This window comes from Pseudomonas sp. FBF18 (assembly GCF_024261405.1).
Lineage (GTDB): Bacteria > Pseudomonadota > Gammaproteobacteria > Pseudomonadales > Pseudomonadaceae > Aquipseudomonas > Aquipseudomonas palmensis.
Map to the genome: position 1 here is coordinate 1 of NZ_QKRS01000004.1, position 115,343 is coordinate 115,343.

The window sequence follows — 115,343 nt, forward strand, 5'->3', positions numbered from 1 at the left end:
CAGGTGCGCTGGCTGCGACGCCAGGCACTGCTGGCGCTACTGCTGCTGGCCGTGGCCCTGGGGTGCTGGCGCTGGGGCGCGAGCCTGCCGGCGGCCTTCACCCTGCTGGCCGCCTTGCTGCTGGGCGCCGCGCTGATGCTGCCGCTGCTGCTCGATGGCGCCCTGGCGCTGTTGCAGCGGCTGTGCCACCGGCCGCTGGCGCAGTGGTTCGTGGCCGACAGCCGCCAGCAACTGCCGGCCCTGGCACTGGCGCTGATGGCGTTGCTGCTGGCGCTGGCCGCCAGCGTCGGGGTGGGCAGCATGACGTCCGGGTTCCGCCAGACCTTTCTGGGCTGGCTCGATCAACGGCTGTCGGCCGAGCTGTACGTGACCCCGCATGACACCGCCCAGGGCCTGGCCATCGCGGCCTGGCTACCCACCCAGCCAGGGGTGCGCGCCGTGCTCGCGCAGTGGCGCACCGAAGTGCGCGTAGGCGGCGCCCCGGTGCAGGTGCAGGGGGTGATCGACCACCCGGCCTACGCGCAGCACTGGCCGCTGCTCGAACAGCGCAGCGAGGCGTGGCGCCAGTTGGCCAGCGGCGCCGGGGCGATGCTCAGCGAACAGTTGGCACGGCGCCTGGCGCTGGACCTGGGCGATCGCCTGAGCTTGCCCGGCGCTGCGCCCCTTGACGTGGTGGCCGTATACGCCGACTACGGCAACCCGCGCGGGCAGGTGCTGGTGAACGCCGACTGGCTGCGGCGCACCTGGCCCGAGGCCACGCTCAACACCCTCAACCTGCGCGTGGCGGGCGAGCAGGTGGCGACGCTCAAGGCCGCGCTGCAGCAACGCTATGCGCTGGACGGCACCCGGCTCGTGGACCAGCGCACCCTCAGGCGCTGGTCGGTGGAGGTGTTCGAGCGCACCTTCGCCGCCACCGCCGCACTCAACAGCCTGACCCTGGGCGTGGCCGGCGTGGCCCTGTTGATCAGCCTTTTGACCCTGGGCCAGAGCCGGCTCGGCCAGTTGGCGCCGCTATGGGCACTGGGCGTCAGGCGCCAGCACCTGGCCTGGCTGTCGCTGGGGCAGACGCTGCTGCTGGCCAGCCTGACCGTGCTGCTGGCAATTCCCCTGGGCCTGCTGCTGGCCTGGTGCCTGGTGGCGGTGGTCAACGTGCAGGCGTTCGGCTGGCGCCTGCCGTTGCAGGTGTTCCCTGGCCAGCTGCTGCAACTGGCGCTGCTGGGCCTGTTCACCGCCCTGCTCGCCGCCGCCGGCCCCCTGTGGCAACTGGCCCGCCGCCAGCCCGCCGAACTGCTGAGGCACTATGCCGATGGAACCTAGACAGTGGGGCGTCCTGCTGCTGTGCCTGCTGCTGGGCGCCTGCGACCCCTCGCCACCGCCACCCGCCGGTTTTGCCGGCCTGGGCCAGGACGCTGCAGCCTTTGCCCCGGTGGTGCGCGGCCAACCGTTGCAGTTCCCGCGTGACCACGGCGCCCATGCGGGGTATCGCATCGAATGGTGGTACGTGACCGCCAACCTGCGCGATGCACAGGGCCGCGACTGGGGTGCGCAATGGACGCTGTTCCGTTCGGCGCTGCGCCCCGGCGCCGAACAGCCGGGCTGGGCCAGCCCCGCCGTATGGCTGGGGCACGCGGCGTTGAGCGGGCCGTTTGGCCATCAGTTCAGTGAAACGCTGGCGCGTGGCGGTGTCGGCCAGGCGGACGTGCAGGCGCAACCGTTCAAGGCCTGGATCGACGACTGGTCGCTGCAGGCGGTGGGCGGCCAAGGCATCGAGCAGTTGCAGATGCGCGCAGGCGGCAACGGCTTCAGCTACGACCTGCAACTGAGCAGCCAGCAGCCCCTGGTGCTGCAGGGCGATCAGGGCTACAGCGAGAAGTCCGGCCAGGGCCAGGCGTCGTATTACTACAGCCAGCCGTTCTATGCCGTGCGCGGTGAAGTACAGCACGAGGGCCGGCGCGTCGAGGTGACCGGCAACGCCTGGCTCGACCGCGAATGGAGCAGCCAGCCGCTGGCCCCCGACCAGCACGGTTGGGACTGGTTTTCGCTGCACCTGGACAACGGCACGCGGCTGATGCTGTTCCAGGTCCGTCAGGCCGATGCACAACCGTACCGGGCAGGCACCTGGATTGCCGCCGACGGCAGCAGCACCGCGCTCAACGGTGCGCAGATCGTGCTTGAGCCGCTGGCCCGCACCCAACTGGTCGACGGCCCGCAGGTGCCCACGCGCTGGCGGGTGCAGGTGCCCGACCGGCAGCTGGACATCGAGGTCGACGCCCTGGTGCCGCAGGCCTGGATGGGCACCCGCTTTCCCTACTGGGAAGGCCCGGTGAAGGTACAGGGCAGCACGGCCGGGCGTGGCTACCTGGAAATGACCGGCTATTCGCGCTGAGCGCCACCGACGCAGCGGCTATTCTTGCCTGAACGCCCCCTTGCCTGGAGTTGCACCATGCCTGGCCTGTCTACTTCCGCCCCCCGTGGCTGGACGCAGTGGTGCAAACCGCTGGCGTTCCTGCTGGTGGCCGCCATCGGCCTGTACTACGTGAAATGGTCGCCCTACTACGCCAAGTCGTTTGTTGCCGCCGACAGCCACAGCATCGGCGCCTCGATCCTGGACGATCACCAGTACGCACCGCTGACGGCAGCGCTGGCGTATGCCCAGGTGTACTTCCTGGCCATCTGGAAGGCGGCGCTGCTGGCGGTGATCCTCGGCTCGCTGGTTCAGGTGCTGATACCGCGGGACTGGCTGCTGCGCCTGTTCGGCAAGGCCGGGCTGGGCTCGACCCTGCGTGGCGGCCTGTTCGCCCTGCCGGGCATGATGTGCAGTTGCTGCGCGGCACCGGTGGCTGCCGGGCTGCGTCGGCAGAATGTGTCGGTAGGCGCGGCGCTGGCGTTCTGGATCGCCAACCCGGTGCTCAACCCGGCCACGCTGGTGTTCATGGGCTTCGTGCTGGGCTGGGAGTTCAGTGCCCTGCGCCTGGTGGCGGGTGTGGTGCTGGTGGTGGGGGTGTCGCTGTTCGCCCAGCGCATCTCGCGCCCGGACGTACTGCCCGAACCCGCGGTGGACGCGGCCAATGTGGCCAGTACCCCGGTGCCCGGCAGCCTGCTGGCACGCTGGATGAAAACCCTGTGGCAGCTGTTCTGGACCACCATCCCGATCTATGTGCTGGCCGTGCTGGTACTGGGCGCGGCGCGGGTGTGGCTGTTTCCGCATGTCGAGGGCGGCATGGGTTCAGGGCTGGTGTGGCTGGTACCGCTGGCGGTGGTCGGCACGCTGTTCGTGATCCCGACGGCGGCGGAAATCCCGATCGTGCAGACGCTGATGGCCCTGGGGCTGGGCACCGCGCCGGCGGTGGCATTGCTGATGACCTTGCCCAGCGTGAGCCTGCCGTCACTGCTGATGCTGCGCACCTCCTTCGATACGCGGGTACTGGTGTGGGTTGCGCTGCTGACGATGCTGGTGGGGGTGCTCAGCGGGCTGGTTGCGCTGCTGGTGCTCTAGGGCCGGCGTGTACCGCCCCCACAGCACCGGCACAGGTGCCTACAGCCGCCTTTCGCGCAGGTAGGCCAGCACCGCGGCCCGATCGCCGGCGAACTCGATGCGAGCCGCCTTGGCATCGCGCTGGTAGGCGTACATCGGGTCGTAGTACTCGCTCAGCAGGCCCTCGATCCACGCACGGTGCAGCTCCACCGCGCCGCTCGCACGCTGCACCTGCAACGCCGCGTCCATCGCCGCCGCCAGGCGCTGGTAACGCTCGCCACCCAGGCGCCGGACAATGCCCGACAGGCTCTCGCGCAGCCGCCCGGCAAAGTGCTCGAAGCCCTGCTCCGGCCCGTGGGCCAGCACGAACTCGGCGCACAGGTCGATCACATAGTCCTGCAGGATTCGTTGCACGCGGCATTCCAGGCTGTCTTCGAGCCACACCAGCGGCGCCTGCTGCATGCGCCGGTACAGGCCCAGCGGCACCGCGCGGCTGCCGATCATGCGCCCCTCGTCCTCGAGCACGAACTGCTCGATGCCGGCGTTGCGCTTTTTCAGCAGGTCCACCGCCAGGGTGTTTTCAAAACCGATCTGCGCCGGCTGCGCAGTGGCATGCCGGCCGAAGCTGGAGCCACGGTGGTTGGCGTGCCGCTCCAGGTCCAGCGCATTGTCCAGCTGCGCCAGCGCCTCGGTCTTGCCGGTGCCGGTCATGCCGCCCAGCAGCACGAAATCGCACTGCGCCACGGCCTGGTCGCCAACCTCCAGCAGAAACGTGCGCAAGGCCTTGTAGCCCCCGCCTACGCGCCGGTAGCGGATACCGGCCTCATCGCGCAGCCACTGCTGGGTGATCTGCGAACGCAGGCCACCGCGAAAGCAGTACAGCAGGCCATCGGGGTTGGCCCGGGCGAACTGCGCCCAGGCCTGGATACGGGCCTGGCGCAGCGCCCCGGACACCAGCTGGTGCCCGAGCACCATTGCCGCCTGCTGGCCATGCTGCTTGTAGCAGGTGCCCACCTGCTGGCGCTCGTCGTCGTTCATCAACGGCAGATTGCTGGCGTGGGTGAACGCGCCCTTGTCGAACTCGACCGGTGCGCGCACATCCATCAGGGGCACATCGTCGAGAAAGATCGAACGGTAGTCGGTGCAGTCGTCGTGCATCAACACACCTCGACCGCATGGGTGCCGCGCGCCACCAGCGTGCCGATCGGCGTCAGCGCCAGGCCCTGTGCCTGCGTCAGCTCGAGAAACGCCGCCTGCCCTTCGGGCGCCACCGCCACCAGCAGCCCGCCACTGGTCTGCGGGTCGCACAACAGCAGCTTGTGCGCCTCGCTCAACGGGCCGATGCGCTCGCCATAGCTGTCGAAGTTGCGCAGCGTGCCACCGGGTACGCAACCCTGCTCGATGTAGTGCTCGACACTGGCCAGGCGCGGTACCTGCGCCGCTTCCAGGCGCGCGGTCACGCCGCTGCCATCGGCCATTTCCACCAGGTGCCCGAGCAGGCCGAAGCCGGTGACGTCGGTCATGGCCTTGACCCCCTCCAGGCGCGCGATCTGGCTGCCGATACGGTTGAGGGTGCACATCTGGTCACGCGCCAGGCCCACGTCTTCGGCGCGCAGCAGGCCCTTCTTCTCCGCCGTGGTGAGCACGCCGATGCCCAGCGGCTTGGTCAGGTACAGCTGGCAGCCGACGGTGGCGGTGTCGTTGCGCTTGATGTGGCGCTTGTCGACGATGCCGGTGACCGCCAGGCCGAAGATCGGCTCGGGGGCGTCGATGGAATGCCCGCCGGCCAGGGGAATGCCGGCCGCATCGCACACCGCGCGCCCGCCGCGGATCACCTCGCGGGCGATCTCCGGGGCCAGCACGTTGACTGGCCAGCCCAGGATGGCGATGGCCATCAGCGGGTCGCCGCCCATGGCGTAGATGTCGCTGATGGCGTTGGTGGCCGCAATGCGGCCGAAATCGAAGGGGTCGTCGACGATGGGCATGAAGAAGTCGGTGGTCGAGACCACGCCGCGCTCGTCATCGATGGCATACACCGCCGCGTCGTCGCGCGAGGCGTTGCCCACCCACAGGCGCGGGTCGAGGTTCTGCGCGCCGCTGCCGGCGAGGATCACCTCGAGCACCTTGGGTGAAATCTTGCAGCCACAGCCGGCGCCGTGGCTGTACTGGGTAAGGCGTACTGGTTCGTTCATCGGTTGTCCCCCGGGTTCAAGCCCCTGAGTCTAAGGCAGGGGACCCGGGGGCGCTACGTGATGGTGGCTACTTCTAGACCTTGAACTGGGTCACCAGCAGGTTGAGGTCGACCGCAAGGCCTGCCAGCGCCTGGCTGGCGGCATTGCTCTGGCGTGCACCGGCCGCGGTCTGGATCGACAGGTCACGGATGTTGACCAGGTTGCGGTCCACCTCGCGGGCCACCTGGGCCTGCTCCTCACTGGCGCTGGCGATCACCAGGTTGCGCTCGTTGATGCCGGTGATGGCCTGGGTGATCTCGTCCAGGGCGTGACCGCACAGCTGCGCCACTTCCAGGGTGGCGTGGGCGCGCTGGTTGCTGTTGCGCATTGCCGTGACCGCCGTGCCGGTGCCCTGCTCGATGGTCCCGATCATGGTCTCGATCTCCTGGGTGGACTGCTGGGTGCGGTGCGCCAGCGCCCGAACCTCGTCGGCCACCACGGCGAAGCCCCGCCCGGCATCCCCGGCCCGGGCCGCCTCGATGGCGGCGTTGAGGGCCAGCAGGTTGGTCTGTTCGGCAATCGCGCGGATCACTTCCAGCACCTGGCCGATGTTGCGTACATCGCCCGCCAGGTGCTCGACCTGCTCGCAGGTGTGGGTCACGTCGTCGGTAAGCTGGCCGATGGAGTCGACGGTGCGCTGCACCTGCTCGCGGCCGTGGTGGGCGGTCTCGTCGGTCTGGCGCGAAGCCTCGGAGGTGCTCACGGCGTTGCGGGCCACCTCCTCCACGGCCGCCGTCATCTCGTTCACCGCCGTGGCCGCCTGCTCCACTTCGTCGTTCTGCTGCTGCAGCGCGCGATTGGAGTCGTCGGTGGCAGCCTGCAGCTCTTCGGCGGCCGAGGCCAGCTGGCTGGAGGAACTGGCGATTTTCTGCAGCGTGCCGCGCAGGCTGCCCTGCATGTCGCGCAGCGCCAGCAGCAGACGCGCCGGCTCATCCTTGCCGCTGATGCTGATCTCGTCGCACAGGTCGCCACCGGCGATGGTCTGGGCAATGCCCACGGCTTCGCCCAGCGGGCGCACGATGCTGCGCGTGAGCAGCACTGCCAGCGCCACGGTCAAAGCCAGCACCACGGCCAGAATCGCCAGCACCAGGCTGATGGCGCCATGGAATACCTCGGTGCTGCGTCGGGCCGCCTGCTCCCCGCCCTTGTCGTTGAGCGCAATGATTTCGAGCAGGTCGGTGAGCATGCCGTCGGCATTGGTCAGGTACGGGCCGGCGTCCACCAGCGCGATGGCGTCGTCCTTGCGCCCCTGCTGCAGTAATTGGACGACCTTGTGCTGATCGGCAAGGTAGCGCGTCTTGGCCTGCTGGTAGCGGGCGAACGCGGCCTGTTCCTGCGCCAGGGTGATCAGCCCGGCATAGGTCGCCTCCTGGGTGTCCAGCTGCGCTTCGAGCTGGTGCAGACGCGTGATCAGGTCCTGCAGGTCGTCGCCGTCGCGCAGTACCAGCAGGCGCAGGGTCAGGGTGCGGATCTGGGTGCTGGTCAGCGCTACGCCATTGGCCGCGACAATCGAGGGCAGCCAGTTCTGGTCGACCTGGTTGGACTGTTCGTTCATTCGACGCATTTCCAGCAGCGACAGGCCGCCAAGGGCCATCGCCAGCAGGGCAATCAGCGCGAAGCTGAGGCCGGCGCGCAGGGAAATGTTGAGGGAGCGCAGAAGCATGGGGGTGTTCCTTGTGGCTGCAAAAGTACAACCCGCGCCGGGACAGGCGGCGCGGTCAGGTTCTGCAGGCAAGGCGGTGAAGCGGGAGGGCAGTGTTCTTTATGAGTGCTTGCTCCACTGCCGGCGGGATCACTCGGCGGCAGTGAAGCCATGATATCACATTGACATTAATTGTAACGTTGTCGGTGGTCAGGACTTGAAGCGGCCCACCAGTGCGTTCAATTCGGCCGACAGCGTGGACAGCCGTCCGGAGTCCTCCTGCGCCGAGCTGGCCAGGCTTTCGACCAGGCGCGCTTCGTCGTAGATCTGCTGGATATGCCGGTTGATCTCCTCGGCCACGCTGTGCTGCTCCTCGGCGGCGGCCGAGATCTGCAGGTTCTGGTCGCGGATCTCGTTGACCGACAGCTGGATGCCCTCGAAGCTGTCGCGCGCGCTTTCGATGGAGGTGACACTGGCCCGGGACAGGTCCTGGCAGCTTTGCATCTTCTGCGATACCTCCTGGGTCTTGCTGGCGAGGGTACCGAGCAACTGGTCGATTTCGCCGGTGGAGTCGGCGGTGCGCTTGGCCAGCGCGCGCACCTCGTCCGCCACCACGGCAAAGCCGCGGCCCTGGTCGCCGGCGCGGGCGGCCTCGATGGCGGCATTGAGCGCCAGCAGGTTGGTCTGCTCGGCGATGGCGCGAATGGTGCCCAGGATCTGGTTGATGCTGCGGCTGCCCTCCTCCAGCTCGACCATGGCCTGGGACGACTCGCTCAGGCGGTTGCCCAGGCGGTTGACGTTCTCGGTGGTCAGCTCGATCTGCTGCTTGCCTTCGGCCACCCGGCGATGCCCGCTTTCGGCGGAATCGGCGGCGTTGCTGCACGAGCGGGCCACCTCGTTGGCGGTGGCGACCATTTCGTTGAATGCGGTGGAAACCAGCTCCACCGCTTCACGCTGGCGCCCGGCCGCCTGGTTCATGTTGGTGGCCACCTCGCTGTTGACCTGCGAGGCGTCGTGCAGGTTGGTGGAGGCTGCGCCGATGCGCTGGATCAACTGGCGGATGGCCGCCAGAAACCGGTTGAACCAGCCGGCCAGCTCGGCGGTTTCGTCCCTGCCCTGCACAACCAGGTCGCGGCGCAGGTCGCCCTCGCCCTCGGCGATCGACTGCAGGCCCGTGCTGACCTGGCCGATGGGCTTGACGATCACCCGGGCGAACGCGGCGCCGATCAGCGCGAAGAAGATCGCCAGCACCACCACGATGATCCCGGCCAGGTAGGTCATGCGCGTGGCGGCGCCCATCACTTCGCGCTGCTCGATCAGGCCCACGAAGCGCCAGCCCAGGCCTGGGGAGGTCCATACGTTGGCCATGTAGCGAACCCCGTCGATCTCGACGTCGGCAGCCCCCTGTTCGGTGGCCGCGAGCCTGGCGTAGGGCTCGCCCAGGTCCTTGAGCGGCTTGAAGCTGTGCCCGTCGTCGTGCGGGTCGACCAGCACCACACCGTCCTCGATCAGCATCACGTAGCCGCTTTGACCCAGCTTGATGCTCTTGACCAGTTCGGTGAGGTTCTTCAGCGAGACGCTGACCACGAACACGCCGCGGGGCTTGCCGGCGCCGTCGAGCATGGCCCGGGCGGTGCCCACCAGGGCCACGTCGTCCTTGTCGTAGTAGTAGGCGGGGGTGCGCACGGTCTTGCCGGGGCTGGCCATCGCGGCCTTGTACCAGGGGCGCTGGCGCGGGTCGTAGTTGGCCAGTTGCGGGTCATCCGGCCACTTGGCGTAGGTGCCGTCTTCCAGGCCGATGGACAGGATGGCCGCCGCCGGGTGGGTGGCGCCAAAGCGTGCAAAGGCATCGATCACCCCCTGGGCCGGCGCTGGCAGGGGCTGGCTGGCGGCGTCGGCAGCGCGGTAGTCCTTGAGCGTCTGCACAGCGCTGTATACAGGATCGGCCGACATCTGATCGACGTTCTGCTGCATCCCGTCGAAGAACTGGCGCATGTTGCCGTCGATCTGGCGTATTTCCCGGGTGCTGCCATCGATGAACTGCTCAACCGCCTGGGTGCGGATATTCATCACGCTGACCACCGCGACCACCGTCACCGGGATGAAAGCCACCAGTACAAACGCAAGGACCAGCTTGTTTTTTATATTCATCGCGCGCTTCGCCCTCCCCGGGCATGAGGCGCCAGTCACCCGTGCAGCGTGAGTTCTGGCAATTTGCTATCACCGCTGTTTCGGCTGGGGAGGTGAAAATCTTTAATACAGTTTCGTGTACAAAAAAAAGCAGGATTGTTTCTAGTTGGTCGGCCGCATGGGGCGCGGCGCCGGCATGCCAGGCGTGGCGCCCTGCAGCACCAGGCGGGTGATGGTGGCGGCCGCCAGCGCGTAGTCGTCGCCCTGGGGCGCATGCACGCCCGTGAGCTGGGCCATGCGCCAGCCGAAATTGGTGTAGGTGCGGGTGGCCGACCAGATGAACAGCATCAGGTGTTGCGGGTCGACCGGGGCGATCAGGCCGCGTTTGATCCAGCTGTTCAGGCAGTGCACGTTGAGCTGCGCCTCGGCGCGCAGCAGGTCGCGGCACACCCCGGGCAGTTGCTTGGCCCCGTGCAGCAGCTCGCTGCTGAACACGTTGGAGGTGTACGGGTGGTCACGCACGATGCGGATGCGCGCCTGGATGTAGGCCGGCAGCGCCACCTGCGGGTCATCGCTGGCGCGCAGCACGGCGGAGGCCGCGAGCAAGGGTTCCAGAAAGGCCATCAGCACCCGGGTGTAGAGGTTTTCCTTGGTCTGGAAGTAGTAGTACAGGTTGGCCTTGGGCACGCCGGCGCGGGCCGCGATGTCGCGGGTCTGGGCGGCGTTGTAGCCCTTGCTGGCGAATTCCTCGCTGGCGGCCTCGAGAATCAGCTGCTGGTTGCGTTGACGAATGCTGGACATGGCGATGGCACTTCGGGGAAAGACCCTCGCAATATACAAAAATACATAGCGATGAGGCTATGCATGCCAGGTTGCGGGCGCGCCTTCGCCGGCAAGGCCGGCGGCTGGAGTGGGTGGGGCGCCTCAGGCCTCGGCCAGCAGGTAGGTGCGCAGGTCCCTGGAGACCTCTTCGGCCAGCAGCCCGACGATCACCTCGACACCGGCCTGGCGCAACAGGCGAACCCCGGCCCCGGCATTGCGCGGGTCCGGGTCGAGCATGCCGACGAACACCCGCTCCACCCCCTTGTCGATCAACGCCAGGGCACACGACGGGGTGCGCCCCTGGAACGAACAGGGCTCCAGGGTCACATACGCTGTCACACCCCGGCCCCCTTCCGGCAATTTCGCCAACGCCATGGCCTCGGCATGGGGCTGCCCCGGCGGTTGGGTGTGGCCCTGGCTGATCACCTGGTGATCGCGGACCATCACGCAGCCCACCGGCGGGTTGGGCCGGCACGCCGGCAAGGCACGGCGCCCCTCGATCAGGGCCAGTTGCATGAAATCGCTGTTGGAAGGGAGTATCGGCATAAGGTCCTTGCCCAGTGGGTTCCAGAATGAGCGAAGGCGACAGGGTACTCCTGCTGCACGGCGAGGGCACGATTTCTCCCGCATCGTGCGCTCATGCCGGTTGCCCGTTGTCGCTGCCGGCGGGCTTCGCTATAGTCACGCCCTGGCGTTCTCCGCGCCTGCCGTCCGCGCAAAGGGCCACGCCCCGGTACAGAACAACCTCATTCGTCGATACGACTCCCGGCCTGCAAGCGGACAAGGCCCGACCCAGGAGATCGTATGCTCGCCGCCCTGCCCCCGCACATCTGCCATGACGGCAGAATCAACCTCGAACACCAGCGCAAACGCGCCAAGACCCTGCTCAGGCACCTGCTGGCCGGCACTGCGCCGGCGCACTTCAAGCCCCTGCCCCACAGCCGCGCCCCACGCCTGGCCGATGCGCAGTGGCTGATCGCGCAGGAGCTGGGCTTTGCCAGCTGGCCAAGGCTCAAGGCGCATGTCGACGCCATCGACTTTGCCGCACGCAACCCCGGCTTCGAAGCCGACGACGAAGCCCGCAGCGTGCATTGGCGGTGCGGCAACGACATCGCCCATACCCTGCGCCTGGCCGGTTTCAAGGGGGCCTTCCATACCTTCATCGACCCGCTGTGCATGGGCCCGGTACCGGCACTGCCGGCGCAACCGTTGCTCGCCCTGCGCAACGACTACATCAGCCGCGTGTTCGGCATGCCAGAAGCCGACGTGGCGCGGCGCAGTGCCGAGGAGTACGCCGCCCTGGCGCAGCTCGACGGGTGCCCGCACGCCGTGCTGTGGTGCGAGGCGGATGCCTATGACCAGCTGTTCCTGATCCGCGTGCTGGCGGGCATCGAGCAGTTGCCCGAGTGCCTGGAACTGATCGAGATCAGCCAGGTGCCGGGGGTGCAGCGTTTCATCGGCATCGGCCAGCTCGCGCCGGACCTGCTGGCCTGGCTGTGGCCCCAGCGTCGACGCCTGGACGAGGCAGCGCTGGCGCTGGCCCGACGTGCCTGGGCGGCGTACTGCGCGCCCTCGCCACTGGCCTGGGCGCAGCTGGCCCATGCGCCAAGCCCGGCACTGCCCTTGCTGGCGCCGGCATTGCTGCGCCAGTTGCAGGAACTGCCGGGGCTGGCCGACGGCCTGTCGCTGACCGAGCGCCTGGCCCTGGGCATCGTCGCCGAGGCCGGCAGCCTGGCGTTCGGCCGGGTGTTCGCAGAGCTCATGGGCAGGCGCGAGCCACTGCCGTACCTGGGCGACCAGATGTTCCATGCGCTGATGCGCCCGCTGATCGATGCGCCCACGCCGTTGCTGTTCGAAGCGGACGTTCACCTGCCCTGGCCGCAACGCAGCCTGACCCTCACGGCCCTGGGCCAGCGGGTACTGGCAGGTGACGCCTACTGGCTGGACCAGGCGGCCCCCGAACGCTGGGTAGGCGGTGTACGCCTGCAGGCCGGGCTGGCGCACTGGGCACTGGATGCCCATGGCCAGCCGGTGTGGCGCCACCAACCGTCCTGATGCCTGCCGAACGACCGCCGACCTAGCCAAAGGTCGGCACCCCAAAACGTAACAATATGTACAAAGCACGCGGTTGATTGTTTATGCTGGCCTGCTCATGCCATGGCGCATAGCCACATCGACCTGTTAATCGACCATGAAAATCTTTCTCGTTCTACTGTTTGTCTTCTCCATCGCCTACGTGCACCTGCGCGGGCGCGTGCGGCACAAGTTCACCCGCCAGCTGGGCGATCACTCCAGCTTCCTGGCCCCGATCAACGTGTTTCTCTACCTGTTCTCCCGGCTGCCGGCCAAGCCCTACCTGCCGGTGGAGGCCTTCCCCGAGCTCAAGCCGCTGCAGGACAACTGGCAGGAAATTCGTGCCGAAGCCCAGCAACTGCTGCACGTGGGCGAAATCAAGAGTTCGCAGAGCCATGACGACGTCGGCTTCAACTCGTTCTTCAAGAGCGGCTGGAAGCGCTTCTACCTGAAGTGGTACGGCGAAAGCCACCCGTCGGCCATGAAGCTGTGCCCACGCACCACCGAACTGCTGCAGGGCATCGGCACGGTCAAGGCGGCGATGTTCGCCACCCTGCCGCCGGGCTCCAAACTTGTGCGCCATCGTGACCCGTATGCCGGCTCCTACCGCTACCACCTGGGGCTGGACACGCCCAACGACGAGGCCTGCTATATCTGCGTCGACGGCGAGAACTACCACTGGCGCGACGGCGAGGCGGTGATGTTCGACGAAACCTACATCCACTACGCGGCCAACCACACCGAGCACAACCGCATCATCCTGTTCTGTGATGTGGAGCGACCGCTGAAGTACCGCTGGGCGACGGCGTTCAACCGCTGGTTCAGCCGCAAGGTGATGGCCGCCGCTGCGGCGCCGAACGATGCGGGCGACAAGACCGGCGGGATCAACCGGCTGTTCACGCGCATCTACAAGATCCGCGAGCGCGGCAAGGCGCTGAAGAAGCGCAACCGGCTGCGCTACTACCTGGAGAAGTGGGCGGTGGTGGCGCTGTTGCTGCTGGTGTTCATCTATATCTGAGGTGGCCCTTTCGCCGGCAAGGCCGGCTCCTGCAGGCGGCGCGTGAGCCTGTGGGGGCCGGCCTTGCGGCAAAACGGCCCCTACCAAAGTACGCCCCCACCCCGACCATCGACCAACGGCGCCCCAGTGCCGAAAAAACTAGCTTCACTGTTCATTTTGTCGCAACACAAAAAGGTGAAGACGATGAGCATGATGGACTGGGATGGCTACCGCAAACAGCTGATGGCCGGTATCGGCGACCTCAAGCAACTCTCGCCCGGCACGGTCGACGGCTACATGACCGCCAGCGGCGCCGGGGCCAAGACCAACCACCTGGACGCAAAGACCCGCGAGCTGATCTCCCTGGCCGTGGCGGTGACCACCCGCTGCGACGGCTGCATTGCCGTGCACTCGGCGCAGGCGGTCAAGCAAGGCGCCACCCGTGAGGAAATCGCCGAGGCCCTGGGCGTGGCCGTGGCGATGAACGCCGGTGCCGCCCTGGTGTACTCGGCGCGCGCACTGGATGCGGTGGGCAAGGCCGGGCAGTAACCCGGCCCGGGGCCTGCGCTCAGGGCTGCGCAGGCCGCTCCATCAGCACCACCTCGATCGGGTCGCCGCCCACCCCGTGGGAGAAGAAGTCGCGCCCCTTGGCGACAAACCCGTGACGCTGATAGAAGCCCTCGGCATTGAGCGTGGACTCGACCTTGATCACCTCCACGCCCGGCGCCCGGGCCTTGGCCAGGCCCGCCTCCAGCAGGCGGCTGCCCAGTTGCTGGCCGGCCGCCTGCTGCAGCACGAACAGGCGCGTGACTTCGCCAGGTTCAGCGTCGACAAAACCGACCACCGTCTCACCCTGACATGCCACCACCATCGAGCCCTTGGCAATGGAACGCTCGTAATCCTCATGGGTTCGCTGGCCCATCCAGCCGCGCAACTGCTCGTGCGAATAGCGCCCACCCGCCAATTGCGTGATCGACTGGTGCGTCACCGCAAATACCGCTGCCCCATCGCCGGCCCGGGCCGCGCGCAAGGTGATCGACTCCATGGGTTCCCTTCCCCTGTGAATGCATGAGCCGCCACTCTAGCCGGCCTGCACGGTGGCCTCAACCACCCGGGTTGGTGAACTGGATGTACAGGCAGAAGCTGCCCAGCAGCAGCCAGAAGCCGATGAACAGCCAGGGCGTGCGCATGGAGAACAGCAGCGACTTGCAAAAGCCCTTGTGGCTCGATTCCAGCTCGTTGAACAGCGGCGATTCGTCGTAGGCCAGGCCCATGGCCGGCTTGCTGTGCAGCAGGTTGCTCTGCTTGAAGTGCCAGTGATCGATGATCAGGTAGGCGGCCCGTATGCCCGGCCAGGCGTTGAGCGAACTGACGATGCCAAGCAGCGCCATCAGGCACGGCACCACCAGGGTGAACAGCTTGCCCCATTCGGGGTTGAGGTTGGCCATCGACGAGGCAAAGGCGATCACCAGGAACGACTGCGCCGTGAGGTAGGCGTTGGTCCGGTTGGACAGCAGGCTGGTTTCGTACTGGATCTCGCGCCGGTAGAAGTCCAGGCGCTCCTTGGGCGAGCCGAACAGCAACGGGTCGTCTTCGTCGCTCGATTGCACGGGCAAGGGCTGGGTGATGATTTTCGACATGTCTGGGTATCCGCAACCAGTGGTCGAATTTGGAGCCCACCCCGGCGCCAGCGTTCAGTTGATTGCGCCGGTCGGGGCGCAATCCCTTAGAATGGCGCCCCACCCGCCCCCTTCGCCCGCCAAGGATTCCCATGCTGCAGATCCGCCCGATGACCGCCGCCGATTTCGACCGCTTCTGGCCCACCTTCCAGGCCGTGATCGCGGCGCGGGAGACCTACGCCTACGACCCGAACCTGAGCCTGGAGCAGGCCCGGCACCTGTGGCTTGAGGTGCCGCTGCACACGCTGGTGGTCGAGGACGAGGGCCAGTTGCTGGGCGCGTACTACCTCAAGGCCAATGCCGCAGGCCCCGGCAGCCATGTGAGCAACTGCGGCTACATGGTCGCCGAGGCCGCCCGCGGGCGCGGCGTGGCGCGGCTGATGTGCGAGCACTCCCAGCGCCTGGCACGCAACGAGGGCTTCCTGGCCATGCAGTTCAACTCGGTGGTGGCCAGCAACGAGGTGGCCGTGGCGCTGTGGCACGCGCTGGGCTTCGAGACCGTCGGGCGCCTGCCCAGGGCCTACCAGCATGCCCGCCTGGGCCTGGTCGACTGCCTGGTGATGTACAAGTGGCTGGGTGAAATGACTGCGCCCGAACAGCCAAGGCTGATCGGGCGCAAGAACATCGAGGCGGTGGTGTCGCGCAAGCGCGGGCGCTAGCCCTTAGAACGCAAGGCCGACCTTGATGCCGAACTCGTCACGCTTGAGCTTGATGTTGTCGGCCACTTCCGAGTCTTCGTCCAGCTTGTACTCGGTGCGGGTGTAGTACAGGCCGGCCATCACCGGCATCGAGCCCTTCTGGTTCATCAGCAGGCTGACTTCGGCATAGGGGTTGGTACGGTCCTTGAGGTCGACGGTGTCGTTGCCCACGTCTTCGACATGCAGCTTGGCCTTGCTGTCCAGCGAACGGCGTGCACCGGCTTCCAGGCGCAGGGTCATGTCGTCGAACTGGTGGTTGTAGCCCAGCGCGGCCTTGGCGAAGGGGGTGCGACCGGTCAGCTTCATGTCGTAGCCGTTGGATTCCAGCTCGTAGCGCGACCAGTTGTAGCCGCCGCCCACGATCAGGTCGACCGAGTTGCGCGCATCGATCGCGGCGCGCCAGCCCAGGTCCACGTCGGCCTGGCCTTCCTTGAGCTTGGTGTCGTTGTGGTCGCCGTACTTGAGATCGACACCGGCCTGGTAGATGAAGCCGGATTCAGCGGTGAGCTTGTTGCCGAAGTTGAAGAACAGGCCGCCTTCACCCATGCGGTCGGTATCGGACTCGCTGCCGCCTTCGAGCTTGAACTTGTTGTAGGCGCCGAGAACACCAAAGGTTGCAATCGGGTCGGTGGGGGCTGCGGCCAGCGCACTCAGGGGGGCGGCCAGTACCGCCAGGGCCGAGGTCTTGAGCAGCAGGTTGCCGAATCGCTTGGACATCACTTTCAGTCTCCATTTATGTGAAAGGCACTCGGGGTCGAATGCGACCTTTCGAACCCCGGGCGTTTCAAAAAGTTCAGACGAAGGCTCTGGGGTGCGGGTTGTGTCACAGAAACCGTGTCGCCTTGTTCGCCGGCAATGCCGGCTCCTACCGGGTTCTCAGGCGTTCACAAAACCCTGTGGGAGCTGGCATTGCCAGCGAAGGCAACGCCGCAGATATACAGCCGATTGAATGTTTGCAGCAGCGCGCAGTCCGATTCTTCAAGCCCCAGCCATCAGGAGTACCGCATGACTGCACGCAAACTGTTCACCACCCTTGCCCTGCTCGGCAGTGTCGCGCTGGTCCAGCTCCCGGCCCAGGCCGCCGAGCCCAGCGTGGTCGCCCCCGAGTCCCCGACCCGCGAGCTGAAGGTGCACGACAAGGCCCCCGACCTCTACAAGCGCGACGACATGGCCCTGCGCGGCTGGAAGGAAAAGGGCCTGAGCCAGCCCGACGAAGACAGCCAGTGGGTCAAGATCCAGGACAACTACGTGCTGATCGAAATCACCAACGGCACCATCAAGAAGATCGTGCCCGCCAAGGGCTAACCCAGCACCGGCAGGCTGTAGCGCTCGGCGAAGTACTGGCGCAGGAACTCGACCGCCACGCGTACTTTCGCCGAGCTGGCCAGGGGCGAGGTGTATACCGCCCAGATGTCCGCCGCCTGGTGATAGTCCTCCAGCACCGGCACCAGCCGGCCATCGGCCAGGCTGTCGTGCACATCCCAATACGAACGCAGCAGTATCCCCCGACCGTCCAGGCACCATTGGTGCGCCACCTCGCCGTGGTTGGTCGACAGCCCGCCGGTCACCCGCACGCTCTGCTCGCCCTGCGGCCCCTGTAGTTGCCAGACGCCGAACGGGTGGTCACGCTCCTTGATCACCAAACAGTCATGGCTGCTCAACTCGGCCAGCTGGCGCGGCGTGCCGCGCCGTTGCAGGTAGCCCGGTGCGGCGCACAGCACGCGCCGGTTGTGGGCCAGCGGCTTGGCGATCAGGTGCGGGGCAATCACGTTGCCCACGCGGATATCCAGGTCCACCCCCTCCTCGATCAGGTCCACCAGGCGGTCGTGCACGTCCAGGCGGATATCCAGCTGCGGGTAGCGCTCGGCCAGCTCCGACAGCGCCGGCGCCACGAAGCGCCGGCCCAGGCCCAGGCTGCTGGCGATACGCAACTGGCCCACCGGCACGCGGTGCTGGGTGCTGATGTCGTCGCCCATGCGCTGCACCGTCTCGAAGATCTGCAAGGCCCACTGGTAGACCCGCTCGCCCTCCTCGCTCAGCGACACCCGCCGCGTGGTGCGGTGCAGCAGGCGCACGCCCATCTGCTGCTCGAGCAGGCGCACACGCTTGCTGATGAACGCGGCCGACATGCCCAGTTGCTCGGCCACCGCGGCAAAGCTGGCGCGCTTGGCCACCTGGACAAAAATGTTGAGGTCTTCGAGGTTGGGCAGACTATTCACGATATGTGCACAAAGAATTCATGTTGGGCGAGATTATCTCTGACCCGATGACTTATAGCATGCGCTCACCTGTTCCCAAACAACAACGAGTGAGCCGCCATGACCAAGACCTTCAAGATTGCCGCCATTCCCGGCGACGGTATCGGAAACGAAGTGCTGCCCGAGGGCATCCGCGTGGTCGAAGCCGCCGCGCGCAAGCACGGCCTGGACATCCAGTTCGAATTCTTCGAGTGGGCCAGCTGCGACTATTACCTGGCCCACGGCAAGATGATGCCCGATGACTGGTTCGAGCAGCTCAAGGGCTTCGATGCGCTGTACTTCGGTGCGGTCGGCTGGCCCGACAAGGTGCCGGACCACATCTCGCTGTGGGGCTCGCTGCTCAAGTTCCGCCGCGACTTCGACCAGTACGTGAACATCCGTCCGGTGCGCCTGTTCCCCGGCGTACCCTGCCCGCTGGCCGGTCGCGAGCCGGGCGACATCGACTTCGTGGTGATCCGCGAGAATACCGAGGGCGAATACTCCTCGCTGGGCGGTCGCATGTTCGAAGGCACCGAAAACGAGTTCGTGCTGCAGGAGTCGGTGTTCACCCGCCGCGGCGTCGACCGCATTCTCAAGTATGCCTTCGACGTGGCGCAGACCCGCGAGCGCAAGCACGTGACCTCGGCCACCAAGTCCAACGGCATGGCCGTGAGCATGCCGTACTGGGACGAGCGCACCGCCGCGATGGCCGCCAACTACCCCGAGATCAGCTGGGACAAGCAGCACATCGACATCCTCTGCGCACGCTTCGTGCTGCAGCCGGACCGCTTCGACGTGGTGGTGGCTTCCAACCTGTTCGGCGACATCCTCTCCGACCTGGGCCCGGCCTGCGCCGGCACCATCGGCATCGCACCGTCGGCCAACCTCAACCCCGAGCGCAGGTTCCCGTCGCTGTTCGAACCGGTCCACGGCTCGGCGCCGGATATCTTCGGCCAGAACATCGCCAACCCGATCGCGATGATCTGGTCCGGGGCGCTGATGCTGGAGTTCCTCGGCAATGACGGCGCCGACCCGCGCTACCGCGCCGCCCACGACGACATCCTTGGCGCCATCGAGCGCGTGATCGCCGCCGGCGACACCACCCGCGACATGGGCGGGCAGAAGTCCACCCAACAGGTCGGCCAGGCCATCACCGCGCTGATCGAAGGGTGAAACAACGGGCCGGTTGTCTGAATTGCCAGACAATCCGGCCCGTCACCTCTTGCGAGCCCACAAGATTCTAGGCAGAATCTGTTAACCAAAAGATAGATGTTAACTTATAGTTAACAGAAGGAGGACGCTTTACCGCACTACCCCCCGGATTGCCTGCCGGGTACAGATAAGAACGCCAACGTCCAGGAGACGATGATGTCGCACAAGAATAAAAAACAGATAGATGTGTTCCTGATTACCGTGAGCCTGATTGCCGTGCTGCTCACCGTGATCGGCCTCGCCGTGTTTCCCTCCCAGGCCGAACAGGCCGCCAACCAGTTGTTCGAGATTGCCACCCGTACCTTCGGCACCAGTGTCCAGGTGCTGGTATTCGGCAGTTCGCTGGCCGTGCTGTATCTGGCGTTCAGCAAGTACGGCAACATCCGCTTCGGCAGCGGCAAGCCCGAGTACTCCACCCCCACCTGGGTGTTCATGTTCATCTGTGCCGGCATGGGGTCCTCGACCCTGTACTGGGGCGTGATGGAATGGGCCTACTACTACCAGACCCCTGGTCTGAACATTGCCGCACAATCGAGCCAGGCGCTGGAATACAGCGTCAGCTACTCGTTCTTCCACTGGGGCATCAGCGCCTGGTCGATCTATGCCCTGGCCTCGCTGGCCATGGCCTATCACTTCCACGTGCGCAAGAAGAGCGGCCTGAACCTGGCCTCGATCGTCGAGGCGGTGACCGGCTTCAAGGCCACCGGCCCGATCGGTCGCACCGTGGACCTGATCTTCCTGCTGACCATGATGGGCGCGCTGACCGTGTCGCTGGCGCTCACCGCCTCGACCCTGACCCGCGGCCTGCATGACCTGGCCGGTACCCCCGACACCTTCACCGTGCAACTGATGGTGATCGGTGCAGTGGCCATCCTGTTCTCGCTCAGTTCCTACATCGGCATCGATGGCGGCCTGCAGCGCCTGAGCAAGATGGTGTGCATCGGCGCGCTGGTGTTCGCCGGCGTGGTGCTGCTGGTGGGCCCGACCCAGTTCACCATCAACAACACCGCCAACTCCATCGGCCTGATGGTGCAGAACTATGTGCGCATGAGCCTGTTCACCGACCCGGCCGGCGACGGCGCGTTCACCCGCAACTGGACGGTGTTCTACTGGCTGTGGTGGGTGTCCTATGCCCCGGGCGTGGCCATGTTCGTGACCCGTGTGTCCCGTGGGCGCCAGCTCAAGGAAGTGGTGTTCGCCCTGCTCGCCGGTGGCAGCGTGGGCTGCTGGTTCTTCTTTGGCGCGCTGGAAAGCTACAGCATGCACCAGTTCATCAACGGCGCCATCGACGTACCGAAGATCCTCAGCGAGCAAGGCGGCGAATCGGCGGTCAGTGCCCTGCTGACAGCACTGCCGATGGGCAAGGTGTTCCTGGGCGTGTACCTGTTCATCATGGCGGTGTTCTGCGCCTCGCACATGGACGCTGCCGCCTATGCCGTGGCGGCCACCAGTACCCGCAACCTGCGCGAAGGCGACGACCCCACCCCCACCCACCGTCTGTTCTGGTGCGTGGTGCTGACCCTGGTACCGCTGGCCATGCTGTTCGCCAAGGCGTCGCTGTCGACCATGAAGACCGCCGTGGTGCTGACCGCGATCCCGTTCATGGTGATCCTGCTGATCAAGATCTACGGCTTCTTCAAGTGGATGCTGCAGGACTACGGCCACGTGCCGGCCCACCGCATCGAGGAAGAGGCCGCGCGCCTGGCCGGCGAGCAGCCCGAACAGCCTGAACCCGTTGAACAACCCGCAGCGGCCCCGGTAACCGCGACGGCCCGCTGAGTCGCTGACCCCGACCCACCTGCACGGATGCAGGCCTGACGGTCCTTTTTTTTGCCTGTTCTGTTAACCAATAGATACACGTAAACCAATAAGTAAAAGCCAATTGAACAACGGTGCGCCGGCCTGGCTGGACGCCCCCGTGAGGAGATAGCAATGAACGACTTCAAACGCCTGCCCGCCGATTTCTGCGCCAGCGCAGACGAGGCCTTCACCATTCCGGCCAAGTTCTACACCCAGCCTGCGGTGTTCGAGCACGAGAAAGAGAACATCTTCGCGCGCAGCTGGATCTGCGTGGGTCATCGCAGCGAAGTGGCCGAGAACAACGCCTACATCACCCGCGAGATCATCGGCGAGAGCATCATCGTGGTGCGTGGTCGCGACAGCGTGCTGCGCGCCTTCTACAACGTGTGCCCGCACCGTGGCCACCAGTTGCTCAGCGGCAGCGGCAAGGCCAAGAACGTGATCACCTGCCCGTACCACGCATGGACCTTCAAGCTCGACGGCGAACTGGCCCACGCACGCAACTGCGAGAACGTGGTCAACTTCGACAAGCAGAACTCCACCCTGGTGCAGCTGCGCGTGGAAGAGTACGCAGGCTTCATCTTCATCAACATGGACATGGACGCCGGCAGCGTCGAAGACCAGCTGCCCGGCCTGCAGGCACGCATGCGCCAGGCCTGCGCGGTGATCGACGACCTGCACCTGGCAGCACGTTTCGTCAGCGATACCCCGGCCAACTGGAAGTCCATCGTCGACAACTACCTGGAGTGCTACCACTGCGCCCCGGCGCACCCGGGCTTCTCCGACTCGGTGGACGTCGGCCAGTACAGCCACACCACCTACGGCAACTGGACCCTGCAATATGGCCTGGCCAAGCCGTCGGAGCAGTCGTTCAAGTTCGACGAAAGCGTCAAGGACCCCTCCTTCGCCGGCTTCTGGGCATGGCCGTGCACCATGTTCAACGTGCCGCCAGGCGCGAACTTCATGACCGTGATCTACGAGTTCCCGGTCGACGCCGAAACCACCCTGCAGCACTACGACGTGTACTTCCTGAACAAGGACATTACCGAAGAGCAGCAGAAACTCATCGACTGGTACCGCGAGGTGTTCCGCCCCGAGGACCTGCGCTTGGTCGAGAGCGTGCAGAAGGGCCTCAAGTCCCGCGGCTACCGTGGCCAGGGCCGGATCATGGCCGACCGTGAGCGCAGCGGCATGAGCGAGCACGGCATCGCCCACTTCCACAACCTGATCGCCGTCGCCCACCTCAACGACTGACAACGCCCGCCCCCGGTACGCCGGGGGCGGCATGGAGTGCCTTGCGTGAAACTCAACGATCCCACACTGCTGCGCCAACAGGCGTACATCAACGGCCACTGGTGCGATGCCGACGACGGTCGTCAGGTCGAGGTCTGCGACCCGGCCAACGGCGAGCGCCTGGGCAGCGTGCCGCTGATGGGCGGCGCCGAGACGGTACGCGCCATCGAAGCCGCCGAGGCCGCGCTGCAAGGCTGGCGCGAGCGCACCGCCAAGGACCGCGCGCAGGTGCTGCGCCGCTGGTTCGAACTGCTGCTGCAACACGAAGACGACCTGGCCCGGCTGATGACCTTCGAGCAGGGCAAGCCACTGCACGAGGCACTGGGCGAGATCCGCTACGCGGCCTCGTTCATCGAATGGTTTGCCGAGGAAGGCAAGCGCGTCTACGGCGATGTCATCCCCAGCCCTTCCAACGACAAGCGCCTGCTGGTGATCAAGCAGGGCATCGGCGTGTGCACCGCCATCACCCCGTGGAACTTCCCGGCGGCGATGATCACGCGCAAGGTGGCCCCGGCCCTGGCCGCCGGCTGCACCATCGTGGTCAAGCCGGCCAACGAAACCCCCTTCTGCGCCCTGGCTCTGGTGGAGCTGGCCGAACGTGCAGGCATCCCGGCCGGGGTGTTCAGCGTGGTCACCGGTGATGCGGTGGCCATTGGCGCCCAGTTCACCGGGCACCCGGCCGTGCGCAAGCTGAGCTTTACCGGCTCCACCCCGATCGGCCGGCTGCTGATGGGCCAGTGTGCCCAGAGCATCAAGAAGGTGTCGCTGGAACTGGGCGGCAACGCGCCGTTCATCGTGTTCGACGATGCCGACATCGACGCCGCCGTCGAAGGCGCGCTGGCAGCCAAGTACCGCAACGCCGGCCAGACCTGCGTATGCGTCAACCGTTTCTACGTGCATGACAGCGTGTATGCGCAGTTCACCGAACGCTTCGTGGAGCGCGTGCGCGCCCTGGGCGTGGGCCACGGCACCAGCGCCGCGAGCCAGGTCGGCCCGCTGATCAGCGACAAGGCCGTGGCCAAGGTGCGCAGCCTGATCGACGACGCCGTGGCCAAGGGCGCCGACCTGCTGCTGGGCGGCGAAGCGCATGCGCTGGGTGGCAACTTCTTCGCACCCACGGTGCTGGCCAACATTGCACCGGGCACCCAGCTGCTGCAGGACGAGATCTTCGGCCCGGTGGCGGCCATCGTGCGCTTTCGCAGCGACGAAGAGGTGATTGCCCAGGCCAACGACACCCTGTACGGCCTGGCGGCGTACTTCTACAGCCGCGACATCGCCCGGGTGTTCAAGGTGGCCGAGGCACTGGAGTACGGCATGGTCGGTATCAATACCGGGCTGATCTCCAATGAAGTGGCGCCGTTTGGCGGCGTGAAGCAGTCGGGCCTGGGCCGCGAAGGCTCGCGCTACGGCATCGAAGACTATCTGCAAATCAAGTACCTGTGCCTGGCCGTGTGAGCCAGTGGCAGTCGAGGTGAATCATGGCCAACAAATACGAGATGTTCAGTGTGCAGGTAACCGCCGTCGAGCAGGCGACGCCGCTGATCAAGCGCTTCACCCTGGCCCGTGAGGACGGCGCGCCGATGCCGGCATTTACCGGTGGCAGCCACGTGATCGTGCAGATGCAGGGCGCCGACGGGCGCCAGTTCAGCAACGCCTATTCGCTGATGAGCGACCCGCGCGACACCCGTAGCTACCAGATCGGCGTGCGCCTTGAAGAGCAGTCCAAGGGTGGCTCGGCGTTCATGCACCAGCAGGTCGAGGTGGGCAGCGTGCTGACCATCTCCAGCCCCAACAACCTGTTCGCACTGGACCCGAGCGCGGGCCGGCACGTACTGATCGCCGGCGGCATCGGCATCACGCCGTTTCTGGCGCAGTTGCATGAGCTGGAGGCCGGCAGCACCGCCTACGAGCTGCACTATGCCTTTCGCAGCCCCGAGCATGGCGCGTTCCAGGCCGAACTGAGCAGCGGGCCGCATGCGGCCAACACGCAGTTCTACATCGACAGCCTGGAGCGCAAGCTGGACCTGGCCGCGCTGTTTGCGGGCCTGGATGACGCGGCGCATGTGTATGTGTGCGGGCCCAAGCCGCTGATCGATGCGGTGATCGCCACCGCAGCGTCGCTGGGCATTGCCGAGCAGCGCGTGCACTGGGAGCAGTTTGCCGCGGCGCCGGTGACCGGTGCGGCGTTTACCGTGGTGCTGGCGCGCTCGGGGCAGGAGTTGCAGGTGGAGGAAGGCATGACCATCTTGCAGGCCATCGAGAAATCCAAGGCGGCCAAGGTGGAATGCCTGTGCCGCGAGGGTGTGTGCGGCACCTGCGAGACCATGATTCTGGAGGGTGAGGCCGAGCATTTCGACCAGTACCTGAGCGATGAAGAGAAGGCTTCGCAGCAGAGCATGATGCTGTGCGTGTCGCGGGCGCGCACGGCCCGGCTGGTGCTGGACCTGTAGATCGAATCGCGGGTCAAGCCCGCTCCCACAGGTGCAGCGCAGTTCCTGAAAACACTGCAATCCCTGTGGGAGCGGGCTTGACACGCGAATGGCCTGCGCAGCAGGCCCAAGGTCTCAAGCCGGGCGCAGCACAAGCACCGCCAGTGGCGGCAGGTTCACCGCCAGCGACAGCGGCTGCCCATGGCTGGGCAAGGCCTCGCTGCTCACCGCCCCGAGGTTGCCGTAGTTGGACCCGGCATACACCTGGGCATCGCTGTTGAGCACCTCCACCCACTGTTCGCCAAACGGCACCCCGATGCGATAACCCTCCCTCGGCACCGGCGTGAAGTTGGCCACCACCAGCAACGGCTCGCCCTCGGCGCTCCAGCGCAGCCACGCATACACGCTGTTGCGCGCATCGTCGCCGATCAGCCACTGGAACCCTTGCGGCACGCAGTCCTGCTGATGCAGCGCCTTCTCGTCGCGGTACAGCCGGTTCAGGTCGGCCACCAGCGACTGCACACCCTTGTGCTCGGGGTACTGCAGCAGGTACCAGTCCAGTTCCGCGTCATGGTTCCACTCGCGCCACTGGCCGAATTCGCAGCCCATGAACAGCAGCTTCTTGCCCGGATGGCACCACATGAAGGCCAGGTACGCGCGCAGGTTGGCGAACTTCTGCCAGCGGTCGCCCGGCATCTTGTCGATCAGCGAGTGCTTGCCGTGCACCACCTCGTCATGGGAAATCGGCAGGATGAAATGCTCGGAATACGCGTAGATCAGGCCGAAGCTCATCTCGTTGTGATGATGCGCACGGTGGATCGGGTCGTTCTGGATGTAATGCAGGGTGTCGTGCATCCAGCCCATGTTCCACTTGTAGTTGAAACCCAGGCCGCCCTGCTGGGTCGGCTGGCTGACACCCGGCCAGGCAGTGGATTCCTCGGCGATCACCAGCGCCCCCGGCGCCTCCTGGGCCACCACGTCGTTGAGGTGGCGCAGAAAATCGATGGCCTCCAGGTTCTCGCGCCCGCCGTGGCGGTTGGGCACCCATTCGCCGGCCTTGCGCGAATAGTCGCGGTACAGCATCGAGGCCACCGCATCCACCCGCAGCCCGTCGATGTGAAAATGCTTGAGCCAGTGCAATGCCGAAGCCAGCATGAAGCCGTGCACCTCGTTGCGCCCCAGGTTGTAGATCAGCGTGTCCCAGTCCTGGTGGAAGCCCTCCAGCGGGTTGGCGTACTCATACAGTGCGGTGCCGTCGAACTGCGCCAGCCCATGTTCGTCGGTGGGAAAATGCGCCGGCACCCAGTCGAGGATCACGCCGATGTGGGCCTGGTGGCAGGCGTCGATGAACGCGGCGAAATCCTCGGCCGTGCCATAGCGCGCGGTGGGCGCGAACATCGACAACGGCTGGTAGCCCCACGAGCCGCCAAACGGATGCTCCATGATCGGCATCAGCTCGATATGGGTGAAGCCCAGCTCCTGGATGTAGGGCACCAGCCGCTCGGCCAGTTCGCGCCAGTTGTAGTAGCGGGCCACTTCACCGCTTTCATCCAGCTCGCATTGCCAGGAACCGGCGTGCAGTTCGTAGATCGACAGCGGCGCGTTGGTGGCCTGGTGCGCCGCACGCACGCGCATCCAGCTCTGGTCCTGCCACACATGGCCCAGCGCGGCGGCCACCTTCGAGGCGGTGCTGGGCGGCAGCTCGGTGGCCAGTGCCAGCGGGTCGGCCTTGAGCGGCAGGATGCCGTCGGGCCCGAGCAGTTCGTACTTGTACGTCTCGCCGGCCTGCAGGCGCGGGATGAACAGCTCCCACACACCGCTGGGCACGCGCTTGCGCATCGGGTGGCGGCGCCCGTCCCAGTTGTTGAAGTGACCGACCACCGACACCCGCCGCGCATTCGGCGCCCACACCGCAAAGCGCACCCCGTCGATGCCGTCAACCTGTGCGGGCTGCGCGCCGAACACCTTGGCCAGGTCGCGATGATTGCCCTCGGCGAACAGGTACAGGTCCATCTCCCCCAGCAGCAACTGGGTAAAGCTGTAGGGGTCTTCGGTGACCTGCTCGCCCCCTGCCCAGTTGATGTGCAGGTCGTACGCCTGCGGTTGCTGCAACCGCCCGCTGAACAGCCCGGGCACACTGCCCTGCTCCAGCTCCAGCAGCACCTGCCCGCTGTCGCGGGCCACCGCCCGGGCGCTCAGGGCATCGGGCAGGTAGGCGCGTATCCACTGCCCGCCCGCGCCATCCGGGTGCGGCCCGAGCACCGCGAACGGGTCGCCGTGCCTGGCATTGACCAGGTCATCGATATCCCTTGTGCCCAACCCAGCCTGTTCCCGCTTGTGCGCGCTCATTCATTCTCCCCACGTACTGACAAGCCCATGGAGGCCATGCAAGGGCACGGCCAACCAGCTCGGGCGATTCTCGGCTTCATACATAATTTCGTAGGCAGCCTTTTCCAGGCTGAACAGGTCCAGCGCCGCGCGTGCCCCGCCGGGCTGTTCCCAGGCGTGCGGCAGGTCGGCGGTGGCCAGATCGTAGGCCTGAACAAAGGCATGCCGGGCCTGGTGCAGGTAGCGCCGCGCCACGCGCTGACGGGCCTGGCGGGCCGGCGGCGAGACGTCCACCCCCGACGCGCTGCGCAACACCATCGCAGCAGCATAGTCGAACGAACGCAGCACGCCGCTGACGTCCTTGTACGGGCTGTGCTTGCCGCGTCGCTCCTCCAGCGGGCGCGCCGGCTCGCCTTCGAAGTCGATCAGATAGGCATCGCCCTGCACCACCAGCACCTGGCCCAGGTGCAGGTCGCCGTGTACCCGTATCAGCACGCCACCGACCGCCTGCATGGCCAGTTCGCTGACCTGTTCGAGCAGGCCCTTGCGCTGCTTGCCCAGGTCGTCGACCAGCGCCTGGCTGTCGGCATCCAGCTCATCGCGGTGCTGCTCCAGCAGGTCGAACGCCTGGTTGAGCTGGGCGCTGACCTGCTTGCCCCAGGCCTTGCCATCGCGCGCGCTACTCACCCGCGGCTTGAACGCCGGGTCCTGGGTGGGCGCGGCCAGCACCTGGTGCATCTGGCCCAGGCGCTGGCCCAGCTGCGCGGCAAAGGCCTGCAGCTCCTGCAAGGCATCGGCATGGGCCTGCGGGGCCTGGATGCCGGGTTCCATTTCGTCGCGAATCGCGCGTTCCAGGGTGTTCTGGGTCCAGTCCCAGGCGTCGCCCTGGTTGCTCAGGTAGCCCTGGGCGATCATCAGCAGGTGCGGCTGCCCGGTGGCGTCCACCCGGCTCAGCCAGCCCAGCAGCGGTGATATGTTCGGGTAGCCGGCGGCAGTGAGGTAGGCGCTCATCTCGAGCTCGGGGTGGATGCCGCCATTGACCCGGCGGATCAGCTTGAGCACCAGGCTGCCCCCTACCACCACCGAGCTGTTGGACTGCTCGGCCGACAGGTAGCGCACCGCCGGCTCGTCGCCCAGCTCCAGGGCGGCCAGCTGCTCGGTGGCCTGGAACTGCAACTCGCCGTCGCTGCAGCTCAGGCGCGTGCCATCGGCAAAGCCGGCCAGCACCGCGCGAATGAAGCTTTCGAGCACGAAACCATCGGTGATCAGGCCCACCTGGCGCCCCCGGCGTACCCGTGAAAGGGCCAGTTGCTGGGGCAATGCGCTGGTCAGCTGGTCTTCGCCGATCAGGCCGAACGGCAACTGATAGCGGCTGGTCTGCCCGCCGCCGTCGACCTCGATTTCACTGAGCAGCACGGGGCTGGTGGCCGCACCGAAGCGCACGCCATAGGCGATGCGCACCTTTTCCAGCGCGGCGCCCTTACCCGCGAACCAGCGGCGCTTGGGCAGGTACTGCGGCAGGATGGCGTCTTGCAGGGTGTCGCGCGACGGCGATTCGAGCAGCTCTTCCATGCGTTTCTTGAGCACCACGGTGGTGAACTCCGGTAGCGGCTGCGCGGGCTGCACATGCCAGCTGGGCATCTGGTCCCTGGGCGCGAGCAGGAACCAGTAGAAGCCATAGGGCGGCAAGGTCAGCAGAAACGGCAGTTGGCCGATCGGCGGGAACGCGCTGCCGCCGAGCATCTCCACCGGCACCTGGTCGACATAGGCCGAGAGGTCCAGCTCTGCCGCCTGGGCGGCGCGGGACACGTTGGCCACGCACAGAATGGTCTCGCCCTTGCCGTCGCTGCCGGTGAACTCGCGGACATACGCCAGGATGCGGCGGTTGCTGGGCGAGAGCATGGTCAGGCTGCCGCGGCCAAAGGCCTTTTGCTGCTTGCGCACCGCCAGCAGGCGACGGTTGAAGTTGAGCAGCGAATGCGGGTCGCTGGCCTGGGCCTCGACGTTCACCGACTGGTAGCCGTACAGCGGGTCCATGATCGGCGGCAGCACCAGGCGTGCCGGGTCGGCGCGGGAGAAGCCGCCGTTGCGGTCGATGGACCATTGCATCGGCGTGCGCACGCCGTCGCGGTCGCCCAGGTAGATGTTGTCGCCCATGCCGATCTCGTCACCGTAATACAGGGTCGGGGTGCCCGGCATCGACAGCAGCAGGCTGGTCAGCAGCTCGACCCGGCGCCGGTCGCGTTGCAGCAACGGTGCCAGGCGCCGGCGGATGCCCAGGTTGATGCGCGCGCGACGATCCTGGGCGTAGTAGTTCCACAGGTAGTCGCGCTCGCGGTCGGTGACCATCTCCAGGGTCAGCTCGTCGTGGTTGCGCAGGAAGATCGCCCATTGGCAGTTGGCCGGGATCTCCGGGGTCTGGCGCAGGATGTCGGTGACCGGAAAGCGGTCTTCCTGGGCCAGCGCCATGTACATGCGCGGCATCAGCGGAAAGTGAAAGGCCATGTGGCACTCGTCGCCCTGCCCTTCGCCGAAGTACAGCTGGGTATCCTCGGGCCACTGGTTGGCCTCGGCCAGCAGCATGCGATCGGGGTAGTTGGCGTCGATTTCGGCGCGGATCTTCTTCAGCACCTGGTGGGTTTCGGGCAGGTTCTCGTTGTTGGTGCCATCGCGCTCGATCAGGTACGGGATGGCATCCAGGCGCAGGCCATCCACGCCCAGGTCGAGCCAGTAGCGCATCACCCCGATCACCGCCTTGAGCACCTGCGGGTTGTCGAAGTTGAGGTCGGGCTGGTGCGAATAGAAGCGGTGCCAGAAGTACTGGCCGGCAACCGGGTCCCAGGTCCAGTTGGAGTGCTCGGTGTCGAGGAAGATGATGCGCGTGCCGTCGTACCTGGTATCGGTGTCGGACCACACATAAAAGTCCCGCGCCCTGGAGCCGGGCTTGGCGCGCCGGGCCTTCTGGAACCACGGGTGCTGGTCGGAGGTGTGGTTGATGACAAGCTCGGTGATCACCCGCAGGTTGCGCTTGTGCGCCTCGGCGATGAAACGGCGCACGTCTGCCAGGGTGCCGTAGTCGCTGTGCACGGCCTTGTAGGCGGCGATGTCGTAGCCGTCGTCGCGCCGTGGCGAGGGGTAGAACGGCAGCAGCCACAGGGTGTTGACCCCAAGCTCGGCGATGTAGTCGAGCTTGGCGATCAGGCCGGGAAAATCACCGATGCCGTCGCCGTTGGAGTCGAAGAACGACTTGACGTGCACCTGGTAGATGATCGCGTCCTTGTACCACAGCGGGTCGTTGATGAACGTGGCTGGGCGGGCTTTCTTCGCCATGTACGACTCCTTCTGGTTGGCGGGGGCTAGCGGGCCGGGGTGATGCGCCAGATGCCGAACGGCTGGTGCCAGGGTTCGATGCGCATCCACTGGGTCTTGCCGTACCAGCTCCAGCGATGGCCGCTCATCAGGTCTTCGCCGAAGGTTTCGGCGTCGTCCTCCAGGCCCAGCTCCCACAGCGGCAACTCGAAGTGCGCCTCCTGGGCGTTGTGCGGGTCGAGGCTGACGGCCACCAGGATCAGGCTGCCGCTGGCCGGATCGCCCTTGGCGAAGTACAGGATGTTGTCGTTCCAGGCGTTGTAGAAGCGGATGCCCAGGTGGGTCTGCAGGGCCGGGTGCTGGCGGCGGATGCGGTTGAGCTGGGCGATCTCGGCAATGATGTTGCCGGGCTGGGTGTAGTCGCGCGGGCGGATCTCGTACTTCTCCGAGTCCAGGTATTCCTCCTTGCCCGGTATCGCCGCCGCCTCGCACAGCTCGAACCCCGAATACATGCCCCACAGGCCCGAGCCCATGGTGGCCAGCGCTGCGCGAATCAGAAAGCCCGGGCGGCCGGAGTCGTGCAGGAAGAACGGGTTGATGTCCGGCGTGTTGACGAAGAAGTTGGGGCGGTAGCAGTACGACCACGGCGGCTGGTTGAGTTCGCTGAAGTACTGTTGCAGCTCGGCCTTGGTGTTGCGCCAGGTGAAGTAGGTATAGCTCTGCGAATAGCCGACCTTGCCCAGGCGCGCCATCATCGCCGGCTTGGTGAAGGCCTCGGCGAGGAAGATCACCTGCGGGTGCTGGCTGCGCACGTTGGCGATCAGCCACTCCCAGAACGGCAGCGGCTTGGTGTGCGGGTTGTCCACGCGAAACTGGGTCACGCCCTCCTGCACCCAGCCCAGCACCACGTCGCGCAGGGCCAGCCACAGGGCGGGCACCGCGTCGGCGGCATAGAAGTCGACGTTGACGATGTCCTGGTATTTTTTCGGCGGGTTCTCGGCATAGCGGATGGTGCCGTCGGGGCGCCAACTGAACCAGCCCGGGTGCTCGGTGAGCCAGGGGTGGTCCTGGGAGCACTGGATGGCGAAGTCCAGGGCGATTTCCAGACCATGCTCGGCGGCGGCGGCCACCAGCCGGCGGAAGTCTTCGCGGCTGCCCAGCTGCGGGTGGATGGCCTCGTGCCCGCCGTCGGCGCTGCCGATGGCGTAGGGGCTGCCGGGGTCGTCGGGGCCGGCCTGCAAGGCATTGTTGCGGCCCTTGCGGTGCTGGGTGCCGATGGGGTGGATGGGCGGGAAGTACAGCACGTCAAAGCCCATGTCGCGGATCATCGGCAGGCGCTGATGCACGTCGTTGAAGGTGCCGTGACGGGCCGGGTCGTCGGTGACCGAACGCGGGAACAGCTCGTACCAGCTGGCAAAGCGTGCGCGCTCGCGCTCCACCTCAAGGGGGAACTCGGCGCTGCGGCTGAGGTAGGCACGGTGGTCGGCGCGGCCCATCAGGGCGCGGGTCTCGCCGTGCAGCAGCAGCTCGACGCCGGCCTGGGCAGGCAGGCTGGCCAGTTGCAGGGCCACCGCCTCCAGTTGCGCACGCAGCGGCTCGCTGCTGCGTTCGGCGCTCTGCATCAGGTGGCGGCGGCCCTCCTCCAGCTCCAGGCCTACGTCGACGCCGGCGGCGAATTTCTTCTCCAGCTCGTAGCAGTAGCTGGCGTACTGGTCGATCCAGGCCTCGATCATGAACAGGTGGCGGCCCACCTCGCTGACCGTGAAGCGCCCCTCCCAGCTGTCGTTGCCCAGCAGCGTCATGGGCACTTCGTGCCAGTTGGGGTGCTGCAGGCGGCGCCAGCTCAGGCGCACGGCCAGCACGTCGTGGCCGTCGGCGAAGACCTTGCTGGTAACGGTGACCTGTTCGCCCACGGTACCCTTGACCGCGTGCTGGCCGGCGTCGAGCACAGGTTCGGTGTTCTCGATCACTATGCGCGGCAGCAGCAGCGCCCTGGCCAGGGTCAGGGTGTGCTCGCTGGTTTCATCGGTGCTGAAAGGCTCATCGCGGGTCATCGAACATCGCTCCGTTACGCTGTGACGGTAAGGTTCAGAGCAATGGCAGGCGTGGGGGTTCAATAAAAAATGAGCGATGCGGCGCGGCCACGGTCGAAGAATGGGTCAGCCTTTGAACAGCCCTTTATGTGAGGTTCGGCCCATGAATATTCCTATTCCTGCTGAAACGCCCGATCCGAATATCGATGACCCCAATCTGCCACCACCGGTGCCCGAGAAGGAGCCTGAGCCGCCCAAGGAGCAGGAGCCCGTGGGCGACCCGCCCAGTGAAGAGCCGCCGGTGAAGGTGCAAGCGTAGACCGGGATCCGGCAGTTGCACTGCGGTGTGCCCATCGCGGGTCGAGCCCGCTCCCACAGGAGTGCGGTGGTTTACAGAAATGCGCGATACCTGTGGGAGCGGGCTTGACCCGCGATGGCTGAAACGCCGAGCTCAACGGTTGCACAACTCCTCGATGCTGATCTCGCGCATGCGAAACTTCTGGATCTTGCCGGTCACCGTCATCGGAAACTCCTCGACGAAACGAAAATGTCGCGGCGTCTTGAAGTGCGCGATGCGGCTCTTGCACCAGGCCTGCAGCTCCCCATCGGTGGCGCTGTGCCCAGGGTGCAGCTTGATCCACGCCACGATCTCCTCGCCGTAACGCTCATCCGGAATGCCGATCACCTGCACGTCCGCCACCGACGGGTGGGTAAAGAAGAACTCCTCCAGCTCGCGCGGGTAGATGTTCTCGCCACCGCGAATGATCATGTCCTTGTTGCGCCCGGCAATGCACACGTAGCCCTGCTCGTCCATGCTCGCCAAGTCGCCGGTGTGCATCCAGCCCGCCGGGTCGATCGCCTCGCTGGTGGCCGCCGGGTTGCCCCAGTAGCCCAGCATCACGCTGTAGCCGCGGGTGCACAGTTCGCCGATGGTGCCACGCGGCACGATGCAGCCGTGTTCGTCGACGATCTTGCTCTCCAGCTGCGGCTGGGTGCGCCCCACCGTGGTCACGCGCAACTCCAGCTCGTCGTCCGGGCCGGTCTGCAGCGACACCGGGCTGGTCTCGGTCATGCCGTAGGCGATCTGCACCTCGCCCATGTGCAACTGGTCGATCACCCGACGCATCACCTCGATCGGGCAGGTGGCGCCGGCCATGATGCCGGTGCGCAGGCTGCTCAGGTCGTAGTCGCCGCGCCGCGGCTGGTCGAGCAGCGCGATGAACATGGTCGGCACCCCGTACAGCACGGTGGCGCGCTCGCGGGCCACGCCTTCGAGGGTCAGCAGCGGGTCGAAGGCGTCGTTGGGGTAGATCATGGTGGTGCCGTGGGTGATGCAGCCCAGGTTGCCCATGACCATGCCGAAGCAGTGGTACAGCGGCACCGGGATCACCATGCGGTCATGCTCGGTCAGGCCCAGGCTCTCGCCGACCATGTAGCCGTTGTTGAGGATGTTGTAGTGGCTCAGGGTCGCGCCCTTGGGGAAGCCCGTGGTGCCGGAGGTGTACTGGATGTTCACCGGCTGGTCGAACTGCAGGCTCTGCTGGCGCTGCTGGTACTCGGCCGGGGCGACCTGCTCGGCCATGCCGGCCAGCGCCGCCCACGGCAGGAAGCCGCCCGGCGGCGCGTCGTCGAGGCTGATCAGCCCGCGCAGGTCGGGCAGGCGCTCGCCATTGAGCTGGCCTGGCGCCTGGTGCGCCAGCTCCGGCAGCAGTTCGCCGAGCATGGCATGGTAGTCGGAGGTCTTGAAGGTGCCGGCGCAGATCAGCCACTGGCAGGCAGACTGGCGCAGCACGTATTCCAGTTCGCTGGTGCGGTAGGCCGGGTTGATGTTGACCAGGATCACGCCGATTTTGGCGGTGGCGAACTGGGCGATGCACCACTGCGCGCAGTTGGGCGCCCAGATACCCAGGCGGTCGCCGGTCTTCAGGCCCAGCGCCATCAGGGCGCGGGCATGCAGGTCGATGCTGTCGGCCAGTTCGCGCCAGCTGTAGCGCAGTTGCTGGTGGCGTACCACCAGTGCCTCGCGCTCGGCAAAGCGCGCCACGGTGTTGTCCAGGGCCTGGCCGATGGTCATGGCCAGCAGCGGTTTGTCCTGGCGACCCTGGGTGTAGCTCGGTTGATTCATGACGACCCCGTATTGTGATTGTTGTGGGTGCTGATTCACGCGAGACCTAATGTGGCGCAAATTAACGTTAACGTAAAGGTCATGGGGAGATTGACAGTGTTCGGTGCGGGGTTTACGTTAACGTAAAGGTGACAGATCGCAGCGCCTTGATCGCGGGTCAACCACCACGCCACTCAAAGAACAATCGACAAGAAAGGTGCCAGCATGCGTTATCCGACCCTGAACTTCGCCCTGGGCGAAACCATCGACATGCTCCGCGACCAGGTGCAGGCGTTCGTCGCAGCCGAGCTGGCCCCGCGTGCGGCGCAGATCGACCAGGACAACCTGTTCCCCGCCGACATGTGGCGCAAGTTCGGCGACATGGGCCTGCTGGGCATCACCGTCAGCGAAGAATACGGCGGCGCGGGCCTGGGCTACCTGGCCCACGTGGTGGCCATGGAAGAAATCAGCCGCGGCTCGGCCTCGGTCGCGCTCTCCTACGGCGCCCACTCCAACCTCTGCGTCAACCAGATCAACCGCAACGGCACCGCCGAACAGAAAGCCAAATACCTGCCCAAGCTGATCAGCGGCGAGCACATCGGCGCCCTGGCCATGAGCGAGCCCAACGCCGGCTCCGACGTGGTGTCGATGAAACTGCGTGCCGAACAGCGCGGCGACCGCTTCGTGCTCAACGGCAGCAAGACCTGGATCACCAACGGCCCCGACGCCAACACCTACGTGATCTACGCCAAGACCGACCTGGAAAAGGGCCCCCACGGCATCACCGCGTTCATCGTCGAGCGCGACTGGGCCGGCTTCAGCCGCAGCAACAAGTTCGACAAGCTGGGCATGCGCGGTTCCAACACCTGCGAGCTGTTCTTCGACAACGTCGAGGTGCCCCAGGAGAACATCCTCGGCCAGCTCAACGGTGGCGTGAAGGTGCTGATGAGCGGCCTGGACTACGAGCGTGTGGTGCTCTCCGGCGGCCCTACCGGGATCATGCAGGCGTGCATGGACCTGGTGGTGCCCTACATCCACGACCGCAAGCAGTTCGGCCAGAGCATCGGCGAGTTCCAGCTGATCCAGGGCAAGATCGCCGACATGTACACCCAGCTCAATGCCAGCCGCGCCTACCTGTATGCCGTGGCCCAGGCCTGTGATCGCGCCGAGACCACCCGCAAGGACGCCGCCGGGGTGATCCTCTATACCGCCGAGCGCGCCACCCAGATGGCCCTCGAGGCAATCCAGATTCTGGGCGGCAACGGCTACATCAACGAATTCCCCGCAGGCCGCCTGCTGCGCGACGCCAAGCTGTACGAGATCGGCGCCGGCACCAGCGAGATCCGGCGCATGCTGATCGGTCGCGAGCTGTTCAACGAGACGCGCTGAGGCGCTCAGCGGCAACGCCGCCATAACGCAGACCCACTCTTGCAGCTTGGAGCTTGCCGCTTGAAGCTGCGCCAGGAGCCACGATGATTCTGAAGTCTCAGTTGAACCCCCGCGCGCCCGAATTCGCGCTCAACAGCGCGGCCATGCTCGAACAGGTGCAAGGCCTGCGTGACCTGCTCGCCAGCGTGCACCAGGGCGGCGGGCCCAAGGCCCAGGAGCGCCACACCTCACGCGGCAAGTTGCTGCCGCGCGACCGCATCGACCGCCTGCTCGACCCCGGTTCGCCGTTTCTGGAGATCGGCCAGCTGGCCGCCCACGAGGTGTACGGCGAAGACGTGCCTGCCGCCGGCGTGATCGCCGGCATCGGCCGCATCGAGGGCGTGGAGTGCATGATCGTGGCCAACGACGCCACGGTCAAAGGCGGCTCGTACTACCCGCTGACCGTCAAGAAGCACCTGCGCGCCCAGACCATCGCCCAGCAGAACCGCCTGCCCTGCGTGTACCTGGTGGACTCCGGCGGCGCCAACCTGCCGCGCCAGGACGAGGTGTTCCCCGACCGCGAGCACTTCGGCCGCATCTTCTTCAACCAGGCCACCATGAGCGCCCAGGGCATCCCGCAGATCGCCGTGGTGATGGGCTCGTGCACCGCCGGCGGTGCCTACGTGCCGGCCATGGCCGACGAGGCGATCATGGTGCGCCAGCAGGCCACCATCTTCCTGGCCGGCCCGCCGCTGGTCAAAGCCGCCACCGGCGAGGTGGTCAGCGCCGAAGACCTGGGCGGTGCCGACGTGCACTGCAAGGTCAGCGGCGTGGCCGACCACTATGCCGACAACGACGAACACGCCCTGGCCATCGCCCGGCGCTGCGTGGCCAACCTCAACTGGCGCAAGCTGGGCCAGCTGCAGGTGCGCACCCCGATCGCCCCGCTGTACGCAGCCGACGAGCTGTACGGCGTGGTGCCGGCCGATGCCAAGCAGCCGTTCGATGTGCGCGAGGTGATCGCGCGCCTGGTGGACGGCTCGCTGTTCGACGAGTTCAAGGCGCTGTTCGGTACCACGCTGGTGTGCGGCTTTGCCCACCTGCACGGCTACCCGGTGGCGATTCTGGCCAACAACGGCATCCTGTTCGCCGAGGCCGCGCAGAAAGGCGCGCACTTCATCGAGCTGGCCTGCCAGCGCGGCATCCCGCTGCTGTTCCTGCAGAACATCACCGGCTTCATGGTGGGCCAGAAGTACGAGGCCGGCGGCATCGCCAAGCATGGCGCCAAGCTGGTGACCGCAGTGGCCTGTGCCCAGGTGCCCAAGTTCACCGTGATCATCGGCGGCAGCTTCGGTGCCGGCAACTATGGCATGTGCGGGCGTGCCTACGACCCGCGCTTTCTGTGGATGTGGCCCAACGCGCGCATCGGCGTGATGGGCGCCGAACAGGCCGCAGGCGTGCTGGCCCAGGTCAAGCGCGAACAGAGCGAGCGCAGCGGCCAGGTTTTCAGCCCGCAGGACGAGGCGCAGCTCAAGCAGCCGATCCTGGACCAGTACGAACACCAGGGCCACCCCTACTATTCCAGCGCAAGGCTGTGGGACGACGGCGTCATCGACCCCGCGCAAACCCGCGAGATTCTCGGCCTGGCCCTCTCGGCAGCCCTCAATGCCCCGATCGAACCGAGCCGTTTCGGCATTTTCCGGATGTGACCGATGAGCGACTTCTCTACCCTTGAACTGATTCGCGATCCGCGCGGCTTCGCCACCCTGTGGCTGAGCCGCGAGGCCAAGAACAACGCCTTCAACGCGCAGATGATCCGCGAACTGATCATCGCCATCGACCAGATCGGCAACGACGCCAGCCTGCGCTTCATGGTGCTGCGCGGGCGCGGCCGGCACTTCAGTGCCGGCGCCGACCTTGCCTGGATGCAGCAGTCGGCGCAGCTGGACTACAACACCAACCTGGACGACGCCCGCGAGCTGGCCGAGCTGATGTACAACCTGGCGCGGCTCAAGGTGCCGACCCTGGCGGTGGTCCAGGGCGCAGCCTTCGGCGGTGCCGTGGGGCTGATCAGTTGCTGCGACATGGCCATCGGTGCCGACGACGCGCAGCTGTGCCTGTCGGAAGTGCGCATCGGCCTGGCGCCGGCGGTGATCAGCCCGTTCGTGGTGCAGGCCATGGGCGAGCGCGCCACCCGCCGCTATGCCCTGACCGCCGAACGCTTCAGCGGCGAGCGGGCCCGCGAACTGGGCCTGCTGGCCGAAACCTGCCCGGCCGCGCAGCTGGATGCCGAGGTCGAGCGCTGGGTCGACAACCTGCTGCTCAACAGCCCGCAGGCCATGTGCGCCAGCAAGGAGCTGCTGCGCGAAGTGGGCAATGGTGAGCTCACCCCTGCCCTGCGCCGCTACTGTGAAGGCGCCATTGCGCGTATCCGCGTGAGCGCCGAAGGCCAGGAGGGCCTGCGCGCCTTCCTCGAAAAACGCACGCCAGCCTGGCAAACCCCCGCTTCGGACAAGGAGCCACGCCCATGAGCCGCCCTCTGCTGACCACCCTGCTGGTCGCCAACCGTGGCGAGATCGCCTGCCGCGTGATGCGCACCGCCAAGGCCATGGGCCTGACCACCGTGGCCGTGCACAGCGCCATCGACCGCGATGCGCGGCACAGCCGCGAAGCGGATATCCGGGTTGACCTGGGTGGCGCCAAGGCGGCCGAGAGCTACCTGGACATCCCCAGGCTGATTGCCGCGGCCAAGGCCAGCGGCGCCCAGGCGATACACCCGGGCTACGGCTTTCTGTCGGAGAACGCAGGCTTTGCCCGGGCCATCGAAGAGGCCGGGCTGATCTTCCTCGGCCCGCCGGCCAGTGCCATCGACGCGATGGGCAGCAAGTCGGCGGCCAAGGCGCTGATGGAAGTGGCCGGGGTACCGCTGGTGCCTGGCTACCACGGCGAAGCCCAGGATCTGGAGACCTTCCGCTCGGCCGCCCAGCGCATCGGCTACCCCGTACTGCTCAAGGCCACCGCCGGTGGCGGTGGCAAGGGCATGAAGGTGGTCGAGCAGGAAAGCCAGCTGGGTGAAGCCCTGGCCTCGGCCCAGCGTGAAGCGCTGTCGTCGTTCGGCGATGCACGCATGCTGGTCGAAAAGTACGTGCTCAAGCCGCGTCACGTCGAGATCCAGGTGTTCGCCGACCAGCATGGCAACTGCCTGTACCTGAACGAGCGCGACTGCTCGATCCAGCGTCGTCACCAGAAGGTGGTCGAGGAAGCCCCGGCCCCCGGCCTGAGCCCGGCGCAGCGCCAGGCCATGGGCGAGGCGGCGGTACGTGCGGCCCAGGCCATCGGCTATGTGGGCGCAGGCACGGTCGAGTTCCTGCTCGATGCCCGTGGCGAATTCTTCTTCATGGAAATGAACACCCGCCTGCAGGTGGAGCACCCGGTGACCGAGGCGATCACCGGCCTGGACCTGGTGGCCTGGCAGATCCGCGTGGCGTGCGGCGAGGCGCTGCCGCTGACGCAGGATCAGGTGCCGCTGCACGGGCATGCCATCGAGGTACGCCTGTACGCCGAGGACCCGGCCAACGACTTTCTGCCGGCCACCGGGCACCTGGCGCTGTACCGCGAGTCGGCGCCGGGCGAAGGGCGCCGGGTCGACAGCGGCGTGTGCGAAGGTGACAGCATCTCGCCGTTCTACGACCCGATGCTGGGCAAGCTGATTGCCTGGGGCGAGAACCGGGAGCAGGCACGCCTGCGCCTGCTGGCGATGCTCGACAGCTTCGCCATTGGCGGCCTGAAGACCAACATCGCCTTCCTGCGCCGCATCCTGGCCCACCGCGCCTTCGCCGAGGCCGAACTGGATACCGGGTTCATCCCGCGCTATCAGGATCAACTGCTGCCCGCCCCCGTCGCGTTGCCGACAGCGTTCTGGCAGGCTGCCGGGCAGGCCTTCCAGCAATCGCGCCCCGCCTGCGTGCGCGCTGATGACCGGCACTCGCCGTGGGCAGCCGCCACCGGTTTCAGACCGGGCGTACCGGCGCAGACCGCCCTGCACCTGCGCTGCAATGGCGAAGACCGGGCACTGAGCCTGAACCCCGGGTCGGTGTCCGCGCGCATGGACGGCGAGCACCTGGTGATCGAGCACGAAGGCGTGCGGCGCAGGCACCTGGCCGTGCGCCGTGGGCAAACGCTGTATCTGGAGTGGGATGGCGAGCTGCACGGGGTAAGCGCTTTCGACCCGATTGCCGAGGCGGACGCCGGCCATGCGCACCAGGGCGGCATGAGTGCGCCCATGAACGGCAGCATCGTGCGGGTACTGGTGGAGGTCGGTCAGGCGGTCGAGGCCGGCACGCAACTGGTGGTGCTGGAGGCCATGAAGATGGAGCACAGCATCCGCGCACCCCAGGCGGGGACGGTCAAGGCGCTGTATTGCCAGGAAGGCGAGATGGTCAGCGAAGGGGCCGCGCTGGTGGAGCTGGAGGTTCAGGAAGGCTGACGGCACTGCACTTGCACAGGGTTTTGTGGGCGCCATGAAACCCTGTGTGGGCCGGCTTGCCAGCGACGCTTTTCAGCCCAGCCGGATAGACGCCTGCACCACCACACCGAGCACCTCGGTGCCCTCCTCCCACGTCAGTTTGGGCCAGGTGGGATTGAGCGGCTGCAAGTACCGCTGACCACCCTCCTCGACCAGCTGGCGAAACACCGCGACAGGATTGCCGGGCAGGCGCGCGATCACCAGCGCGCCGATCTCGGCAATTCGACCGCTGTCCACCAGCACCATCATGCCCGCCGGCACGCTCAGGCCCATGGGCGAATTCATCGCGTCACCTTCCACCGTCAGCCAGTAGCACGGGCCATCGGCCAGGTGGTCGCTGAGCACGGTCGGCGCGCCTTCGACAGGCTCGGCCAGGTGCTCCCAGTCCGACAGCGGGTAGCGGAATGCACCCAGCGCCGGTGTGGCATACACCCCGGACGGCTCCGCGACGGCGTCGTCGCAGACCACGCCCATGCGCCCCATGCCCAGTATCCGCAGGATCTCATCGATGGTGGCCAGCGGTGGGTTGTTCCTTCCCCGAATCCAATGGCCAACGCCACCTTGGGTCACCCCGAGGCGTTCGGCCAGTTTCTCCTGCGTGAGGCCCAGCTCGCGCATTCTGGCTTTCGCCAGTTCATTCCATTTTTTCATCGCTGGCACGATACGGACTGACAGCAGCGACTCAATACATACTCTGTAGTATTTAAGCGATGGAATACAATACAACATGTACTTAGGATTGAAGGGTAATCTTTTCCTACTCACTACAAGGAAGGCAGCCCCATGACCCCACCCCCTTTCAACGACCTGGACAGCGAAGCGGCACGCCGCGCACTGGACTATTACCTCAACCCTACCCCATCTACGGTCAGCCACACGGACGACCAGCTGTTCATCGCCCGCCAGGACCTCTCGGCCGAAGCGGCCACCGAACACGCCTCGAGCATGCTGCGCTGCGCCGCGGCCAGCGCTTACGAGTCGGCCGACAACCTCAAGGGCAACTCACGGGACATGGCCTTCTCGGTGATGCACATGATCAACATGGCCAGGGCGCTGCTGGACCGCAGCCTCGCGGAACAGGCCAGGCGGCAGGAGCTTCAATCAAGGGAGGGATGATGGGCAACGGGAACGGCGGTGGGGCAGGCCGTGGTTCAACGACCAGGCACAGCGATGCGGAATTTTTTGCTGGATAACAGAAAATTCATTTGACTTGAAAATGAGAACGATTATTATTGCAAACAACTGGTCGCGAGACTGGTTGGATAACTGAAAGCCCTTAGGTCGGACTCTCAGATTATCTCCTCATCAGGCTAATCACGGTTTTTGACCCGGCTTTTTGCCGGGTCTTTTTTTTTGGCTCTTCAGGCTAATGAAGGCGGGTGGTGCTTGATTGGCAGCGATGATAGCAAATGTATGTCTCGATATGTAACCCCGAGACAAGCCTTTGCCGATTCAGCACTTGAGAATCAATCTCATGTAGATTAAGCTGTCGCAGCGTCAGGGAAGACGCCCCCTTCTCTTCAGTCGTTTCTTTCTGCAAGGAGCTCGTACATGACCCGTCTGTTGCTGCCCCTTGAACACCATCACGATAGCGCCGACCTCGGCGAAGATGCCCTGCTCGTGCGCCTGAAAAAGCTGCCACGCCGGGTACAGCAGGTGTTCCTGCTCAATCGTCTCGATCAACTGTCGTTCGCCGCCATCGCCCAGCGCCTGGATATCGGCGCACCGACCGTGGAACGGCACATGGGCCAGGTACTGCAGGCCGCCCTGCCGGTGCGCAGCGCCTCCAGCACTGCGGCGGCGCAATGGTATGTGCGCCTGCAGAGCCCGGACATCACCGCCAGCGAGCGCATCGACTTTCGCCGCTGGCTGGATGCCGCCCCCGAACACCTGCATGCGTTCCATGCCACCGAACTGCGCTGGCGCAACCTGCTGGCACCGGCCCGGCAACTGGGCGATGGGCACTGGTATCGCCAGGCCTGGGCCGGTGTTTCGCTGGGAGGCTGCTCGGTGGCGCTCGGCCTGGGGTTGGCAGCGGCGCTGGCGATCGGTTTCTGGTCGTGATCCAGGGGTGTAGAGTGGTTGGCACAACAACTCTACCGGAGCCTGGCCATGACCGTGACGCTGTCCCCCGTTAGCATCGATTGCGCATTCGATGCCGGCAACATCCTGCTCGTCGATGCCGGCAACCCGTCCCGGATTCACCTGAACATCCGCCCCGACACCCACAGCGGGCATTTCCAGTGGTTTCACTTCAAGGCCAGCGGGCTGACGCCCGGGCATACCCACGCCTTCAGCCTGGACAACGCCAGCCAGTCGTCCTATAGCGCCGCATGGGAGGGCTACCAGGCGGTAGCGTCCTACGACCAGCAGAACTGGTTTCGCGTGCCGACCCGCTACGACGGCAAGGCCCTGCACTTCAGCCTTGAGCCCCGCGAAACACAGGCCTGGTTCGCCTACTTCGAGCCCTACCCGCGCGCGCGGCACAATCAGCTGATCGAACGCGCCAGCGCCTTGCCGGGCGTCGAACTGCTGGCCACCGGGCGCAGCGTCGAAGGGCGCGATATCCCGTTGCTGCGGGCGGGCGACGGGGGCGCGGGCAAGCGCAAGCTGTGGATCATCGCCCAGCAGCACCCCGGCGAGCACATGGCCGAGTGGTTCATGGAGGGCGTGATCGACCGCATACAGGGCAACGATGCCACCGTGCAGGCCCTGCTGGCGGTCGCCGACCTGTACCTGATCCCCAACATGAACCCGGACGGTGCCGCTGCCGGGCACCTGCGCACCAATGCCAGGGGCAAGGACCTCAACCGCGCCTGGCAGGATGCGAACATCGAACACACCCCTGAGGTGCTGTTCGCCCAGCAGCAGATGAAGCTGTATGGCGTGGACCTGTTCCTGGATGCCCATGGCGATGAGGAAATACCCCATGTGTTCACGGCCGGGTGCGAAGGCAACCCGGGCTACACGGATCGGATCGCGGCGCTGGAGGAGCGTTTTCGCAGCACCCTGTGCAGCGTGACCCGGGACTTCCAGACCACCCACGGCTACCCGCGCAGCAAGCCTGGGCAGGCCAACATGACCCTGGCATGCAATGCGGTGGGCCAGGCGCATGACTGCCTGTCGCTGACCCTGGAGATGCCGTTCAAGGATCACGACGACGCGCCCGATGCGGTGACCGGCTGGTCGGGTGAACGCTCCAAGGCGCTGGGCAGCGCGGTGATCGACACCTTGGCGAAGCTGGTCGCAGCGCTGCGCTAGGGGCTGGCGCACCGTCGCCCCGCAGCGCTCCCCATCGCGGGTCAAGCCCGCTCCCACAAGGCTTGCAGTGCCCTGCGGGAACGGCCTGACCCGCGATGAGGCAGGTCAGGCCGGCGGCGGCCCCGCCACCCGCACGCAATCATCCGGCCCCAGCACCCGCCCATCCGCCGCACGCAGCTGCAGCGGGCCCACCGGCGCCCCGCTCTGGCGGTCCACCAGCACCGAATGCGCCTCGCCAGGCTGGTAGAAAAACGCCTCGCCCCACTGGCGCAGCCCCACGATCAAGGGAAACAGCCCGCGCCCCTTCTCGGTCAGCACGTACTCCTGGTACGCGCTGCCATCCGACGCCGGCACCAGCTCCAGAATCCGGTGCTCCACCAACTGGCGCAAGCGCGAGGCCAAAATGTTCTTGGCCATGCCCAGGTTGCGCTGGAACTCGCCAAAGCGGCGCAAGCCATCAAACGCATCACGCACGATCAACAGCGACCACCAGTCACCGATCGCGTCCAGTGACCGGGCCACCGGGCATTCGGCATCTTGCAGGCGGGTACGCTGAACCATGGTCGCTCTCGGCAGGCTGAAAAAAGTAGTTGCAATATAAAACCGGTCCTCTCAGCATACAACCAGTTTCATTATGCAACCACACAGGATATCGCCATGCCCGCCTCCCCTGCGCCCCGGCTTTCGCCGTGGCTCGCCCTGCTGTTCTCCGTCGCCTGCGCACTGGCGGTGGCCAACGTGTATTACGCCCAGCCACTGCTGGACGCGATGGCCCGCGACTTCGCCATCGACCCGGCGCTGGTGGGGCTGGTGGTGACCCTGACCCAGGTCGGCTACGGCCTGGGCCTGATACTGCTGGTGCCTCTGGGCGACCTGTTCGAGCGGCGCCGGCTGATCGTGCTGCAGTCGCTGCTGTCGGTGCTGGCCTTGCTGATGATCGCGCTGGCCACCAGCAGCGCCTGGCTGTTTGTCGGCATGGCCCTGACCGGCCTGTTGGCGGTGGTGGCGCAACTGCTGGTGGCGCATGCCGCCAGCGTATCGGCCGACACCGAACGCGGACATGTGGTGGGCATGGTCACCAGCGGTATCGTGATCGGCATCCTGCTGGCCCGCACCCTGTCCGGGGCGATGGCCGATCTGGCCGGCTGGCGCTCGATCTACGCCCTGTCGGCAGCGCTGACCCTGCTGATGACCCTGCTGCTGTGGCGCGTGCTGCCCGCACACACGGCTGCGCGCCCCAACACTGGCTACGGCGCGCTGCTGGTGTCGTTGTGGCAACTGGTGCGCGAGCAGCCGGTACTGCGCCAGCGCGCCCTGCTGGCAATGCTCAGCTTCGCCTCTGCCATGGTGCTGTGGACCCCGCTGGTACTGCCCCTGAGCGCCCCGCCGCTGTCGTTGTCGGCAACCGAGGTGGGCCTGTTCGGCCTGGCCGGCGCAGCCGGGGCGCTGGCCGCCGCGCGTGCCGGCGGGCTGGCCGACCGTGGCCTGGGGCAACGGGTCAGCGGCCTCTCGCTGCTGCTGATGATCGGTTCGTGGGGCGCCATCGCCCTCACCCAGCAATCGCTGTGGGCACTGCTGCTGGGGGTGGTGGTGTTCGACCTGGGCCTGCAGGCGCTGCACGTGGCCAGCCAGAGCCTGATCTACCGCCTGCCGGCCGATACCCACAGCCGGCTCACCGCCGCCTACATGCTGTTCTACTCCATCGGCAGTGCACTGGGCTCGCTGGCCTCGACGCTGGCCTACGCCTGGGGCGGCTGGCTGCTGGTATGCGCGCTGGGCGCGGGGTTGAATGTGCTGGCACTGGGGTACTGGTGGCGCACCGTGCGCCAGCCGGCTCAGAACTGCACGTCGAGTATCACGCTGTCCAGGTAGTCGCCGGCCGGCGGCGTGGCCTGGTCGGTGTAGACCCTGGCGTTGTAGTTGAACACCTGGCTGCCGGCCGCGCTGCCACTGCCATTGCCGTTGCCCGGGTTGATGTCGGCGTCGCTGCTGGCGCGCCGCGCACTGCTCAGGCTGCCCCAGCGCACGCCCCCGCCACTCTTGAAGATGTCATAGGCCAGGTAGTTGCCGGCGCTGGATTTCATGCGCCGACGCCCGCCTGCCACGTTCTGCCCGTCATCCAGCCCCACCGTGTAGGCACTGCCCTTGGTACAGGCCAGGTTGACGTTCTGGCTCACCGTGGCGAACCCGCTGACCACCGGCGCGCTGCCGAACACGATGTTGGGCGAGCTGATCTGGCAGTCGTTGGTGACGGTCAGGTTGATGGTCAGGGTGGTAGTGGCGTTGAGCACCTGCCGCCCCAGGCAGGCGCTGCCCAGACCCAGCCCCCAGCAATAGTCGATGCTCCAGGCCACGGTGAACGTCTCCTGGTACAGGCCGGCCGCCACGTTGCTGGTCATTTGCGTGCGCAGGTAGATGGGCACGGTCTTGGGCGAGGTGCCGCCGAGCAGGCCCAGGGCATCGATGATGCCGTTGCGCGCAAAATCGTAGGGCTGGCCCCGGGTGATCGGGTAGCTGGTGCTGTTGTTGGCGTACAGCGTGTAGAGGATGACGTCGCCGGTGGGGCCCACCAGCCCGGTGGTGCCGTTGTTGGCGGTGAAGGTGGCCTTGAAGGAGTCATCCGAACGCAGCAGGGTCAGCAGCGAACCGGTGCAGCTCAAGCCGGCACTGGGCGCCGTGGTGGTCTGCACCGTGGTGCGTATCAGGGTGGAGTTGACCAGGCCGAAAGTGGCTGGCGTGGTTGCCAGCACCTGGCACAGCGCCTGGGCGCGCATGCAGGCCAGCAGTGCCAGCAGCGCAAGCAGCCCCGTCAGCCGGCGCTTCACTGGCACACCAGCGGGCCGATCAGCGGCACCTGGTCGGCCTGCGCCTTGAGCTCGAACTGCACCCGGCAACTGCCGCCTCCGGCCAGTTGCACCACCAGGCTGTTGTGTTCGCTCAGGTCCTCCAGGTACACCAGGCCATCCCAGCCCACCACCGCCAGCGCGCCGCTCTGCTCGTGGCGTACCTGGCTGCCCACGGCCAGTTCGTTGTTGCCGGCATCCACCAGCACCACGCTGGCGGCCAGTACCCGGCGCAACGGAAATTCCAGCAGGTAGCCGGCGCCGCGCCTTACCGCCACGCGCTGCTCCACATTCGGCGAGCGCACATCGGGGGGCAGTTCCAGCGGGTCGATCTCGTACTTGCCGCGGTAGTAGCCGCTGCCGTAGGGCACCAGCAGGTGCCCCTGGCTGTCGGTGTGCCCCACCACCTGGTTCTCGTAACGCACCGGCACATCGGCAAAGCCTTCGGTGCTGACCAGCACGAAGGCGTCGTCGATGCGATTGGCCGCGAACACCCCGGCGTCCATCAGCACCACCGAGCCGCTGGCGTCGGCCCAGCGGGTCATGTTGTCGCTGCTGCCGTACACCCCGGCCTGCAACTGCACCGATTGCAGGCGCCAGGTCAGGTCGGCCTGACGGTAGGTTTCACGGTCGCCGCCGGCATAGCCCAGGTTGAACCCCACGCCGCCCTGGGCGGGTACGGCGCGGCTGTAGTTGACCCGCTGCAGGTTCTCGCCCTGCTGGTTGCGCTCCAGGCTCAGGGCCAGCGTGCCGTGCAGGTCGAAGGGCACCACCAGCTGCGCCTGCACCGCCCACTGGCTGTCGTCCAGGTCGCGGTTGGCCGACAGGTACAGGCTGCTGTTGCCCCACAGCGGCTTGCTCCAGCTGAGGTTGAGCAGGCGCGTGCGCGAGTTGTCGGCGGCGCGCACGTCGAAGTAGCCCGCCCCCAGGCTGCCATAGCGTTGCAGGTTGAGGCTCAGGGTGACCTGCTCGCTGCGCTGGCTGAGGCGGATATACGGGCTGTCGACCAGCGACAGGTCGGCGTAGTCGCCATGACGCTCCAGGCGCTGGTAGTTGAAGCCCAGCCAGCGGTTGTTGTACTGGTAGCCCAGGCTCAACTGCTGGCCACTGCGACCTTCGAAGCGGCTCTGGCTCAGCGCCGTGTTGAGCACGCCGAAGTTGCCCACCCGCAGGTTGCCGCCCAGCCCGCCCAGGCCCAGGGACCCGGCCGCCTCGGCATGGCTTTCCAGCGTGAAGTAGTCGGTCAGGCCATAGCGCAGGCTGCCCGCCGCAACGCCGGGGCCGTAGGCAAAGTCGCGCACGGCATAGTCGCGGCGCAGGGCGCCGGCCGCCACCGAGAAGTCCGCCAGCCCCTGTTGCAGCAGGCTGCTGGTGACGTAGAACGGCAACGTGGTCGAGACCTGCCGGCCAAGGGCGTCGGTGGTCACCACCACCGCCTCGCCGGCACCGTTGATGAACGGCACGTTGGTCAGGGTGTAGGGGCCTGGCTGCAGGTCGGCACTGGCGCTCTTGTAGCCATTGATGAACAGGTCCACCGACGAGGGCACCGCGGCTTCACCGGCGAAGGCCGGCAAGGGGTAGGTCACCAGGTCCGGGCGCACGGCAAAGTCCCGCGACAGCTGCACCCCGCCCACCCGCACCGAGCTGGTCCAGGGCAAGGCGCCGGTCAGCACATCGCCGGCCTCGAAGGTCAGCAGGCGCGCCTCGTCGGTGTAGCGCCAGGTGGTGTCGTACCGCCGAAAACCTTCCTGGGCGCCTTCGTAGCCTGCCCCGCCGAGGCGCTGGCGCCACTGCCCGGTGGCGGAGAAGGTGCCCCAGCTGTCGAACACCCGCAGTTCGTTCCAGGCTGCCAGGTAGGTGCCCCCCTCATCGGTGTCGTTGAAGTAGGCGTCGTAGTTGAGCAAGGCGCCGAAACTGCTCAACGCCTCGCCGGCCGGCCCCAGCGAGCGCTCGCCGATACGCTGGTTGGGCAGCCACGCCGCCGGCACCTGCACCAGCAGCCGCTGGTTCTGGCTGTCGTACTCGCTGTGCAAGCCATCGATGGCGTCCAGCGCCAGTTCCGGGCCGGGCTGCCCAGGCAGTTGCACGCCCGCCGCCTGCAGGTCGGCGGTGGCCATGTACAGGCGCCCGGCCCGCTGGTGCACCAGCACCACGCTAGCGCTGCTCATCTGGTTGACCACCAGTTCCAGGTACAACGGCGCATCGGCGACAGCCTCCATACTCGCAGGGGGTGGCGGCAGTTCGCCTGCGACCGCGCTGCCCGCCAGCAGCACCGCCAGCGTCACGCTGCGGGTGCAGGCCAGAGAAGTACTCACGCACGCCGTCCCACCATGTCCGGGTCCTCCCTGGCCCCTGCTCCATCTTCATGCGCCCTTGAGGCGCCGGGCTCAGTGGCCCTGGTTGATGGTCTGGGGCGGCTCGGCCCCGTTGACGCGCCCTTTCAGCACACTGGCCGCCGAGGCTGCTGCAGGTGCCGGCCAGCGCATGCTCGCGCCGGGCAGTACATAACCCAGCAAGCCGTCGACCAGCGGCTTGCTCTGGGCGCCCTGCTGCATCACCACATCGGTGAGGCGCGCATGCACCGGCCCCACGTTGCGGATCTCGACGAAGGGCTTGCCCTGCTGCGATACCTGTCGCCAGCTCAGCAACGGCGTGCCCACGCCCGCTGCATCACGCTTGCCCTCGGCGTCCGGCTTGCTCCACAGCCCCTGGCCGTAGACGAACAATGGCACCGAGTAGCGCATCTGGAAGCGGATCTGCGCCTGGGACGTCTGCGCATCGCTGGCCGGCAGGGCGGGTGGGATTTCGTCGATGATGATGCGGTAGGCCTGTTCCTGGCCGGCCGGCGACTGGCCGGTGCGGGTCAGGCGAATCAGCTGTTTCTCACCCGGCTTGATGGTCGCTACCGGCGGGCTGCCGATGATCTCGCGCTGGGGCTGGAACTGGTCGTCATACCCGTCCTGGCGCCAGGCGAACACCCTGACCTGCAGGTTCGCCGGGGTGGTGCCACGGTTTTCCAACCACAACGCCCCGGCCTTCTGGTCGGCCTCCAGCACCGGGTCGATCGGCCAGATCAACACCGATGTGGCCGCCTGGGCGCCCCCTGCGCCGAGCAAGGCGCCCACCAGCAGCCACTTGCCCATCCCTTGCCATCCACGTGCGTACAGCGCCATGCACCCTCTCCTTTGGCTTGTTCCGATACAACCCCGGGAGCGCACTCACCAGGACAACACCACTTGCACCACGTCGGTGTAGGTGCCCGCCGGCAACACGCCGGGTAACTGGGCTTGCGCATACACCGGCAGCTTGATCGCCGTCGGATCGCTGTAACTGACCGCCACGAGCTGACCGATGCCCAGCACCTGGGACAAGGCCGCGTCGCGGTACAACTGATAGGCCACCAGCGAGGTACCGCTGGTGCGCTTGAGGTTGCGTACCCCGTTGTTGTTCAGGCCACCGTCGACGCTCATCTTCAGGGCCACCCCGGGCGTGCATTGCAGGGTCACCGTGGTGCCGGCCAGCTGGGTGTTCACGCTGGCGGCGCCGAGCGCCGGACGGGTGCCGAAGTCCAGGGTGCCGTAGTTGCTGGCGCCGCCCACCACCAGGCAACCTGCCGCAATCGTTGCGCTGACCTGAAGCGTGCTGGTGAGCGCGGCATCCAGCGGCATGGGCACTGCCCAGGCCAGCACCGCAAGGCCACCGAGCAACCGGCGCATGACCTAGAAGCTCAGCTCGACCGCCACCGTGTCGGTGTACACCCCTGGCGGCAGCGACGGCTTGCCCACGGCGCGGCCGTACAGGTTGACGGTCTGCGCCACCCCGGTGCTGGTGGCGAGGGTGATGGTGCCGTTGATTGCCAGCAGATTGGTGTGCCCGGCATCGGTATAGAAGTCATAGGGCACGTAGTTGGTGCCCATGGCCAGCGCGCGGCTGCCACCGGTGGTGGCCGCGTCATGCGCGCCTGCGCCCACCTTCACCACCGGCGTGGCACCGGGCGAACACAGCACACTGATGGCGCCGCCACCACCGGTGCCGATCACCTGGGCGCTGGCCTCGGTGAACAGGGCAATCTGCGAGCCGAAATCCAGGTTACCGAAGTTGACCCCGGTGGTGGCGGTCGAACCGTTCACCTGACAGGCCGCGGTCAGGGTCAGGGTGGCGTTGATATTGCCCGTGACCGTGGCCGCCTGGGCCTGGCTGGCAAGGGCCAGGCCAAGCCCGGCGAAGAGTATGCGTGAGACGTTGGGATGCATGAGTCGCTCCTTGTTGTTACCAGTCCAGGGTCACCATCAGGGTGTCACGGTAGATGCCGGCCGGCAGCGCCCTGGGGTGTGCCACCACGGCGCCGTAGATCGGTATGGGGATTTGCGCAGCGCTGCTGATCGAGAAGTTGCGCTGCTGGCCGATGCCGTAGCGCACTGCACCGCTTGGATCGGCCGCCAGCTGGTAGGGGATGAGCTCGCTGCCGTTGCGCAGGCGGCGCACGCCGTTGGCATCGTTGCTGCCGCCATTGATGCTCACCGTGAAGGCCCGCACCGAGGGGTTGCAGCTGACCTGCAGGGTGCCGCTGCCGCCGGTCTGGTCGAGGTTGGCGCTCAGCGGGCGGGCCCAGCTTGGCCCCTGGGTGCCGAAGTCCAGCAGGCCCAGGCCGCCACCGGCCGGGCTGTCGTCCGGCACATTGCTGATCTGGCAGGCTGCGCTGATCACCAGGCGTGCCTGGATATGCCCGCTGACGGCGGCATTGGCCATCGGACACAACAGCAAGGGCCCGAGGCTGATCAACAGAATCTGCGATGTCTTCATGCTGCCAGTTCCTTTAGCACGCACAGGGTCACCAGGTGACGGTCACCTTGAGCAAGTCCGAGTAATGGCCGACACGGGGCACCTGGGCCAGGGTGTCGATGCGGGCGTACAGCGGCAGTTCCACCGACCCCGAGTCGGGTACGCGTGCGTGCTGGGCGATGTTCACCGCCAGCGGAGTGCGCCAGGCCGGGTCCTGGTAGAGGCGGTACGGGATGGGACGGGCCTGTGGCGTGTCGCTGGCCAGGTAGCGCACCTCGCCGACGCCGCCATGCTGGCCGCCATCGACCTTTACCTGGTACAGCGTATCGGGGTTGCATTCCAGACGTGGGGGGCGTTGTTGCAGCAAGGCGCCGGTCAGCGGGCCTTGCGGATCGTCCAGGCGCGCGGTACGGCCGAAGTCGAGCAGGCCCTGGGCCTGGGCGCCGGCATCGCGGGTCTGGTGCACCAGCTGGCAACCGCGCTGTACATCCACGCGAACTTCCACCAGAAAATCTGCGGCGGCGGCAGCGTCTGCGACAACCAGCCCGAGCAGCGCAGCCAGAGAGCGTCCCTTCACCGTTACCCTCCTTGCAATGCAGGATCCATCTGTTCCAGAGGGTAGCAGCCGAAGAAAAACCTGCCAGCAAGCTCGGAAATGTATAGGCCGCGTACAAGAACCTTCCTACATGACCTGCCAGGCACGACATGACTGGCAGCCCAACCCCCTATTCGGTACATTAGCGCCGCCCACTCAGCCGGCCCCTGTGCCCGGCACCCCCAAGGAGCCTGAGATTGACCGCCTTACCGCCGTCCTGGATCCGTTCGCCGCTGCGCGCCCTGCGCCAGCGCCTGGCTGCCCGTGCACACCCGCCGGCCAAGCGCGTGGCGGCTGTTGAAGTCGATGAATTCTTCCGACGAAAGGCCGATGAGCAGGGCTATACCTTGAGCCACGGCCAGCAGCGGGTGATCGCCTGCATGGCCGAGCAGGCCGCGCACCTGGCTGACGGCACGGCGCGCAGCCTGTACCTGTACGGGGCGGTGGGACGGGGCAAGAGCTGGCTGCTGGACGGCTTCTTCCAGTCACTGGAGCATCCGCACAAGCGCCGCCTGCACTTTCACGATTTCTTCGCCCAGTTGCACGAGGGCATGTTCCGTCATCGCCAGCAGGACGATGCGCTGGGCGCGACCCTGGACGAGCTGCTGCAAGGCTGCCAGGTGCTGTGCTTCGACGAGTTCCACGTGCACGACATCGGCGACGCGATGCTCATCACCGGCCTGTTCAAGGCGCTGTTCGAGCGCCGCGTGTTCGTGCTGCTGACCTCCAACTACCCGCCTGCCGGGCTGCTGCCCAACCCGCTCTACCACCAGCGCTTCGAACCGGTGATCCGCCTGATCGAGGCGCACATGCAGGTGCTTGAAGTGGGCGGCGAGCAGGACTACCGCAGCCACCCGGCCTCCGGCAGCCAGCAGCGCTTCACCCAGGGTCACTACCTCTGGCCCGGCAGCCCGGCGCAGCGCCATGCCGCCGGCCTGGATCAGGCCGGCGCGCCGGTAAGGCTGCAGGTGGGCAAGCGCTCGCTGCACGCCCTGTTCAGCCAGGAGCGCGCGGTAGGCTTCAGCTTCGAGGCGATCTGCGAGCAACCCACGGCGGTGATGGACTACCTGGAGCTGGCGCGCCGCTACGACCACTGGGTGATCGAGCACCTGCCGGACCTGGCGCAGTGCTCGATGGCGGCGCAGCAGCGCTTCATCAACCTGGTGGACGTGCTGTATGACCAGGACAAGCACCTGGTGCTGGTCGGCCAGGCCTCGCTGTGCGAAAGCCTGGGCGGCAGCGCCATCGACCTGGCCCGCACCCGCAGCCGGCTGGGCCAGCTCAATGTGCTGGGCCCGGTAGCCTGCCCGGGTTGACCCTCAGCTGGCCCGCGCCAGGCTGGCCAGCACCCCTTCGATCTCGGCCAGCACGGCCGGGTCGTCCAGGGTCGAGGGCGGGGTGTAAGGCTGGTGGTCGGCGATCTTGCGCAGCACCGCCCGCAAAATCTTGCCCGAGCGGGTCTTGGGCAGGCGCTTGACCACCCGCACCTGGTTGAAGCAGGCCAGCGCGCCGATCTGCTCGCGCACGCTGGCCACCAGTTCGGCCTGCAACTGCTGCTCGCTCAGGCTGACCCCGTCCTTGAGCACCACCAGGCCCAACGGCACCTGGCCCTTGATTTCGTCGCGCACCCCCACCACCGCGCACTCGGCAATCGCCGGGTGGCGCGCCACCAGGTCTTCCATCTCGCCGGTGGATAGCCGGTGCCCGGACACGTTGATCACGTCATCGGTGCGCCCCATGATGTAGACGAAACCGTCCTCGTCGAGGTAGCCGCCATCGCCGGTGTGGTAGTAGCCGGGGTGGCTGTGCAGGTAGGCCTGCAGGTAGCGCGCATGGTCGCCCCACAGCGTCTGGCTGCAGCCGGGTGGCAGCGGCAGTGCGATCACGATGGCACCCTGCTCGTTGGGGCCCAGAAGGTGCCCGTCGTCGTCCAGCACGCGCACGTGGTAACCCGGCACGGCGCGGTTGCTCGAACCCGGACGCACCCCGCAACCTTCCAGCCCGACGCAGGGCGCGGTCACCGGCCAGCCGGTTTCGGTCTGCCACCAGTGGTCGTGCACGGCCTTGCCGCTGGCCGCCTCCAGCCATTGATGGGTGCTGGAGTCGAGTTTTTCCCCGGCCAGGAAGATCTGGCGCAGCGAGCTCAGGTCATGGCGCTTGAACAGCTCGCCCTGCGGGTCTTCCTTGCGGATTGCGCGCATGGCCGTGGGTGCGCAGAACAGCCCGTTGACCCGGTACTGCTCCACCACGCGCCAGTAGGCGGCAGCGTCCGGGGTGCGGATCGGCTTGCCCTCGTAGAACACCGTGGTGCAGCCGTTCATCAGCGGCCCGTAGACGATCAGCGAGTGCCCCACCACCCAGCCCACGTCGGAGATGCCCCACCACACATCCCCCGGCTGCATGCCGTAGATATGGCGCAGGGCAAAGCGCAGCGCCACGGCGTTGCCGCCGTTCTCACGCACGATGCCCTTGGGTTTGCCGGTGGTGCCGGAGGTGTACATGATGTACAGCGGGTCGCCTGCGGCCAAGGCCACCGGTGGCACCGGGCTGGCCGCAGCCACTGCCGCCTGCCAGTCCAGGTCGCGGCCTTCGCGCAGCTCGGCGCGGGCCTGCGGGCGCTGCAGCACCAGCACCTGGCGGGGCTGGTGGGTGGCCAGTTGCAGGGCCTTGTCCACCAACGGCTTGTATTCGATGACGCGGTCGAACTCCAGCCCGCAGGAGGCGGTGAGCAGCAGCGCAGGCCGCGCATCGTCGATGCGCAGGGCCAGTTCGTTGGCGGCAAAGCCACCGAACACCACCGAATGCACCGCGCCGATGCGGGCGCAGGCCAGCATTGCCATGGCCGCCTGCGGCACCATCGGCATGTAGATGATCACCCCATCGCCCTGCTTCACCCCCAACTCGCGCAGCAGGCCGGCCAGGCGCGCCACCTCGTCGCGCAGTTGCACGAAGGTGTAGGTCTGGCGGGTGTCGGTGACGGGCGAGTCGTAGATCAGTGCGGTCTGCTCGCCACGGCCCTGCTCGATCTGGTGGTCGAGGGCCAGGTAGCAGCTGTTGAGTTGCCCGTCGGCAAACCACTGGTGGGTGCCGTCGGGGTTGGCCACAAGGGTCTGCGCAGGCTTGCGGTACCAGGCCAGGTGGTCAGCCTGTTCGGCCCAGAACGCAGCGGGGTCGGCAATGGAGCGGTCGTAGCTGTGCTGGTAAGTCATCGATCGGTAACCCTGAACTTTGTTGTTATTAAAAGGGCGAATATCGAGTATGGACGCCAATTGCGCGCCTGCCATGGTACTTAAGTCGGGTATCATCGCCGCCGTCTTCATTGCCCTTGCAGCCCCTTCATGCACACCCTCGACGACCTCAGGCGCGGCCGCCTGGCAGGTGCCACCCGCCTCGACCTGAGCTGCGGGCTCACGCAGTTCCCGGATGAGATCTTCGAACTGGCCGACAGCCTCGAAGTGCTCAACCTGAGCGGCAATGCGTTGAGCAGCCTGCCCCATGACCTGGGCCGGCTGCACCGGCTCAAGGTGCTGTTCTGCTCCCACAACCGGTTCACCGAGGTGCCGGCCAGCGTAGGCCAGTGCCTGCGCCTGGAAATGGTCGGGTTGCGCAACAACCGCATCACGCACCTGCCGGCCGCCGCATTGGGCCCCAACCTGCGGGCACTGGTGCTGACCGAGAATTGCCTTGAACAGTTGCCCGACGCACTGGGCGACTGCCAGCAGCTGCAAAAGCTGATGCTGGCGGGCAACCGCCTGCGCGCCCTGCCGGCCAGCCTTGCGCGGTGCCAGCGGCTCGAACTGCTGCGGGTGTCGGCCAACCGGTTGAGCGAACTGCCCCAGTGGCTGCTGACGATGCCCCGCCTAGCGTGGCTGGCGTATGCCGGCAACCCCTTGCCCCTGGGCCTTGCGGCGCCGCAGGCGCCGGGCCGGTGCGACGCCATCGACTGGCACGCCCTCGAGCTGGGCGAGGTGCTGGGCCAGGGCGCCTCCGGGGTGATTCACCGCGTGCAGGTGGCGGGCCGAAAGGCGGCGCTCAAGCTGTACAAGGGCCAGATGACCAGCGATGGCTCGCCGCTCAACGAAATGCAGGCGTGCGTGGCAGCTGGCGCCCACCCGAACCTGATCCCGCTGCTGGGGCAGGTAGCCAACCACCCGCACCAGGTGCCGGGGTTGCTGATGGCGCTGGTGGGCACCCACCTGTCTGCCCTGGCCGGGCCGCCCAGCCTGCAAACCTGCACCCGAGACGTCTACCCGCCTGACCTGTGCCTTGGCCTGCAAGCCGCAACCCGGCTGGCGACGGCCATCGCGTCGGTCGCGGCGCACCTGCACCAGCGCGGCATCACCCACGGCGACCTGTACGCGCACAACATCCTGTGCGATGCACAGGGCAACGCGGTGCTCGGGGACTTTGGCGCGGCATCGTTCTTTGCGCAGGATGGCAGTGTTGCAGCAGACGCATTGCAGCGTATCGAGGTGCGGGCGTTCGGGGTGTTGCTGGGGGAACTGCTGGCGTGTTGCGGGGAGGCGTCAGAGGAACTGGCGGACTTGCAGGCGAGCTGTGTTCAGCCGCAGGTGCTGGCAAGGCCGGATTTTGCGCAGGTTGAACGGGTGCTTCGCCGGCAAGGCCGGCTCCTGCAAGAGGCGTAGGAGCAGGCCTTGCCGGCGAAGTGGGTTATCAGCCCGCCAGGCCGACGTACACGTTCTGCACGTCGTCGTTGTCGTCGATGGCTTCCAGGAATGCCTCGACTTCAGCCATGTGCTCGTCGCTGAGCCCGCTGACCGGGTTCTTGGGGGTGTAGCCGATCTTGGCCGAGATCACCTTGAAGCCCTGTTGCGGCAAGGCCTTCTGTACCGCGTCCAGGTCGGTGGTGTCGGTGATGAACAGGGTCGAGCCCTCTTCTTCACCTTCCGCGAAGTCCTGTGCACCGGCTTCGATGGCGGCCATTTCCGGGTCGGCATCAGGGGTTTCAGGGCTGGCTTCGATCAGGCCGACATGGTTGAAGTCCCAGGCCACCGAGCCCGAAGCGCCCAGCTGGCCCTTGCGGAACAGCACGCGAATCTGCGCCACGGTGCGGTTGACGTTGTCGGTCAGGCATTCGACGATCAGCGGCACCTGATGCGGGGCGAAGCCTTCGTAGGTAACGTGGTGGTACTGCACCGCGTCGCCATCCAGGCCCGCGCCCTTGCGGATGGCGCGTTCCAGGGTCTCTTTGGTCATCGAGGCCTTCTTGGCCTGTTCCACGGCCAGGCGCAGGCGCGGGTTCATGTCCGGGTCGGCACCGGCCTTGGCCGCGATCTGGATCTCCTTGGACAGCTTGCCCATGATCTTGCCCTTGGCGTTGGCTGCTACTTCTCTATGCTTGGCTTTCCACTGTGCGCCCATCTCGACTCTCTTGTTTCAGCTGCCGGTTCAGGTAGCGACCAGCAAGGTGGCGTGCAGTTTATACAGGCTGCGCCGGGCAATCGACAAAAAAACGCTGGGCTGTTGCCGGGCCTGGTGAACCCTTCGCCGGCAACGCCAGCTCCTACTAGCGTTGCAGGAGCCGGCCTTGCCGGCGAAGAGGCCAGCATCCACAACCTAGAAACCACTTTAAGTTGTGATTTTTATTTCATATAAATCAATCAGATAAGCCAACAACCTCATGTAGTTAAGCAGCTTCACGCTGCGCCACCGCCTGCGCCGCCGCCAGCATTGCCCTGAGCAGCACTGCGCACCCAGCCGCCAGGTCCTTGGGGTCGGCATTCTCGATTTCGTTATGGCTGATGCCGCCCTCGCACGGCACGAAGATCATCCCGGCCGGGCCCAGTTCGGCCAGGAAGATCGCGTCGTGCCCGGCCCCGCTGACGATGTCCATGTGCGACATGCCCAGCCCCTGCGCCGCGCTGCGCACCGCCTCCACGCAGCCCTTGTCGAAGTACAGCGGCGGGAAGTCCGCGGTGGGCGTCAGCGTGTAGGTCAGCCCATGCTGCTGCGCGGTCGCGGCGATCACCTCCTGCACCTGGGCGATCATCGAGTCCAGCCGCGCCGGCTCCAGGTGACGAAAATCCAGGGTCATGCGCACCTCGCCGGGGATCACGTTGCGCGAGCCCGGGTACGCCTGCAGGCAGCCCACCGTGCCGCACGCATGGGGCTGATGCTCCAGAGCCACGCGGTTGACCGCCGCCACCACCGCACTGGCGCCTACCAGGGCGTCCTTGCGCAGGTGCATCGGGGTCGGCCCGGCGTGGGCCTCGACACCGCGCAGGGTCAGGTCGAACCATTTCTGCCCCAGCGCGCCGAGCACCACGCCGATGGTTTTGCGCTGGTCCTCCAGGATCGGCCCCTGCTCGATATGCGCCTCGAAATAGGCGCCCACCGGGTGCCCACTGACCGCGCGGGTGCCGGCGTAGCCGATCGCATTCAGCGCCTCGCCCACGCTCACGCCCTGGGCATCGCGCTTGGCCAGCGTCTCCTGAAGGGTGAACTTCTCGGCGAACACGCCCGAGCCCATCATGCACGGCGCGAACCGCGAGCCCTCCTCGTTGGTCCACACCACAACCTCAAGTGGCGCCTCAGTTTCTATCTGCAAGTCATTGAGTGTACGAAGAACTTCCAGCCCGGCCAGCACCCCGAAGCAACCATCGAACTTGCCGCCGGTGGGCTGGGTGTCGATGTGGCTGCCGGTCATCACCGGTGGCAGTTGCGGGTTGCGCCCGGGCCGGCGGGCAAAGATGTTGCCCACCCCATCCACGCTGACGGTGCAGCCGGCAGCCTCGGTCCATTGCACGAACAGGTCGCGGGCCTGGCGGTCCAGGTCGGTCAGGGCCAGGCGGCATACGCCGCCTTTGGCGGTGGCACCCAGTTGCGCCAGCTCCATCAGCGACTGCCACAGGCGCTCGCCATCGATGTGGGCCTGGGTACTTTGCAGAACGTCCTTAGCGGTTTGCATGAGCATCTCCTGCTTGGCCGGCCTCTGCGGGCCGTGGGGTTACACGGTGGGTTTGAGGCTGGTGGCACGCGCGCCCTTCAGGCTGCCCAGGGCGTAGTAGATCACCCCGCCCAGCGCCGAGCCGGTGAACCAGCCGAAGTCGTAGAACCAGCTGAACGCCGGGCTGTGCAGCGACAACAGGGTCAGCACCACCGGCACGCCGAAGGCGATGAAGCCGGTCGCGTTCCAGGCCGGGTACACGTCGTCGCGGTACAGCCCGGCAAGGTCGAGGGTCTGCTTGCGCAGCAGGAAGTAGTCCACCACCATGATCCCGGCAATCGGCCCCAGCAGGCTGGAATAGCCCAGCAGCCAGTTGGAATACACCGACTCCAGGCTCACGTCCGAGACGATCAGACCGAGTTTCTTGAGCAGCTCATGGGCCATCAGCAGCAGGCCCACCAGCCCGGTCAGCAGCACGGCGGTGGTACGCCCGATCCACTTGGGCGCCAGGTTCTGGAAGTCGTTGGTGGGCGAAACGATGTTGGCCGCGGTGTTGGTCGACAGTGTGGCGATGATGATCAGCGCCATGGCCAGCGCCACCCACAGCGGGCTCTGGATATGCCCGATCAGGCTCACCGGGTCGGACACCGTCTCGCCCACCAGCGAGGCCGAGGCAGCGGTCAGCACCACCCCCAGCGCGGCAAACAGGAACATGGTCAGCGGCAGGCCGAAGATCTGCCCCAGGATCTGGTCCTTCTGGCTTCGGGCGTAGCGGCTGAAGTCCGGGATGTTCAGCGACAGCGTGGCCCAGAAACCCACCATGGCGGTCAGCCCGGCGAAGAAGTAGCCGGTCACGCTGGCGCCTTCAGGACGCTTGGGCGGCTGCGCCAGCAGTTCGCTGAACGACACGTTGGGCAGCGCCCACACCAGCAGCCCGGCACCCACCAGCACCAGCAGCGGTGCCGACAGGGTTTCGAGCCACTTGATCGACTCGGCGCCGCGCAGCACCACCCACAGGTTGAGGCACCAGAACAGCATGAAGCCGATGACCTCGCCGGTGCCGCCCAGCGCCTTCCATTCCGGCCAGAACGAGCCCAGGAAGAGGTGGATGGCCAGCCCGCCGAACATCGTCTGGATACCGAACCAGCCGCACGCCACCAGCGCGCGGATCAGGCACGGCACGTTGGAGCCGATGATGCCGAACGAGGAGCGCAGCAGCACCGGGAACGGGATGCCGTACTTGGTGCCGGGGAAGGCATTGAGCGTCAGCGGGATGAGCACGATGGTGTTGGCCAGCAGGATCGCCAACAGCGCCTCGCCCACCGTCAGGCCGAAGTACGCCGTGAGCACCCCGCCCAGGGTGTAGGTGGGCACGCAGATCGACATGCCGACCCACAGTGCGGTGATGTGCCATTTGTTCCAGGTGCGCTGCCCCACCTTGGTCGGGGCGATGTCATGGTTGTAGCGAGGGCTGTCGAGGACGTCGGTGCCGGCGTCGAGCTCGAACAAGCCGTCACGCTCGCTCACTTGCGATCGGGTCTGGTGCATTGGCCGCTCCACTTTTCTGGTTATGTGCACCTCGCGATGAGGCGCCGGAGTCTTGCGCGTGCAGGTAAGGCAATCACGGTCAGGTGATCTGAGAAATCTTGACCATTTACGCATCCTGTCAAGCAAGACAGGACTCGCCAGAAACCTTTCCTAACCCGTAAAAAGAAGTTTTATTCTTATTTTTCAATAAGTTGAAAACAGAATAAGCATATAAAAAATAATCTTGCCCAATCCCGGATCGCCAACTAGATTCAATTCTTGACGGCGATGACAGGATTACTCCGGCGCCGATCACGACAAAAATCTAGAGCCGGTAGCAACCGGTCAAGCCTGCGAGGAGCTTCGTGATGACGCTTTTGATTCGTGGCGCCACCCTGATTACCCATGACGAGAGTTACCCGGCCGACGTGTACTGCGCAGACGGCCTGATCCAGGCCATCGGCCACAACCTCGACGTCCCCGCCGGCTGTACCGTGCTCGATGGCAGCGGGCAGTACCTGATGCCCGGCGGCATCGACCCCCACACCCACATGCAGCTGCCCTTCATGGGCACGGTGGCCAGTGAGGACTTCTACACCGGCACCGCCGCCGGACTGGCCGGCGGCACCACCTCGATCATCGACTTCGTGATCCCCAACCCGCAGCAATCGCTGCTCGAAGCCTTTCACCAGTGGCGCGGCTGGGCCGAGAAATCGGCGGCCGACTACGGCTTTCACGTGGCCATCACCTGGTGGAGCGAGCAGGTGCGCGAGGAAATGGCCGAGCTGGTCAACCACCACGGGGTGAACAGCTTCAAGCACTTCATGGCCTACAAGAACGCGATCATGGCCGCCGACGACACCCTGGTCGGCAGCTTCGAGCGCTGCCTGGAGCTGGGCGCGGTGCCCACGGTGCATGCCGAGAACGGCGAGCTGGTGTACCACCTGCAGCGCAAGCTGCTGGCCCAGGGCATCACCGGCCCCGAAGCGCACCCACTGTCGCGCCCTTCGCAGGTGGAAGGCGAAGCGGCCAGCCGTGCCATCCGCATTGCCGAAACCCTCGGCACCCCGCTGTACCTGGTGCACGTGTCCACCCGCGAGGCGCTGGACGAGATCACCTATGCCCGCGCCAAGGGCCAGCCGGTGTACGGCGAAGTGCTGGCCGGGCACCTGTTGCTGGACGACAGCGTGTACCAGCACCCCGACTGGCAGACGGCGGCCGGCTATGTGATGAGCCCGCCGTTTCGCCCGCGCGGGCACCAGGAGGCCCTGTGGCACGGGCTGCAATCGGGCAACCTGCATACCACCGCCACCGACCATTGCTGCTTCTGCGCCGAGCAGAAGGCCGCGGGGCGTGACGATTTCAGCCGTATCCCCAACGGCACGGCGGGCATCGAGGACCGCATGGCGGTGCTGTGGGACGAAGGCGTGAACACCGGCCGGCTGTCGATGCAGGACTTCGTCGCCCTCACCTCCACCAACACCGCCAAGATCTTCAACCTGTACCCACGCAAGGGTGCGCTGCGGGTCGGCGCCGATGCCGACCTGGTGCTGTGGGACCCGCACGGCACGCGCACCATCTCGGCCAAGACCCACCACCAGAATGTCGACTTCAACATCTTCGAAGGCAAGACGGTGCGCGGGGTGCCCAGCCATACCATCAGCCAGGGCAAGCTGGTGTGGGCCGACGGCGACCTGCGCGCCGAGCGCGGCGCCGGGCGCTATGTCGAACGGCCGGCATACCCGGCGGTGTTCGACCTGCTGAGCAAGCGTGCGCAGCAGTGCAGGCCCGGCGCGGTCAAGCGCTGAGCCTTTAAAGCATCGCGGGTCAAGCCCGCTCCCACAGGTATCGTGCGATCCCGGTGGGAGCGGGCTTGACCCGCGATGGGCGCGCCAGCGCCCCGGTTTCTATAAAAAAACAAAGAGGCCACTACCGTGATCAACGCCTTGAACCATCTCCCGCACCCGCAAGACGACAACGCCACCCTCGCCACGCATTTCAGCGACCTGGCTCCACCCCTCACCCCGCGCCAGGCCGCCGTGGAAAGCGCGCGCTGCCTGTACTGCTACGACGCCCCCTGCGTCGACGCCTGCCCCAGCGACATCGACATCCCCTCCTTCATCCGCAACATCCAGCAGGACAACGTGCAGGGCGCGGCCATCAAGATTCTCTCGGCCAACATCCTCGGTGGCAGCTGCGCCCGGGTGTGCCCCACCGAGATCCTCTGCCAGCAGGCCTGCGTGCGCAACAACGCCCAGGAATGCGCCCCGGTGCTGATCGGCCTGCTGCAACGCTACGCGGTCGATCATGCCGAGTTCGCCGAGCACCCGTTCCAGCGTGCGCCCAGCACCGGCAAGCGCATCGCCGTGGTCGGCGCCGGCCCCGCAGGCCTGGCCTGCGCCCACCGGCTGGCCTGGCACGGGCATGAGGTGGTGATTTTCGAAGCACGGGAAAAGGCCGGCGGCCTCAACGAATACGGCATCGCCAAGTACAAGCTGGTGGACGACTTCGCCCAGCGCGAGCTGGACTTCGTGCTGCAGGTGGGCGGTATCGAGATCCGCCACGGCCAGGTGCTGGGCGACAACCTCAGCCTGGGCGAGCTGCAACAGCAGTTCGACGCGGTGTTCCTCGGCCTGGGCCTGGCCGCCAGCCGCCAGTTGGGCCTGCCCGACGAAGGCGCCCCGGGCCTGCTCAGCGCCACCGAGTACATCCGCGAACTGCGCCAGGCCGACGACCTGAGCACCCTGCCCCTGGCCGAACGCTGCATCGTGCTCGGCGCCGGCAACACCGCCATCGACATGGCGGTACAGATGGCCCGCCTGGGCGCCCATGACGTCAACCTGGTGTACCGCCGTGGCCTGCAGGACATGGGCGCCACCCAGCATGAACAGGACATCGCCAAGGCCAACCAGGTGCGGCTGCTGACCTGGGCCCAGCCCGAGCAGGTGCTGCTCGACGACCAGGGCCGGGTGCGCGGCATGCGCTTTGCCCGCACGCACCTGGTGGACGGGCGTCTGCAAACCACTGGGCAAACCTTCGAACTGGCGGCGGATGCGATCTTCAAGGCCATCGGCCAGGCCTTCGACGGCCAGGCCCTGAGCGACCCGCAGGCCCTGCAACTGGAGCGTGATGGCGAGCGTATCCGCGTGGACGACAACCTGCGCACCAGCCTGCCGGGCGTGTACGCCGGCGGCGACTGCACGCACCTGGGCCAGGACCTCACCGTACAGGCCGTGCAGCACGGCAAGCGGGCCGCCGAGGCCATCCATGCCCAACTGACCCTCAACGTGGAGGCCGCATAAATGGCAGACCTGTCGATCGAATTCGCTGGCATCAAGGCGCCCAACCCGTTCTGGCTGGCCTCCGCACCGCCCACCGACAAGGCCTACAACGTGATACGTGCGTTCGAGGCCGGCTGGGGTGGCGTGGTCTGGAAAACCCTGGGCGAAGACCCCGCCGCCGTCAACGTGTCGTCACGCTACTCGGCGCACTTCGGGCCCAACCGCGAGGTGCTGGGCATCAACAACATCGAGCTGATTACCGACCGCTCGCTGGAGATCAACCTTCGCGAGATCACCCAGGTGAAAAAGGCCTGGCCCGACCGCGCGCTGATCGTGTCGCTGATGGTGCCGTGCGTGGAGGACGCGTGGAAAACCATCCTGCCGCTGGTGGAGGCCACCGGGGCGGACGGCATCGAGCTGAACTTCGGCTGCCCCCACGGCATGCCCGAGCGCGGCATGGGCGCGGCGGTGGGCCAGGTGCCGGAGTACGTCGAGCAGGTGACACGCTGGTGCAAGACCTACTGCTCGCTGCCGGTGATCGTCAAGCTCACCCCCAACATCACCGACATCCGCCAGTCGGCCCGCGCCGCGCACCGGGGCGGCGCCGACGCGGTGTCGCTGATCAACACCATCAACTCGATCACCAGCGTCGACCTTGAGCGCATGATCGCCCTGCCGATCGTCGGCGAGGCCAGTACCCACGGTGGCTACTGCGGTTCGGCAGTGAAGCCGATCGCGCTGAACATGGTGGCCGAGATTGCCCGCGACCCGGCCACCCACGGGCTGCCCATCAGTGGCATCGGCGGCATCGGCAGCTGGCGGGATGCCGCCGAGTTCATCGCATTGGGTTGCGGCTCGGTGCAGGTGTGCACCGCGGCGATGCTGCATGGCTTTCGCATCGTCGATGAAATGAAGGACGGCCTCTCGCGCTGGATGGACAGTCAGGGCTACCACAGCCTGCAGGACTTTCGCGGGCGCGCGGTGGGCCACACCACCGACTGGAAGTACCTGGACATCAACTACCAGGTGATCGCCAGGATCGACCAGCAGGCCTGCATCGGCTGCGGGCGCTGCCACATTGCCTGCGAAGACACCTCGCACCAGGCCATCGCCAGCCTGGTCAAGGCCGAGGGCGGGCACCGCTACGAGGTGATCGACGCCGAGTGCGTGGGGTGCAACCTGTGCCAGATCACCTGCCCGGTGGAGGGCTGCATCGAGATGGTGCCCCAGGACACCGGCAAGCCGTTCCTGGACTGGCTGCACGACCCACGCAACCCCTACCGCGAGGCGTCCTGAGGCTGCGCCCCGCGCAGGTCATCGAAGCAGGCCTTGTTCCCGTCCACCTGAACAGACGCCCGGGGCAGGTTCGCCGCCTCCCCGGTCGGCGTCTCCACATGCCAGTAGCAGTGCTTGATCGCGCGGGTGATGGCCACGTAGGCCAGGCGCAGGATCTCGTCCTTCTGGGCGTTGTCGTAGCCTTCGGGGTCGCCCGCCCGGCCCAGCCCGGCCTGGCGGTACACCTGGTTCTTGTACGGCGAGCGCGTCAGGTGCTGGCAGTCACCGAGCATGAACACCGCATCGGCCTGCAGGCCCTTGGCGCTGTGGTAGGTGAGCTGGCGGAACCGCCGCTGCGCCGCCGGCAGGCTGGCCTCGTGGTTGAGCAAGGGCTGCAGGTGCTCGGCAATCACCGACTTGTCGACGCTCTTGCGGTACAGCAGCATCACCGACTCGCCATCGCGGTAGTGGTCCATCAACTGCCGGGCCAGTGTGGCTTCGTCGCGCTCCATCACCATCACCGGCACCGGCTGCTCGGCCGCCGGGCCGCAGGCACGGGCCTTCTTGCCGGCAATTGCCGGGGCCGACTTAACGATATGCTCGGCTGCATCGATGATGTGCTGGTGGCTGCGGTAGTTGTCGGCCAGCATCACGCGGGTGGTGCTGGGGGCGACGAACTGCTTGGCGAACTCCATGAAGTACTTAGGCGAGCTGCCGCGCCAGCCATAGATCGACTGCCAGTCGTCCCCAACGCACAGCAGCGAGGAATGCTGCGCCACCTGCCCCACGTGCATGGCCGGGCCGCGCCGGCGGATCTCGCGCAGGCAGGCGCGCAGCCACGAGACGATCTGCGGCGACACGTCCTGGAACTCGTCGATCATCAGGTGCGACAACGGGCGCAGCATCGGGTCGGGCAGCAGGCGCAGGTTTTCCGGGTTGTTCTCGCCGAACAGCGCGAACATGCGGTTGTAGCTCATGATCGGCGGCGACTGTGCCAGCAGGTGCACCTCCAGCGCCTTCCAGTACAGGCTCAGGGCCTCGAAGAACAGCGCGTCGGTGTCGCCCTGCGGGAAGCTCATGCCGCCCACCGCCACGCTCACATCCAACCCCAGGTTCTCGATGAACCCGGCAGCGCCGACGAACGCATCCAGCAAGGGCGCCGCGCCCAGCTCGCCTTTTACCTTGTAGTCAAAGCCCGGCCCGGCCACTGCATCACCGGCCAGCGAGGCGGTGAGGCGTTTGGCCGCCGCGTAGTTTTCCAGCCAGATCACCGGCTTGTCGCAGAACGCCTGGAACAGCGTGCGCTTGATCACCCATTCGGCCCACACCGGCAGCTTGGCGCCGGGGCGCTTGTACTGCTGATTCTCCTTGGGGTCGAAACCCAGCACCACCCAGGCGTCAAGCTCGGCGATATGGCCGTGGAAATGAAAGCGGCTGCCGTTGATTTCGACGGTTTCGCGGCTGGGCTCGATACCCTTGATCGGCCAGGCACCTGCCTGGAACCACAGGTCTTCGATCACGTCGCACAGCTCTTCGTCGCGCCCGGACGACAGCTGGGTCACCGCCACGCGCTTCTGCACGTCGGGGTGGTCGCGGTCCAGGGCCTTGAGCTGCAGGGCTTCGCGGCGCAGCCCGGCAATCAGCTCGGCGAACCGCGGGCTGGTGTGCAGCAGGTCGCGGTAGCACAGGTTGAGTTGCTGGCGCTGGGCATCGTTGATGCGCAGGTCGAACGGGTTGCTGTCCACGCCCGCCTCGCTGCCCCCGGGCTGCTCGCTGCCCAGGGTCTCGAATGCCCGCACCTGGCTGAAGCCCGGCAGGCTGCGCACCAGCGGCAGGATGCGCGAATGGAAGGTGCGCACCAGCTCACGCGCCTGCACCGGGCTCAGGGCCAGTTGCCACAGGCCGAACACCTGCACCAGGCGGGCAATGAAGTCCTTGCGCGACTCGCGGGTGAAGGTGACCACGGTCATGGCCTCCAGCTCGAAGCCCAGGTAATGGCGCAGCAACAGGATACGCAGCACCAGCGAGGTGGACTTGCCAGCGCCGGCGCCGGCGATCACGCAGGTGGACGGCGTGTCGCTGAAGATCATCTTCCACTGCGCTGCGCTGGGTTGGGCGTGGGCCGGCAGGCGCGCGGCGACGTCGGCCTTGAAGCGCTTCTTCAGCTCGGGGGTCAGCGGCAGGCGCCAGTCGTCGAACAGGGCATCGTCCAGCCCCGGCACGCCGTGGGCATCCGGGCGCGTATCGCGGATCACCAGCACCTGGCGCCCGGCCTCGAAACCGTCCACGCGCCCTTCTTCATAGCCTTCACGCAGCCCGTCGGCATGCCCGGTGCGCTGGCCGTTGGCATGGCCCTGGAACCACGAATCTCGGTGCTGTGCCTGCAACCGGCTCAGGCCACGGCCCAGCAGGCGTGCGGCCAGACGTCTGACCCAGGGCAGTTGCGCGGGTGGGGTTAGATCCGTGGGTAGCTTGGGACGCTCGTGTGACACACCGACTCCGGCAATCAATTCAATCAGCGGCCATGTTCGCCTTATCACGACCAAATCACCAGCCGAATGCTTTCACATCAGTGGATTAGGCGACGAAGCGGCGAAACTACCGCAGGTTATATATCGAATATAACGATCATATTTAGCCGATATTTACGCTTTTTTTCGATGTTTATCGAGAGGATCATCAGCGCCATCCACCTGATTACCGAGGACACGAGCATGCTGCAACTGCGCCCCTTCGACACCCTTGGCCACGCCAACCATGGCTGGCTGGATGCCCACCATCACTTCTCCTTTGCCGAATACCACGATCCGCGCCGCATGAACTGGGGCACGCTGCGGGTATGGAACGACGACCTGATCGCCGCCGGCAGCGGGTTCCCGCCGCACCCGCACCGCGACATGGAGATCATCACCTATGTGCGTGAAGGCGCGATCACCCACCAGGACAGCCTGGGCAACAAGGGCCGTACCGAAGCCGGTGACGTGCAGGTGATGAGCGCCGGTACCGGCATCACCCACAGCGAGTACAACGTGGAGGCCGTGGACACGCGGATCTTCCAGATCTGGATTGTGCCCCAGCGTGTGGGCCAGGCACCGTCGTGGGGCGTGCGGCCGTTTCCCAAGGGCGAGCGCGGCGAAGGGTTCGTGACCCTGGCCAGCGGGCGCGAGGGGGATGAAGGCAGCCTGGGGATCCGCGCCGATGCGCGGCTGGTGGCGGCGACGCTGAAGGCCGGGGAAAGCGCCGAGTACCGCATCGATGCGGGTCGCCGGGCCTACCTGGTGCCGGCCAAGGGCGTGATCGAGGTCAATGGCCTGCGCGCCGAGGCCCGCGACGGGGTGGCGGTGGAGGATGAGCAGGTGCTCAGGGTGGTGGCGCTGCAAGACAGCGAGATTGTGCTGGTGGATGTGGCGTAGGTACCGACGTCATCGCGGGTCAAGCCCGCTCCCACAGGGTTTGCGAACGCCGCAAAACCTTGTGGGAGCGGGCTTGACCCGCGAAGCTTTTAGGCGATGGCAGCGTCCACCAGCTCCTGCGCCTCACCCACCAGGCGCTGCAGGTGCGCGTCGTCGACGAAGCTCTCCGCATAGATCTTGTAGATGTCTTCGGTGCCCGACGGCCGCGCCGCGAACCAGCCGTTGGCCGTCATCACCTTCAACCCGCCAATCGCCTGGTCGTTGCCCGGCGCATGGCTGAGGATCTGCTCGATCGGCTCGCCTGCCAGCGTGGTCGACTTGACCTGCTGCGGCGACAGCTTGCCCAACTGGGCCTTCTGCTGCGGCGTGGCCTTGGCATCCACCCGGGTGGAGAACGGCCTGCCCAGCGCCTCGGCCAGCGCCTCGTATGCCTGGCTTGGGTCGCGCCCGGTACGGGCGGTCATCTCTGCCGCCAGCAGCGACGGGATCAGGCCGTCCTTGTCGGTGCTCCACACCGTGCCGTCCTTGCGCAGGAACGAGGCGCCGGCGCTCTCCTCCCCACCAAAGCCCAGCGAACCGTCGAACAGGCCATCGGCGAAATACTTGAAGCCCACCGGCACTTCGTACAGGCGACGCCCCAGGCGTGCCGCCACGCGGTCGATCATGCCGCTGCTGACCACGGTCTTGCCCACGGCCGCATCGGCGCGCCATTGCGGGCGGTTCTGGAACAGGTAGTCGATGGACACCGCCAGGTAGTTGTTCGGCGCCAGCAGGCCACCTGACGGGGTGACGATGCCGTGGCGGTCATGGTCGGGGTCGCAGCCGAACGCCACGTCGAACCGATCGCGCAGGCCGATCAGGCCCTGCATGGCGTAAGGCGAGGACGGGTCCATGCGGATCTGGCCGTCCCAGTCCACGCACATGAAGCGGAACGTGGGGTCGACCTCGGTGTTGACCACGTCCAGGTCGAGCTTGTAGTGCTCGGCAATCGCCGACCAGTAACGCACCCCGGCGCCGCCCAGCGGGTCGACACCCAGGCGCAGGCCCGCACCACGAATCACATCGAAATCAATCACATTGACCAGGTCGCTGACGTAACTGCCCAGGTAGTCGTGACGGTGCGTGGTGCTGGCCTTGAGGGCCTGTGCATGGCCCATGCGCTGCACGCCCTTGAGGCCGTCGGCCAGCAGTTCGTTGGCCCTGGCCTCGATCCACTTGGTCACGTCGCTGTCGGCCGGGCCGCCATTGGGCGGGTTGTACTTGAAGCCGCCACTTTGCGGCGGGTTGTGCGACGGGGTGATCACGATGCCGTCGGCCAGGCCACGGCTGCGGCCACGGTTGTAGCAGATGATGGCGTGGGAGATGGCCGGGGTCGGGGTGTACTCGTCATCCTTGGCCAGCATCACCTCGACGCCGTTGGCTGCCAGCACCTCCAGTGCGGTAGCTGCCGCCGGGGTCGACAGCGCATGGGTGTCGATGCCGATGAACAGCGGCCCGTCGATGCCCTGCGCCTTGCGGTACAGGCAGATGGCCTGGCTGATGGCGAGCACGTGCGCTTCGTTGAAGCCCAGGTCCACGGAGCTGCCGCGGTGCCCCGACGTGCCAAAGGCAACGCGCTGGGTGGCGACGCCTGCATCGGGCTGGCCGGTGTAGTACGCGGTCAGCAGCTGGGGGATATCGACCAGCACGGAGGCTGGCGCCGGTTTACCCGCCAAGGGACTGAGCTTCATGCAAAACCTCAAGTAAAGATGTACAGGGTGATGAAAATACGCAGTTTACTGGCACTTCGACCACAACGCGACGGCGGCGATCCCGCCCGCCGCGACTATTTGTACTGCGGTGCCCACCAGCCGGGAAACATCCGCTGCACCCGGGGCTCGGCAAAACGGTCGTCGATCAGCATGACCACACCGCGATCTTCAGTGCCACGTATCACTCGCCCGGCCGCCTGGATCACCTTCTGCACGCCGGGGTACAGGTAGGTGTAGTCGAAGCCCGCGTCGAACAGAGCGCCCATGCGCAGCTTGAGCTGTTCGTTCACCGGGTTGACCTGGGGCAGCCCCAGGGTGGCAACGAAGGCGCCGATCAGCCGGGTGCCCGGCAGGTCGACCCCTTCGCCGAACGCCCCGCCCAGCACGGCGAAGCCCACGCCCTGCCCGTCTTCGACAAAGCGTTCGAGAAAGCCCTTGCGCTGCGCCTCGTCCATGCCGGGCGACTGCGACCATTGCACGATGTGCGGGTAGCGCTCGGCCAGCAGCCGCGCCACCTGCTGCTGGTAGTCGAAGCTGCTGAAGAACGCCAGGTAGTTGCCCGGCTGGAGGCGGTACTGCTCGGCGATCAGTTCCACGATCGGCGCCAGTGACGCCTGCCGGTGCTGGAAACGCGTCGACACGCTGCTGATCACGCGCACCTGCAACTGCTCGGCGGCAAACGGCGAGGCCACATCCAGCCACGCGGTGTCGGCCGGCAGGCCGAGCAGGTCGGCGTAGTAATGGCGTGGGCTGAGGGTGGCGGAAAACAGCGTGACGCTGCGCGCAGCGGCCATGCGCGGGCCGATCAGCGGCGCCGGCACCACGTTGCGCAGGCACAGGGTGGACAGGCTGCGCCGGCCCGGGCCGTCGCGCTTGCTGATGTCGAACACGAAATGCTCGTCGAACACCTCACACAGGCGCAGGAACTGCGAAGCCTGAAAGAAGAGCTGCAACAGCGGCCCTTCGACGCCGGCAGGCTGCTGGTTCATGCTGTCCTGCACATGGCTGACAAAACGCTGCAACGCCTTGAGAAAGGCCTCGGGCAACTGGCCGGTGGCGCGGTAGGGAACGTCCTGGTCCTTGTGCACGGCGTTCCAGGCCCGGTCAAGGCGCTGCAAGGCATTGGCCATGCCTGCCGGGGGATCACGCCGCAGGGCCTTCAATTGCCATTGATCGAGGCTCACGCTGTACATCTGGCGTGCACGCTCCACCAGGTTGTGCGCCTCGTCCACCAGCACCGCCACCCGCCACTGGTCGAGCTGGGCCAGGCCGAACAGCAAGGCGCTCTGGTCGAAGTAGTAGTTGTAGTCGCCCACCAGCACATCCACCCAGCGCGCCATCTCCTGCCCCAGGTAGTACGGGCACACCTGGTGCGCCAGGGCTACCTCGCGCAGGCGGGCCTGGTCCAGCACCGGCTGCTGCGCGGCGGCCTGGCGGGCGGCGGGCAAGCGGTCGTAGAAACCCTTGGCCAACGGGCAGGCTTCGCCGTGGCAGGCGGTGCCGGGAAACTCGCAGGCCTTTTCCCGTGCCACCAGTTCCAGGCTACGCAAGGCCAGCTCGGGGCTGCTGTGCATGACCCGCTGCACGGCCTCCAGCGCCAGCGCCCGCCCCGGCGTCTTGGCGGTCAGGAACAGCACCTTGTCCAGTTGCTGCGGCACCATCGCCTTGAGCAACGGGAACAGTGTGCCCAGCGTCTTGCCGATGCCGGTGGTGGCCTGGGCCATCAGGCAGCGGCCGGTGCTTACCGCCTTGTACACGGTTTCGGCCAGCTCGCGCTGCCCGATACGAAAGCTGGCGTGGGGGAACGCGAGCGCCTGCAGGCCGCTGTTGCGCAAGGCCTGGCGTTGCATCTGCTGCTGGGCCCAGCGCAGGAACAGCGTGCACTGGGCGATGAAGAACTGCTCGAGTTCGGCGGCGGTATGGCGGGCCTCCACCAGGGTTTCTCGGTCGCTGTCCACGTCCAGGTACACCAGCGCCAGGTTCACCTCGGCCAGTTCTCGCTGCTGGCACAGCAGCCAGCCATACACCCTGGCCTGTGCCCAGTGCAGTTGGCGGTGGTTGTCGGGCTGGCTGGCCAGGTCGCCGCGGTAGGTCTTGATCTCTTCCAGGCGGTTGAGCGCCGGGTTGTAGCCGTCGGCACGCCCGCGTACCTGCAACTGCTCGAACTGCCCCTCCAGCGCCACCTCCGACTCATAGCCCCGGCCCCGGCGCGTGACCACCGTGCGGTGGCCGGTGATGCCCTCCTGGGCCGAGGGCGATGGGGTGAAGCGCAGGTCCAGGTCACCGACCTTGGCGGTGAACTCGCACAGCGCACGCACCGCTACCTTGTAGCTCATGCTGCCGGCTGTGCCCACTGCACGTGGCACACCTCGACGGGCAGGCCGTGCTCGGTGCAGAAGGCGATCCAGCGCAGCTGGTTGTCCTGCAGGCGATCGCCCGGGCCCTTCACTTCGATCATGCGGTAGCGCCGTTGCCCGGGCCAGAACTGGATCAGGTCGGGCATGCCGGCGCGGTTGGCCTGGATATCCTCCAGCAGGCGCTCGAAGCAGCGCTTGAGGTGCGCCGCCGGCAGGCAGTCCAGGGCCTGCTGCAACAGCGTGGCATCCAGCAGTTCCCAGTACACGAAGGGTGATTGCAGGCCGTGCTTGGCCTGGTAGTTGGCCAGGATGGTGTGGCGGTAGCGCTCATCGTCCAGTTGCCCCAGGCATGCGGCAAAATGCTCGGCGCGGCGCGCCTGGAAGCCGGCATCGTGCAGGTCCAGCGGGCCGCTCTGGAACGGGTGGAAGAACGCGCCGGGCACGGGCGCGAAGATGGCTTCCCAGCACAGCAGCCCGAACAGGCTGTTGAACAGGGTGTTCTCGACGTAGTGCACCGGCCCGTCTTCGGCCGCCAGGTGCACCTGCACCGCCTGCTCCACGCCAAGCGTCGACAGATCGACAGGCAGGCACAGGTCCAGCCGGCTGATCGCTGCCGGGGCGCGCCGACGCTGTGGCGGGCCGCCCAGCTTGCGCTGCAGGCGGGGCACGATGCGCGCCAGCGCCTGGACCTCCAGCGCGTTGGCCGGTTTGGCGCCCACTACGCTGGCAAGCTCCAGGGCGGCGGCATGATCGGCGCTGCGCTCCAGCACGCGGATATGCCGGATACGTGCCTGGGGGTGGTTGCTGCGGGGGTAGATGTTCAGGGCCTGGGCCCAGTCGCCGCTGCGCTCGCAATGCTGGCCAAGCTGGAACAGCAACCTGGCGCGGCGCCGCTCCAGCCACGGGTTGCTCGGCTGCAGGCCGTCCAGCAGTGCCAGCACCTGCTCGACCGGCTGCCCGGCCTCGAACTGCTCGGCACAGGTGTGCAGGGCCAGGCACAGGTCGATATCGGCGCGCTCGCGCAGCGCCCGGGAATCCTCGCCGAACGCGACCTGCTCGTAGCGCAGCAGGCCAAGGTCGGCGAGCACGAACTCCGACCAGTCCTGGTGCAGGTTGCCGAAAAACAGCAGGCGCAGACGATCGCACAGCGCCTGCAGGTGCAGCACGTACACCGGTTCGTCGAATTCGGGCCACCACTGACGCAGGGGCCTGGCCTCGGCATACAGCGCCGACAACTGTTCGAGCAGTTCGCCCTTGGCAGCCCGCGGGCGCTCCAGCACGTCGGCGAAACAGCGGGCGATTTCGTCCTTGCGCAGCAACTGGAACAGGTGGTCCAGGCCCAGGCTCGGCTGGTCGTCGAGCCAGCCCAGCGCCACCAGCGGCGCGGCGGCAGGCTCGATTGCGCCGATTTCCAGGTAGGTCAGCTTGCTGGCGCGAAACATCACACCCTTGCGCATCACCATGCGTACCAGCAGGGCCTGGGAGGCCTGGCCCAGCGTCGCGAACTGTTGAATGAAGGCGTGTTCGTGTTCATCGAGCAGGTCGGCGTAGCGCAGTTGCACCCAGGCCAGTACCTGCTGAAAGTTGCACAGGTAATAGAACGGGTCGGCGACGGAATGGGCGATCACGGAGCGGGTAACCAGCAGAAGGAATCCACTGGTTATACATACAGACAGGCGAGCTTGGCAACCTCAGCGGATCAATGGCGCAACCGGCCCGGATCGCTGTCGCGGGCCCGCGCCAGCAGCGAACGTCCACCGGCGGCCGCTTCACTTTCGCGCTGGTAGAGCATCTGCAGCGTGCTCAGGGACAAGCCGCTGATCTCCTCCAGCCATTGCACCATGGGCTGTGGCGAGGGTACGCCCTTGAGTGCCTTGTGCAGGTAGGGCAGCGCCGCCTGCATGCCGGGGTGCCGCGCCTGTACGAAGCGCTCCAGGTTGCGCCCGCGGTCGACGAAGGGCGCGAACAGCAGGCAGGCCAGCTGTTCTTCGTTGAGGTTGTAGCCCTGCAGGGCGAAGTCGTCTGCCAGGCGGCGTCGCTGGCCGTGGCGCTCGCGGTCTTGCCAGGTTTCCATGGCCAGTGCCTGCAGCGCCGCCGGCACCGGTTTGCGCCGCAGCTGGGCCTTGACCTGCTGCAGGTGCTCGGCAATGCCCAGCGCATAGTCCTGCCCCTGCACCCACTGCGCGCGCAGCCCGGCAAGGTGTGCCATCAGCAACGGGTTGGCACAGGCCGACTGGCTGAAACCCAGGGCCAGCTCGTCATAGCGAAACCTGAGAAATTCGAGCAGCAGCACGCTCTGCCCCTGCTGGCTGTCCTGCAGCAGGTCGGCGATGTCGATGAAGCGCGGGATACGGCGGGGGCCGGGGACCTGCCGAAGGGGCTCGGCTGGCAGCCCCAGCACCTCGTTGAGGTAAATGCGGCGCAGTTGGCCAAGGCCCTGCAACAGGGCGCCAGGGTGTGAGTGGGCCGGCCTTGCACTGCTCAACCCGGCCTCGCGCATCATGCGGCGGCCCCACGCCAGGTAGCGTTTGCGCTCGGGCATCGGGTCGGCGTTGATCAATGCGTCCACCCCGCCCTCCCAGCCCATGCCCTGGCGGTACAGTTCGGCCAGCGCCAGGTAGAAGCGATTGCAGAACATCGGCCGCACCTGGCCGGCGGTCAGGTGCCCGGCAACCAGGGTGTCGAAGCGCTCGACCTGCTGCTGACGCGGCGACAGCGGCTTGAGTGCATCGAAGTGCTGGAGGCCGCCGTCGTCCAGCACCAGCAGCTCGACCCGCAGGTCGTCATGCAGCACCAGCGCCGAATAGCCACGCTCGATGTTCTCGATCACCGCCGTCGACATGCCCACATGGCGGGCGGTGACCACGCGCAGCTCGAAGGTGGCCGGCGCACGCGCCGCAATGCTCAACTGCGCGGCGCGCAGAAACGCCAGGGCGAAGGAGCTGTCCTTGCCGCCGCCATGGGCCAGCATCACCTTGAAGTCGCCTATGCGCTCGATCCCGCCGGCGGCCACCAGCATGCGCTGGATAAGCAATTGCAGCGACGCGCGCTGGCCCTGGGTAAGGCACTCGAGCAGTCGCTGCAAGACCTGCTGGTAAATGTGAGTCATGGCTTGATCGTGGAGGGTACTCATGGTGTATACCTGATTCGATAACGACTGCCGGCAGCCGGAAGTTACCCGATGCGGGTAACAGGACATCGTTGCGTAACAACGGCAAAGTGAATTAAAAAAAGAATGATGGTCTTAGGATGTTTCTTACAACTTCCTACGATTATTCCGGCTCAGGTCGAAACAGCATCGCCCGATGACCACCCTTGCCCCGGACAGCGCCCCCCGGCGCGTTGCGTGCGAGGGCCCCACCTCCATGAACAGTACAGCTGGCACACCATATCTCGCTCCTTGAGATGATTGATGGTTGGATGAACAGCGCCGCCTTAGGCACGACAGTGCCCGACGCCCATAGGAAACAGCAGCCCTTCCACGCGAAGATGTAATTTTACGGACACCGGAAAGTCTTTATTCCCACGCCCACAACATAACGCAAGCGCCGTACTTAGTCCGCACAAGTTAAATAGGAAACATCTGAAACTTTAATAAGAAATTTCCACAAAAAAGCCCGAGACTCGGCTCGGGCTTGGCGTGTCGCGCAGCCTGTCAGGCGTCAGGCAGCACCAGTACCACGCGGCCTCCACACGGGCACTCGTCCATGTGGCGGTGTGCGGCGACAACCTCGTCGAACGGGTAGGCCTTGATGATGTGTGGCAATACCTGGCGGTCGGCGGTGAACTGGTTGATATCGCGCAGCGCGCGCTGCAGCGCCACCTGGTCCTGGGTGATGCCCAGCTCCGGCTTGCCGGTGAAGTTGCTCACGCAGTGCACGAAGAACTGGATGTTCTTCTGGAACGCCGCACAGGCCGGGAATGGCGTCTGGTTGCCGCCCTGCAGGCCGTACAGCACCAGGCTGCCGCGTGGCGCCAGCACATCGCCCAGCAACGACATCTGCGGGCCGCCCAGGCCATCGAGCACCATGTCCACGCCACGGTTGTCGGTGTACTTGTTGATCTGCATGAGCAGGTCCTGCTCTTCGGTCACGATGACCTTCTCTGCCCCCAGCTTGAGCAGGTTGTCGCGCTCGGCGCTGTCCTTGGTGGCGGCGATCACCTTCAGGCCCAGGGCCTTGCCCAGTTGCACGAAGGCCGGCCCGGCGCAGTGGCTGGCGTCGGTGACCAGGGCGGTCTGCCCGGCCTTGGCCCGGGCCAGGTCGACATAGGCGAAATAGGCGATCAGCAGCGGCGTGTAGTGCACGCTGGCCTCGATCGGGCTGAGGATATCGGGGTAGCGGGTCAGTGCGTTGCGCGGCAGCACGATGACCTCGCCATACACCGGGTGCTCGTTGGGGCTGGTGGCCGGAAAGCTGGCGACCTTGTCGCCGATGGCCAGGTCGTCGACGCCGGCGCCGAGGGCGGTCACCACACCGGCCATTTCGTGGCCGATGCCGGCTGGCAGGCGCGCATGGGACGGCGCCAGGTTCTGCCGCCACAGCACGTCGTACCAGCTGATGCCGATAGCCTGCACCCGCACCTGTACTTCACCGGCAGCCGGTTGCGGCGTGGCCACGTCCTCGCACTTGAGCACCTCGGCCTGGCCGAATTTGTGAAAACGGATCATGCGGGACATCGCAAACCTCGCCTAGTGAACCTCTAATACCCGCAACTCTATCGGGGCTATAGCGGTTAGACCATCAGTGGCCATTAATAGTCAACATGCCTGTCATTGATTGGTGATAGCGCCTGCTGCGCAATTTATGCGGTGCAGGGTACCGTCTTTGCCCTTAAGATTCACCCCTGCCCCGACCAGACCTATGAAGCGAAGCCGATGAACCGTAACGACTTGCGTCGCGTCGACCTGAACCTGCTGATCGTGTTCGAGACCTTGATGCACGAGCGCAGCGTCACCCGCGCCGCGGAAAAACTGTTCCTCGGCCAGCCGGCCATCAGTGCGGCGCTGTCGCGCCTGCGCAGCCTGTTCGACGACCCGCTGTTCGTGCGTACCGGGCGCAGCATGGAGCCCTCGGCGCGGGCGGTGGAGATCTTCGCCCTGCTCTCCCCGGCGCTGGACTCCATCTCCACGGCGGTAAGCCGCGCTGCCGACTTCGACCCGGCCACCAGCACGGCGGTGTTTCGCATCGGCCTCTCCGACGACGCCGAGTTCGCCTTGCTGCCGCAACTGCTCAAACGTGTGCGCGCAGAGGCGCCGGGCATCGTGCTGGTGGTGCGCCGGGTCAACTACCTGCTGATGCCCTCGCTGCTGGCGTCGGGTGAAATCTCGGTGGGCGTGAGCTGGACCAGCGACCTGCCGGCCAATGCCAAGCGCAAGGTGCTGCGTCGCAGCAGGCCCAAGGTGCTGCGTGCCGACAGCAAGCCGGGCAGCCTGAGCCTGGATGAATTCTGCGCACGCCCGCATGCCCTGGTGTCGTTTGCCGGCGACCTGAGCGGGTTCATGGACGAGATTCTCGAGAAGCTGGGGCGCAAGCGCCATGTGGTGCTGGCCGTGCCGCAGTTCAACGGCCTGGGCAGCCTGCTGACCGGCACCGACATCCTCGCCACGGTGCCGGACTACACCGCCGAGCAGCTGACCGCCGCCGGCGGCCTGCGCGCCGAAGACCCGCCGCTGGAGGTGCAGAGCTTCGAGCTGCATATGGCGTGGCGCGGGTCGCAGGACAATGATCCGGGGGAGCGGTGGTTGCGGTCGCGGATTCAGATGTTCTTTGGCGACCCTGACAGTCTTTAGGGGCTTCGCGCATGCTTGTTAGCTGGTCATTTCTACTTTTTCCGAGCCTCAAAGAGCCATTTACTTCCAGCTAATTGCTACATTTTGGGCATATTTGAGGGCATGCTTTGGATGGTTTGAAAAGGATGCCCCCAGTCTGGCGGCAAGCAGGCTATTAATGAGGATGAATGGACTGAAGGGATATGAGCCCCCGCCCCTACCCGCATCAATGGCCGAGTCGTTGTGAGCGCGCCATCCACCACGCTGAACAAATGCGTGCAAATGTAAAAAATTATGATGGCATAATGCCTCTTCAATCGGCAAAATCCACACGCCCCCAAAGGATTTGAAGGACCGGTTCCGATGACATGGCCAGTCACGCTGAAACTCGACAGCGCAGCCTACCCGCTCAACGTGGTACAACGCACCGCTTATTCCCTTGCCGATACTTTCACGATCCAGGTCGGCATTGAAGCCAATCAGATAAGCCTCATGGCCCACCCCGCTAAAGCAAGGTTAATGCTTTCCCCGGAGCAGGCCCACTCGCAGATCCTTCAGCATCTGAACGACTTCGCCCTACGCGACCATATCAACCGCGAAACAGCAGGGCTGCGCGAAGTCCTGGCCCGAGCCGCGCTCGCTGGATGTGGGATTTCCCAGTGACACTGATTGCGACAGACGCCAAGCACTACCGCTTGCTGCCTTTTCGATTCATGCGCATGAACACGGGACATGACCGTGACATCCTGCTCACCTCCGATACCGGTGAGTACATGCACGTGAACGACGCGCAATTACGAGCCCTCAGTTACTTCGACGTTCAAGCAAGTACGCCTTTTTACAAGGACCTGCTGGCCCGCCACTTCATCTACGAACCAGGCTGCCACGACCCGTTCCCGGAAATGGCAGCGCAGTATCGCAGCCGCAAGGACTTCCTCTTCCAGGGCCCTGCACTGCACTTGTTCGTGGTTACATTGCGCTGTAACCACACCTGTCAGTACTGCCAGGTGTCGCGGGCCCCTCTGGGAGGATCCGGACACGACCTGTCGGAAGCGGATGCGCAGGCGGCGGTTGATCGCCTGTTCGAATCGAACGCTCCCGCACTGACTGTGGAGTTTCAGGGTGGCGAGCCGCTTCTGGCCTTCGAGCGCGTCCGCCAGATTGTCGAATGGGTCGTTGAACGGAACGTGGTCGAACAGCGGGATATCCAGTTCGTCATTACAACCACGCTGCACCACCTGACGGAGCAAATACTCGACTTCGCAGAACAACATCGCATCCAGTTTTCGACCTCGCTCGATGGGCCGGCGCCCTTGCACAATGCCAACCGCCCTACTCCTTCACGAGACTCCTACGAACGTACTGTAAAAGGCATCCAGTGGGTCCGTGAGCGCCTTGGCCAAGATGCAGTTTCCGCGCTGACCACGCTGACTTCCAGAAGCCTCGAACAGCCTGAAGCGATCATCGATGAGTATGTTAGCCAGGGTTTCTCCAGCATTTCGCTTCGGCCTCTTAGCCCTTATGGCTTTGCCACCAAGAGTGCCCATCGACTTGATTACCCTATTGAGCGATATCTGGTCTTCTACAAGAAGGCACTGGCCTATTTGCTGAATATCAATCAACAGGGCATATACCTTTGCGAAAGTTATACGAGCCTGTTGCTGAAAAATATCCTGACACCCTTTTCCTCCGGCTACGTAGACCTGCGTTCCCCTGCTGGCGCTGGCACTGCGGCGCTGGTTTACAACTATGACGGTTACGTCTATCCCTCGGACGAAGCCCGAATGCTGCTGGAGATGGGTGAAGAAGGCTTGAGGCTCGGCACCGTGCAGCAACCCTTGTCTGAATTACTCACATCGCCCGTTATGAATGCGTTGCTCGCCAGTGGTGTTGCAGAGGCGCTGCCGGGCTGCTCCGATTGCGCACTTGTCCCGTACTGTGGCGCTGACCCCATCGAACACTATGCCCGCCAAGCTGACCCGATCGGACACCGAGTGTTCAGCAGCTTCTGCAAGAAAAACATGGGGCTGCTGAAGCATCTTTTCGGCCTGCTTCGCGATGGCGACGACAACGTGCAGAGGGTGCTGCTGTCTTGGTTGAACAGGCGCTCTTACAGTGATGTCCGGTTCCCGGGGTACAAGGGCTGAAGGCGATGCTGCGAAAAGATACCCACTTCGAAATCCATAACCTGAATGAGCCGAAACTGCTCAAGGTCATCACTCTGGATGAGTTCATCGAACAAGGCCTGGCTGTTTGTGCCGGAAGTGCTGAGTTCGGTGACCTGCTGCTTTGGCTGCCAAACGAAGAACGGCTACGGAGCCCGCATCTGCTCTCGTTACCAGTGGGTGGATTCCTGATCCCGGAGCCATTGATCGGCGACTTCGACAGCGCGCGGCCACACCTGCACACCCCTAAAGATGCGGATGTCGTGCAGCCCGGCGATGTCATTGCCATCACACCAGGCAACGCGATGGTGCGCGTGCTCTATCGACGAGGCTCAGACAGCAACCTGCTGTTCATGACCGATCGTTGCAACAGCCTCTGCCTGATGTGCTCGCAGCCGCCCAAAGATATCGATGACCGTTGGCACATCGAAGAGAACCTACGGCTGATCGACCTGATGGACCCGGGCGAGGAAAATCTGGGAATCAGCGGCGGAGAACCAACGCTTTATCGCGACGGCCTGCTCGAAATCCTGGCCAAGTGCAAAGCCGTCTTGCCGCAGAAATCCATTCATGTGCTCAGCAACGGGCGTCTGTTCCACGACACGAACTGGATCGCAGCGCTCTCTGCAATCGGCCACCCTCAGTTGAGCTGGGGCATCCCACTGTATGCCGACAATGCCGAAGACCATGACCATGTAGTGCAGGCTCCAGGCGCGTTCAGCGAAACCCTGCAAGGTCTTTACAATCTGGCGCGCGCCAACCAGATCATCGAGGTACGCGTGGTGCTCAACCGCCTGACCACGCCACGCTTGCCAGAACTCGCCCACTACGTGTTCAGGAACCTGCCCTTCGTGCGGCACGTTGCACTGATGGGTATCGAAAGTACCGGCCTGGCCAGGAAGAACTACGAAGAACTGTGGATTGACCCGCTGGACTATCAGGAATCATTGAGCCAGGCCGTGTATTTCCTGTTCAACCGCGGAGTGCCGGTTTCGATCTACAACTTGCCCCTGTGCCTGATCCCGGCACACCTCTCGCGTTTCGCCCGCCAGAGCATCTCAGACTGGAAGAACCTGTTCATCGATACCTGCCAGCAATGCGCTGCGGTGAAACATTGCTCTGGCTTCTTCAAATCGCACACCGACCGCTGGCAGAGCCGCGGCATACAACTACTATCGACCGAGGCCTTTAGCGCCTATGCAAGGAGTGCACAGTGAAATTGCTCGACCGCTGGAAAGTCCTGATCAGTGGGATCAGTTTGCTGCCAATGGCAGGTACCACCCTGGCACAGGCAGGCCATCTGTCGCTCGCCGATGCGAACTGGCAACCCAACGACAAGCTACAGCCCCCAGTATTTGCCGATACGCTCAATGCGCCAGACACCGTCAACATCTATGCGGCACATCGCTCGCACAGTTCACACCGGTCCCACAGCTCGCACAGTTCTCACTACAGCGGCTCGGGTGGCTATAGCGCACCTCGCTACTACAGCCCACCCGCTACCAGCACCCGAAGCTACAGCGCGCCGAGTGCTTCGAGCGGCACGTCCAGCAGCAACAGCCTTTATCAGTCGACTGGCACTACCAGCGGGACTAGTTCGAGCACTTCAAAGAGCCGCGCGACCAATGAGCAGAAAAGCAACCTGGTCACCCGTGTGCAGACCGCGCTGATGGTGCGTCAGTATTACCAAGGCGCCATTGATGGGGTGATGGGCAAGGCGACACGTGGTGCGCTGATGGCCTTTCAGATGGACAGTGGGCTGACCGTGAATGGTCGGATGGATACGCCATCGCTGAATGCGTTGGGTATCAAGATTCCATAAGTCGCCTCAGGGCTAAAGCTAGCGTCCATTCAGCAACGAAGGATTTATCCAATGCAGCACATCATTCAAGTCGACAACACTCTCTGGGCATTGATCAGCCGCCTACAAGGCAAGGAACTGCAAACACCGTCGCGTCGCGCCCGTTTCCGGATCACGACCGTTGATGCAAATCGTGTTGTGATTGAGACCGGATCGGAAGACTCGCAGTTGGCGCTGACTCGAGCAGCTTTTCAGCAAACGCTGGACTACCTCGCCGGTAACAATCATTTCGGCCAAGCACACGCTGTGCAAATCGGCTCCAATCACAACTACGAAGAAGCTGGCCCACTCTGCCGGGCGGCTCGTTATAGAGCAGAAGGCCAGCCGGGCCCTACCAACATCACCTACATTCTGCCGATTCTGGAGCAGTGCCAGGCAGTCGGCATCCGGTCAACCACCCCAAACAGCACTTGGCTGCTGCCCTGAACCGCTGCTGATATCTTTACAAGGACGCCAACATGTACGCCAAAATGGACACCTTCCGCCCCGGCAGTGCCGCTTCGTTCGATCAACCCTGCAAGGTTACGATCGACATCGAGTTTATCACCGTCTCCTATGACGACGCGGGGCAGACCTGGCAATACCGAGGCCAGGCAAAAGGCCCGGGGCATTACGAACTGCAAGCAGAAGGCTTCGACGGTAGAGCAACGCTGCACCGCTTCGAAGGCTCGAATGTGCTGGAAGGCACTTGGGTCGAAGACGGCGTACGCGGGATGTGGCGAATTGTCTGCCAGCCGATTGATTCGCCATTCGTGCCAACTAAATAAGCTGAACGCGTGGTGGCTTGAAGGGCCGCCACGGGGTCATCTGCCTGAGCTGGCAGAACAAGAGGTACTTAATCGCCCCGGACTCTCTAGACACTTTGCAAACTCATTTAAATTTTTCTGCCTGCCTAGAGCCTTGTCAAAAATGTTCTGTGCCCCCCCCTGACAGCCTGCAACAGCCCCCTGCCGGCCTGCCACATCACGACAAGCCACAGACGGACCGCCAATACCAGCTGGCAATCGAGCGACAGGATGCAGCCCCTCAAAGCTGCCGATGCAGTGAATCATCGACGCAACAGCACGCCATCAGCCCCCCAATCAACCAGCACTCACCACATGCTTCAACTCCTGAAACGCTGCCAGCCCCCAGGGGCCGAGCTCGCGCCCGATGCTGCTCTGCTTGTACCCACCCCAGGCGGTCTGCGGGAAGATCACCTGAGGCGCATTGATCCAGACCATGCCGGCCTGCAAGGCATCCGCTACCCGGTTGGCCGCAACGCGGTCGCGGCCGACCACCGTGGCCACCAGGCCAAAATCACCCTGGTTGGCCAGCGCAATGGCCTCGGCTTCGGTGCCGAAACGGCGGATGCAGATCACCGGGCCGAAGATCTCCTCGTTCCACAAGCTGCTGTCCAGCGCCACGTCGGTGAACACCGTCGGCGCAACGTAGAACCCCTGCGCCAAGCCCTGCGGGCGCCCACCACCGCACTCGAGCCGGGCGCCGGAAGCCAGCCCGCGCGCGATGTGCGCCAGCACACGCTCGTACTGGGCACGGTTGACCAACGCACCCATCTGCACCCCGTCGACAAAGGGGTCGCCAACGATGATCGCCTGGGCGCGGGCCCTGACCTTTGCCACGAAGGCGTCCGCCAGGTGCTCGGCGACCAGCACCCGGCTGGTGGCCGAGCACATCTGGCCAGCGTTGTAGAAGCCGCCGCCACAGGTCAGCTCGACCGCCAGTTCCAGGTCGGCGTCCTCCAGCACGATGAGCGAGGACTTGCCGCCCAGCTCCAGGCTGACACCCTTCACCGTCTCTGCCGCACGCTGCATCACCTGAACCCCCACCGCGTTGCTGCCGGTGAAGGAGATCTTGGCCACCTGCGGGTGCGCCGACAAGGGTGCGCCCACGGCCAGGCCGGTACCGCACACGATGTTCAACACGCCCGCCGGCAGGCCCGCCTCGAGAATGATCCGCGCCAGTGCAAGCTCAGGCAACGGCGTGACCTCCGATGGCTTGAGCACCACCGTGCACCCCGCCGCCAGGGCCGGCGCCAGTTTCCAGGCCGTGGTGACCATGGGGAAGTTCCACGGCACGATCAGCGCAACCACGCCACACGGCTCGCGGCGCAAGCGCGCGGCATAGTCGCTGGCGGGCAGCTCCACGCCACGGTCCTGTGCAGCGTCAAGGCCCTGGGCCAGGTCGGCGTAATAGTCAAAGGTGGCTATCACGTCGTCCACGTCCAGCCCCGCTTCGGCCAATGGCTTGCCGTTGTTGCGCGATTGCAGCGTCATCAGGGCTTGGCGGTTCTGCTGTATGCCCCGGGCAATGCGGCGCAACACCTGGGCACGCAACGCGCCAGTGCTGGTTGACCACTGCGCAAACGCTGCAGCGGCGCTTTGCACGGCAAGCTCGACGGTTTCAGCATTGCCCCCGCCCACCGTGGCGATCAGCGCCTCGGTGGAGGGGTTGATGACCTCGAGCAGCGGGCCGTCGGCGAGCCACTGCTCGCCGATCAGCACGCCGGCGAGCACTTCGGATGAACATTCAGGAGGGAGCATCGTCATTCCTTCGCAAGCGGCTCAGAGGCCGGCCTGCAGCTTCTCGATGAACTGGCGGATCCGCTGGCAGGCGTCCAGCAGGTCCTTGTCGGCGACGGTGAACGACACCCGCACGAAGCCCGCGCAACTGGCGCCAAAGGCCTGGGCATCGAGTACCGAGACGCCGGTCTCGCGGAACAGCGCCCAGGCAAAGTCGACACCCGACAGGCCCGTGGCACGAATGTCCAGCAGCATGAACATGCCCGCCTCGGGCACCTTGCCCTTGATCAGCGGCACCCCGTCCAGCTCCCGGGCGATCAGGTCACGGCGGCGGGTGTAGAGTTCGCGGGCCGAGGCGACGATCTCATCGTCCAGCTCGATGGCCTTGAGCGCGGCTTCCTGAACAAAGCCCGGCAGACCGTAGAGCATGCACAGCAGCAGGTTGTCCAGGTGCTGGACGAGGCTCGTGGGCGCCACCACCCAGCCGACCCGCCAGCCGGTCATGGCGTGGGATTTGGACAGGCTGTTGAGCACCACCGTGCGCTCGGCCATGCCCTCCAGGCTGACGATGCTGATGTGCGGCGCGTCGTAGGTCAGCTGGCAGTAGACCTCGTCCGAGATCACCCACAGGTCGTGACGCCGGGCCACCTGCGCCACCGCCTCCAGCTCCTCGCGGGTGTAGACGTTGCCGGTGGGGTTGTTCGGCGTGGCCAGGGCGATGCCACGGGTGTTGGGGGTCAGTGCGGCTTCAAGCGCCTGGGCCGTGAGGCGAAAGTCCTTCTCGGCAGGCTGCTCGATGCACACCAGCCGCGCACCGGATGCCTGCACGCTGGCAGCGTAGGTCAGGTACATCGGCTCGGGCACCAGCACGTCATCGCCGCTTTCGAACAGGCACATGGCTGCGGCGTACAGGCCGTTCTGCGCACCGGCCACCAGCGCGACGTTCTCGGCGGCCACCGGTATGCCCAGCAGCTTGCGCTGCTTGGCCGCGATGGCTTCGCGCAGCTTTTCCCGGCCCACTACCGGGGTGTAGTGGGTATCGCCGGCCTTCAGGGCCTGGATCGCGGCCTCGCAGATCGCATCGTCCGTCGCGAAATCGGGGTCGCCGATGCTGAGGATGATCGCGTTCTCGCCCCGCTCCTGCGCCTGGCAGGCAGCATAGTGGATGTCCCATGCGGCTACGCTCTCGCCGCTGATGCGTTGAACCAGAGATGAATACTTCATTTGAATTCCTTGTGGCGTGCAGACCGACGCCAATACGTTAGCCACTAGACTCGACGCTGCGAGGTGGTGCCCATCAACTTGAAGCTCTTTTCGATGATCAGGGCCAGGACGATGTAGGTGATCGCCACCAACAGCAGCGGCTCATAGACCCGCAGGGTCTGCGAACGCACGATGTTGGCGGCGCCGAGCAGGTCGGTAACCGCGACGGTGGAGGCCAGCGCCGTGGATTTGAGCAGCATCACGCTCTCCCCCGCCAGGGTCGGCCTGACCATCTGCAATGCCCGCGGTAACCACACCCTGCGCAGGATCTGCCCGCGGCGCATGCCATAGGCGCGTGCCGCTTCAAGCTCGCCCCTGGGTACGGCGCGCAGGCCACTGCGCAGCACTTCGCCCACATACGCCCCCACGCTCAAGGTCAGTGCAAGGGCCACATACCAGAACCCTTCGCGCAGGTAGGGCCACAACACCCCGCCCCTGATCAGCGGGTAGCTGGCCAGCACGCTGCCGACGCCGTAATACAGGATGTAGATCTGCACCAGCAGCGGCGTACCGCGAATCACGCTGCTGACAAACCGGCAGGCGTTGGCCAGCACGACGCTGTTGGACAGGCGCCCCAGGGCCATCGCGATGGCCAGTACAAACCCGAAGCCTGCCGAGATGAGCAGCAACTGCACGGTCAGGCCGGCACCGCGCAGCAGTTCACTGGAAAAATCATTCAGCCAAGTCAAATCCATGATCGTCCCCTTATACGTTCCTGGGCATCCAGCGTTCGAAGCCGGCCTCGAACTTGCGGAACACCATGCTGGAAACCAGGGTGATGACGTAATAGAACGCCGCGACCACCAGGTAGAACAGCAGGTAGTGCTTGGTGCTGGCCGCCGCCTGACGCCCGGCGGTCAGCAGTTCGCTGTAGCCCACCACGCTGATCAGCGCACTTTCCTTGACCAGCACCAGCCACAGGTTCGACAGGCCCGCGATGGCGAACGGCAACATGCACGGCAGGATGATCCGGCTCAACAGCTTTGCCCGCGACATGCCGTAGGCCCTGCCGGCCTCGACCAGCCCCGCAGGAATGGCCTCGACGGCGCCGCGAATCACCTCACCCGAGTAGGCGCCCTGGACAATTCCCAGCACCACGACCGCAGCCAGAAAACCGTTGATCTCGACACTGGGCCGGCCCATCGCGGCCATCGCCAGGTTCAGCAGGTCGGTGCCTGCGTAGTACAGCAGCAGGATCAGCAGCAGTTCCGGCACGGCGCGGTACAGCGTGGTGTAGCAGTTGGCACAGGCGACCATCCAGCGTGGCCCCCTGAGCTTGATCAACGCGACGAGCAGGCCGATGCACAGGCCCAGCGCGAAGGCCCCCAGGGAGATACCCAGGGTTTTCACCGCGCCCTGGGCCAGGGTTTGAATCCAGCCCTCGGCGAACAGCAGATTGGACATTTCAGAAATGGTCATACAGGCACCCGATCACCCGCGCAGGTTTCAACCGCCTCATTGGGCGGCTGTGACACTGGATTTGAAGTAGCGCGCACCGATGGCGTCGTAGGTGCCGTCTTCACGCACGGCCTTGAGCGCCTGGTTCAGCTTCTCGCGCAGGGCATCGTCGCCCTTGCGCACCGCCGCGCCGATGCCCTTGCCGAACAGCGGGTCGGCCGGCGCGATGCCCTTGCCGGCCAGCATCGCGTTGTCGGGCAGTGCCAGCATCGGCTCCACCGAGATCTTGTCGGCCAGCATGATGTCGATGCGGCCGCTGCGCAGGTCGGCCAGCAGGTCGTCCTGGTCGTTGTAGTAGCGGATGGTCGAGCCTTTGCCGAAGTACTCCTTGACGTAGGCCGAATGGCTGGTCGAGCCCTGCACGCCGATGATCTTGCCCTTGAGCCCTTCCGGGGTGGGCGTCAGTTCCAGGGCGGCATCCCCGACCCACAGTGCGGGCGTCTCGATGTACGGGTCGCTGAAGTCCACCACCTGCTCACGTTCGGGGGTGATGGACATCGAGTTCATGATGACGTCCACCTGCTTGGAGCGCAGCGCCGGAATCAGGCCGTCCCAGGCCATTCCCTTGAGCGAGCACTCGGCCTGCATGCGCTTGCACACTTCGCTGATCAGGTCAGGCTCGAAACCGCTCCACGCACCATTGCTGTTTCTGAAGGAAAACGGCGGGTAGGGTTCCTGGGAAATCGCGAACACCACCTTGTCCTGGGCGTGAGCGACATTGATCGCCCCGGCCAGCAGGAGCGAGTGCACGACAGCAACGAGTGTCTTTTTCATTTAACAGTCCTTATGCAGCTATTGTTTGGTTTTTGGCAGCGGACAATGCAGGGGCACGCCCCCGCGGATGAATAGTGTTGTTATGAGCGATTGTTCTGCGCCATCACGAACTGGCGGCACCGCTCGCTGTGCGGGTCGAGCATCACCTGTTGCGGTGGGCCCTGCTCTTCGATCTGGCCCTGGTGCAGGTACACGACCTGGGTGGAGACATCCCGCGCGAACGCCATCTCATGGGTCACCAGGATCATCGTGCGGCCCTCCTGCGCGATGTCGCGGATCACCTTCAACACGTCGCCCACCAGCTCCGGGTCCAGCGCCGAGGTAGGTTCGTCGAACAGCATCACCTTGGGCCGTACTGCCAGTGCCCGCGCGATGGCGACCCGTTGCTGCTGGCCACCGGACAGAAACGAGGGGTAGTCGTGGCGCTTGTGGGCCAGCCCGACCTTCTCCAGCAACTGCTCGGCATGCGCGATCGCGTCCTGGCGCTTCTCACCCAGTACATGCACCGGGGCCTCGATCACGTTCTCCAGCACGGTGCGATGCGGCCACAGGTTGAAGTTCTGGAACACCATGCTCAGGGTCGCACGCAGCCGCTCGACCTGGCGCAGGTCGGCGATCTCGCGCACCCCGCCACGCCCCTGCCTGAACCTGACTTCCTCGTCGTTCACGCGCAGGCTGCCGGCGTTGGGAATCTCCAGCAGGTTGATGCAGCGCAGCAAGGTGCTCTTGCCCGAGCCGCTGGAACCGATCAGGGACACCACGTCCCCCTCATGGGCACGCAGGGAGATCCCTTTGAGGACGTGATGGTCGCCGTAGCTCTTGTGCAGGTCATCGATGGCGACGACGGGGGTCGACTGCACGCTTGGCAGCCCTTTTTCGTGGATCATGCTTCGATGTCCCATTGTTGTTGATCAACCCGACCGGACAGCCCCGTCAGGCAGGCAGAAAGTCCGAGGCGTTCAGTTCGATGACGTGCGGCTCGCCGCTCTCCAGGCCTTGCAGCAGATCGCGCAACCCGTCCAGGCTGCCGGCGGTGTGGTACTGCACATGACAGGAGCGTGCGAAGGCCGCGAAGTCCGGCGTGAGGATGTCCACGCCCAGGGGCGCAATGTCGCGCGCCGTCATGTAGTCGCGAATTTCGCCGTAGCACTGGTTGTTCCACAGCACCAGGATGACCCCGATGCCGTGCTCGCGCGCCGCGATCAGTTCGGCGCTCGAGAACTGCAAACCACCATCGCCCACCAGCGCCACCACGGCACGTTCAGGCAGGGCAACCTTGGCACCGATGGCCGCCGGCAGGCCGTAGCCCAGCGTTCCGTACCCGGTACCGGCGTTGAACCAGGTGCACGGGGCCGGTGCGCGATAGCCCAGCGCGCCCTGGTACACCGGCTGCGTCGAATCGCCAACCAGGATCGGCGCCGGCAGGCTGTCGCGCAGCGTATCCAGCAGCGCCTGCATGGCCTGCTGCCTGCCGGTCCAGCTGCCGCGCTCGGCGGCATTGACCCGCGGCACGTTCAACGCGGCCCAGTCACTGTCTGCGGCCGCCCCGGGCAGCGCTGCGATCAGGGCCTGCAGCCCCAACCGTGCGTCGCCAAGCAGCCCGACGGCTGCGCGTTGCACGCCCAGGATCTGCATCGGGTCGATGTCCAGGCGAATCACCGGCACCTGCAGGGCCAGTGGCCCGAGGCCGAAGAAGTCGTAGTCGGTTTCGCCCAGCTCGGTGCCCACCGCCAGCACCACATCCGCCTGGGCAAAGAGTGCACGGCCATGGGCGGACGATTGCACGCCATCGAGCAGCAGCGGGTGCGCAGGCGGCAGGATGCCGCGTGCATTGGTGGTCAGCGCAACGGGGGCCTGGAGACGCTCGGCCAGTGCCCGCAGTGCATCACTGGCACCGCGCGCGCCGCCGCCGGCGAGAATCAGCGGCCGCCGTGCCGCGCCCAGCAAGGCGGCGGCCTGCTGTACGGCCGCCTCGGCAGGCGCGCTGGCCAGCGGCAATGCGCGAGGGCTCAGGTCCAGGCCATCGGCCGGCATTTCCAGCACATCCAGCGGGATCTCGATATGAACCGGGCGCGGCCGGGCGCAACCGAACAGCGCGAAGGCACGGGCAATCACCTCCGGCAGTTCCTGCGGGCGCTGCAGGGTATGGCTGAAGGCACACACGCCGGCCACCATGGCGCGCTGGTCAGGCAGTTCGTGCAGGTAACCGTGCCCCAGCCGCTGGTGCTCGCGACGGCTGGTGGTGGAAATCACCAGCATCGGCACCGAGTCGGCGTAGGCCTGGCCCATGGCGGTCAGAATGTTGGTCATGCCGGGGCCTGTGATGATGAAGCACACCCCCGGCTTGCCACTGGCTCGGGCATAGCCGTCCGCCATGAACCCTGCGCCCTGCTCGTGGCGAGGGCTGACATGGCGAAGCCGGCTACCGTGCAATCCGCGATACAACTCAACAGTGTGCACGCCCGGAATACCGAACACGGTGTCCACACCATAACCTTCAAGCAGTTTGACGAGCGCCTGAGCACAACTAGTCATTGGGTCTTCTCCTGTTATTTTTACCAGACCGCCGAGGCATTTTTCAGTAGATGCTGGGCAACCACAATCGAATTAAATTTGGCTGATTGTTGATATCTGCTCACCACTCCTGCCCCCTCCGCACAGGCCAGAAGGCCACTACCACCCACATTGCTGAACCTGCCGGAGGCCGTCGCCAATTCCGCTTCACCCATGATGTGAATAAAGCTTGTCATTTGTGTGGACAACGCACGCCTGGAAGCCGGCCTCGAGCGCCTCGGGGGCCAGGGTGCCGCGCTTGCCGATGCACACGAGCCGAGTGTGGGGCGTTTCATCGCCCCAGGCGCGGTCGGGCAGGATCTCGCAGCGGCTGCCGACCAGGTGCATGATGAACCGCTTGCCCGGCACTTCGGCGATGTGCAGCGTGCCCTTGGCCCGATAGATCGACGCCGGCAGTTGCGCCAGCGTCGCGCGCAGCGTGTCGAGCGCCATCGGTCTGTCGCTGACGAAACTCCAGGACTCGAACACGCTGGCGTGATCTGCCGCGTGCCCGCCCATGCTCGGCGCTGAGGCCGCCTTGGCCGGCGTGAAGGACGCCAGCGGGTTGCCGCGCCCCACGCCCAGCACCAGCTCCAGCGGTACATCGCCATACTGGCATTCGAGCATTCGCGCCCGGGGGTACAGCCAGCGGCTCTTGAGCGCCTCGATCTGGCTGCGTTCGACCCGGTCCACCTTGTTCAGCACGATGATGTCCGCCACGTCCAGCTGGTCCATGGCCAACTGCGCCATCTCGCCCTCGAGCTGCCCGAACTGCTCGGTGTCCACCACCGTGATGATGCTGTCGATCGACAGCGCATCGCGAAACTGCGGGTACTTCAGCGTGCGGGCGATCTTGCCCGGGCTCGACACCCCGCTCGCCTCGATCAGAATGTACTCCGGGCGGTTCTGCCGGTCGCCGAGCAGGCGCCCCAGTTGCTCGATCAGGTCGCTTTCAACCGTGCAGCAGATGCAGCCGTTGGCCAGGCTGAGGGTGGTCTGGGTCTGGCTGACGATCAGCTCGCTGTCGATGTTGATCGCGCCAAAGTCATTGACCATCACCGCGATGCGCAAGCCGTGATCGCTGCCCAGGATCTTGTTGAGCAGGGTGGTCTTGCCGGAGCCGAGAAACCCCGACACCAGCGTCACCGGAATGGGAGACTGCTTGTTCATCAAAACGGCCCGCCTCAGAAGTTGGGGAGTTCACGGCGCCAGGTGGCCGCGTGGGTGCCGGCATCGAACTCGCCGTTGCGGTCCCAGGTGATTTCACCTTCGAGCACGGTGATCTGCACCTGGGTGTTGTGGATGTTGCCCTTGGGCTCCACCTCGAACAGGTTGCGATCGAGCACGATCAGGTCGGCGGACTTGCCCGTCTCGATGGAGCCGGCCTTGTCCTCGATACCCATGCACCACGCCCCGTTGATGGTCATCACGCGCATGGCCTGCTCCAGGCTGATGGGCGAGCCGTAGAAACTGCCCTGCTCCTCGCCGAACGGGTTCTGCCGGGTGACCATGGCCTCGAAGCCGATCCAGGGGTTGATGCTGGACACCGGCCAGTCGGTGCCCATAACCGCGACGCCGCCATGCTCGAACACGCCCTTGAAGTTGTAGGCGCGCTGCATGCGGTCCTCGCCGAACACGGCGCGGGCGTTGGCGAACGATGAAGGGAACCAGCCCACCGGGGAGAACTCGGCGGTGACGTTGAGCGCGGCAAAACGCGGCAGGTTGGCATCCAGCAAGGTGGTGCTGTGGGCGCACTGGTGGCGCACGCCGTCGGGCCCGTTCTTGGCCCGCGCCATGGCCACGGCATCGAGGAACAGGTCGGAGGCGCCGTCACCGGTGCAATGGGCGATGACCCGGATACCCCGGCGGTCCATGTCCACCACCATGTCGGTGATGTGCTCGGGGGTCAGGTTGAGGTGGCCGCGCCAGCGCTCCTCCCCCGGCCATGCGCTGGACAGGTACGACGAGCGCGATTCGTGGGTGCCGTCGAAGTGGAACTTGACCGCATTGGCGTTGAGCCGTGCGCTGCGATAGAAGTGACGCTCACCCGCCAGCAGCTCCCAGCGACGCTTGACCGGGAAGATGTCGTCCTGCCAGCTGATCGCGGCCTCCACGCGCACCGACAGCTCGCCCGCCTGGTCGATGGCCTTGAGCGCATTGAGACGGTGCTCGCACACGTGCACATACTTGGTGCCCACCACCCCATGACCGCTCTGGAACCACACCCCTTCGCGATAGGCACGCTTCAGGGCGTGTTGCGGCGTGGGCGGCATGGCGGCGTGCATCAGTGCATAGGCGCCGTCCACCAGGATGCCGGTCGGCTCGCCGGTGACGCTGTCGCGCTCGATGTAGCCGTGGCGCGGGTCGATGGTGTCGGCGTCGATCCCGGCGATCTCGAGCGCCCTGGAGTTGACCATCATGCAGCCCCAGGAGCGATCCAGGATCGCCACCGGGCGGTCCGGCAGCACGCTGTCCAGCCATTGCCGCGACGGCACCAGCCCGGCCTGCTTGAAGGTATAGCGCACGAAGTACTGCCCATACACCCAGCCGTCGCCCGGGTGCTCGGCCGCATAGTCGAGAATGGCCTGGCGCACCTGCTCCGGGGTCGGATCGCTGACGCCGACTTCGAGGTAGCCGGAGTACCCGGGCGCAAGCTTGAGGTCCGGGTGGGTGTGCATGTCGTAGATACCCGGCATCACGAAACGGCCGTCCAGGTCCACCACCTGGGTGCGCGGGCCGACGAACGCCTTCGCCTCGTCGTTGCTGCCCACCGCGACGAAGCTGCCATTGCGAATGGCCACGGCTTCGGCCCAGGGGGCAGACTCATCGACCGTGTAGATGCGGCCATTCAGAAACACCAGGTCGGCGGCGCCTTGGGGGCCGGGCACATGGCTGGAGCGGTAATCGGTCATCGCACTCATCGCAGGGAACACCTTTGCATGGCACCGCTGCGCGGTACCAGTCCAAGAAAACCAGGTTTGGGTAAAAGGCGCCGCAGGCGCCGTCGCCGGTCGGCTATTCGTCGTCCCGGGCCGGAATCCACCACTCCTCGCCACGGGCGGTGCGGATGTTTCGGGCCAGCGGAAGTCATGCGGGACCTTGAAGTCCCGGGGTAGCAGCGGCGCCTGCCAGCGTGTGCCGCCAATGCCGCCGCCGGTACGCTCGGTGAATTCCTGGCGGGCGGCGGCCAGCAGCTCGGGCCGCGTGAGCAGGTCGACCAGGGTGGCACCGATGGTCTTGGCCGCCACCTGGATCATCGGGTCGATGGTCTGGCGGATGCCGCCCAGGGCATTGGGCACCCAGTCCGGGTAGGTGTAGCCAGGCGGTGCCGAGAGCATCGGGCGGGCCACCAGCAGGCGCACGGTCGGGCAATGCCAGGTGTATTCGGGGTAGTCGTCCGAGGTCAGGTGCTTTTGCCAGGCGGGCATCTGCTGGCGCAGCAGGCGCTCGCACTCCTGTGGGTCGATCAGCGTTTCGGTTTCGGGCAGAAACGGCCGGGCCATGGGTTCGAGCCCCAGGTTGCCCTGGATCTGCTGCGCGATGGCGATGGCCTCGTCGTCCCAGGTGGGGGCACCGATGGCCTGCAGGTTGTCGTAGGTGGCCTGCGCCAGCACATGGTTGGGCAGCCCGCCACGGGACTTGCACACCCAAGTCTTGTTCCACTGGCAGCCGGTGGCCAGGGCGGCGGCGGCAGCGTTGTTGTCCATCACCTGGGAGATGGCCTCGGCCTGCTCGAGCGAGTCGCAGCGCGACAGGTACTGGATCTGCGCGATGTGCGGCGGCAGGTTGTCGGCTGTGGCCTGGCCGGCGGTGAGGATCGCCTCGTTGTAGCTCCACAGCCCGGTGAACGGCAACGTGGAGCGGCGCATGCTCTCGTTCAGGGTATAGAAGTGCACCAGCGCGTCGTTGGCCCCAGGCGCCCTGGCGGCCAGGTGGTTCTGCGGGATCGGGCTGTACTTGTCCGCTGCGATCCAGTCCTGGGGCGAATCGCAGGTGAAGGTATAGATGTAGGCGTAGGCGATGCCGCAGTGCGTATCCCAGGTAGTGGTGTTGTTCAGCGGCAGCATGTACGTGGGGTGGAAGCTGATGGCCGCGTCCAGGTCATCGTAATAGCCCTTGGCCGCGTGCACCGGCTTGGAGGCGCGCAGCTTTTCCGCCGGCTCGCCGAAGAATTTCAGCGTGCCCGCGAGGCCATGTTCGAGCATGGCGGCCTTGGCGGCCAGCAGGCCCCCCAGGGCACTGATGCCCAGCGCCGAATGAGGGTCGGTATGCCCCGGGGCGAAACGCGACAGCCCTTCGCGCGGCTGGCGCCGGGTGGTCGCCGCCTGGTTGTTGCCCGGCACCGCGTCGTACTCCGCGTAGGTCGCCAGCACAGGGCCGTCGCCGTTGCGAAACGTGGCGCAGAAAGCGGTAGGCATGCCGCCGCTGCCCTCCTCCACCTCGAACCCTTGCCTGCGCAGCAGCTCGACGTACCAGGCGCAGGACTTGTACTCACGAAAGGCTGGCTCGGCATAGTGCCAGATCACCTGGTGCCAGTCGGACAGGGTCGTTTGCTGTTGGTCCACCCAGTTCTGGGCAAAGGCCTTGGGCTCGATCATGCAGGGCATTCCTTATTGGTATGTGACCCCGCTGAGCGGCTCGGACCCGCAGGGCCTGCCTAGTATTGTTGAACCAGAAAATACGACAATCGATTTATTTCGCCATTAATGTTTATATTTGCTCAACAATAAGTCAGTGGAGCGCCCCATGCGTCTACCCTCGATGCCCGCGTTACGTGCCCTGGAAGCGGTTGCCCGGTTGGGCAGCGTGACTGCCGCGGCGCTTGAGCTCAACCTCACCCGCAGCGCCATCAGCCACCAGATCACGGGCATGGAGGACACCCTCGGCTTTGCCCTGACCGAGCGCCAGGGCCGGGGTATCTCGCTGACGTTTCGCGGCGAACGCTACGCCCGGGAGATCCAGCGCCTGCTGGCCAACCTGGAGGATGCAGGCCGGCGGGTCGATGACCAGGAGGTGTATGGCAAGTTGACCATCAGTTGCAGCTCGGGGTTTTCCACCTACTGGCTGTGCCATCACATCGGCGGCTTCGTGAAGGAATACCCCCAGGTCCAGTTGCACATGGTCACACCGACCACGGCGGATGACGTGAGCAACCACAACGCCGACCTGTTCATATCCTACGGTATCGGCGACTGGCCTGGCATGCAGGTGGAACAGATAGCGGCGCTGAACTACTTTCCGGTCTGCAGCCCGCGGCTGATCAACGCCCTGGGCGGGCTCAAGGCCCCGCAGGACCTGGCCGCGTTCCCATTGCTGCACATGAGCGACTACAGCGACTGGCGGGTGTGGCAGGCGGCGGCGAACACCCCGGAGCTGAACGTGGCCACGGGCATCCTGTTTTCCGATGCACATTGCGCACAGGCGGCGTGCATCGCGGCCCAGGGCGTTGCCATGGGCGACAACCTGCTGTGTGGCGACTCCATGGCCAAGGGGCTGCTGGTGCGCCCCTTCGATATCGTCATCCACTCGCACCGCGGCTATTACCTGGTCACTGACCTGCAGAAGTGCGAGCGGCCCGCCGTGCGGGCCTTTACCAACTGGATCAAGAACCAGCTGCAGGCTTCGAGGCAGTCCTGGACGGCGCTCTAGGCCGTTGGCTCCGGCCTGCTGGCGCCGCCAGCCGCCGCCCTAGAAAATCCGCTCGCTCCTGGCGTAATGGGTTACCACCTCGATCAGCGCCTGGTGCGCAATCGCGTGATCGCACGTCGCCAGGGCCGCCTGCAGGCTGTTCATGTACTCGAGCAGCTGGCGCTGGTTGCGCAGGGCGAAGTCGTGCTCCAGCCCCTGATCCTCGTAGATGAGCACGTAGCTGCGGCAAAAGCCCGCGACCAGAAAGGCCGCGCCGGCCTGGAACGGCTGGTCACGGATGATGGCCTCACAGTCGGCGTTGGCCTGCTTGAACGAGTCGGTGCCCGGCAGCGCGGCGGCGAAGCGTTGCACCATTTCATGAAAATTCATCGTTGTTCGTACCTCTTGTTGCGCCACTAGGCAGGCGTGGCGCGGTTGAAGGAAAGTCGTTGCCCACGGACTGCACTGTTCACCGTGGCGCCGTCCCACACCCGTTCGCCATTGACGAACGTGGCGACGATGCTCGATGAGAACTCGGTACCGGCAAACGGCGTCCAGCCGCATTTGGACAGCACCTGGTCATTGCTCACCCGGTGCGGGCGCTGCGGGTCGACGAGCACCAGGTCGGCGGCGTAGCCCTCGCGCAGGTAGCCCCGGCCACTGACCTGGAACAGCTGCGCCGGTGCGTGGCTGACCACCTCGACCAGGCGCTCCAGGCTCAGCTCCCCGCAGAAGACACGCTCCAGGGCGGCCTGCAGCGCGTACTGCACCAGCGGAATGCCTGACGGCGCCTTGGCGTAGGTGCTGCGCTTTTCTTCGAGCAGGTGCGGGGCGTGGTCGGTCGCCAGCACGTCGAGCCGACCTTCGGCCAGCGCCTTGACGATGGCGTCGCGGTCACTGGCCGACTTGATCGCCGGGTTGCACTTGATCAGAAAGCCCAGCCGCTCGTAGTCGTGATCGGTGAAGTGCAGAAAGTGCACGCAGGTTTCGGCGGTGATGCGCTTGCCGCTGAGGGGGCCGGGCTCGAACAGCTGCAGCTCTTCTGCCGTGGAGATGTGCAGCACATGCAGGCGCGTGCCGTGCTTGCGCGCCAGCTCGATGGCCAGCCGAGTGGACCTGATGCACGCCTGGCGCGAACGGATCAGCGGGTGCTCGCGGGCCGGAATGTCCTCGCCAAAGCGCGCCCTGGCCTTTTCCAGCTCGGCATTGATCATGGGCGTGTCTTCGCAATGGGTGATGATCGGCACCGGCGAAACCCGGAAGATCTCGTTCAACACCTCGGGGTCGTCCACCAGCATGTTGCCGGTCGAGGCCCCCATGAACACCTTCAGCCCTGGCGTGCTGGCCGGGTCGATGGCGCGAATGGCGGCCAGGTTGTCGTTGCTTGCCCCCATGTAGAAGGCGTAGTTGACCACGCTCGATGCGGCGGCGATGGCGTACTTGGCTTCCAGGCTGGCCCGATCGAGCGCGGGCGGGTTGGTGTTGGGCATCTCCATGAAACTGGTGATGCCGCCCGCTGCACAGGCCCGCGACTCGCTGGCGATGTCCGCCTTGTGGGTCAGGCCGGGCTCCCTGAAGTGCACCTGATCGTCGATCATTCCCGGCATCAGCCACAGGCCGTGCGCCTCGATCACGCCCTCCCCGGCAAGCGGCTGCAGGGCCTGCCCGATACAGTCGATGCGGCCCTCGCGCAGCCGCACATCGGCCGCCCAGGTGCGGCCTTCGTTGACCAGGGTCGCGTTGCGGATCAGCCAGGCATTGCGGGGTACGCTCATGGTGTCAGCTCCAGTGTCGTGTGGTAGAGCACCTCGGTGGCCACCAGAAAGTCGTCCAGGGCCATGGCCTCGTGGGGGTTGTGCGAGCCGTGCTGGTTGCGGATGAACAGCATGGCGCTGGGGATGCCGACGTTGGCGAAAACCGCAGCGTCATGGCCGGCCCCGCTGGGGGTGAGCACGCCCTGCCAGCCTTGTTGGCGGGCCTGGCGCACCAGCGCCTCGACCCAGGGGGCGTGCATGGCCGCCGGGGCCGTGTCGATACGCAGGTCGAACTCGAAGCGAACCTGGCGGGCCTGCTCGATGGCCTTTGCCTCGTGCAGCGCAACCGCGTGAAAGGCCTCGAGCGTGGCCATGTCGAGGCTGCGCATCTCGAGGCTGAAGCTGACCTCGCCGGGAATACGCGAGACGGCATGGTGCGCCGCGTTGGTCCCCAGTGTGCCGACGGTAACCACCAGGTCTCGCCCGGCGGCGAGGTACTCACGCCAGCATTGGTCGATGCGGGCCACCAGCTCGCTCACGGCAAACACGGCGTCGTGGCGGTCCTCCCGAGCCACGGCGCCCGAATGGCCATCTTCGCCCAGGCAGCGAACCTGGTTATGGCGCAGGTTGCCGCGGATGCCGGGCACGATCCCCACGGCCTGCCCCATGCGCTCCAGCGACTGCGCCTGCTCGATATGCACTTCCAGATAGCCGGCAAACTGGGTGCGATCGACCAGCCACTGCTGACGGCCAATCGCTGCCAGGTCGGCGCCCACGGCCTGCATGGCCTGGCCCAGGGTGCGCTGGCTGAAGCGGTTGGTCAGCTGCAGGTCGTGCTCGCTCAACCCGCCGACCAGCGCACGCGAACCGATGTACGACTTGCCGTACCAGGCGCTCTCCTCGCCACGCAACCCGATGACCCGCACCGGCTGCGCCGTGGCCACGCCCTCGCGGTCGAGCCGGCACAGGCACAGCAGGCCCGCCACAACGCCGGCCAGGCCGTCGTAGTTGCCGCCCTGGGGCACCGAGTCCAGGTGCGAGCCGTACCACAGCGCGGGCTGGCCATTGTCGCTCTTGCGCGTGAAGATCACGTTGCCCGCACGGTCGGTTGCCACCTCCAGCCCCTGGGTCAAGGCGAAGTCGCTCAGGCAGGCGATGGCGTCACTCTCGCCGGGGCCGTAGCTTTCGCGGGTGATCCCCACCTGGGCATCGCGTGACAAGGCGGCGATGGTGTCGAACAGTCTGGCGGCCTGTTCAGGCCATTGCGCGATCATGGCAAGGCTCCAAACGGCTCGGCGGGCAAATCGTCGAGGGCGCCGATCAGGGTGCTGATCGAGGCAACGCCCTTGCGCCGGCAGTAGGCCTCCAGTTCAGACACCATGGTGTTCATGGTTTTCGGGTGCAGGAAGGTGGCCGTACCCACTTGCACCGCCGAGGCGCCGGCATAGATGAACTCCAGCGCATCGTCGGCCGTGGCAATGCCACCGCAGCCAATCACCGGAATTTCCAGCGCCTGGGCGCATTGATAGGTCAGGCGCACCATCAGCGGGCGGATGGCGGCGCCGGATATGCCGCCCATGAAGTTGCCCAGCCGCGCGCGGCCTCGCTCGATGTCCACCGACAACCCGAGCAGCGTGTTGCCCACCACGACGGCATCGGCCCCGGCCTCCTGCGCAGCCAGGGCAACCGGCACCACCTCGCCGGCATTGGGGGTCAGCTTGACCCACAGCGGCAACGAGGTGACCTGGCGCATCAGCTCCACCACGTCGCGGGTACTTTCAGCCTGCATGCCGAACGACTGGCCATGCGCTTCCAGGTTGGGGCACGAGATATTGGCCTCGATGCCGGCCACACCAGGCACATCGCTCAGCCGCGCCGCCAGGTCGGCAAAGCCCTGGGCCGTGGGCGCCGAAATGCTCACGATCAACGGCGCGTCGTAGTCGCGGTAGAACGGCACCACCTTGTCGATGAACAGCTGCGCGCCTTTGCTGGGAATGCCGATGGCATTCATCATCCCGTCATTCAGCTCGCAGACCCGCGGCATCGGGTTGCCGCTGCGCTTTTCGGTGGTGATGGTCTTGGTCACCAGTGCACCCAGCTGGTTGAAGTCCAGCAGGTGGGCAAGCTCTTCGGCAAAGGTGCCCGATGCCGGCATCACCGGGTTCTTCAGGCGCAACCCGCCGACCTGTACGCTCAGATTGATCATCACACCACCTCCGCCAGGTCGAACACAGGGCCTTCGAGGCATACCCGCTTGCCCACCCTGAGCCCGTCCACCTCGAACACCTCGACGCAGCACTGGCACATGCCCAGGCCGCACACCATCTGTTGCTCCAGCGCTACCTGGCCCACCAGGCCGAGCTCGGCGCTCAGCTTCTTCAGCAACTGGGTCAGCCGCCTGGAGCCACACGTGAACAGCGCATCGGTGCCTTCACGGGCGATGATCTGGCGCAGCAGCGGTTCGAGCCGTTCGGGCGAGCTGCTGCCATCCTCATCCAGCACCACCCGCACGTCGGCCCCCAGCGAGGCGAAGCGCTCGCGCGAAAGCAGGCTCTTCTCGCTGCGGGCACTCAGCACTGCGGTCAGGCGGATGCCCAGCCGATGCGCCGCTTCGGCCAGCGGCGCCAGGGTGGCCAGCCCCACACCCCGGGCCACGATGATCATGTGCTGCCACCCCGGCTGCAGGTCGAAGCCCTTGCCCAGCGGGCCAAGAATCTCCACGGTCTGCGCTTGGCCAAGCGTCTCCAGGCCATAGGTGCCCTTGCCGGTCACCTTGTACAGAAACTCCACCTGGCCCGTGGCCGGGTCGGCCTTGTAGGTGCTCATGGGGCGACGGAAGTACGGCTTGTGCTCGCCTTCACTCGGGCACAGCAGGTTGAAGAACTGCCCCGGCAACGACTGGCTGGCGGCGCCGTCGGCCTGTAGCACCAGGCGCTTGTATTCATCGTTGACCCATTGGTTGGAAATCACGACCGCCAAGGTGTCGTCTGGGGGAGTCAGGGCACTCGCCTGGCAGCAGCCGGAAATCACGTTCATTGAGGTGGCCTCGCATTTGTCTAAATTTTTATACAGCACGGTCAAAAGTAGATGCCGCCTCAGTGATGAAGCGGCAGATGAAGCGGTGTTTCAGCGATTGCTTAAGCTGACTGTACTGCAGCTCGGTGTTTCTGTCTAATTTTTGATACGAATAAGCCAGGGCGAATTCATAACCATCCCGCCGGGCTAGGCCGGCTGCGGCTTCGGCACGTCGTGGGCCTGGCAGGCGGGAAGCAGCAACACCGTCGCGAGCATCGCCACCCCATACAGCGAGGCAAGCAGCATGATGGCCGCCGAGAACGAATAGTGCAGCGCTACGGCGCCCACCACCAGCGGCCCGAAGCCACCGGCGGCCCTGCCCACGTTGAACAGCACGTTCTGCGCCGTGGCACGGATCTGCGCGGGGTACAGATCGGAGATCAATGCGCCGTAGCCACCGATCATGCCGTTGACGAAGATGCCCATGATCGCGCCGGCAAACAGCATGACCGTGGGGTTGTCGAGGTTGGCATAGGCGATGACCATGAACGCTGCGCCGGCCTGATACAGCAGGAACATGCGCTTGCGTCCGAAACGGTCGGCCAGGTGCCCGAACAGCCAGATACCGAACGCCATGCCCAGCACCGTCACTGCGGTCCAGGTTCCGGAGGCCATCAGCGAGAAGCCGAACTTGTTCGACAGGTAGCTGGGCATCCAGATCATCAGCCCGTAGTAGCCGAAGTTCTGCACCGAGGTGAGCACCATCACCCCCAGGCTCGCCTTGCTGGTCTGCCGGTCCTTGAACAGGTCGGTGAAGCGCCGCGCGAAAGGCACCGGGTCGGCTGCGGCCTTCACGAATTCTGCCGGCTCGCTCATGGTATGGCGAACCACGAGCGATACGAACGCTGGCAGCAACCCGACCAGGAACATGCCGCGCCAGCCGATGTAGGGCAGCAGCAATGGCGTGAGCAATGCAGCGGCGAGCACGCCGGCCTGCCACCCCATGCCCACATAGGAAGAAGCACGATTGCGCCGGTTGGCCGGCCAGGTTTCGGCGATCAGTGCCATGCCGATGCCGAACTCCCCGCCCAGGCCGAACCCGGCCAGGGTTCGATAGATCAGCAGGTCCCAGTAGCCCTGGGCGAATGCGCACAGCCCGGTGAATATCGAGAAGGTGAGGATGCACAGGGTCAGCATGCGCACCCGGCCATAGCGGTCGCTCAGTTGGCCGAAGATCAGCCCCCCGGCCACGGCGCCGAGCAACGTCCATGTCACCAGCGAGCCAGCCTCCGAGGAACTCAGACCGAGACCGATGGTGATCGCCGGCAGCATGAACCCGAGAATCAGCAGGTCGAAGCCGTCCATCGCATAGCCGGTCACGCTGGCTATCAGGGCCTTCTTGGGTGACGCGTCCTTCTTCGGACGCTTTTCGGAAGAAGCCATCTTGGTTTACCTCTTGTTTTTGTATGGTTTTTTAGACAGCTGACGCCTGAACCCGCCCAGGATCGCCGCCGGTCCGCCCGTGCAAGGCTTCACAAAGCGTACTGCCAGCCTGCGCGATTGTCTAAATATTTAGATTGCGGGCTCGCAAAAAAAACGCCGCGCTCAGAAATGCCACTCCAGGTTCATCGACAAGGCGTCCACGTCGATCCCGTCGCCACGGCGGTTGCCGAACTTGTTGCGCCAGTACTCATATCCGGGCCCGACCCATAGCGTGTTTCTTGCGCCCCCCAGCACAGCCCCTGCATCCAGCATCAGCGAGGTGCGCATCAGCTGTTCATCCGCCGTCGGGTTGCGCCGGTAGTCATCGCCCTTCTCGCCGCTGTAGCTGTAGAAGCCCTGGAACTTCATCGGCAGGCTGCCCAGCGCGAACGGTATGCCCCAGGTCAGGTTCAGCTGGTAGAACGGGTCGAACGCCATGCGCGAATGGTTGCCCGGCTGCCGGCAGCTGTCGAGCCCGCAGTGGTTCCATTCCCTGGCATAGAACAGGCTGAGGTCGAGAAACCCTGCCGGCAGCGCGAACTTGAGGGTCGGGCCTATCAAAATCATGCGCTTTCGCGACTGGAACGCGTTGTTCTTGGTGTTCCAGTCCAGGCCCAGGGTCAGCGCGACGTCCTTCACCGGCCCGAACGCCAGCGGCCGATCGAACACCCGTGCATGCTGCAACTGATTGCGGTAGGTCAGGTAGACCTCGGTGGCGCCGCTGCTGCTGTCCTTGCGCGGGTCATCGCGGTCGGACTTGAACACATCCACGTTGGCGAACTGCTGGCCCAGGGCGTAGCTGCTCACATGGGCAAGCTGGACAATGTGCTTGGCTATGTCCTGGCGCTTGCCCGGGTCCGAGAAATGGCTGCTGTAGCGATAGCCGATAAAGGTATCGCTGAAGGCTGGCGGCGGGCCAGCCATCACCATAGGGGTCATGAAAAGCGCGAACGCGGGCGCGCCGATGCGAGTCTTCATCAGGGAAGCTCCTATCAGGTGGGGGGTGGAGTTGTGGTATCAGGTGGCAGCGCAGGCGATGCCGCAGCAGCTGCAGGGTGGTGTGGACATGTGTCGGCCTTTTTTATATTTTTTGGACAAGCAACAGTTCATGTCTAAATATTGATACACTCGCGCCATGGCCTCGTCAAGCCGATCTGGTAGAACATGCCACCACGAAAAAACGACAAGGATCCCCCAGTGAACCAGATTGATTACCAGGCAATCGGCGAGCGCCTCCGGGCCTTTCGCATCGGCCGCCAGCTCAACGCCGACCAGGTGGCCGACAAGCTCGGCATCTCGCGGGCTGCGGTGTACCGCCTGGAACTGGGCAAGATCGTCAAACTCGACACCCTGGAGCGCCTGGCCGACCTGCTGAAGGTGTCGCTGACCAGCCTGCTGGGTTCCGATACGGAGTACTTCGACAACGCCCTCGGCTACTTCGAGCGCATGCGCCAGCTGGAGGCCCGTTCCAGCAGCGTCATCTCCTACTTCGACCCCTTTTCCTACCTGCTGACCACGCCCGAATACTCGGCGCTGTTTCAGACCATGCTCCACGAGGCTCGACCACAGGGCTTCAGCCCGGCACAGGAAGCGATGGAGAGCCAGATTCTGAGCATTCTGGACGAGCGCAAATCCACCTTCTTTCGCGAAAAATTCCAGGTCAGGTCGATTGTCAGCCTGCGTCAGATCGAGCGTTACCTGCACATCGGCCTGGTCGGTCGCCTGGACCTGCCCCCCAGCGTGCGAATGGAGCGCGCCCTGCTGGCACGCAAGGAAATCGAGAACCTGATCTCCATCGTCGAGACCAACAGCGATCACCCGGGTATCTACCTGATCGACGAGGCACTGCCCAGCGCCACCTTCCAGATCTTCGAGCAGAAGACCACCAGCTACGTGGCGGTGAGCCCTTACCGGCTAGGGGAGCTGCCCAACCTGCATGTGGGCATTGCCAGCGTCACCTCCTCTGCCCAGGCCGTGGACATGTACAAGAACATGTCCAGCGACCTGCTCAGCCGCGCCTGTTCCGGGCGCGAAGCCACGAAAAAACTGCAGCACCTGCTCGCCAAGCTGTGACTGGCGCTGGCACGCCAAGGCACGCAGGGCCCGGCAGGGCCGCTTTCAGCCCTTCCTTTGCGCCTCGGCCAGGCGCCGCTGGATTTCGCGGGTCTTTTCTTCCTGCTCCTTGATGGACGTCGGCGTGATCACCTTGTCCACTGCCTCGGTATCCGGGTCCGGTTGTTCCAGCACCGGGTCGGGGGATGGCGTGCCCTTCTGCGCCTGGTCCGACGAGAGTGGCCGCGGGACCTTGTCGCCCTGCTTGGTATCGGTGGGTTTCATCGGGTTCTCCTTCGAGTGCGGGGTGTTACTAAGCAGAACCCGTGAGGTAGGAAAAGTTTGAAGTGATTTGGCCGGCCGGTCTCAGATGAAGATGGTGCCGCGCAGGTAGAGCGCCGCGTGACCGCTGATGATGACCCGGTCGTTGTCCAGGACTTCGCAGTGCAGTTGGCCCTTGCGCGCCCCGCCCTGCTCGGCACTCAGGCTGCGCTTGCCCAGGCGTTGGGACCAGTAGGTCGCCAGCGAAGTGTGGGCCGAGCCGGTGACAGGGTCTTCGTTGACCCCCACTCGCGGCCCGAACCAGCGCGAGACGAAGTCCATGTGACGACCCGGCGCGGTCACGGCAACCCCGCGCACCTCGAATGCGGCCAGGGCGGCAAAGTCGGGGTCGAGCCCGGCGACGATGCTTTCATCCTCGACCACCACCAGGTAATCGTCCGTGCGATACAGCGCCTCGGCCTGCTCCAGCCCCAAGGCCTGCAGCAGGCCAGGCGGCAGGGCTACGGCTTCAGGCTGCTTGGCCGGAAAGTCCATGGCCAGGCGACCGCCTTCGCGGCGCACTCGCAGTTCACCGCTGCGGGTGGAAAAACGCAGCGTGTCGCGGCATTCACCAAGCTGTTCGAACAGCACCCAGGCGGCGGCCAACGTGGCGTGCCCGCACAGATCGACCTCCACTGCGGGGGTAAACCAGCGCAGCTCGAACACCTCACCGTTGCGTACCCAATAGGCCGTCTCGGACACATTGTTCTCTGCTGCGATCCGTTGCAGCGTCGCATCAGGCAGCCAGGCGTCCAGCGGGCACACAGCCGCCGGGTTGCCGCCGAACGTCTCGGAAGAAAAAGCGTCCACCTGGAAAATATCGAGTTGCATCGGGCACCCAAGTAATGATCGTCGGGCCTAGAAAATATCAACCAATCGTTGAATTATCAATTTATTGTTGAAATCCTGAAGCGGGAACCCGCGTTGGGTCGATTGCGGCCTTTCTCTCAACCAGCGCAGCACACCACCTCCGCCTCTTCACTTCCCCCAAATCCCGCAAGCCCGCCGTTCGATGTCAGAATTGCCCCCATTCGATCGTTTTGGAGACCACCATGCTTCGTGCATTTGAACGAAGGCTCGACCCTTTCCCTCCTGACGAGGTGCCCCCGCCGCCCGTGGGCCTGGCACGCTTTCTGTGGGCGTGCACGCGGGGTGCGCGCGGCTACATTCTGGCGTTCGCACTGCTCAGCGCTGCGGTGTCCATCTATGAAGCCTGGCTGTTTTCGTTCCTGGGCCAGGTCGTGGACCTGCTCTCCACCTGGCAGGCCGGGGGCGATGCGGCAGCGCAGGAACGCCGCGTGCTGTGGGGCATCGGCATCGTGATGCTGTGCAGCGTCGGGCTGGTGGCCCTGCGCACCATGGTTCAGCACCAGATACTGGCAATCAACCTGCCCTTGCGCCTGCGCTGGGACTTCCACCGCCTGATGCTGCGCCAGAGCCTCTCGTTCTTTTCCGACGAATTCTCCGGGCGCGTCACCACCAAGGTCATGCAGACCGCACTGGCGGTGCGCGACCTGCTGTTCACCCTGATCGAGATCGCCCCCGGCATCGGGGTGTACTTCATCGCGATCATCGCGCTGGCCGGCGGCTTCGCGCTCAAGCTCATGCTGCCCTTCGTTGCCTGGGTGGTGCTGTTCGGCCTGGCCATGCTGTACTTCGTGCCGCGCCTGGGCAAGGTCGGACAGGAGCAGGCCAACGCCCGCTCGATGATGACCGGGCGCATTTCCGACGCCTACACCAACATCACCACGGTGAAGCTGTTCTCCCACTCCAACCGCGAGGCGCACTTCGCCCGTGCGGCGATGGAAGACTTCAAGCAGACCGGCTTTCGCCAGATGCGCCTGGTCAGCCAGTTCGAGATCGTCAACCAGGCACTGGTGGTGGCCCTGATCATGGCCGCCGGCGGCTATGCCCTGTGGCTGTGGCACCAGGGCGAGGTCGGCGCAGGTGCCGTGGCGGCGATCACCGCCATGGCGCTGCGCATCAATGGCATGTCGCACTGGATCATGTGGCAGATGACCTCGCTGTTCGAGAACATCGGCACCGTGCAGGACGGCATGGCCACACTGACCCGCGGCCCCAAGGTCAAGGATGCCCCGGACGCCAAGGTGCTGCAGACCCGCGGCGGCGCGGTCACCTTCGACAAGGTGAGCTTCAACTACAACGGCGAGCGCCAGGTGCTCGACGGCCTGAGCCTGAGCATTCGCCCGGGTGAAAAGATCGGCCTGGTGGGGCGCTCCGGCGCGGGCAAGTCCACGCTCATCAACCTGCTGCTGCGCTTCTATGACGTCGACAGCGGCCAGATCCGCATCGACGGGCAGGACATCGCCCATGTGACTCAAGACAGCCTGCGCAGCGCCATCGGCATGGTCACCCAGGACACCTCGCTGCTGCACCGTTCCATTCGCGACAACATCGCCTATGGCCGGCCCGACGCCACCGACGAACAGGTCCGCAGCGCAGCCGCCAGTGCCCAGGCCGACGGTTTCATCAGCCAGTTGAGCGACCAGCAAGGCCATAGCGGCTACGACACCCTGGTGGGCGAGCGCGGCATCAAGCTGTCGGGCGGCCAGCGCCAGCGCGTCGCGATCGCCCGAGTGATGCTCAAGAACGCCCCGATCCTGCTGCTGGACGAAGCCACCAGCGCACTGGACTCCGAGGTCGAAGTGGCCATCCAGGAGAGCCTCGACGAGATGATGCAGGGCAAGACCGTGATCGCCATCGCCCACCGTCTGTCCACCATTGCGGCCATGGACCGGCTGGTGGTGATGGATGACGGGCGCATCATCGAGCAGGGTACCCACGCCGAGTTGCTTGCCAGAAATGGCACCTATGCGCAGCTGTGGCACCACCAGAGTGGCGGGTTCCTGGGTGAGGATCAGGGGGTAGCACAGGCCATGCACCAGGACTGAGCCGTACAAGCCTGCGATGGTCCGTGGTCAACGGCTATCGCAGCGTCGGCGCAGGCCGTTCATCCGCTGATCTGCACTTTGTTCACCTGGTCATGATCACAACACGATACTGACCACGCCCTCCACTTCACTCGGGAGCCACGAACATGGGGTATGTCACTACGCGGGACGGTGTCGAGATCTTCTACAAGGACTGGGGCCCACGCGATGCGCCGGTGATCGTCTTTCACCACGGGTGGCCACTCAGTGCCGACGACTGGGATGCGCAGATGCTGTTCTTCCTTGATCACGGCTACCGGGTCGTCGCGCACGACCGCCGCGGCCACGGGCGCTCCAGCCAGGTGTGGGACGGGCACGACATGGATCACTATGCGGACGACGTTGCGGCCGTGGTCGACCATCTTGGCGTGCAGGGTGCAGCCCACGTGGGGCACTCCACCGGCGGCGGCGAGGTGATCCGCTACATCGTTCGCCATGGCCAGGAGCGTGTGTCGAGGGCTGCCCTCATCAGTGCCGTGCCACCGCTGATGGTCCAGACCCCGAACAATCCGGACGGCTTGCCCAGGTCGGTATTCGATGACTTGCAGGCGCAGCTCAAGGCCAACCGCGCACAGTTCTACCATGACCTGCCGTCGGGCCCGTTCTATGGCTACAACCGCCCAGGCGCAAACGCCAGCGAGGGCACCATCCTGAACTGGTGGCGCCAGGGCATGATGGGCTGCGCCAAGGCACACCTTGACGGGATCGTGGCCTTCTCCCAGACCGACTTCACCGACGACCTCAAGCGCATCACGATTCCCGTCCTGGTGATGCACGGGGACGATGACCAGATCGTGCCCTATGCAAACTCAGGGCCGCGGTCAGCGAAGCTATTGCAGAACGGCACCCTGAAAACCTATGCGGGCTTGCCGCATGGCATGCCGACCACCGACGCCGACACGATCAACGCCGATCTGCTCGCGTTCCTGCGAAGCTAGATGACCGGGGCAGGCATCCACCTGCCCCTTCCCTGTCACCACGCCGGGCTGGCAACCCGATGCCGCCCCGGCTTCATCGCCGAGGGTCGACCATGAACACTCGACACACACCTTCAACAGCCTCGCAGGTACTGAGGCTGCAACCCGACGACTGGGTGCCCAACAACACCCGGCAGCCGGTGCTGATCTACCCCCACGCGATTGCGCTGCATGGCAGTGATCCGGCGGCGCAAATCGAACGCACTTTCGAGGCCAATGGCTGGCCGGCGCAATGGCGCGATGGCATCTACGCCTACCACCACTACCACACCGAGGGCCACGAAGCGCTCGGCGTGGTGTGTGGCCAGGCAAGGCTGATACTGGGCGGCCCGCGGGGCCGCGAAGTACAGGTGAGTGCAGGCGATGTGCTGTTGCTGCCCGCCGGCACGGGCCACTGCAAACTCGATTGCAGCCCGGGCTTTCTGGTGGTGGGGGCCTACCCGCCCGGGCAGCACGCAGACATCCGACGCGAAGCGCCAACCCAGGCCCAGCTTGCGTGCATCGCCAACCTGCCCTTTCCCGATCACGGCCCGGTGCAGGACCCGCAAGGGGCCTACCAGCAGCATTGGCTCAACCAGCGTTGATGGGCAGCGTCTGGCTCCAGCAGGCCCAGGCCCTTTGGCTGATGACTGGTAACGAGCTGGCAACGCGGTATATTCGGTCGCCAACCAACCGCCCGTTTTCAAAGGCGTGCCTACAGCAACGAGGAATTCACGTTCAATGACAATCAAGTGCTCCGTATTCATCGCCGCGAGCATCGACGGCTTCATCGCGCGCCCCGACGGCGACATCGAGTGGCTGCACCGCCCCGACTATGAAACCGCTGAGCTCAACGGCGTGACCTACGAACAGTTCATCGCCGGCGTCGATGCCCTGGTGATGGGCCGCAAGACCCTGGACAAGGTGCTGTCCTTCCCCCAATGGCCGTATGCAGGCATCCCGGTTATCGTGCTGTCCAACCGGCCCGTGGACATGTCTGCGCACCCGCAGGCCAACGTCGAGGTGCTGGCAGGCGACGTGACCGACATCGTCGAGCAACTTGCAGCACGAGGGCTCAAGCACCTCTACATCGATGGCGGCCAGACCCTCCAGGCGTTTCTGCAGGCCGGGCTGATCGACGAATTGATCATCACGCGCATTCCGGTACTGCTTGGCCAGGGCATTGCGCTGTTCAGCCACGCAGGCAGCGAACGCCAGCTGCAGCATGTCGCCACCTGCGCGTCGGACAACGGTTTCGTGCAGAGCCACTACCGATTGCTCCCGAACCGCTAGAGACGCTACCCCAGCGCCTCGGCCGCGTTGTTTTAAATGATATTAATTCCTGTTATCTTCCTGCGCTCCCTGACCCCCAGCTCGCAGGTGTTTCGTGTCAAGCGCAGACCTCAAGGCGTTGTACCTTGCCCACCGTGAAGAAATTCAGGACTACCTGAATCGTCAGGTGCGCTGCAAGGACACCGCCGCAGACCTGACTCAGGAGACCTTCATCCGCCTGTCCGAACAGCTGGGGCGCACGCCCATCGACAACTTTCGCGCGTACCTGTTTCTGTGCGCGCGCAACCTGTTCATCGACTACCTGCGTCGCGAGCGCCACCGCAAGGGCGAGGTGGTCGAGCCCACCGAGCTGCAGGCGCTGGAGCAGAAGACCCCGAGCCTGGAACGCACGGTGATCGCCCAAGACCAGCTGGCCACGCTCAACCGCGTGATGCAGCGCATGCCCGAGCCTTGCCGCGAGGTGTTTCTGCTAGCGCGCGGCGAAGGCCTGACCTACGTGGAGATCGGTGAACGCCTGGGCATTTCGCCCAAGACCGCCTACAGCCGCATGGTGCGGGCACTGGAATTGCTCAAGCTGGGCATGTCCGAGTGAGAGTGGACTATCATGCGCCCCTGTACACCTCACCGCCGCACAGTGACCCGACCCATGGCTGAACCGCCCTTCCCCACGCCGGCCCCGGCCTCGCCCGACGAGCCCCAGGCCGACCCCATCTCGCAGCAGGCCTGCGCCTGGTTCGCGCTGATCTTCGAAGGCTCGGCCAGCCAGGCCGAGCACGAGCAGTGGCTTGAGTGGATGCTGGCCGACCCGCGCCATGCCAAGGCCTACCTGGAACTCGAAGCGCTGTGGGCCCTGGCCGCCGAGCTGCCTGCCGTGCAGGCGCCGCCTGCCCCCAAGGCCCGCGGCGTCTCGCGGCGGCGCTTCATGCAACTGGCCATGGCGGCGTGCACCGCCGCAGTGGCCACCGGCTCGGCCACGCTGTGGCTCAAGGGCGACGGCCTGTCGTTTGCCGACCTGCACACGCGCGTGGGTGAAACCCGCACCGAGCGCCTGCCCGATGGCAGCGTGATCGAACTGGCCGGCAACACCGCCCTGGACCTCGACTTTTCCGGCACCACGCGGCGCCTGCGCATGCTGCGTGGTCAGGCCTATTTCAAGGTGGCCGCCGATACCCGCCCGCTGCGCATCGACACCGAGGCCGGCACCGTGGTCAGCCACCAGGGTGCGTTCTGCCTATCCTGCGACGCCGGCAGCGCCGACCTGGCCGTCAGTGAGCACAATGCCGGGGTGCAAATCCCCGGCCAGCAGGCACAGTTGGGCCAGGGCGAGGCCGTGACCTTCGGCGCCGCCGGGCTCGGCCCGGTGCAGCGCGCCGAACTCGACCAGGTGCTGGCCTGGCGCAACGGCAGCCTGGTGTTCTTCGACACGCCCCTGGCCAAGGTGGTCAATCACCTGCAGCGCTGGCGCGAGGGCCGCATCTTCATCGCCGACGAGCGCCTGGCGGCACGCCCGGTGAGCCTGATCCTCAATCGCCAGCACCCCGAGCAGATGCTCGATGTGCTGGCACGCACCCTGCCGATCCGCCTGAGCCGCTACACCGACCTGGTGACCATCATCCGCCCTGCCTGACCCGCCGATGGCTGATTGAAAATTATTTGCAGTACCCATCAGACATTTGCACTCCTCGTGCGTCATCACCAGCAGATGAAACCCATTCGCAAACAGGCGAAGTCGTTCTGCCGAGGAGTCAAGGAAATGGCAACACCCCAGACGTTGTTCCCCCAGGGTTCGTGCTGGCGCATGTCGGCGCTGGGCGCCGCGATCAGTTGCGCGCTGCTGGCACAACCGGCCCAGGCCCAGCTGCCCGCGCCCGGTACAGGGGCGGTCAGCGTGCACACGGCATTCGATATCCCCGCCCAGCAACTGCGCCAGGCATTGCTGGTGTTCAGCCAGCAGACCGGGCAGAACGTGATGCTCGACGGCAACCTGGACGCCGGCCTGCGCAGCGCACCGGTCAAGGGCAGCTACTCCGCCGATCAGGCCCTGGCCCAACTGCTGGCCGGTAGCGGCTTCACCTTCGGGCGCAGTGACGCCTCGACCCTGTACCTGGTACCGCTGCCAGACAGCGCCGGCAACAACATCGAACTGGGCGCCACCACCATCAACAGCGCCTGGAGCCTGGGCAGCACCACCGAGGGCAGCGGCTCCTACACCACCGGGCAGACCAGCACCGCCACGCGCCTGGACATGTCGCTGCGCAAGACCCCGCAGTCGATCAGCGTGATCACCCGCCAGCAGATGGACGACCAGGGCCTGAACAACCTGTCCGAGGTGATGCAGCAAACCCCGGGCATCACCGTCAACCGCGAGAACTCCGAAGGCTTCACCTTCTACTCGCGCGGCTTCGAGATCCAGAACTTCCAGTATGACGGCGTGCCCAGCCTGAGCACCGACGCCGGCAACCTGCGCGACAACTACAGCATCACCAACTCGGTGATCTACGACCGCGTCGAGGTGCTCAAGGGCGCCACCGGGCTGGTCAACGGCATCGGCTACCCATCGGGGGTGATCAACCTGGTGCGCAAGCGGCCCACTGCCCAGTTTCAGGGCCATGTGTCCGCCGGCGCAGGCTCGTGGGATCACTACCGCACCGAGCTGGACGTGTCCGGACCGCTACTCGACAGCGGCGCCCTGCGCGGGCGTTTCGTCGCGGCCCGTGAACAGCAGCACACCTTCATCGACTACCAGAAGCAGCAACAGGACATCTTCTACGGCGTGCTCGACGGCGACCTGTCTGACGCCACCGTGCTGAGCGTGGGCTACGAGTACCAGCAGAACGACAACGACGCGTCCTCCACCACCCACCTGCCGGCCTTCTACAAGAACGGCACGCCGGTGCGCTTCTCGCGCTCCACCAACCCGGCGGACAAGTGGGCCTACCGCAACCATCGCACCCAGCGCGCATTCGCCAGCATCGATCACCAGTTCGACAACGAGTGGTCGCTCAAGGCCACCGCCAGCTACCGCAACTATGCCTCGCGCGAGATCATCGCAGGCCTGGCCACCGCCCATGTCGACCCGAACGACAACAGCGTCGCCCACGGCTACTACCCGGGCGGTGCGGCCAAGTTCAACACCGATACCGACGAGAAGTCCTTCGATATCTACGCCAAGGGCCCGTTCTCGCTGCTGGGCAGAAGCCACGACCTGGTGGTGGGCTACACCTATGCCAACACCACCGCGCAATCGGACCGTACCGACGGCAGCACCGACGCCGTGGCACCCGATGCCTTCGACTGGAACAACAACGCCGCCTACCCCACCGACTGGGCCTGGTGGTCGACCTTCGATATCAAGACCACGCAGAAGGTCGGCTATGCTGCGGTCGTGCTCAAGCCCACCGACGCACTCAACCTGGTGCTGGGGGCGCGGGTCACCGACTACGCGTGGAGCCTGGACAGCATCAACGCGCTGCCGCGCAGCAGCCGCACCGCCACCCGCGACACCGGTGAAGTGATCCCCTATGCCGGCATCACCTACGACCTCGACGACCAGCACACCGTGTACGCCAGCTACACCGACATCTTCAAGCCGCAGCCCTACAACCGGGGTGCCGACAACAAGCCGCTGGACCCGCTCACCGGGCAAAGCTACGAAGTGGGAATCAAGGGCGAGTATTTCGACCGTCGCCTGAATGCCAGCCTGGCGCTGTTCGAGCTCAAGCAGGACAACCTGGCGCAGTCGACCGGCACCACCGGGGAGTTCGGCAATGAAGTGATGCGCGCCGTGCAGGGCGCCACCACCCGCGGTGTGGAGCTGGAAATGTCCGGCGAGATCCTGCCCGACTGGAACATCAACGCCGGCTACGTCTATCAGGCCTCCTACGACGCCGATCACCGGCGCGTGGCGACCAACCAGCCCCAGCACCTGCTCAAGGTCGCCACCAGCTACCGTCTGCCGGCCGAGCTGAACAAGCTCACCGTGGGCGGCAACTGGCAGTGGCAGAGCCGCACCTACTTCGTCGACGACACCTTCTACGACGACGTCAACGACGTGGCGCTGCCCAGCCACAAGTTCTTCCAGGACGCCTACGGCGTGGTCGGCCTGATGGCCGCGTATGACGTGAGCAAGCAACTGAAAGTGTCGGCCAACCTCAACAACCTGTTCGACAAGACGTACTACAGCGGCATCGGCAACTACTACTCGGTCTACTACGGCGACCCGCGCAACGTGATGTTCAACGTCAGGTACAGCTTCTGACGCGCAACGCGCACGCCATCAGGCCTGCTGGCGGGTCGCCGCCAGCACGATCTCGCGGATGCACACGCCCTGAGGCTGTTCGTAGGCGTAGCGGATCGCATTGGCCACATCGTCCGCCGACAGCACCACGCCGCCCATGCCGGCCTTCCAGTCCTGGTAGCCGGACTTGATCGCCTCATCGGTGGTGTGGCCGAGCAGCTCGGTTTCCACCGCACCCGGCGCGATGGTGATGACCCGCACGTTGTGCGCCGCCACTTCTTCGCGCAGGTTTTCCGAGATCGCGTGCACGGCAAACTTGGTGCCCACGTAGGCCACATGGTTGGGGAAGGTCTTGCGCCCGGCCACCGAGCCGACGTTGATCACCGTGCCGTGGTTGCGTTCGATCATGCCGCCCAGTACCGCATGGATGCCGTTGAGCAGGCCCTTGACGTTCACATCCAGCATGCGCTCCCACTGCTCGGGGGCCTGGGTGGCGGTATCACCCAGCAGCATCACCCCCGCATTGTTGACGATCGCATCGGCCGGGCCGTACTGCGCCTCGGCCTCCTTCACCGCAGCCAGCAGCGCCTCGCGGTCGGTGACGTCGACACCCTTGCACAGGGTGGCGGGCAAGCCCAGTGCGAGCAGGCGCTCCACGCGCCGGGCCAGCAGCAGCAGGGGGTGGCCCTGGGCAGAGAACAGGCGCGCGACGGCCTCGCCGATGCCCGAGCTTGCGCCGGTCACGATGATCAGGGGTTTGTTCATGAAAGTGCTTCCGTCATTGGTTTATCAGATGACGCAAAGCGTATAGTGCCGGCCACAGCAGATAAAATGCTTAATTCCTCTTGCAGACATCGGCCTTACCTATGGATATCCGGCACCTCAAAGCCTTTGTGGCGGTGTTCGAAGAA

At 65.6% G+C, this 115,343-nt stretch carries 96 protein-coding genes and 1 pseudogene (1 of these 97 running past the window's edge); 45 read left to right on the forward strand and 52 right to left on the reverse strand.

All coding sequences use genetic code 11. The features are described 5' to 3' along the window. From DN387_RS08040 to DN387_RS08050, 3 genes are all read left to right on the forward strand, one after another. Positions 1-1,317, forward strand: a 1,317-nt coding sequence (locus tag DN387_RS08040) for an ABC transporter permease (RefSeq protein WP_254506045.1), incomplete at its 5' end; no start/stop codon positions are given. Continuing rightward, the gene (locus tag DN387_RS08045) at positions 1,307-2,386 is read left to right on the forward strand and encodes a lipocalin-like domain-containing protein (protein WP_054914410.1); all 1,080 of its coding nucleotides are present in this window, start codon (positions 1,307-1,309) and stop codon (positions 2,384-2,386) included. The genes DN387_RS08040 and DN387_RS08045, both read left to right, overlap by 11 nt. Before the next feature lie 57 nt (positions 2,387-2,443). Continuing rightward, positions 2,444-3,496, forward strand: a complete 1,053-nt coding sequence (locus DN387_RS08050; RefSeq protein WP_054914409.1) for a permease — start codon at positions 2,444-2,446, stop codon at positions 3,494-3,496. A gap of 39 nt (positions 3,497-3,535) precedes the next feature. On the opposite strand, the gene mnmH is transcribed toward DN387_RS08050, so the two are convergent. The 6 genes from mnmH to DN387_RS08080 form a co-directional block, all read right to left on the reverse strand. Beyond that, the gene (gene mnmH / locus DN387_RS08055; RefSeq protein ID WP_054914408.1) at positions 3,536-4,633 is read right to left on the reverse strand and encodes a tRNA 2-selenouridine(34) synthase MnmH; all 1,098 of its coding nucleotides are present in this window, start codon (positions 4,631-4,633) and stop codon (positions 3,536-3,538) included. Continuing rightward, on the reverse strand, positions 4,633-5,667 hold the full coding sequence (gene selD, locus DN387_RS08060; RefSeq protein ID WP_043860242.1) for a selenide, water dikinase SelD: 1,035 nt from the start codon (positions 5,665-5,667) through the stop codon (positions 4,633-4,635). The genes mnmH and selD overlap by 1 nt, the downstream gene beginning before the upstream one ends. A gap of 73 nt (positions 5,668-5,740) precedes the next feature. Further along, positions 5,741-7,369, reverse strand: coding sequence for a methyl-accepting chemotaxis protein (locus DN387_RS08065; RefSeq protein WP_054914407.1), 1,629 nt, complete (start codon positions 7,367-7,369; stop codon positions 5,741-5,743). A gap of 189 nt (positions 7,370-7,558) precedes the next feature. Further along, complete coding sequence (locus DN387_RS08070; protein WP_054914406.1) at positions 7,559-9,499, reverse strand: methyl-accepting chemotaxis protein; 1,941 nt, start codon at positions 9,497-9,499, stop codon at positions 7,559-7,561. 141 nt (positions 9,500-9,640) lie between these two features. Beyond that, a complete protein-coding gene (locus DN387_RS08075) occupies positions 9,641-10,279 on the reverse strand; it encodes a TetR/AcrR family transcriptional regulator (RefSeq protein WP_043860245.1) in 639 nt (212 codons plus the stop codon). Positions 10,280-10,402: 123 nt separating this feature from the next. Continuing rightward, on the reverse strand, positions 10,403-10,846 hold the full coding sequence (locus DN387_RS08080; RefSeq protein ID WP_043860246.1) for a bifunctional diaminohydroxyphosphoribosylaminopyrimidine deaminase/5-amino-6-(5-phosphoribosylamino)uracil reductase RibD: 444 nt from the start codon (positions 10,844-10,846) through the stop codon (positions 10,403-10,405). Positions 10,847-11,104: 258 nt separating this feature from the next. Between DN387_RS08080 and DN387_RS08085 the strand changes: the two genes are divergently transcribed. From DN387_RS08085 to DN387_RS08095, 3 genes are all read left to right on the forward strand, one after another. Next, positions 11,105-12,355, forward strand: a complete 1,251-nt coding sequence (locus tag DN387_RS08085) for a DUF1835 domain-containing protein (RefSeq protein ID WP_054914405.1) — start codon at positions 11,105-11,107, stop codon at positions 12,353-12,355. 136 nt (positions 12,356-12,491) lie between these two features. Next, the gene (lpxO, locus tag DN387_RS08090; protein ID WP_054914404.1) at positions 12,492-13,391 is read left to right on the forward strand and encodes a lipid A hydroxylase LpxO; all 900 of its coding nucleotides are present in this window, start codon (positions 12,492-12,494) and stop codon (positions 13,389-13,391) included. Between the two features lie 183 nt (positions 13,392-13,574). Continuing rightward, a complete protein-coding gene (locus DN387_RS08095) occupies positions 13,575-13,919 on the forward strand; it encodes a carboxymuconolactone decarboxylase family protein (RefSeq protein WP_043860249.1) in 345 nt (114 codons plus the stop codon). Between the two features lie 19 nt (positions 13,920-13,938). On the opposite strand, the gene DN387_RS08100 is transcribed toward DN387_RS08095, so the two are convergent. Together DN387_RS08100 and DN387_RS08105 are read right to left on the reverse strand one after the other, a co-directional pair. Then, on the reverse strand, positions 13,939-14,415 hold the full coding sequence (locus DN387_RS08100; protein ID WP_054914403.1) for a GNAT family N-acetyltransferase: 477 nt from the start codon (positions 14,413-14,415) through the stop codon (positions 13,939-13,941). A 58-nt stretch (positions 14,416-14,473) separates the two neighbouring features. After that, on the reverse strand, positions 14,474-15,010 hold the full coding sequence (locus DN387_RS08105) for a hypothetical protein (protein ID WP_043860251.1): 537 nt from the start codon (positions 15,008-15,010) through the stop codon (positions 14,474-14,476). Positions 15,011-15,141: 131 nt separating this feature from the next. Between DN387_RS08105 and DN387_RS08110 the strand changes: the two genes are divergently transcribed. Further along, on the forward strand, positions 15,142-15,708 hold the full coding sequence (locus DN387_RS08110; RefSeq protein ID WP_043863946.1) for a GNAT family N-acetyltransferase: 567 nt from the start codon (positions 15,142-15,144) through the stop codon (positions 15,706-15,708). Between the two features lie 3 nt (positions 15,709-15,711). Here the strand turns inward: DN387_RS08110 and DN387_RS08115 are convergent, their stop codons facing one another. Continuing rightward, positions 15,712-16,464, reverse strand: coding sequence for an outer membrane beta-barrel protein (locus tag DN387_RS08115; RefSeq protein WP_043863947.1), 753 nt, complete (start codon positions 16,462-16,464; stop codon positions 15,712-15,714). Between the two features lie 288 nt (positions 16,465-16,752). Between DN387_RS08115 and DN387_RS08120 the strand changes: the two genes are divergently transcribed. Continuing rightward, entirely contained in the window at positions 16,753-17,052 is a 300-nt protein-coding gene (locus DN387_RS08120) for an RcnB family protein (protein ID WP_043863948.1), read from the forward strand. On the opposite strand, the gene DN387_RS08125 is transcribed toward DN387_RS08120, so the two are convergent. Next, entirely contained in the window at positions 17,049-17,966 is a 918-nt protein-coding gene (locus DN387_RS08125) for a LysR substrate-binding domain-containing protein (RefSeq protein WP_054914402.1), read from the reverse strand. The genes DN387_RS08120 and DN387_RS08125 overlap by 4 nt on opposite strands. 99 nt (positions 17,967-18,065) lie before the next feature. Here DN387_RS08125 and DN387_RS08130 point away from each other — a divergent pair, with 99 nt between their 5' ends. The 5 genes from DN387_RS08130 to DN387_RS08150 all read left to right on the forward strand — a co-directional run bounded on the left by DN387_RS08130 (position 18,066) and on the right by DN387_RS08150 (position 24,739). Further along, complete coding sequence (locus DN387_RS08130; protein WP_043863950.1) at positions 18,066-19,157, forward strand: tartrate dehydrogenase; 1,092 nt, start codon at positions 18,066-18,068, stop codon at positions 19,155-19,157. A gap of 195 nt (positions 19,158-19,352) precedes the next feature. Beyond that, positions 19,353-20,975 carry a BCCT family transporter gene (locus DN387_RS08135; protein WP_043863951.1) on the forward strand — a complete coding sequence of 541 codons (1,623 nt, stop codon included), beginning with the start codon at positions 19,353-19,355 and terminating at the stop codon, positions 20,973-20,975. Positions 20,976-21,128: 153 nt separating this feature from the next. Continuing rightward, positions 21,129-22,250, forward strand: a complete 1,122-nt coding sequence (locus tag DN387_RS08140) for an aromatic ring-hydroxylating dioxygenase subunit alpha (RefSeq protein WP_043863952.1) — start codon at positions 21,129-21,131, stop codon at positions 22,248-22,250. Positions 22,251-22,295: 45 nt separating this feature from the next. Then, a complete protein-coding gene (locus DN387_RS08145) occupies positions 22,296-23,744 on the forward strand; it encodes an NAD-dependent succinate-semialdehyde dehydrogenase (RefSeq protein ID WP_043863953.1) in 1,449 nt (482 codons plus the stop codon). Positions 23,745-23,767: 23 nt separating this feature from the next. Next, positions 23,768-24,739, forward strand: coding sequence for a PDR/VanB family oxidoreductase (locus DN387_RS08150; RefSeq protein ID WP_054914401.1), 972 nt, complete (start codon positions 23,768-23,770; stop codon positions 24,737-24,739). A 114-nt stretch (positions 24,740-24,853) separates the two neighbouring features. On the opposite strand, the gene glgB is transcribed toward DN387_RS08150, so the two are convergent. From glgB to DN387_RS08165, 3 genes are read right to left on the reverse strand one after another with little or no spacing between them, the layout of a single operon-like run. Continuing rightward, positions 24,854-27,067 carry a 1,4-alpha-glucan branching protein GlgB gene (glgB, locus tag DN387_RS08155; RefSeq protein ID WP_054914400.1) on the reverse strand — a complete coding sequence of 738 codons (2,214 nt, stop codon included), beginning with the start codon at positions 27,065-27,067 and terminating at the stop codon, positions 24,854-24,856. Continuing rightward, positions 27,068-30,376 (reverse strand): maltose alpha-D-glucosyltransferase, encoded by a 3,309-nt coding sequence (gene treS, locus DN387_RS08160; RefSeq protein WP_054914399.1) that lies wholly within the window; start codon positions 30,374-30,376, stop codon positions 27,068-27,070. A gap of 26 nt (positions 30,377-30,402) precedes the next feature. Beyond that, on the reverse strand, positions 30,403-32,409 hold the full coding sequence (locus DN387_RS08165; RefSeq protein ID WP_054914398.1) for an alpha-1,4-glucan--maltose-1-phosphate maltosyltransferase: 2,007 nt from the start codon (positions 32,407-32,409) through the stop codon (positions 30,403-30,405). Positions 32,410-32,551: 142 nt separating this feature from the next. Here DN387_RS08165 and DN387_RS08170 point away from each other — a divergent pair, with 142 nt between their 5' ends. Continuing rightward, positions 32,552-32,707 carry a hypothetical protein gene (locus DN387_RS08170; RefSeq protein ID WP_167400188.1) on the forward strand — a complete coding sequence of 52 codons (156 nt, stop codon included), beginning with the start codon at positions 32,552-32,554 and terminating at the stop codon, positions 32,705-32,707. A gap of 132 nt (positions 32,708-32,839) precedes the next feature. Here the strand turns inward: DN387_RS08170 and DN387_RS08175 are convergent, their stop codons facing one another. Then, a complete protein-coding gene (locus tag DN387_RS08175) occupies positions 32,840-34,513 on the reverse strand; it encodes an AMP-binding protein (protein WP_043863958.1) in 1,674 nt (557 codons plus the stop codon). 204 nt (positions 34,514-34,717) lie between these two features. Between DN387_RS08175 and DN387_RS08180 the strand changes: the two genes are divergently transcribed. The 4 genes from DN387_RS08180 (at position 34,718) to DN387_RS08195 (ending at position 40,346) form a co-directional block, all read left to right on the forward strand. Next, positions 34,718-35,881, forward strand: a complete 1,164-nt coding sequence (locus tag DN387_RS08180) for an isovaleryl-CoA dehydrogenase (protein WP_043863959.1) — start codon at positions 34,718-34,720, stop codon at positions 35,879-35,881. Positions 35,882-35,964: 83 nt separating this feature from the next. Continuing rightward, positions 35,965-37,569: a carboxyl transferase domain-containing protein gene (locus tag DN387_RS08185; protein WP_043863960.1), complete on the forward strand. Its 1,605-nt coding sequence runs from the start codon at positions 35,965-35,967 to the stop codon at positions 37,567-37,569. 3 nt (positions 37,570-37,572) lie between these two features. Continuing rightward, positions 37,573-38,391 carry a gamma-carboxygeranoyl-CoA hydratase gene (locus tag DN387_RS08190; RefSeq protein WP_043863961.1) on the forward strand — a complete coding sequence of 273 codons (819 nt, stop codon included), beginning with the start codon at positions 37,573-37,575 and terminating at the stop codon, positions 38,389-38,391. After that, the gene (locus DN387_RS08195; protein WP_054914397.1) at positions 38,388-40,346 is read left to right on the forward strand and encodes an acetyl/propionyl/methylcrotonyl-CoA carboxylase subunit alpha; all 1,959 of its coding nucleotides are present in this window, start codon (positions 38,388-38,390) and stop codon (positions 40,344-40,346) included. The genes DN387_RS08190 and DN387_RS08195 overlap by 4 nt, the downstream gene beginning before the upstream one ends. Positions 40,347-40,418: 72 nt before the next feature. On the opposite strand, the gene DN387_RS08200 is transcribed toward DN387_RS08195, so the two are convergent. Continuing rightward, on the reverse strand, positions 40,419-41,036 hold the full coding sequence (locus tag DN387_RS08200) for a LexA family transcriptional regulator (RefSeq protein ID WP_063611980.1): 618 nt from the start codon (positions 41,034-41,036) through the stop codon (positions 40,419-40,421). Between the two features lie 132 nt (positions 41,037-41,168). On the opposite strand from DN387_RS08200, the gene DN387_RS08205 reads away from it, so the two are divergent. The 3 genes from DN387_RS08205 to DN387_RS08215 all read left to right on the forward strand — a co-directional run bounded on the left by DN387_RS08205 (position 41,169) and on the right by DN387_RS08215 (position 43,646). Beyond that, entirely contained in the window at positions 41,169-41,501 is a 333-nt protein-coding gene (locus tag DN387_RS08205; protein ID WP_054914395.1) for a DUF3077 domain-containing protein, read from the forward strand. A gap of 435 nt (positions 41,502-41,936) precedes the next feature. Beyond that, positions 41,937-42,449, forward strand: coding sequence for a DUF4880 domain-containing protein (locus DN387_RS08210; RefSeq protein WP_043863965.1), 513 nt, complete (start codon positions 41,937-41,939; stop codon positions 42,447-42,449). A 48-nt stretch (positions 42,450-42,497) separates the two neighbouring features. Continuing rightward, the gene (locus DN387_RS08215) at positions 42,498-43,646 is read left to right on the forward strand and encodes a M14-type cytosolic carboxypeptidase (protein WP_043863966.1); all 1,149 of its coding nucleotides are present in this window, start codon (positions 42,498-42,500) and stop codon (positions 43,644-43,646) included. Positions 43,647-43,751: 105 nt separating this feature from the next. Here DN387_RS08215 and DN387_RS08220 read toward each other — a convergent pair whose 3' ends face one another. Further along, the gene (locus tag DN387_RS08220; protein WP_043863967.1) at positions 43,752-44,207 is read right to left on the reverse strand and encodes a helix-turn-helix domain-containing protein; all 456 of its coding nucleotides are present in this window, start codon (positions 44,205-44,207) and stop codon (positions 43,752-43,754) included. Between the two features lie 96 nt (positions 44,208-44,303). Here DN387_RS08220 and DN387_RS08225 point away from each other — a divergent pair, with 96 nt between their 5' ends. Beyond that, positions 44,304-45,518: an MFS transporter gene (locus tag DN387_RS08225; protein WP_043863968.1), complete on the forward strand. Its 1,215-nt coding sequence runs from the start codon at positions 44,304-44,306 to the stop codon at positions 45,516-45,518. On the opposite strand, the gene DN387_RS08230 is transcribed toward DN387_RS08225, so the two are convergent. From DN387_RS08230 to DN387_RS08260, 7 genes are all read right to left on the reverse strand, one after another. Beyond that, positions 45,482-46,420: a spore coat U domain-containing protein gene (locus tag DN387_RS08230; protein ID WP_043864087.1), complete on the reverse strand. Its 939-nt coding sequence runs from the start codon at positions 46,418-46,420 to the stop codon at positions 45,482-45,484. The two genes, DN387_RS08225 and DN387_RS08230, sit on opposite strands and share 37 nt — an antisense overlap. A gap of 47 nt (positions 46,421-46,467) precedes the next feature. After that, positions 46,468-48,708 carry a fimbria/pilus outer membrane usher protein gene (locus DN387_RS08235; RefSeq protein ID WP_156326200.1) on the reverse strand — a complete coding sequence of 747 codons (2,241 nt, stop codon included), beginning with the start codon at positions 48,706-48,708 and terminating at the stop codon, positions 46,468-46,470. Between the two features lie 168 nt (positions 48,709-48,876). Continuing rightward, complete coding sequence (locus DN387_RS08240; RefSeq protein WP_043864089.1) at positions 48,877-49,632, reverse strand: molecular chaperone; 756 nt, start codon at positions 49,630-49,632, stop codon at positions 48,877-48,879. Between the two features lie 75 nt (positions 49,633-49,707). Continuing rightward, entirely contained in the window at positions 49,708-50,205 is a 498-nt protein-coding gene (locus tag DN387_RS08245) for a spore coat U domain-containing protein (protein WP_043863969.1), read from the reverse strand. Between the two features lie 3 nt (positions 50,206-50,208). Next, positions 50,209-50,742 carry a spore coat U domain-containing protein gene (locus tag DN387_RS08250; RefSeq protein WP_043863970.1) on the reverse strand — a complete coding sequence of 178 codons (534 nt, stop codon included), beginning with the start codon at positions 50,740-50,742 and terminating at the stop codon, positions 50,209-50,211. A gap of 16 nt (positions 50,743-50,758) precedes the next feature. Beyond that, on the reverse strand, positions 50,759-51,292 hold the full coding sequence (locus tag DN387_RS08255) for a spore coat U domain-containing protein (protein ID WP_054914394.1): 534 nt from the start codon (positions 51,290-51,292) through the stop codon (positions 50,759-50,761). 28 nt (positions 51,293-51,320) lie between these two features. Then, the gene (locus DN387_RS08260) at positions 51,321-51,848 is read right to left on the reverse strand and encodes a spore coat U domain-containing protein (RefSeq protein WP_078481712.1); all 528 of its coding nucleotides are present in this window, start codon (positions 51,846-51,848) and stop codon (positions 51,321-51,323) included. A 260-nt stretch (positions 51,849-52,108) separates the two neighbouring features. Between DN387_RS08260 and zapE the strand changes: the two genes are divergently transcribed. Beyond that, the gene (zapE, locus tag DN387_RS08265) at positions 52,109-53,182 is read left to right on the forward strand and encodes a cell division protein ZapE (protein WP_236171879.1); all 1,074 of its coding nucleotides are present in this window, start codon (positions 52,109-52,111) and stop codon (positions 53,180-53,182) included. A gap of 3 nt (positions 53,183-53,185) precedes the next feature. On the opposite strand, the gene DN387_RS08270 is transcribed toward zapE, so the two are convergent. Further along, positions 53,186-55,075 (reverse strand): propionyl-CoA synthetase, encoded by a 1,890-nt coding sequence (locus tag DN387_RS08270; RefSeq protein WP_054914393.1) that lies wholly within the window; start codon positions 55,073-55,075, stop codon positions 53,186-53,188. Between the two features lie 129 nt (positions 55,076-55,204). On the opposite strand from DN387_RS08270, the gene DN387_RS08275 reads away from it, so the two are divergent. Next, positions 55,205-56,512, forward strand: coding sequence for a leucine-rich repeat-containing protein kinase family protein (locus DN387_RS08275; protein WP_054914392.1), 1,308 nt, complete (start codon positions 55,205-55,207; stop codon positions 56,510-56,512). Between the two features lie 28 nt (positions 56,513-56,540). On the opposite strand, the gene DN387_RS08280 is transcribed toward DN387_RS08275, so the two are convergent. The 3 genes from DN387_RS08280 to DN387_RS08290 form a co-directional block, all read right to left on the reverse strand. Further along, a complete protein-coding gene (locus tag DN387_RS08280; protein ID WP_043863975.1) occupies positions 56,541-57,248 on the reverse strand; it encodes a YebC/PmpR family DNA-binding transcriptional regulator in 708 nt (235 codons plus the stop codon). A 265-nt stretch (positions 57,249-57,513) separates the two neighbouring features. Continuing rightward, positions 57,514-58,794: a Zn-dependent hydrolase gene (locus DN387_RS08285; protein WP_054914391.1), complete on the reverse strand. Its 1,281-nt coding sequence runs from the start codon at positions 58,792-58,794 to the stop codon at positions 57,514-57,516. A gap of 39 nt (positions 58,795-58,833) precedes the next feature. Further along, a complete protein-coding gene (locus tag DN387_RS08290; RefSeq protein ID WP_043863977.1) occupies positions 58,834-60,321 on the reverse strand; it encodes an NCS1 family nucleobase:cation symporter-1 in 1,488 nt (495 codons plus the stop codon). A 347-nt stretch (positions 60,322-60,668) separates the two neighbouring features. Between DN387_RS08290 and hydA the strand changes: the two genes are divergently transcribed. The 3 genes from hydA (at position 60,669) to preA (ending at position 64,877) form a co-directional block, all read left to right on the forward strand. Continuing rightward, a complete protein-coding gene (hydA, locus tag DN387_RS08295; protein ID WP_054914390.1) occupies positions 60,669-62,108 on the forward strand; it encodes a dihydropyrimidinase in 1,440 nt (479 codons plus the stop codon). A gap of 126 nt (positions 62,109-62,234) precedes the next feature. Further along, positions 62,235-63,602 (forward strand): NAD(P)-dependent oxidoreductase, encoded by a 1,368-nt coding sequence (locus DN387_RS08300; RefSeq protein WP_043863979.1) that lies wholly within the window; start codon positions 62,235-62,237, stop codon positions 63,600-63,602. Beyond that, positions 63,603-64,877, forward strand: a complete 1,275-nt coding sequence (preA, locus tag DN387_RS08305; RefSeq protein WP_043863980.1) for an NAD-dependent dihydropyrimidine dehydrogenase subunit PreA — start codon at positions 63,603-63,605, stop codon at positions 64,875-64,877. Here preA and DN387_RS08310 read toward each other — a convergent pair. Beyond that, positions 64,859-67,348 (reverse strand): UvrD-helicase domain-containing protein, encoded by a 2,490-nt coding sequence (locus DN387_RS08310; protein WP_082405693.1) that lies wholly within the window; start codon positions 67,346-67,348, stop codon positions 64,859-64,861. The genes preA and DN387_RS08310 overlap by 19 nt on opposite strands. A 222-nt stretch (positions 67,349-67,570) precedes the next feature. Between DN387_RS08310 and DN387_RS08315 the strand changes: the two genes are divergently transcribed. Continuing rightward, complete coding sequence (locus tag DN387_RS08315) at positions 67,571-68,269, forward strand: pirin family protein (RefSeq protein ID WP_043864092.1); 699 nt, start codon at positions 67,571-67,573, stop codon at positions 68,267-68,269. Between the two features lie 89 nt (positions 68,270-68,358). Here the strand turns inward: DN387_RS08315 and pgm are convergent, their stop codons facing one another. The 5 genes from pgm to DN387_RS08340 form a co-directional block, all read right to left on the reverse strand. Then, complete coding sequence (gene pgm, locus DN387_RS08320) at positions 68,359-69,999, reverse strand: phosphoglucomutase (alpha-D-glucose-1,6-bisphosphate-dependent) (RefSeq protein ID WP_054914389.1); 1,641 nt, start codon at positions 69,997-69,999, stop codon at positions 68,359-68,361. A gap of 95 nt (positions 70,000-70,094) precedes the next feature. Next, positions 70,095-72,356 carry an ATP-dependent DNA helicase gene (locus DN387_RS08325; protein WP_054914388.1) on the reverse strand — a complete coding sequence of 754 codons (2,262 nt, stop codon included), beginning with the start codon at positions 72,354-72,356 and terminating at the stop codon, positions 70,095-70,097. Next, a complete protein-coding gene (locus DN387_RS08330; protein ID WP_054914387.1) occupies positions 72,353-74,005 on the reverse strand; it encodes a VRR-NUC domain-containing protein in 1,653 nt (550 codons plus the stop codon). Before DN387_RS08330 ends, DN387_RS08325 begins: the two co-directional genes overlap by 4 nt. 71 nt (positions 74,006-74,076) lie before the next feature. Next, positions 74,077-75,486: a hypothetical protein gene (locus DN387_RS08335; protein ID WP_082405692.1), complete on the reverse strand. Its 1,410-nt coding sequence runs from the start codon at positions 75,484-75,486 to the stop codon at positions 74,077-74,079. A 546-nt stretch (positions 75,487-76,032) separates the two neighbouring features. After that, positions 76,033-77,055 (reverse strand): zinc-dependent alcohol dehydrogenase family protein, encoded by a 1,023-nt coding sequence (locus tag DN387_RS08340; protein WP_043863985.1) that lies wholly within the window; start codon positions 77,053-77,055, stop codon positions 76,033-76,035. Positions 77,056-77,253: 198 nt separating this feature from the next. Here DN387_RS08340 and DN387_RS08345 point away from each other — a divergent pair, with 198 nt between their 5' ends. The 7 genes from DN387_RS08345 to DN387_RS08375 all read left to right on the forward strand — a co-directional run bounded on the left by DN387_RS08345 (position 77,254) and on the right by DN387_RS08375 (position 82,940). Continuing rightward, positions 77,254-78,168 (forward strand): LysR family transcriptional regulator, encoded by a 915-nt coding sequence (locus tag DN387_RS08345; protein WP_043863986.1) that lies wholly within the window; start codon positions 77,254-77,256, stop codon positions 78,166-78,168. Between the two features lie 342 nt (positions 78,169-78,510). After that, on the forward strand, positions 78,511-78,810 hold the full coding sequence (gene hxsD / locus DN387_RS08350; protein WP_054914385.1) for a His-Xaa-Ser system protein HxsD: 300 nt from the start codon (positions 78,511-78,513) through the stop codon (positions 78,808-78,810). Further along, entirely contained in the window at positions 78,807-80,294 is a 1,488-nt protein-coding gene (gene hxsB / locus DN387_RS08355) for a His-Xaa-Ser system radical SAM maturase HxsB (protein ID WP_054914384.1), read from the forward strand. The genes hxsD and hxsB overlap by 4 nt, the downstream gene beginning before the upstream one ends. A 5-nt stretch (positions 80,295-80,299) precedes the next feature. Beyond that, a complete protein-coding gene (hxsC, locus tag DN387_RS08360; RefSeq protein ID WP_054914383.1) occupies positions 80,300-81,529 on the forward strand; it encodes a His-Xaa-Ser system radical SAM maturase HxsC in 1,230 nt (409 codons plus the stop codon). Next, positions 81,526-82,134: a His-Xaa-Ser repeat protein HxsA gene (gene hxsA, locus DN387_RS08365; RefSeq protein ID WP_054914382.1), complete on the forward strand. Its 609-nt coding sequence runs from the start codon at positions 81,526-81,528 to the stop codon at positions 82,132-82,134. Before hxsC ends, hxsA begins: the two co-directional genes overlap by 4 nt. A gap of 51 nt (positions 82,135-82,185) precedes the next feature. Beyond that, entirely contained in the window at positions 82,186-82,599 is a 414-nt protein-coding gene (locus tag DN387_RS08370) for a hypothetical protein (RefSeq protein WP_054914381.1), read from the forward strand. Positions 82,600-82,631: 32 nt separating this feature from the next. Next, on the forward strand, positions 82,632-82,940 hold the full coding sequence (locus tag DN387_RS08375; protein WP_054914380.1) for a hypothetical protein: 309 nt from the start codon (positions 82,632-82,634) through the stop codon (positions 82,938-82,940). Between the two features lie 315 nt (positions 82,941-83,255). Here the strand turns inward: DN387_RS08375 and DN387_RS08380 are convergent, their stop codons facing one another. The 9 genes and pseudogenes from DN387_RS08380 to DN387_RS08420 all read right to left on the reverse strand — a co-directional run bounded on the left by DN387_RS08380 (position 83,256) and on the right by DN387_RS08420 (position 93,664). Beyond that, a complete protein-coding gene (locus DN387_RS08380) occupies positions 83,256-84,716 on the reverse strand; it encodes an aldehyde dehydrogenase family protein (RefSeq protein ID WP_156326190.1) in 1,461 nt (486 codons plus the stop codon). A gap of 21 nt (positions 84,717-84,737) precedes the next feature. Then, a complete protein-coding gene (locus DN387_RS08385) occupies positions 84,738-85,919 on the reverse strand; it encodes a pyridoxal phosphate-dependent aminotransferase (RefSeq protein ID WP_054914378.1) in 1,182 nt (393 codons plus the stop codon). A 44-nt stretch (positions 85,920-85,963) separates the two neighbouring features. Then, positions 85,964-86,653, reverse strand: a complete 690-nt coding sequence (locus DN387_RS08390) for an ABC transporter permease (protein WP_043864004.1) — start codon at positions 86,651-86,653, stop codon at positions 85,964-85,966. A 10-nt stretch (positions 86,654-86,663) separates the two neighbouring features. Beyond that, positions 86,664-87,377 carry an ABC transporter permease gene (locus DN387_RS08395; protein ID WP_043864005.1) on the reverse strand — a complete coding sequence of 238 codons (714 nt, stop codon included), beginning with the start codon at positions 87,375-87,377 and terminating at the stop codon, positions 86,664-86,666. Positions 87,378-87,413: 36 nt separating this feature from the next. Continuing rightward, entirely contained in the window at positions 87,414-88,190 is a 777-nt protein-coding gene (locus tag DN387_RS08400) for a transporter substrate-binding domain-containing protein (RefSeq protein ID WP_054914377.1), read from the reverse strand. A gap of 80 nt (positions 88,191-88,270) precedes the next feature. Continuing rightward, positions 88,271-89,035: pseudogene (locus DN387_RS08405) on the reverse strand (ABC transporter ATP-binding protein); the annotation flags it as partial. 88 nt (positions 89,036-89,123) lie between these two features. Next, positions 89,124-90,725: a 5-guanidino-2-oxopentanoate decarboxylase gene (locus DN387_RS08410; RefSeq protein WP_043864007.1), complete on the reverse strand. Its 1,602-nt coding sequence runs from the start codon at positions 90,723-90,725 to the stop codon at positions 89,124-89,126. Between the two features lie 186 nt (positions 90,726-90,911). Next, complete coding sequence (locus DN387_RS08415) at positions 90,912-91,913, reverse strand: GTP-binding protein (RefSeq protein ID WP_236171891.1); 1,002 nt, start codon at positions 91,911-91,913, stop codon at positions 90,912-90,914. Between the two features lie 14 nt (positions 91,914-91,927). Then, positions 91,928-93,664, reverse strand: a complete 1,737-nt coding sequence (locus DN387_RS08420) for an amidohydrolase (RefSeq protein WP_043864009.1) — start codon at positions 93,662-93,664, stop codon at positions 91,928-91,930. A 1,825-nt stretch (positions 93,665-95,489) separates the two neighbouring features. Here DN387_RS08420 and DN387_RS08425 point away from each other — a divergent pair. Further along, entirely contained in the window at positions 95,490-96,392 is a 903-nt protein-coding gene (locus DN387_RS08425) for a LysR substrate-binding domain-containing protein (protein ID WP_043864011.1), read from the forward strand. Between the two features lie 39 nt (positions 96,393-96,431). On the opposite strand, the gene DN387_RS08430 is transcribed toward DN387_RS08425, so the two are convergent. The 7 genes from DN387_RS08430 to DN387_RS08460 form a co-directional block, all read right to left on the reverse strand. Beyond that, positions 96,432-96,761 (reverse strand): hypothetical protein, encoded by a 330-nt coding sequence (locus tag DN387_RS08430; protein ID WP_054914373.1) that lies wholly within the window; start codon positions 96,759-96,761, stop codon positions 96,432-96,434. A 26-nt stretch (positions 96,762-96,787) separates the two neighbouring features. Continuing rightward, entirely contained in the window at positions 96,788-98,146 is a 1,359-nt protein-coding gene (locus DN387_RS08435) for a dihydroorotase (RefSeq protein ID WP_054914372.1), read from the reverse strand. Further along, entirely contained in the window at positions 98,143-99,399 is a 1,257-nt protein-coding gene (locus DN387_RS08440) for a Zn-dependent hydrolase (RefSeq protein WP_054914371.1), read from the reverse strand. The genes DN387_RS08435 and DN387_RS08440 overlap by 4 nt, the downstream gene beginning before the upstream one ends. Beyond that, positions 99,396-100,331, reverse strand: coding sequence for a dihydroorotate dehydrogenase (locus DN387_RS08445; RefSeq protein WP_043864015.1), 936 nt, complete (start codon positions 100,329-100,331; stop codon positions 99,396-99,398). Before DN387_RS08445 ends, DN387_RS08440 begins: the two co-directional genes overlap by 4 nt. Beyond that, positions 100,331-101,161 (reverse strand): dihydroorotate dehydrogenase electron transfer subunit, encoded by an 831-nt coding sequence (locus DN387_RS08450; protein WP_043864016.1) that lies wholly within the window; start codon positions 101,159-101,161, stop codon positions 100,331-100,333. The genes DN387_RS08445 and DN387_RS08450 overlap by 1 nt, the downstream gene beginning before the upstream one ends. A 186-nt stretch (positions 101,162-101,347) precedes the next feature. After that, a complete protein-coding gene (locus DN387_RS08455; protein WP_043864017.1) occupies positions 101,348-102,583 on the reverse strand; it encodes an MFS transporter in 1,236 nt (411 codons plus the stop codon). 162 nt (positions 102,584-102,745) lie between these two features. Further along, a complete protein-coding gene (locus DN387_RS08460) occupies positions 102,746-103,600 on the reverse strand; it encodes a hypothetical protein (protein WP_054914370.1) in 855 nt (284 codons plus the stop codon). A gap of 219 nt (positions 103,601-103,819) precedes the next feature. Here DN387_RS08460 and DN387_RS08465 point away from each other — a divergent pair, with 219 nt between their 5' ends. Then, on the forward strand, positions 103,820-104,695 hold the full coding sequence (locus tag DN387_RS08465; protein ID WP_052504313.1) for a helix-turn-helix domain-containing protein: 876 nt from the start codon (positions 103,820-103,822) through the stop codon (positions 104,693-104,695). Positions 104,696-104,740: 45 nt separating this feature from the next. On the opposite strand, the gene DN387_RS08470 is transcribed toward DN387_RS08465, so the two are convergent. After that, entirely contained in the window at positions 104,741-104,959 is a 219-nt protein-coding gene (locus DN387_RS08470) for a hypothetical protein (RefSeq protein ID WP_043864019.1), read from the reverse strand. 81 nt (positions 104,960-105,040) lie between these two features. Continuing rightward, positions 105,041-105,826, reverse strand: coding sequence for a PhzF family phenazine biosynthesis protein (locus tag DN387_RS08475; protein WP_054914369.1), 786 nt, complete (start codon positions 105,824-105,826; stop codon positions 105,041-105,043). A gap of 221 nt (positions 105,827-106,047) precedes the next feature. On the opposite strand from DN387_RS08475, the gene DN387_RS08480 reads away from it, so the two are divergent. From DN387_RS08480 to DN387_RS08510, 7 genes are all read left to right on the forward strand, one after another. Further along, positions 106,048-107,907, forward strand: coding sequence for an ABC transporter ATP-binding protein (locus DN387_RS08480; RefSeq protein ID WP_054914368.1), 1,860 nt, complete (start codon positions 106,048-106,050; stop codon positions 107,905-107,907). Positions 107,908-108,053: 146 nt separating this feature from the next. Beyond that, entirely contained in the window at positions 108,054-108,884 is an 831-nt protein-coding gene (locus DN387_RS08485) for an alpha/beta fold hydrolase (protein ID WP_054914367.1), read from the forward strand. Between the two features lie 92 nt (positions 108,885-108,976). Next, on the forward strand, positions 108,977-109,507 hold the full coding sequence (locus DN387_RS08490) for a cupin (RefSeq protein ID WP_236171893.1): 531 nt from the start codon (positions 108,977-108,979) through the stop codon (positions 109,505-109,507). Positions 109,508-109,643: 136 nt separating this feature from the next. Then, positions 109,644-110,195, forward strand: a complete 552-nt coding sequence (locus DN387_RS08495; RefSeq protein WP_054914365.1) for a dihydrofolate reductase family protein — start codon at positions 109,644-109,646, stop codon at positions 110,193-110,195. Between the two features lie 94 nt (positions 110,196-110,289). Continuing rightward, on the forward strand, positions 110,290-110,787 hold the full coding sequence (locus DN387_RS08500; RefSeq protein WP_043864025.1) for an RNA polymerase sigma factor: 498 nt from the start codon (positions 110,290-110,292) through the stop codon (positions 110,785-110,787). Between the two features lie 54 nt (positions 110,788-110,841). Beyond that, the gene (locus DN387_RS08505) at positions 110,842-111,822 is read left to right on the forward strand and encodes a FecR domain-containing protein (protein ID WP_054914364.1); all 981 of its coding nucleotides are present in this window, start codon (positions 110,842-110,844) and stop codon (positions 111,820-111,822) included. A gap of 126 nt (positions 111,823-111,948) precedes the next feature. After that, positions 111,949-114,453: a TonB-dependent receptor gene (locus DN387_RS08510; protein WP_054914363.1), complete on the forward strand. Its 2,505-nt coding sequence runs from the start codon at positions 111,949-111,951 to the stop codon at positions 114,451-114,453. A gap of 18 nt (positions 114,454-114,471) precedes the next feature. Here DN387_RS08510 and DN387_RS08515 read toward each other — a convergent pair whose 3' ends face one another. Then, positions 114,472-115,197, reverse strand: a complete 726-nt coding sequence (locus tag DN387_RS08515) for an SDR family oxidoreductase (protein ID WP_043864027.1) — start codon at positions 115,195-115,197, stop codon at positions 114,472-114,474. A 101-nt stretch (positions 115,198-115,298) separates the two neighbouring features. On the opposite strand from DN387_RS08515, the gene DN387_RS08520 reads away from it, so the two are divergent. Continuing rightward, positions 115,299-115,343, forward strand: partial view of a LysR family transcriptional regulator gene (locus DN387_RS08520; RefSeq protein ID WP_054914362.1) — the 5' end (the start) only. It continues 774 nt past the right edge of the window; the window shows 45 of its 819 coding nt (coding positions 1-45); the start codon lies at positions 115,299-115,301; its stop codon lies off the right edge, out of view.

What these genes read in the sequence shown, in the direction of transcription:
- DN387_RS08045 (WP_054914410.1), top strand. Translation starts at nt 1,307, where the DNA reads ATGGAACCTAGACAGTGGGGCGTCCTGCTGCTGTGCCTGCTGCTGGGC.
- DN387_RS08050 (WP_054914409.1), top strand. Translation starts at nt 2,444, where the DNA reads ATGCCTGGCCTGTCTACTTCCGCCCCCCGTGGCTGGACGCAGTGGTGC.
- mnmH (WP_054914408.1), bottom strand. Translation starts at nt 4,633, where the DNA reads ATGCACGACGACTGCACCGACTACCGTTCGATCTTTCTCGACGATGTG.
- selD (WP_043860242.1), bottom strand. Translation starts at nt 5,667, where the DNA reads ATGAACGAACCAGTACGCCTTACCCAGTACAGCCACGGCGCCGGCTGT.
- DN387_RS08065 (WP_054914407.1), bottom strand. Translation starts at nt 7,369, where the DNA reads ATGCTTCTGCGCTCCCTCAACATTTCCCTGCGCGCCGGCCTCAGCTTC.
- DN387_RS08070 (WP_054914406.1), bottom strand. Translation starts at nt 9,499, where the DNA reads ATGAATATAAAAAACAAGCTGGTCCTTGCGTTTGTACTGGTGGCTTTC.
- DN387_RS08075 (WP_043860245.1), bottom strand. Translation starts at nt 10,279, where the DNA reads ATGTCCAGCATTCGTCAACGCAACCAGCAGCTGATTCTCGAGGCCGCC.
- DN387_RS08080 (WP_043860246.1), bottom strand. Translation starts at nt 10,846, where the DNA reads ATGCCGATACTCCCTTCCAACAGCGATTTCATGCAACTGGCCCTGATC.
- DN387_RS08085 (WP_054914405.1), top strand. Translation starts at nt 11,105, where the DNA reads ATGCTCGCCGCCCTGCCCCCGCACATCTGCCATGACGGCAGAATCAAC.
- lpxO (WP_054914404.1), top strand. Translation starts at nt 12,492, where the DNA reads ATGAAAATCTTTCTCGTTCTACTGTTTGTCTTCTCCATCGCCTACGTG.
- DN387_RS08095 (WP_043860249.1), top strand. Translation starts at nt 13,575, where the DNA reads ATGAGCATGATGGACTGGGATGGCTACCGCAAACAGCTGATGGCCGGT.
- DN387_RS08100 (WP_054914403.1), bottom strand. Translation starts at nt 14,415, where the DNA reads ATGGAGTCGATCACCTTGCGCGCGGCCCGGGCCGGCGATGGGGCAGCG.
- DN387_RS08105 (WP_043860251.1), bottom strand. Translation starts at nt 15,010, where the DNA reads ATGTCGAAAATCATCACCCAGCCCTTGCCCGTGCAATCGAGCGACGAA.
- DN387_RS08110 (WP_043863946.1), top strand. Translation starts at nt 15,142, where the DNA reads ATGCTGCAGATCCGCCCGATGACCGCCGCCGATTTCGACCGCTTCTGG.
- DN387_RS08115 (WP_043863947.1), bottom strand. Translation starts at nt 16,464, where the DNA reads ATGTCCAAGCGATTCGGCAACCTGCTGCTCAAGACCTCGGCCCTGGCG.
- DN387_RS08120 (WP_043863948.1), top strand. Translation starts at nt 16,753, where the DNA reads ATGACTGCACGCAAACTGTTCACCACCCTTGCCCTGCTCGGCAGTGTC.
- DN387_RS08130 (WP_043863950.1), top strand. Translation starts at nt 18,066, where the DNA reads ATGACCAAGACCTTCAAGATTGCCGCCATTCCCGGCGACGGTATCGGA.
- DN387_RS08135 (WP_043863951.1), top strand. Translation starts at nt 19,353, where the DNA reads ATGTCGCACAAGAATAAAAAACAGATAGATGTGTTCCTGATTACCGTG.
- DN387_RS08140 (WP_043863952.1), top strand. Translation starts at nt 21,129, where the DNA reads ATGAACGACTTCAAACGCCTGCCCGCCGATTTCTGCGCCAGCGCAGAC.
- DN387_RS08150 (WP_054914401.1), top strand. Translation starts at nt 23,768, where the DNA reads ATGGCCAACAAATACGAGATGTTCAGTGTGCAGGTAACCGCCGTCGAG.
- glgB (WP_054914400.1), bottom strand. Translation starts at nt 27,067, where the DNA reads ATGAGCGCGCACAAGCGGGAACAGGCTGGGTTGGGCACAAGGGATATC.
- treS (WP_054914399.1), bottom strand. Translation starts at nt 30,376, where the DNA reads ATGGCGAAGAAAGCCCGCCCAGCCACGTTCATCAACGACCCGCTGTGG.
- DN387_RS08165 (WP_054914398.1), bottom strand. Translation starts at nt 32,409, where the DNA reads ATGACCCGCGATGAGCCTTTCAGCACCGATGAAACCAGCGAGCACACC.
- DN387_RS08170 (WP_167400188.1), top strand. Translation starts at nt 32,552, where the DNA reads ATGAATATTCCTATTCCTGCTGAAACGCCCGATCCGAATATCGATGAC.
- DN387_RS08175 (WP_043863958.1), bottom strand. Translation starts at nt 34,513, where the DNA reads ATGAATCAACCGAGCTACACCCAGGGTCGCCAGGACAAACCGCTGCTG.
- DN387_RS08180 (WP_043863959.1), top strand. Translation starts at nt 34,718, where the DNA reads ATGCGTTATCCGACCCTGAACTTCGCCCTGGGCGAAACCATCGACATG.
- DN387_RS08185 (WP_043863960.1), top strand. Translation starts at nt 35,965, where the DNA reads ATGATTCTGAAGTCTCAGTTGAACCCCCGCGCGCCCGAATTCGCGCTC.
- DN387_RS08190 (WP_043863961.1), top strand. Translation starts at nt 37,573, where the DNA reads ATGAGCGACTTCTCTACCCTTGAACTGATTCGCGATCCGCGCGGCTTC.
- DN387_RS08195 (WP_054914397.1), top strand. Translation starts at nt 38,388, where the DNA reads ATGAGCCGCCCTCTGCTGACCACCCTGCTGGTCGCCAACCGTGGCGAG.
- DN387_RS08200 (WP_063611980.1), bottom strand. Translation starts at nt 41,036, where the DNA reads ATGAAAAAATGGAATGAACTGGCGAAAGCCAGAATGCGCGAGCTGGGC.
- DN387_RS08205 (WP_054914395.1), top strand. Translation starts at nt 41,169, where the DNA reads ATGACCCCACCCCCTTTCAACGACCTGGACAGCGAAGCGGCACGCCGC.
- DN387_RS08210 (WP_043863965.1), top strand. Translation starts at nt 41,937, where the DNA reads ATGACCCGTCTGTTGCTGCCCCTTGAACACCATCACGATAGCGCCGAC.
- DN387_RS08215 (WP_043863966.1), top strand. Translation starts at nt 42,498, where the DNA reads ATGACCGTGACGCTGTCCCCCGTTAGCATCGATTGCGCATTCGATGCC.
- DN387_RS08220 (WP_043863967.1), bottom strand. Translation starts at nt 44,207, where the DNA reads ATGGTTCAGCGTACCCGCCTGCAAGATGCCGAATGCCCGGTGGCCCGG.
- DN387_RS08225 (WP_043863968.1), top strand. Translation starts at nt 44,304, where the DNA reads ATGCCCGCCTCCCCTGCGCCCCGGCTTTCGCCGTGGCTCGCCCTGCTG.
- DN387_RS08230 (WP_043864087.1), bottom strand. Translation starts at nt 46,420, where the DNA reads ATGCGCGCCCAGGCGCTGTGCCAGGTGCTGGCAACCACGCCAGCCACT.
- DN387_RS08235 (WP_156326200.1), bottom strand. Translation starts at nt 48,708, where the DNA reads ATGGAGGCTGTCGCCGATGCGCCGTTGTACCTGGAACTGGTGGTCAAC.
- DN387_RS08240 (WP_043864089.1), bottom strand. Translation starts at nt 49,632, where the DNA reads ATGGGCAAGTGGCTGCTGGTGGGCGCCTTGCTCGGCGCAGGGGGCGCC.
- DN387_RS08245 (WP_043863969.1), bottom strand. Translation starts at nt 50,205, where the DNA reads ATGCGCCGGTTGCTCGGTGGCCTTGCGGTGCTGGCCTGGGCAGTGCCC.
- DN387_RS08250 (WP_043863970.1), bottom strand. Translation starts at nt 50,742, where the DNA reads ATGCATCCCAACGTCTCACGCATACTCTTCGCCGGGCTTGGCCTGGCC.
- DN387_RS08255 (WP_054914394.1), bottom strand. Translation starts at nt 51,292, where the DNA reads ATGAAGACATCGCAGATTCTGTTGATCAGCCTCGGGCCCTTGCTGTTG.
- DN387_RS08270 (WP_054914393.1), bottom strand. Translation starts at nt 55,075, where the DNA reads ATGACTTACCAGCACAGCTACGACCGCTCCATTGCCGACCCCGCTGCG.
- DN387_RS08275 (WP_054914392.1), top strand. Translation starts at nt 55,205, where the DNA reads ATGCACACCCTCGACGACCTCAGGCGCGGCCGCCTGGCAGGTGCCACC.
- DN387_RS08280 (WP_043863975.1), bottom strand. Translation starts at nt 57,248, where the DNA reads ATGGGCGCACAGTGGAAAGCCAAGCATAGAGAAGTAGCAGCCAACGCC.
- DN387_RS08285 (WP_054914391.1), bottom strand. Translation starts at nt 58,794, where the DNA reads ATGCAAACCGCTAAGGACGTTCTGCAAAGTACCCAGGCCCACATCGAT.
- DN387_RS08290 (WP_043863977.1), bottom strand. Translation starts at nt 60,321, where the DNA reads ATGCACCAGACCCGATCGCAAGTGAGCGAGCGTGACGGCTTGTTCGAG.
- hydA (WP_054914390.1), top strand. Translation starts at nt 60,669, where the DNA reads ATGACGCTTTTGATTCGTGGCGCCACCCTGATTACCCATGACGAGAGT.
- preA (WP_043863980.1), top strand. Translation starts at nt 63,603, where the DNA reads ATGGCAGACCTGTCGATCGAATTCGCTGGCATCAAGGCGCCCAACCCG.
- DN387_RS08315 (WP_043864092.1), top strand. Translation starts at nt 67,571, where the DNA reads ATGCTGCAACTGCGCCCCTTCGACACCCTTGGCCACGCCAACCATGGC.
- pgm (WP_054914389.1), bottom strand. Translation starts at nt 69,999, where the DNA reads ATGAAGCTCAGTCCCTTGGCGGGTAAACCGGCGCCAGCCTCCGTGCTG.
- DN387_RS08325 (WP_054914388.1), bottom strand. Translation starts at nt 72,356, where the DNA reads ATGAGCTACAAGGTAGCGGTGCGTGCGCTGTGCGAGTTCACCGCCAAG.
- DN387_RS08335 (WP_082405692.1), bottom strand. Translation starts at nt 75,486, where the DNA reads ATGACTCACATTTACCAGCAGGTCTTGCAGCGACTGCTCGAGTGCCTT.
- DN387_RS08340 (WP_043863985.1), bottom strand. Translation starts at nt 77,055, where the DNA reads ATGTCCCGCATGATCCGTTTTCACAAATTCGGCCAGGCCGAGGTGCTC.
- DN387_RS08345 (WP_043863986.1), top strand. Translation starts at nt 77,254, where the DNA reads ATGAACCGTAACGACTTGCGTCGCGTCGACCTGAACCTGCTGATCGTG.
- hxsD (WP_054914385.1), top strand. Translation starts at nt 78,511, where the DNA reads ATGACATGGCCAGTCACGCTGAAACTCGACAGCGCAGCCTACCCGCTC.
- hxsC (WP_054914383.1), top strand. Translation starts at nt 80,300, where the DNA reads ATGCTGCGAAAAGATACCCACTTCGAAATCCATAACCTGAATGAGCCG.
- DN387_RS08370 (WP_054914381.1), top strand. Translation starts at nt 82,186, where the DNA reads ATGCAGCACATCATTCAAGTCGACAACACTCTCTGGGCATTGATCAGC.
- DN387_RS08375 (WP_054914380.1), top strand. Translation starts at nt 82,632, where the DNA reads ATGTACGCCAAAATGGACACCTTCCGCCCCGGCAGTGCCGCTTCGTTC.
- DN387_RS08380 (WP_156326190.1), bottom strand. Translation starts at nt 84,716, where the DNA reads ATGCTCCCTCCTGAATGTTCATCCGAAGTGCTCGCCGGCGTGCTGATC.
- DN387_RS08385 (WP_054914378.1), bottom strand. Translation starts at nt 85,919, where the DNA reads ATGAAGTATTCATCTCTGGTTCAACGCATCAGCGGCGAGAGCGTAGCC.
- DN387_RS08390 (WP_043864004.1), bottom strand. Translation starts at nt 86,653, where the DNA reads ATGGATTTGACTTGGCTGAATGATTTTTCCAGTGAACTGCTGCGCGGT.
- DN387_RS08395 (WP_043864005.1), bottom strand. Translation starts at nt 87,377, where the DNA reads ATGACCATTTCTGAAATGTCCAATCTGCTGTTCGCCGAGGGCTGGATT.
- DN387_RS08400 (WP_054914377.1), bottom strand. Translation starts at nt 88,190, where the DNA reads ATGAAAAAGACACTCGTTGCTGTCGTGCACTCGCTCCTGCTGGCCGGG.
- DN387_RS08410 (WP_043864007.1), bottom strand. Translation starts at nt 90,725, where the DNA reads ATGACTAGTTGTGCTCAGGCGCTCGTCAAACTGCTTGAAGGTTATGGT.
- DN387_RS08415 (WP_236171891.1), bottom strand. Translation starts at nt 91,913, where the DNA reads ATGAACAAGCAGTCTCCCATTCCGGTGACGCTGGTGTCGGGGTTTCTC.
- DN387_RS08420 (WP_043864009.1), bottom strand. Translation starts at nt 93,664, where the DNA reads ATGAGTGCGATGACCGATTACCGCTCCAGCCATGTGCCCGGCCCCCAA.
- DN387_RS08425 (WP_043864011.1), top strand. Translation starts at nt 95,490, where the DNA reads ATGCGTCTACCCTCGATGCCCGCGTTACGTGCCCTGGAAGCGGTTGCC.
- DN387_RS08430 (WP_054914373.1), bottom strand. Translation starts at nt 96,761, where the DNA reads ATGAATTTTCATGAAATGGTGCAACGCTTCGCCGCCGCGCTGCCGGGC.
- DN387_RS08435 (WP_054914372.1), bottom strand. Translation starts at nt 98,146, where the DNA reads ATGAGCGTACCCCGCAATGCCTGGCTGATCCGCAACGCGACCCTGGTC.
- DN387_RS08440 (WP_054914371.1), bottom strand. Translation starts at nt 99,399, where the DNA reads ATGATCGCGCAATGGCCTGAACAGGCCGCCAGACTGTTCGACACCATC.
- DN387_RS08445 (WP_043864015.1), bottom strand. Translation starts at nt 100,331, where the DNA reads ATGATCAATCTGAGCGTACAGGTCGGCGGGTTGCGCCTGAAGAACCCG.
- DN387_RS08450 (WP_043864016.1), bottom strand. Translation starts at nt 101,161, where the DNA reads ATGAACGTGATTTCCGGCTGCTGCCAGGCGAGTGCCCTGACTCCCCCA.
- DN387_RS08455 (WP_043864017.1), bottom strand. Translation starts at nt 102,583, where the DNA reads ATGGCTTCTTCCGAAAAGCGTCCGAAGAAGGACGCGTCACCCAAGAAG.
- DN387_RS08460 (WP_054914370.1), bottom strand. Translation starts at nt 103,600, where the DNA reads ATGAAGACTCGCATCGGCGCGCCCGCGTTCGCGCTTTTCATGACCCCT.
- DN387_RS08470 (WP_043864019.1), bottom strand. Translation starts at nt 104,959, where the DNA reads ATGAAACCCACCGATACCAAGCAGGGCGACAAGGTCCCGCGGCCACTC.
- DN387_RS08475 (WP_054914369.1), bottom strand. Translation starts at nt 105,826, where the DNA reads ATGCAACTCGATATTTTCCAGGTGGACGCTTTTTCTTCCGAGACGTTC.
- DN387_RS08480 (WP_054914368.1), top strand. Translation starts at nt 106,048, where the DNA reads ATGCTTCGTGCATTTGAACGAAGGCTCGACCCTTTCCCTCCTGACGAG.
- DN387_RS08485 (WP_054914367.1), top strand. Translation starts at nt 108,054, where the DNA reads ATGGGGTATGTCACTACGCGGGACGGTGTCGAGATCTTCTACAAGGAC.
- DN387_RS08490 (WP_236171893.1), top strand. Translation starts at nt 108,977, where the DNA reads ATGAACACTCGACACACACCTTCAACAGCCTCGCAGGTACTGAGGCTG.
- DN387_RS08495 (WP_054914365.1), top strand. Translation starts at nt 109,644, where the DNA reads ATGACAATCAAGTGCTCCGTATTCATCGCCGCGAGCATCGACGGCTTC.
- DN387_RS08505 (WP_054914364.1), top strand. Translation starts at nt 110,842, where the DNA reads ATGGCTGAACCGCCCTTCCCCACGCCGGCCCCGGCCTCGCCCGACGAG.
- DN387_RS08510 (WP_054914363.1), top strand. Translation starts at nt 111,949, where the DNA reads ATGGCAACACCCCAGACGTTGTTCCCCCAGGGTTCGTGCTGGCGCATG.
- DN387_RS08515 (WP_043864027.1), bottom strand. Translation starts at nt 115,197, where the DNA reads ATGAACAAACCCCTGATCATCGTGACCGGCGCAAGCTCGGGCATCGGC.